The organism is Vreelandella sp. 162(4c) (genome assembly GCF_058152265.1).
Genome location: NZ_CM176981.1, coordinates 3839044 through 3953371 on the forward strand (window position 1 = coordinate 3839044; position 114328 = coordinate 3953371).

At 55.1% G+C, this 114328-nt stretch carries 108 protein-coding genes and 5 tRNA genes (2 of these 113 running past the window's edge); 69 read left to right on the forward strand and 44 right to left on the reverse strand.

Annotated elements, in window-relative coordinates; translation table 11 throughout:
- A protein-coding gene (locus tag AC4EYZ_RS17575) for an AI-2E family transporter (protein WP_474191318.1) crosses the window boundary here: on the forward strand, nucleotides 1-808 show its 3' portion. The gene continues 302 nt to the left of window position 1, outside the view; 808 of the gene's 1110 nt are visible here — the last part of the coding sequence; the start codon falls outside the window, past its left edge; its stop codon occupies nucleotides 806-808.
- Between the two features lie 88 nt (nucleotides 809-896).
- Here the strand turns inward: AC4EYZ_RS17575 and AC4EYZ_RS17580 are convergent, their stop codons facing one another.
- Complete coding sequence (locus AC4EYZ_RS17580; RefSeq protein WP_474191317.1) at nucleotides 897-1373, reverse strand: peroxiredoxin; 477 nt, start codon at nucleotides 1371-1373, stop codon at nucleotides 897-899.
- A gap of 270 nt (nucleotides 1374-1643) precedes the next feature.
- Here AC4EYZ_RS17580 and dapA point away from each other — a divergent pair, with 270 nt between their 5' ends.
- From dapA to purC, 3 genes are all read left to right on the forward strand, one after another.
- Nucleotides 1644-2528: a 4-hydroxy-tetrahydrodipicolinate synthase gene (dapA, locus tag AC4EYZ_RS17585; protein WP_133732130.1), complete on the forward strand. Its 885-nt coding sequence runs from the start codon at nucleotides 1644-1646 to the stop codon at nucleotides 2526-2528.
- A gap of 77 nt (nucleotides 2529-2605) precedes the next feature.
- Complete coding sequence (locus tag AC4EYZ_RS17590; RefSeq protein ID WP_133732131.1) at nucleotides 2606-3589, forward strand: NlpB/DapX family lipoprotein; 984 nt, start codon at nucleotides 2606-2608, stop codon at nucleotides 3587-3589.
- A 32-nt stretch (nucleotides 3590-3621) separates the two neighbouring features.
- Complete coding sequence (gene purC / locus AC4EYZ_RS17595) at nucleotides 3622-4338, forward strand: phosphoribosylaminoimidazolesuccinocarboxamide synthase (RefSeq protein WP_008955951.1); 717 nt, start codon at nucleotides 3622-3624, stop codon at nucleotides 4336-4338.
- A gap of 19 nt (nucleotides 4339-4357) precedes the next feature.
- Here the strand turns inward: purC and tsaA are convergent, their stop codons facing one another.
- Nucleotides 4358-5092: a tRNA (N6-threonylcarbamoyladenosine(37)-N6)-methyltransferase TrmO gene (gene tsaA, locus AC4EYZ_RS17600; protein WP_474191316.1), complete on the reverse strand. Its 735-nt coding sequence runs from the start codon at nucleotides 5090-5092 to the stop codon at nucleotides 4358-4360.
- A 140-nt stretch (nucleotides 5093-5232) separates the two neighbouring features.
- Here tsaA and AC4EYZ_RS17605 point away from each other — a divergent pair, with 140 nt between their 5' ends.
- Nucleotides 5233-5757 (forward strand): GNAT family N-acetyltransferase, encoded by a 525-nt coding sequence (locus tag AC4EYZ_RS17605; protein WP_022522121.1) that lies wholly within the window; start codon nucleotides 5233-5235, stop codon nucleotides 5755-5757.
- Between the two features lie 3 nt (nucleotides 5758-5760).
- On the opposite strand, the gene nadC is transcribed toward AC4EYZ_RS17605, so the two are convergent.
- Nucleotides 5761-6615, reverse strand: a complete 855-nt coding sequence (gene nadC / locus AC4EYZ_RS17610; RefSeq protein WP_474191315.1) for a carboxylating nicotinate-nucleotide diphosphorylase — start codon at nucleotides 6613-6615, stop codon at nucleotides 5761-5763.
- 112 nt (nucleotides 6616-6727) lie between these two features.
- On the opposite strand from nadC, the gene ampD reads away from it, so the two are divergent.
- The 7 genes from ampD to AC4EYZ_RS17645 all read left to right on the forward strand — a co-directional run bounded on the left by ampD (nucleotide 6728) and on the right by AC4EYZ_RS17645 (nucleotide 16115).
- Entirely contained in the window at nucleotides 6728-7309 is a 582-nt protein-coding gene (gene ampD, locus AC4EYZ_RS17615) for a 1,6-anhydro-N-acetylmuramyl-L-alanine amidase AmpD (protein WP_022522123.1), read from the forward strand.
- A gap of 405 nt (nucleotides 7310-7714) precedes the next feature.
- Nucleotides 7715-10387: a pyruvate dehydrogenase (acetyl-transferring), homodimeric type gene (gene aceE / locus AC4EYZ_RS17620; RefSeq protein ID WP_009287423.1), complete on the forward strand. Its 2673-nt coding sequence runs from the start codon at nucleotides 7715-7717 to the stop codon at nucleotides 10385-10387.
- Nucleotides 10388-10445: 58 nt separating this feature from the next.
- Complete coding sequence (gene aceF, locus AC4EYZ_RS17625) at nucleotides 10446-12479, forward strand: pyruvate dehydrogenase complex dihydrolipoyllysine-residue acetyltransferase (protein ID WP_474191314.1); 2034 nt, start codon at nucleotides 10446-10448, stop codon at nucleotides 12477-12479.
- 272 nt (nucleotides 12480-12751) lie between these two features.
- Complete coding sequence (adk, locus tag AC4EYZ_RS17630; protein ID WP_009287421.1) at nucleotides 12752-13405, forward strand: adenylate kinase; 654 nt, start codon at nucleotides 12752-12754, stop codon at nucleotides 13403-13405.
- Nucleotides 13406-13538: 133 nt separating this feature from the next.
- Complete coding sequence (gene tsaB, locus AC4EYZ_RS17635; RefSeq protein ID WP_009287420.1) at nucleotides 13539-14237, forward strand: tRNA (adenosine(37)-N6)-threonylcarbamoyltransferase complex dimerization subunit type 1 TsaB; 699 nt, start codon at nucleotides 13539-13541, stop codon at nucleotides 14235-14237.
- On the forward strand, nucleotides 14234-14953 hold the full coding sequence (locus AC4EYZ_RS17640) for a class I SAM-dependent methyltransferase (protein ID WP_009287419.1): 720 nt from the start codon (nucleotides 14234-14236) through the stop codon (nucleotides 14951-14953). The genes tsaB and AC4EYZ_RS17640 overlap by 4 nt, the downstream gene beginning before the upstream one ends.
- A 40-nt stretch (nucleotides 14954-14993) precedes the next feature.
- Entirely contained in the window at nucleotides 14994-16115 is a 1122-nt protein-coding gene (locus tag AC4EYZ_RS17645) for a phospholipase D-like domain-containing protein (protein WP_027958147.1), read from the forward strand.
- Nucleotides 16116-16144: 29 nt separating this feature from the next.
- Here the strand turns inward: AC4EYZ_RS17645 and AC4EYZ_RS17650 are convergent, their stop codons facing one another.
- Entirely contained in the window at nucleotides 16145-16804 is a 660-nt protein-coding gene (locus AC4EYZ_RS17650) for a YecA/YgfB family protein (RefSeq protein WP_022522130.1), read from the reverse strand.
- Nucleotides 16805-16867: 63 nt separating this feature from the next.
- Here AC4EYZ_RS17650 and AC4EYZ_RS17655 point away from each other — a divergent pair, with 63 nt between their 5' ends.
- The 3 genes from AC4EYZ_RS17655 to AC4EYZ_RS17665 all read left to right on the forward strand — a co-directional run bounded on the left by AC4EYZ_RS17655 (nucleotide 16868) and on the right by AC4EYZ_RS17665 (nucleotide 20498).
- Nucleotides 16868-17416 carry a SprT family zinc-dependent metalloprotease gene (locus AC4EYZ_RS17655; protein WP_027958146.1) on the forward strand — a complete coding sequence of 183 codons (549 nt, stop codon included), beginning with the start codon at nucleotides 16868-16870 and terminating at the stop codon, nucleotides 17414-17416.
- Nucleotides 17417-17609: 193 nt separating this feature from the next.
- Nucleotides 17610-19559 carry an acetate--CoA ligase gene (acs, locus tag AC4EYZ_RS17660; RefSeq protein WP_009287416.1) on the forward strand — a complete coding sequence of 650 codons (1950 nt, stop codon included), beginning with the start codon at nucleotides 17610-17612 and terminating at the stop codon, nucleotides 19557-19559.
- A gap of 276 nt (nucleotides 19560-19835) precedes the next feature.
- Complete coding sequence (locus AC4EYZ_RS17665) at nucleotides 19836-20498, forward strand: response regulator (protein WP_007113812.1); 663 nt, start codon at nucleotides 19836-19838, stop codon at nucleotides 20496-20498.
- Between the two features lie 38 nt (nucleotides 20499-20536).
- Here AC4EYZ_RS17665 and AC4EYZ_RS17670 read toward each other — a convergent pair whose 3' ends face one another.
- The 4 genes from AC4EYZ_RS17670 to AC4EYZ_RS17685 form a co-directional block, all read right to left on the reverse strand.
- Entirely contained in the window at nucleotides 20537-24478 is a 3942-nt protein-coding gene (locus AC4EYZ_RS17670) for a hybrid sensor histidine kinase/response regulator (RefSeq protein ID WP_490203936.1), read from the reverse strand.
- 106 nt (nucleotides 24479-24584) lie between these two features.
- The gene (locus tag AC4EYZ_RS17675; protein ID WP_474192090.1) at nucleotides 24585-25094 is read right to left on the reverse strand and encodes a hypothetical protein; all 510 of its coding nucleotides are present in this window, start codon (nucleotides 25092-25094) and stop codon (nucleotides 24585-24587) included.
- A 135-nt stretch (nucleotides 25095-25229) separates the two neighbouring features.
- On the reverse strand, nucleotides 25230-27011 hold the full coding sequence (locus AC4EYZ_RS17680; RefSeq protein ID WP_009287414.1) for a sodium:solute symporter family protein: 1782 nt from the start codon (nucleotides 27009-27011) through the stop codon (nucleotides 25230-25232).
- A 6-nt stretch (nucleotides 27012-27017) separates the two neighbouring features.
- Nucleotides 27018-27278, reverse strand: a complete 261-nt coding sequence (locus tag AC4EYZ_RS17685) for a DUF4212 domain-containing protein (RefSeq protein ID WP_007113808.1) — start codon at nucleotides 27276-27278, stop codon at nucleotides 27018-27020.
- 708 nt (nucleotides 27279-27986) lie between these two features.
- On the opposite strand from AC4EYZ_RS17685, the gene AC4EYZ_RS17690 reads away from it, so the two are divergent.
- From AC4EYZ_RS17690 to ttcA, 3 genes are all read left to right on the forward strand, one after another.
- On the forward strand, nucleotides 27987-29834 hold the full coding sequence (locus AC4EYZ_RS17690) for a DUF294 nucleotidyltransferase-like domain-containing protein (RefSeq protein ID WP_474192091.1): 1848 nt from the start codon (nucleotides 27987-27989) through the stop codon (nucleotides 29832-29834).
- A 5-nt stretch (nucleotides 29835-29839) separates the two neighbouring features.
- Complete coding sequence (locus AC4EYZ_RS17695; protein WP_041158893.1) at nucleotides 29840-30493, forward strand: 3'-5' exonuclease family protein; 654 nt, start codon at nucleotides 29840-29842, stop codon at nucleotides 30491-30493.
- Nucleotides 30494-30755: 262 nt separating this feature from the next.
- Nucleotides 30756-31676: a tRNA 2-thiocytidine(32) synthetase TtcA gene (gene ttcA / locus AC4EYZ_RS17700; RefSeq protein ID WP_027958142.1), complete on the forward strand. Its 921-nt coding sequence runs from the start codon at nucleotides 30756-30758 to the stop codon at nucleotides 31674-31676.
- Here ttcA and fnr read toward each other — a convergent pair.
- The 11 genes from fnr to ccoN form a co-directional block, all read right to left on the reverse strand.
- On the reverse strand, nucleotides 31669-32415 hold the full coding sequence (gene fnr, locus AC4EYZ_RS17705) for a fumarate/nitrate reduction transcriptional regulator Fnr (protein ID WP_022522221.1): 747 nt from the start codon (nucleotides 32413-32415) through the stop codon (nucleotides 31669-31671). The genes ttcA and fnr overlap by 8 nt on opposite strands.
- 84 nt (nucleotides 32416-32499) lie before the next feature.
- Nucleotides 32500-33933, reverse strand: coding sequence for an oxygen-independent coproporphyrinogen III oxidase (hemN, locus tag AC4EYZ_RS17710; RefSeq protein WP_041158891.1), 1434 nt, complete (start codon nucleotides 33931-33933; stop codon nucleotides 32500-32502).
- Between the two features lie 78 nt (nucleotides 33934-34011).
- Nucleotides 34012-34704, reverse strand: a complete 693-nt coding sequence (locus AC4EYZ_RS17715; protein WP_474192092.1) for a sulfite exporter TauE/SafE family protein — start codon at nucleotides 34702-34704, stop codon at nucleotides 34012-34014.
- Entirely contained in the window at nucleotides 34701-34946 is a 246-nt protein-coding gene (gene ccoS, locus AC4EYZ_RS17720) for a cbb3-type cytochrome oxidase assembly protein CcoS (protein ID WP_039859428.1), read from the reverse strand. Before ccoS ends, AC4EYZ_RS17715 begins: the two co-directional genes overlap by 4 nt.
- Nucleotides 34943-37402 carry a heavy metal translocating P-type ATPase gene (locus tag AC4EYZ_RS17725; protein ID WP_490203937.1) on the reverse strand — a complete coding sequence of 820 codons (2460 nt, stop codon included), beginning with the start codon at nucleotides 37400-37402 and terminating at the stop codon, nucleotides 34943-34945. The genes ccoS and AC4EYZ_RS17725 overlap by 4 nt, the downstream gene beginning before the upstream one ends.
- Nucleotides 37399-37932: a FixH family protein gene (locus AC4EYZ_RS17730; RefSeq protein WP_009287410.1), complete on the reverse strand. Its 534-nt coding sequence runs from the start codon at nucleotides 37930-37932 to the stop codon at nucleotides 37399-37401. Before AC4EYZ_RS17730 ends, AC4EYZ_RS17725 begins: the two co-directional genes overlap by 4 nt.
- Nucleotides 37933-37938: 6 nt before the next feature.
- Entirely contained in the window at nucleotides 37939-39375 is a 1437-nt protein-coding gene (gene ccoG, locus AC4EYZ_RS17735; protein WP_474192112.1) for a cytochrome c oxidase accessory protein CcoG, read from the reverse strand.
- Between the two features lie 220 nt (nucleotides 39376-39595).
- On the reverse strand, nucleotides 39596-40525 hold the full coding sequence (gene ccoP, locus AC4EYZ_RS17740; protein WP_009287408.1) for a cytochrome-c oxidase, cbb3-type subunit III: 930 nt from the start codon (nucleotides 40523-40525) through the stop codon (nucleotides 39596-39598).
- Nucleotides 40522-40746 (reverse strand): CcoQ/FixQ family Cbb3-type cytochrome c oxidase assembly chaperone, encoded by a 225-nt coding sequence (locus AC4EYZ_RS17745; protein WP_022522227.1) that lies wholly within the window; start codon nucleotides 40744-40746, stop codon nucleotides 40522-40524. Before AC4EYZ_RS17745 ends, ccoP begins: the two co-directional genes overlap by 4 nt.
- A 3-nt stretch (nucleotides 40747-40749) precedes the next feature.
- The gene (gene ccoO / locus AC4EYZ_RS17750; RefSeq protein ID WP_022522228.1) at nucleotides 40750-41358 is read right to left on the reverse strand and encodes a cytochrome-c oxidase, cbb3-type subunit II; all 609 of its coding nucleotides are present in this window, start codon (nucleotides 41356-41358) and stop codon (nucleotides 40750-40752) included.
- A gap of 19 nt (nucleotides 41359-41377) precedes the next feature.
- A complete protein-coding gene (gene ccoN / locus AC4EYZ_RS17755; protein WP_022522229.1) occupies nucleotides 41378-42802 on the reverse strand; it encodes a cytochrome-c oxidase, cbb3-type subunit I in 1425 nt (474 codons plus the stop codon).
- A 164-nt stretch (nucleotides 42803-42966) separates the two neighbouring features.
- Here ccoN and AC4EYZ_RS17760 point away from each other — a divergent pair, with 164 nt between their 5' ends.
- The 6 genes from AC4EYZ_RS17760 (at nucleotide 42967) to AC4EYZ_RS17785 (ending at nucleotide 44444) form a co-directional block, all read left to right on the forward strand.
- Nucleotides 42967-43713, forward strand: coding sequence for an alpha/beta fold hydrolase (locus AC4EYZ_RS17760; RefSeq protein ID WP_414123415.1), 747 nt, complete (start codon nucleotides 42967-42969; stop codon nucleotides 43711-43713).
- A gap of 92 nt (nucleotides 43714-43805) precedes the next feature.
- Nucleotides 43806-43881: transfer RNA gene (locus AC4EYZ_RS17765), tRNA-Val, on the forward strand.
- Between the two features lie 73 nt (nucleotides 43882-43954).
- Nucleotides 43955-44031 (forward strand) — tRNA-Asp (locus AC4EYZ_RS17770).
- A 40-nt stretch (nucleotides 44032-44071) separates the two neighbouring features.
- Nucleotides 44072-44148, forward strand: a tRNA-Asp gene (locus AC4EYZ_RS17775).
- A 66-nt stretch (nucleotides 44149-44214) separates the two neighbouring features.
- Nucleotides 44215-44290 (forward strand) — tRNA-Val (locus AC4EYZ_RS17780).
- A gap of 77 nt (nucleotides 44291-44367) precedes the next feature.
- Nucleotides 44368-44444, forward strand: a tRNA-Asp gene (locus tag AC4EYZ_RS17785).
- A 125-nt stretch (nucleotides 44445-44569) separates the two neighbouring features.
- Here AC4EYZ_RS17785 and AC4EYZ_RS17790 read toward each other — a convergent pair.
- From AC4EYZ_RS17790 to glcD, 4 genes are all read right to left on the reverse strand, one after another.
- Complete coding sequence (locus AC4EYZ_RS17790) at nucleotides 44570-44974, reverse strand: heme-binding protein (protein WP_022522231.1); 405 nt, start codon at nucleotides 44972-44974, stop codon at nucleotides 44570-44572.
- Between the two features lie 78 nt (nucleotides 44975-45052).
- Entirely contained in the window at nucleotides 45053-46285 is a 1233-nt protein-coding gene (gene glcF, locus AC4EYZ_RS17795) for a glycolate oxidase subunit GlcF (protein WP_490203938.1), read from the reverse strand.
- A gap of 14 nt (nucleotides 46286-46299) precedes the next feature.
- Entirely contained in the window at nucleotides 46300-47394 is a 1095-nt protein-coding gene (glcE, locus tag AC4EYZ_RS17800) for a glycolate oxidase subunit GlcE (protein ID WP_474192114.1), read from the reverse strand.
- 74 nt (nucleotides 47395-47468) lie between these two features.
- Entirely contained in the window at nucleotides 47469-48968 is a 1500-nt protein-coding gene (glcD, locus tag AC4EYZ_RS17805) for a glycolate oxidase subunit GlcD (protein WP_027958133.1), read from the reverse strand.
- Between the two features lie 205 nt (nucleotides 48969-49173).
- Here glcD and glcC point away from each other — a divergent pair, with 205 nt between their 5' ends.
- On the forward strand, nucleotides 49174-49953 hold the full coding sequence (gene glcC / locus AC4EYZ_RS17810) for a transcriptional regulator GlcC (protein WP_474191799.1): 780 nt from the start codon (nucleotides 49174-49176) through the stop codon (nucleotides 49951-49953).
- A gap of 40 nt (nucleotides 49954-49993) precedes the next feature.
- Nucleotides 49994-50518 (forward strand): gamma carbonic anhydrase family protein, encoded by a 525-nt coding sequence (locus AC4EYZ_RS17815; protein ID WP_427769951.1) that lies wholly within the window; start codon nucleotides 49994-49996, stop codon nucleotides 50516-50518.
- 95 nt (nucleotides 50519-50613) lie between these two features.
- Here AC4EYZ_RS17815 and AC4EYZ_RS17820 read toward each other — a convergent pair whose 3' ends face one another.
- Nucleotides 50614-52305, reverse strand: coding sequence for an L-lactate permease (locus AC4EYZ_RS17820; protein ID WP_009287404.1), 1692 nt, complete (start codon nucleotides 52303-52305; stop codon nucleotides 50614-50616).
- Nucleotides 52306-52683: 378 nt separating this feature from the next.
- On the opposite strand from AC4EYZ_RS17820, the gene AC4EYZ_RS17825 reads away from it, so the two are divergent.
- From AC4EYZ_RS17825 to AC4EYZ_RS17835, 3 genes are all read left to right on the forward strand, one after another.
- Nucleotides 52684-53376, forward strand: a complete 693-nt coding sequence (locus AC4EYZ_RS17825; protein ID WP_039859469.1) for a glutathione S-transferase family protein — start codon at nucleotides 52684-52686, stop codon at nucleotides 53374-53376.
- A 113-nt stretch (nucleotides 53377-53489) separates the two neighbouring features.
- On the forward strand, nucleotides 53490-54179 hold the full coding sequence (locus AC4EYZ_RS17830) for a glutathione binding-like protein (RefSeq protein WP_027958120.1): 690 nt from the start codon (nucleotides 53490-53492) through the stop codon (nucleotides 54177-54179).
- Between the two features lie 180 nt (nucleotides 54180-54359).
- Nucleotides 54360-54716: a phasin family protein gene (locus tag AC4EYZ_RS17835; RefSeq protein WP_027958119.1), complete on the forward strand. Its 357-nt coding sequence runs from the start codon at nucleotides 54360-54362 to the stop codon at nucleotides 54714-54716.
- Nucleotides 54717-54794: 78 nt separating this feature from the next.
- Here the strand turns inward: AC4EYZ_RS17835 and AC4EYZ_RS17840 are convergent, their stop codons facing one another.
- Nucleotides 54795-56162 carry a uracil-xanthine permease family protein gene (locus tag AC4EYZ_RS17840; protein WP_027958118.1) on the reverse strand — a complete coding sequence of 456 codons (1368 nt, stop codon included), beginning with the start codon at nucleotides 56160-56162 and terminating at the stop codon, nucleotides 54795-54797.
- Nucleotides 56163-56281: 119 nt separating this feature from the next.
- Nucleotides 56282-56818, reverse strand: coding sequence for a 2-oxo-4-hydroxy-4-carboxy-5-ureidoimidazoline decarboxylase (gene uraD / locus AC4EYZ_RS17845; RefSeq protein ID WP_022522242.1), 537 nt, complete (start codon nucleotides 56816-56818; stop codon nucleotides 56282-56284).
- A gap of 163 nt (nucleotides 56819-56981) precedes the next feature.
- On the opposite strand from uraD, the gene uraH reads away from it, so the two are divergent.
- Genes uraH through AC4EYZ_RS17860 form a run of 3 tightly spaced genes read left to right on the forward strand, consistent with a single transcriptional unit; the run spans nucleotide 56982 to nucleotide 59303 of the window.
- Entirely contained in the window at nucleotides 56982-57335 is a 354-nt protein-coding gene (gene uraH / locus AC4EYZ_RS17850) for a hydroxyisourate hydrolase (RefSeq protein WP_474191797.1), read from the forward strand.
- A gap of 15 nt (nucleotides 57336-57350) precedes the next feature.
- Nucleotides 57351-58553 (forward strand): urate hydroxylase PuuD, encoded by a 1203-nt coding sequence (locus AC4EYZ_RS17855; protein ID WP_474191796.1) that lies wholly within the window; start codon nucleotides 57351-57353, stop codon nucleotides 58551-58553.
- 15 nt (nucleotides 58554-58568) lie between these two features.
- Nucleotides 58569-59303: a GntR family transcriptional regulator gene (locus tag AC4EYZ_RS17860; RefSeq protein ID WP_474191795.1), complete on the forward strand. Its 735-nt coding sequence runs from the start codon at nucleotides 58569-58571 to the stop codon at nucleotides 59301-59303.
- Nucleotides 59304-59392: 89 nt separating this feature from the next.
- Here AC4EYZ_RS17860 and AC4EYZ_RS17865 read toward each other — a convergent pair whose 3' ends face one another.
- The 6 genes from AC4EYZ_RS17865 to AC4EYZ_RS17890 all read right to left on the reverse strand — a co-directional run bounded on the left by AC4EYZ_RS17865 (nucleotide 59393) and on the right by AC4EYZ_RS17890 (nucleotide 62130).
- Nucleotides 59393-59689 (reverse strand): type II toxin-antitoxin system RelE/ParE family toxin, encoded by a 297-nt coding sequence (locus AC4EYZ_RS17865; protein ID WP_474191794.1) that lies wholly within the window; start codon nucleotides 59687-59689, stop codon nucleotides 59393-59395.
- Nucleotides 59689-59943 (reverse strand): type II toxin-antitoxin system ParD family antitoxin, encoded by a 255-nt coding sequence (locus AC4EYZ_RS17870; protein ID WP_474191793.1) that lies wholly within the window; start codon nucleotides 59941-59943, stop codon nucleotides 59689-59691. The genes AC4EYZ_RS17865 and AC4EYZ_RS17870 overlap by 1 nt, the downstream gene beginning before the upstream one ends.
- Before the next feature lie 155 nt (nucleotides 59944-60098).
- On the reverse strand, nucleotides 60099-60530 hold the full coding sequence (locus tag AC4EYZ_RS17875) for an acetyltransferase (RefSeq protein WP_159177272.1): 432 nt from the start codon (nucleotides 60528-60530) through the stop codon (nucleotides 60099-60101).
- A 94-nt stretch (nucleotides 60531-60624) separates the two neighbouring features.
- The gene (gene nadS, locus AC4EYZ_RS17880; RefSeq protein WP_159177269.1) at nucleotides 60625-60912 is read right to left on the reverse strand and encodes a NadS family protein; all 288 of its coding nucleotides are present in this window, start codon (nucleotides 60910-60912) and stop codon (nucleotides 60625-60627) included.
- A gap of 1 nt (nucleotide 60913) precedes the next feature.
- Entirely contained in the window at nucleotides 60914-61246 is a 333-nt protein-coding gene (locus AC4EYZ_RS17885) for a type II toxin-antitoxin system RelE/ParE family toxin (protein WP_022522251.1), read from the reverse strand.
- Nucleotides 61247-61413: 167 nt separating this feature from the next.
- A complete protein-coding gene (locus AC4EYZ_RS17890; RefSeq protein ID WP_159177268.1) occupies nucleotides 61414-62130 on the reverse strand; it encodes a hypothetical protein in 717 nt (238 codons plus the stop codon).
- Nucleotides 62131-62242: 112 nt separating this feature from the next.
- Between AC4EYZ_RS17890 and AC4EYZ_RS17895 the strand changes: the two genes are divergently transcribed.
- Nucleotides 62243-62779, forward strand: a complete 537-nt coding sequence (locus AC4EYZ_RS17895; RefSeq protein ID WP_022522253.1) for a hypothetical protein — start codon at nucleotides 62243-62245, stop codon at nucleotides 62777-62779.
- 125 nt (nucleotides 62780-62904) lie between these two features.
- Here AC4EYZ_RS17895 and AC4EYZ_RS17900 read toward each other — a convergent pair whose 3' ends face one another.
- The 3 genes from AC4EYZ_RS17900 to AC4EYZ_RS17910 all read right to left on the reverse strand — a co-directional run bounded on the left by AC4EYZ_RS17900 (nucleotide 62905) and on the right by AC4EYZ_RS17910 (nucleotide 66672).
- Nucleotides 62905-64374: an NCS1 family nucleobase:cation symporter-1 gene (locus AC4EYZ_RS17900; protein ID WP_490203939.1), complete on the reverse strand. Its 1470-nt coding sequence runs from the start codon at nucleotides 64372-64374 to the stop codon at nucleotides 62905-62907.
- 29 nt (nucleotides 64375-64403) lie between these two features.
- Complete coding sequence (locus AC4EYZ_RS17905) at nucleotides 64404-65762, reverse strand: NCS1 family transporter (protein WP_474191069.1); 1359 nt, start codon at nucleotides 65760-65762, stop codon at nucleotides 64404-64406.
- 154 nt (nucleotides 65763-65916) lie between these two features.
- Nucleotides 65917-66672 (reverse strand): aspartate/glutamate racemase family protein, encoded by a 756-nt coding sequence (locus AC4EYZ_RS17910; protein WP_138799873.1) that lies wholly within the window; start codon nucleotides 66670-66672, stop codon nucleotides 65917-65919.
- Between the two features lie 323 nt (nucleotides 66673-66995).
- On the opposite strand from AC4EYZ_RS17910, the gene puuE reads away from it, so the two are divergent.
- From puuE to AC4EYZ_RS17940, 6 genes are all read left to right on the forward strand, one after another.
- Entirely contained in the window at nucleotides 66996-67931 is a 936-nt protein-coding gene (puuE, locus tag AC4EYZ_RS17915) for an allantoinase PuuE (protein WP_027958104.1), read from the forward strand.
- Between the two features lie 22 nt (nucleotides 67932-67953).
- Complete coding sequence (locus AC4EYZ_RS17920) at nucleotides 67954-68829, forward strand: MurR/RpiR family transcriptional regulator (protein ID WP_041158875.1); 876 nt, start codon at nucleotides 67954-67956, stop codon at nucleotides 68827-68829.
- Between the two features lie 322 nt (nucleotides 68830-69151).
- On the forward strand, nucleotides 69152-70006 hold the full coding sequence (locus AC4EYZ_RS17925; RefSeq protein ID WP_141440716.1) for a transporter substrate-binding domain-containing protein: 855 nt from the start codon (nucleotides 69152-69154) through the stop codon (nucleotides 70004-70006).
- Between the two features lie 8 nt (nucleotides 70007-70014).
- Nucleotides 70015-70692 (forward strand): amino acid ABC transporter permease, encoded by a 678-nt coding sequence (locus tag AC4EYZ_RS17930; protein WP_474191068.1) that lies wholly within the window; start codon nucleotides 70015-70017, stop codon nucleotides 70690-70692.
- Nucleotides 70689-71345, forward strand: coding sequence for an amino acid ABC transporter permease (locus AC4EYZ_RS17935; RefSeq protein ID WP_474191067.1), 657 nt, complete (start codon nucleotides 70689-70691; stop codon nucleotides 71343-71345). The genes AC4EYZ_RS17930 and AC4EYZ_RS17935 overlap by 4 nt, the downstream gene beginning before the upstream one ends.
- Complete coding sequence (locus tag AC4EYZ_RS17940) at nucleotides 71326-72054, forward strand: amino acid ABC transporter ATP-binding protein (protein WP_474191066.1); 729 nt, start codon at nucleotides 71326-71328, stop codon at nucleotides 72052-72054. Before AC4EYZ_RS17935 ends, AC4EYZ_RS17940 begins: the two co-directional genes overlap by 20 nt.
- A gap of 11 nt (nucleotides 72055-72065) precedes the next feature.
- Here AC4EYZ_RS17940 and AC4EYZ_RS17945 read toward each other — a convergent pair whose 3' ends face one another.
- Nucleotides 72066-73514: a YfcC family protein gene (locus AC4EYZ_RS17945; protein ID WP_474191065.1), complete on the reverse strand. Its 1449-nt coding sequence runs from the start codon at nucleotides 73512-73514 to the stop codon at nucleotides 72066-72068.
- Nucleotides 73515-73761: 247 nt separating this feature from the next.
- On the opposite strand from AC4EYZ_RS17945, the gene AC4EYZ_RS17950 reads away from it, so the two are divergent.
- From AC4EYZ_RS17950 to AC4EYZ_RS17980, 7 genes are all read left to right on the forward strand, one after another.
- Entirely contained in the window at nucleotides 73762-74592 is an 831-nt protein-coding gene (locus tag AC4EYZ_RS17950; protein ID WP_474191064.1) for a bifunctional allantoicase/(S)-ureidoglycine aminohydrolase, read from the forward strand.
- A gap of 139 nt (nucleotides 74593-74731) precedes the next feature.
- The gene (locus AC4EYZ_RS17955) at nucleotides 74732-75220 is read left to right on the forward strand and encodes an ureidoglycolate lyase (RefSeq protein ID WP_474191063.1); all 489 of its coding nucleotides are present in this window, start codon (nucleotides 74732-74734) and stop codon (nucleotides 75218-75220) included.
- A 118-nt stretch (nucleotides 75221-75338) separates the two neighbouring features.
- A complete protein-coding gene (gene pyk, locus AC4EYZ_RS17960) occupies nucleotides 75339-76814 on the forward strand; it encodes a pyruvate kinase (protein ID WP_039859403.1) in 1476 nt (491 codons plus the stop codon).
- Nucleotides 76801-77577 (forward strand): molybdate ABC transporter substrate-binding protein, encoded by a 777-nt coding sequence (modA, locus tag AC4EYZ_RS17965; protein WP_041158871.1) that lies wholly within the window; start codon nucleotides 76801-76803, stop codon nucleotides 77575-77577. Before pyk ends, modA begins: the two co-directional genes overlap by 14 nt.
- A gap of 13 nt (nucleotides 77578-77590) precedes the next feature.
- A complete protein-coding gene (gene modB / locus AC4EYZ_RS17970; RefSeq protein ID WP_474191062.1) occupies nucleotides 77591-78259 on the forward strand; it encodes a molybdate ABC transporter permease subunit in 669 nt (222 codons plus the stop codon).
- Complete coding sequence (locus tag AC4EYZ_RS17975; RefSeq protein WP_474191061.1) at nucleotides 78252-79412, forward strand: ABC transporter ATP-binding protein; 1161 nt, start codon at nucleotides 78252-78254, stop codon at nucleotides 79410-79412. The genes modB and AC4EYZ_RS17975 overlap by 8 nt, the downstream gene beginning before the upstream one ends.
- A gap of 2 nt (nucleotides 79413-79414) precedes the next feature.
- The gene (locus AC4EYZ_RS17980) at nucleotides 79415-79948 is read left to right on the forward strand and encodes a DUF192 domain-containing protein (protein ID WP_141440722.1); all 534 of its coding nucleotides are present in this window, start codon (nucleotides 79415-79417) and stop codon (nucleotides 79946-79948) included.
- A 161-nt stretch (nucleotides 79949-80109) separates the two neighbouring features.
- Here AC4EYZ_RS17980 and AC4EYZ_RS17985 read toward each other — a convergent pair whose 3' ends face one another.
- Both AC4EYZ_RS17985 and AC4EYZ_RS17990 read right to left on the reverse strand, forming a co-directional pair.
- Nucleotides 80110-80844 (reverse strand): ParA family protein, encoded by a 735-nt coding sequence (locus tag AC4EYZ_RS17985; RefSeq protein ID WP_474191060.1) that lies wholly within the window; start codon nucleotides 80842-80844, stop codon nucleotides 80110-80112.
- A gap of 117 nt (nucleotides 80845-80961) precedes the next feature.
- A complete protein-coding gene (locus AC4EYZ_RS17990) occupies nucleotides 80962-81813 on the reverse strand; it encodes a DMT family transporter (RefSeq protein ID WP_474191059.1) in 852 nt (283 codons plus the stop codon).
- Nucleotides 81814-82139: 326 nt separating this feature from the next.
- On the opposite strand from AC4EYZ_RS17990, the gene AC4EYZ_RS17995 reads away from it, so the two are divergent.
- From AC4EYZ_RS17995 to AC4EYZ_RS18035, 9 genes are all read left to right on the forward strand, one after another.
- A complete protein-coding gene (locus AC4EYZ_RS17995; protein ID WP_414127433.1) occupies nucleotides 82140-83027 on the forward strand; it encodes a sugar phosphate isomerase/epimerase family protein in 888 nt (295 codons plus the stop codon).
- A gap of 47 nt (nucleotides 83028-83074) precedes the next feature.
- Entirely contained in the window at nucleotides 83075-83974 is a 900-nt protein-coding gene (locus tag AC4EYZ_RS18000; protein WP_474191058.1) for a hydroxypyruvate isomerase family protein, read from the forward strand.
- 36 nt (nucleotides 83975-84010) lie between these two features.
- The gene (locus AC4EYZ_RS18005; RefSeq protein WP_233974884.1) at nucleotides 84011-85699 is read left to right on the forward strand and encodes a GMC oxidoreductase; all 1689 of its coding nucleotides are present in this window, start codon (nucleotides 84011-84013) and stop codon (nucleotides 85697-85699) included.
- Nucleotides 85696-86355, forward strand: coding sequence for a gluconate 2-dehydrogenase subunit 3 family protein (locus AC4EYZ_RS18010; RefSeq protein WP_414127430.1), 660 nt, complete (start codon nucleotides 85696-85698; stop codon nucleotides 86353-86355). Before AC4EYZ_RS18005 ends, AC4EYZ_RS18010 begins: the two co-directional genes overlap by 4 nt.
- 17 nt (nucleotides 86356-86372) lie before the next feature.
- Nucleotides 86373-87149 carry a 3-keto-disaccharide hydrolase gene (locus AC4EYZ_RS18015; RefSeq protein WP_474191057.1) on the forward strand — a complete coding sequence of 259 codons (777 nt, stop codon included), beginning with the start codon at nucleotides 86373-86375 and terminating at the stop codon, nucleotides 87147-87149.
- 226 nt (nucleotides 87150-87375) lie between these two features.
- Complete coding sequence (locus AC4EYZ_RS18020) at nucleotides 87376-88074, forward strand: PQ-loop domain-containing transporter (RefSeq protein WP_027958087.1); 699 nt, start codon at nucleotides 87376-87378, stop codon at nucleotides 88072-88074.
- A gap of 162 nt (nucleotides 88075-88236) precedes the next feature.
- The gene (locus AC4EYZ_RS18025) at nucleotides 88237-88509 is read left to right on the forward strand and encodes a CopG family ribbon-helix-helix protein (RefSeq protein WP_027958086.1); all 273 of its coding nucleotides are present in this window, start codon (nucleotides 88237-88239) and stop codon (nucleotides 88507-88509) included.
- Nucleotides 88506-88781 (forward strand): type II toxin-antitoxin system RelE/ParE family toxin, encoded by a 276-nt coding sequence (locus AC4EYZ_RS18030; protein WP_474191056.1) that lies wholly within the window; start codon nucleotides 88506-88508, stop codon nucleotides 88779-88781. The genes AC4EYZ_RS18025 and AC4EYZ_RS18030 overlap by 4 nt, the downstream gene beginning before the upstream one ends.
- Nucleotides 88782-89191: 410 nt before the next feature.
- Nucleotides 89192-89470 (forward strand): hypothetical protein, encoded by a 279-nt coding sequence (locus AC4EYZ_RS18035; protein WP_474191055.1) that lies wholly within the window; start codon nucleotides 89192-89194, stop codon nucleotides 89468-89470.
- A gap of 110 nt (nucleotides 89471-89580) precedes the next feature.
- On the opposite strand, the gene AC4EYZ_RS18040 is transcribed toward AC4EYZ_RS18035, so the two are convergent.
- From AC4EYZ_RS18040 to AC4EYZ_RS18050, 3 genes are read right to left on the reverse strand one after another with little or no spacing between them, the layout of a single operon-like run.
- Entirely contained in the window at nucleotides 89581-90807 is a 1227-nt protein-coding gene (locus AC4EYZ_RS18040) for a nucleoside permease (protein WP_041158858.1), read from the reverse strand.
- Nucleotides 90808-90849: 42 nt separating this feature from the next.
- The gene (locus AC4EYZ_RS18045) at nucleotides 90850-91926 is read right to left on the reverse strand and encodes a sugar phosphate isomerase/epimerase family protein (RefSeq protein ID WP_141440731.1); all 1077 of its coding nucleotides are present in this window, start codon (nucleotides 91924-91926) and stop codon (nucleotides 90850-90852) included.
- Nucleotides 91927-91928: 2 nt separating this feature from the next.
- Nucleotides 91929-93107: a Gfo/Idh/MocA family protein gene (locus AC4EYZ_RS18050; RefSeq protein WP_141440732.1), complete on the reverse strand. Its 1179-nt coding sequence runs from the start codon at nucleotides 93105-93107 to the stop codon at nucleotides 91929-91931.
- A 258-nt stretch (nucleotides 93108-93365) separates the two neighbouring features.
- Here AC4EYZ_RS18050 and AC4EYZ_RS18055 point away from each other — a divergent pair, with 258 nt between their 5' ends.
- The 12 genes from AC4EYZ_RS18055 to AC4EYZ_RS18110 all read left to right on the forward strand — a co-directional run bounded on the left by AC4EYZ_RS18055 (nucleotide 93366) and on the right by AC4EYZ_RS18110 (nucleotide 108354).
- A complete protein-coding gene (locus tag AC4EYZ_RS18055; RefSeq protein WP_039859393.1) occupies nucleotides 93366-94364 on the forward strand; it encodes a LacI family DNA-binding transcriptional regulator in 999 nt (332 codons plus the stop codon).
- Between the two features lie 121 nt (nucleotides 94365-94485).
- Entirely contained in the window at nucleotides 94486-95496 is a 1011-nt protein-coding gene (locus AC4EYZ_RS18060) for a DctP family TRAP transporter solute-binding subunit (protein ID WP_009287382.1), read from the forward strand.
- Between the two features lie 61 nt (nucleotides 95497-95557).
- Nucleotides 95558-96037, forward strand: a complete 480-nt coding sequence (locus AC4EYZ_RS18065) for a TRAP transporter small permease (protein ID WP_161463166.1) — start codon at nucleotides 95558-95560, stop codon at nucleotides 96035-96037.
- A complete protein-coding gene (locus AC4EYZ_RS18070) occupies nucleotides 96027-97334 on the forward strand; it encodes a TRAP transporter large permease (protein WP_009287381.1) in 1308 nt (435 codons plus the stop codon). Before AC4EYZ_RS18065 ends, AC4EYZ_RS18070 begins: the two co-directional genes overlap by 11 nt.
- Nucleotides 97335-97646: 312 nt before the next feature.
- Nucleotides 97647-98627 (forward strand): TAXI family TRAP transporter solute-binding subunit, encoded by a 981-nt coding sequence (locus AC4EYZ_RS18075; protein WP_474191054.1) that lies wholly within the window; start codon nucleotides 97647-97649, stop codon nucleotides 98625-98627.
- Between the two features lie 157 nt (nucleotides 98628-98784).
- The gene (locus AC4EYZ_RS18080; protein WP_022522287.1) at nucleotides 98785-101379 is read left to right on the forward strand and encodes a TRAP transporter permease; all 2595 of its coding nucleotides are present in this window, start codon (nucleotides 98785-98787) and stop codon (nucleotides 101377-101379) included.
- 11 nt (nucleotides 101380-101390) lie between these two features.
- Complete coding sequence (locus AC4EYZ_RS18085) at nucleotides 101391-101819, forward strand: universal stress protein (protein WP_027958076.1); 429 nt, start codon at nucleotides 101391-101393, stop codon at nucleotides 101817-101819.
- A 325-nt stretch (nucleotides 101820-102144) separates the two neighbouring features.
- Nucleotides 102145-102963 (forward strand): DUF2189 domain-containing protein, encoded by an 819-nt coding sequence (locus AC4EYZ_RS18090; RefSeq protein ID WP_022522289.1) that lies wholly within the window; start codon nucleotides 102145-102147, stop codon nucleotides 102961-102963.
- 165 nt (nucleotides 102964-103128) lie between these two features.
- A complete protein-coding gene (locus tag AC4EYZ_RS18095; RefSeq protein ID WP_051052028.1) occupies nucleotides 103129-103626 on the forward strand; it encodes a putative pterin-binding protein in 498 nt (165 codons plus the stop codon).
- Nucleotides 103616-105862 carry a hybrid sensor histidine kinase/response regulator gene (locus AC4EYZ_RS18100; protein WP_041158854.1) on the forward strand — a complete coding sequence of 749 codons (2247 nt, stop codon included), beginning with the start codon at nucleotides 103616-103618 and terminating at the stop codon, nucleotides 105860-105862. The genes AC4EYZ_RS18095 and AC4EYZ_RS18100 overlap by 11 nt, the downstream gene beginning before the upstream one ends.
- A complete protein-coding gene (gene nosP / locus AC4EYZ_RS18105) occupies nucleotides 105843-107009 on the forward strand; it encodes a nitric oxide-sensing protein NosP (RefSeq protein WP_342584365.1) in 1167 nt (388 codons plus the stop codon). The genes AC4EYZ_RS18100 and nosP overlap by 20 nt, the downstream gene beginning before the upstream one ends.
- Nucleotides 106978-108354 (forward strand): hybrid sensor histidine kinase/response regulator, encoded by a 1377-nt coding sequence (locus AC4EYZ_RS18110; RefSeq protein WP_022522293.1) that lies wholly within the window; start codon nucleotides 106978-106980, stop codon nucleotides 108352-108354. The genes nosP and AC4EYZ_RS18110 overlap by 32 nt, the downstream gene beginning before the upstream one ends.
- On the opposite strand, the gene AC4EYZ_RS18115 is transcribed toward AC4EYZ_RS18110, so the two are convergent.
- A complete protein-coding gene (locus tag AC4EYZ_RS18115; RefSeq protein WP_022522294.1) occupies nucleotides 108351-109028 on the reverse strand; it encodes a response regulator in 678 nt (225 codons plus the stop codon). The two genes, AC4EYZ_RS18110 and AC4EYZ_RS18115, sit on opposite strands and share 4 nt — an antisense overlap.
- Nucleotides 109029-109144: 116 nt before the next feature.
- Here AC4EYZ_RS18115 and exaC point away from each other — a divergent pair, with 116 nt between their 5' ends.
- Complete coding sequence (exaC, locus tag AC4EYZ_RS18120) at nucleotides 109145-110665, forward strand: acetaldehyde dehydrogenase ExaC (protein ID WP_027958074.1); 1521 nt, start codon at nucleotides 109145-109147, stop codon at nucleotides 110663-110665.
- A 138-nt stretch (nucleotides 110666-110803) separates the two neighbouring features.
- Nucleotides 110804-111832, forward strand: coding sequence for an alcohol dehydrogenase AdhP (gene adhP, locus AC4EYZ_RS18125; protein ID WP_009287372.1), 1029 nt, complete (start codon nucleotides 110804-110806; stop codon nucleotides 111830-111832).
- 76 nt (nucleotides 111833-111908) lie between these two features.
- On the opposite strand, the gene dauA is transcribed toward adhP, so the two are convergent.
- Both dauA and betT read right to left on the reverse strand, forming a co-directional pair.
- Nucleotides 111909-113657, reverse strand: coding sequence for a C4-dicarboxylic acid transporter DauA (dauA, locus tag AC4EYZ_RS18130; protein ID WP_027958073.1), 1749 nt, complete (start codon nucleotides 113655-113657; stop codon nucleotides 111909-111911).
- A 151-nt stretch (nucleotides 113658-113808) separates the two neighbouring features.
- A protein-coding gene (gene betT / locus AC4EYZ_RS18135; RefSeq protein WP_009287370.1) for a choline BCCT transporter BetT crosses the window boundary here: on the reverse strand, nucleotides 113809-114328 show its 3' portion. It continues 1529 nt past the right edge of the window; only the last 520 of its 2049 coding nucleotides appear in the window; its start codon lies off the right edge, out of view; its stop codon occupies nucleotides 113809-113811.

The window sequence follows — 114328 nt, forward strand, 5'->3', positions numbered from 1 at the left end:
GGTGCAGGAGACGCCGCGGATGTTCGCCAGTGGCCAGGGCTGGTTGGATGAACTGCAGGCGCGCTACCCGAACATTATTACGCCGGATCAGATGCAGAGCTGGATAGGCGTAGCAAGCCGCGAGATTAGCCAGCTAGGCCAGCGCGCCTTAACGCTTTCACTGGCCTCGCTCGGCAATATCATGTCGCTGATTATTTACCTGGTGCTGGTGCCGATACTGGTGTTCTTTATGCTCAAGGATCGCGACGTGTTGGTCGGTTTTATTCTTTCGCTGCTGCCCCAAAAGCGTACGCTGCTATCGCGTATTTGGCGCGAAATGGACGATCAGATTGCCAACTATATCCGCGGCAAATTTATTGAAATCATCATCGTTGGCACCGTGGCGTTCTTTACCTTTGCGTTCTTTGGCTTACCGTATACAGCGCTGCTAGCGGTGTTGGTCGGCCTTTCGGTGTTAGTGCCTTATATCGGTGCTGCGGTGGCTACACTACCGGTCGCCGCGGTAGCGGGGTTCTATTTTGGTCTTAGTGAAGATTTTGTCTATGTGCTGGTGGCTTATGGCGTGATTCAAGCCCTGGATGGCAACGTATTGGCACCGGTATTGTTCTCTGAGACCAATAATATTCATCCGGTTTCGATTATTGTGGCGGTACTGTTCTTCGGTGGGATTTGGGGCTTCTGGGGGATCTTCTTTGCGATTCCCTTGGCAACACTGCTCAAGGCATTGATTTACGCCTGGCCACGTAGCATGCATGAGCGGGAGGAGCGTCGGAGTATACCAGCCACAGCTAGCCAGGAAGCCGAATAGCGCTCACCCACTGCCCGCGCAAGTGAATCAGTACGGGCAGTGGGCTGAACTGAAATAGAGCCCTGGTTGAGATAGAGCTCTGGTTGAGTTAGTTGGAAGCGTTCAGCTTTTCAGCCGCAGCAAGTACTTCTTCCGCGTGGCCAGGTACTTTAACGCCGCGCCATTCGTTGGCTAGCTTGCCCTCCTTATCAATCAGGAAGGTGCTGCGTTCGATGCCCAGGTGCTCCTTGCCGTACATTTTCTTGAGCTTGATAACATCAAATAGCGTGCAGATGTTTTCGTCTTTATCTGAAATAAGGTCGAAATTAAAATCCTGTTTGGCCTTAAAATTCTCCTGGGCGCGCAAGCCATCTCGAGAAACACCAAGAATGACCGTATTAGCGGCATCGAAGGCGGGGTTGCGGTCACGGAAGTCACCGCCCTCGGTGGTGCAGCCAGGTGTACTGGCTTTGGGATAAAAGTATATGACCACTTGTTTGCCACGCATTTCCGACAGTGTCACGGTGGTATCACCCGTGGCAGTGGCGGAGAAGTCAGCAACGGGTTGACCAATTTCAACAGGCATAAGGCATCCTTTTAAGGGTGGGTGTTAATATTGCTTGTTACGCGTGATTACACGTAAGCCAGCGGCCGTTGTCAAAGCTCAAAACAGGGTGACGACAAACTCACACCGCTTTACGCTGTACAGGCTCGAATCGCCTGAGTACCATTTGGCCTCTGTGCGGTGTCGGCGCTTGATGCAAAATAGCGTGATCGCGCTCGGTTTTGAAAAAAACTCTCGTATTCAAAAACACAGATAGTTGATATCACAATTTGGCTGGTGAGGAATAAACGGATGATCACAGGCAGCATCGTCGCCCTGGCGACGCCTATGAAGGTCAATGGCGACATCGACTGGGAGGCGCTTCGTCGTCTGGTGAACTTCCATCTCGAAAATGGCACCGATGCCATTGTCGCCGCTGGCACCACGGGCGAACCGACTACCATGTCGTTTGCGGAGCACTTTGACGTGATTCGTAGCGTGGTGGAAGAGGTCAATGGCCGTATACCGGTCATAGCCGGTACCGGCTCGAACAACACCACCGAAGCAGTGGAGTTGACCCGCTACGCGAAAGAGGTGGGTGCAGATTACTGTCTGACGGTGGCTCCCTACTACAACAAGCCTACTCAGGAAGGCCTGTTTCAGCACTTCAAGGCCACCGCCGAGGCCAGCGACCTGCCGGTCATTCTTTACAATGTGCCTAGCCGCACCTGCTCGGATATCTATAACGAGACCGTGTTACGTCTGGCCGAAGTTGATAATATTATCGGTTTAAAAGACGCCACGGGGAACCTAGAGCGTGCTGAAGATCTAATTACTCGCCTAAAGGGCAGTGGCTTTATGCTCTACTCCGGCGACGATGCGACTGCCTGCGATTTTATGTTGATGGGGGGGCATGGCGATATCTCAGTAACCGCCAACGTTGCTCCTCGGGCGATGCATGAGCTTTGCACGGCAGCCGTCGCCGGTGATGCCGATAAGGCACACCAGATTAATACGCGTTTGATGCCGCTGCACACCAATCTGGGTATAGAGTCGAATCCTATTCCGGTGAAGTGGGCGCTGAATCGTATGGGGTACGCGGACGCGGGTATTCGCTTACCGTTAACCTGGCTGTCGGAAAAGTACCACGCCACAGTGAGCGAAGCGCTTCAGCTGGCGGGCGTCGTAGAGGAGTAACCCGACGCAATACCCTTTGCTACCCAGCTCATCTACCGCTGAGCTGGGTACCTGATTTGTTGACTTAAGGTGGCTTGATGAGCTCTGTGCTTGAAATACGTGCGCTTAAATGGGTTCCGCTGGCACTCGCAGCGGCTGTCGCGCTCTCTGGTTGTGCGCGGGATGGTTTTTACCACGACCGTAACCTGGACTACACCGAGGCCGCACCAGCGCCGCCTTTGGTGCTGCCAGAGACCCGCAATACCCAACGCTACCGTGATGCGCTGCCGGTTCCTCAAGCCGCCACCCAAGGGACACGGCTTGACGAAGCGGCAGAAATTCGTCCACCTCAGTCATTGGCGATTGGTAGTGGGATGGAGCCTGAGTATGTCGAGCGTCGCGAAGTGGGCGATCAAACCTGGCTAGTGGTGGCCGCCGATACCGGTACGGTGTGGCCGCAGTTGGAAGAGTTTGTACGTACTCGTCAGTTGGAAGTGCTGCAGAGTAGCGCTTCCCAGGGCGTTATCGTCACGCCCCAGGCGGAAATTCGCCTGCAAAGTGCACTACGCGCAGGTAGCAGCGAAGTTCGCTGCGAGCGCGGCGGGCAAACCATGGCGAGCTGTCTCGATGCGCTAGAGAGCCATTTAAGCGCGCGCAGTGCATCTGCCAGCGTCTCCTCTTCCTGGACGGCTCAGCGTCTGACCGATGAGCAGACATTGCAGATCCGCCAGCAGGGCGACGAATGGGAAGTGGTTATTCCACAGCCGGTTGATCGAGTATGGGCCGAGCTGAACCACTATCTTGAGCTGGATTTTGCCCAGGAAGGCCAGCGAGATTTGCTCGCCGCCGACCCCGCCAGTCATGAGTTTATGGTTGAGTACATGACTGAAACCGAGCGTAACCGCAACCCGCTGCAAATCGTCTTCAGCCCAGATGTGCGCAAAATGTCCCAGCAGATCCGTCTTGCCCTGCAGCCTAACGGCGACCAGACGATTCTGCGTGCCATCAATGCCAGCGAGCGGGCATTCAGCGCAGATGATCAGCGCGAGCTGCTTGAGCGTGTCTCCGGCTATTTACGTTAATTTGTTGACCCTTCACCCCTTACGGAGCCCCCATGGAAAAGCGCCAAGAACTCTACGCCGGTAAGGCGAAATCTGTGTATACCACCGACGATCCGGATTTGTTGGTGCTCAATTTTCGTGATGACACCAGCGCCTTTGATGGCAAAAAAGTGGAGTCGCTGGCCCGCAAGGGAATGGTCAATAACATCTTTAACGCCTTCATTATGGAGCGGCTGCAGGAAGCGGGTATTCCTACCCACTTCGAAAAGCAGCTATCCAATACTGAGAGTCTGGTCAAGAAGATGCAGATGATCCCGGTGGAGTGCGTGGTGCGCAACATCGCCGCGGGTGGCTTGGTAAAACGGCTCGGTGTAGAAGAGGGGATTGCCCTTACGCCACCTACCTTTGAATTGTTCCTGAAGAACGATGAGAAGGGCGACCCGATGATCAATGAGTCGCTGGCGGAGACCTTCGGTTGGGCAACGCCTGAGCAGTTAGCCAAGATGAAAGCGCTAACCTTCAAGGTTAACCATATCCTCAAAGCGCTGTTTGCTGAGGGCGATATGCTGCTGGTGGATTACAAACTTGAGTTTGGTGTATTCAAAGGCGAGGTGGTGCTGGGAGATGAGTTCTCTCCAGATGGTTGCCGCCTTTGGGACGCCAACACCCGTGAAAAGCTCGATAAAGATCGCTTCCGTCAGGGATTGGGCGGTGTGATCGAGGCGTATGAGGAAGTTGGCCGCCGCTTGGGCATTACCTTCCCTGCCTGATAACGCCAGGCTTTTGCCATTATTCGGCGTAAGGTTCGATAGCCATCACCTCTAAGGTGGTGGCTTCGCCTTTCTGGCGAGGGCAAAACTTAACGTCCACATCGCGCAGGCGTACGCCGTAAAGGCGCTCAGACTCCCTATCCTTTTGCTTATAAGCGGGCCTTGGGTCTTGGCTTAGCACCTGCTCAATTAATGCCAGTAGGGTGGCACTGTCCTGGCGCTGGGCGAGCGTATCAAGCGCCGTTGGATGAAAGGTGACAGCCAGCAGTGACGGTGTCTCGGGGGCAAATCCGGCCTGTGCGTTAGGATGAGATTCGGCCCACGGCAGATAAGGCTTGATATCGACCACCGGGGTGCCGCTGACTAAGTCGCAGCCCTGGAGCTGCAGGGTAACGCCGTGCTGGGTGTCGATACCGACTAATCTCACCAGTGAGAGCCCCAGGCGGTTAGGGCGGTGGGTGCTGCGACTGGCAAAAACCCCCACCTTTTTATTGCCCCCCAAGCGCGGCGGCCTTACCAGCGGCGACCAGCGCTCAGGGCTTTGATGAAAAATAAAGCTCAGCCACAGGTGGCTGAAGTCTTCCAAACCGCGCACCGCGAGTGGGTCGTTGTAGGGCGCAGTGAGTACAAGCCGGGCATCGGCCGCGGGGGCGAGCCCCGGCTGGCGGGGAATACCGAATTTATCGGGGTAGTCGCTAACCACATGACCAATGGGCGTCAGCGTAAAGTGCTCGCTGTTAGGGGCATCGTCCATCACACTGCCTTCTGCTGGGGTTGATTCGCGTAGAATTGATCCAAGTAGTATAAAGCAGGCCAATGGCTTAAGCGTGACCAAATGGGGCGTGATCGAATGTGTCTTGATCAAATGATAGCTGAACAGCTCAGAGGTGACGCATGACCAATACCGAGGAGCAGCAAGCGCCAACCAGTACGCGAATAACCTATCGCGCGGCGCTAGCACGGGATGCCGCCGACCAAGCGGAAGTGTTTTATCACGCTGTTATGCAGGGAGCGGCCACGCATTACACGCTGGATGAGCGGCGTGCGTGGGCCAATGCGTTGCCCCGCGAAGGCAGTGCATGGGGAGTGCGCCAAGCGCTCTACACAACCCTAGTGGCTACCTGTGATGGTCGCTGCGTGGGGTTCCTGGAGTTGGATTTAGTCGCTGGGCGGGTTGAAACACTCTACGTATGGCCCTCATTAGCCGGTCGCGGTATCGGTACCACGCTGCTGGTACATGCCGAACGGCTGCTGCTTGAGCAGGGAAAGGGGCAAATCGAGATAGAGGCGAGTTCAATGCTCTATGAGCGCCTGCTGCGCCGTGGTTGGAAAAACCACGGCGAGGAGTGGGTCGAGCGAAGCGGGGAGCGACTGCTGCGTTATAAACTTTCCAAATCGCTTAATGCTGTTGAAACCTAATCATCAAACGCTATAGCTGCGGGTAATGCGCATGGAAAGATCGATCGAGGCGATGTCCTTGGTCAGTGCGCCGCTCGATATACAGTCAACACCGGTATCGGCAATTGCCCGCAGGGTGGCAGCATCCACATTGCCTGAAGCTTCCAGGGTGGCTCGGCCGCCGTTAATTTCCACGGCAACGTGCAGGTCTTCGATGGCGAAATTGTCGAGCATGACAATATCAGCTCCCGCGGCCAATGCCTGATCCAACTCTTCAAAGGTTTCTACCTCGACTTCCACGGGCAGGTCGTTGGCTAACTTGCGCGCTTGCGCAACCGCCGCTTGAATGCCTCCACAGGCGGCAATATGGTTCTCTTTGATCAAAAACGCGTCCCATAGGCCAATGCGGTGGTTGTGGCCGCCGCCGCAGGTGACCGCATATTTCTGCGCCAAGCGCATGCCGGGCAGCGTTTTACGCGTATCAAGCAGGCGAACGCCGGTGCCTTCAATCAGGTCGACATATGCGCGGGTGGCGGTGGCGGTGGCAGACAGCGTTTGCAATACGTTAAGCGCCGCTCGCTCGCCGGTAAGCAGGACACGGGCGGGGCCTTCCAGGGTTAAGAAACACTGCTCAGCCTCTAGCTTATCGCCGTCAGCGGCGTGCCAGGTCAGACTTACCCGACTATCCAAGCGGCGAAACAGCTCATCTACCCAGGGTGCTCCGCACAGTATGGCGGCTTCACGGGTAATAACGTCGGCGCTGGCCCACTGGTGTTCAGGGATCAATTGCGCGGTAATATCACCCGGGCCAACGTCTTCTGACAGCAAGCGGGCGGCGCTGGCGCGGATTTCTTCAGCAAGAGCGGATTGATAATGCATGGCCGTGGATTCCCTGAACGTCGTCTTCGATGACGGGCATTGTAGTGAAAAACAGCGGTGAAGGTGAAAGAGAACAGAGAAAGAGAGCGCTAACGTAAAGGAGCCCTTGCCAGTGGAAAATAAACAACCCCTTGACGGGTGGTGGGAAAGCGCGCGTAAAGTCGTTTCACCGAACTGTGACCCTCGGCCCACCGGTGAGGTGTCGTTGCTAGTGATTCATGCGATCAGTCTTCCGCCTGGTCAGTTTAGTGGTAATGCTATTGAAGCGCTATTTACCAATCAATTGGCGGTAGACGAACATCCATTTTTCGCCGAAATTGCCCACTTAAGAGTCTCCGCACACCTGCTTATCCGTCGCGATGGTGAGTGCGTGCAGTTTGTTGATACAGATCAGCGTGCTTGGCATGCTGGGCGCTCCAACTGGTGGGATGCTCGCCAGCTAAGCTGGCGAAAGGCGCTCAACGATTTCTCGGTGGGGATTGAACTTGAAGGGGATGACGTTACCCCCTATCGCAAAGCACAGTATGACACTCTGGTGGAAGCAGTGGTGTGGCTAATGGCGCGCAACCCTCAGCTAGATAGCAGTCGTATTACCAGCCATGCCCATGTGGCGCCGCTGCGCAAAACGGATCCTGGTCCGGCGTTTGATTGGGCGTATTTCCAGCAACTGCTGACATCGCGTGTTGAGCGTTAGCGGTTCGATTACGTTTTTCCCCGTGTGCTAAGTATTTCACTAATAACGCAATAAAACGGTAGTTTAATTACATCGGATGACTATTTGGTCGCAATGGCAAATGCTCTATGAATTGCTTATGTTGCAGTGCAATAGTTTGTTTTCGATAGGCTTTTCCGCTGCGACGGAATTGGCAGCGTGGCGACTTTGAGGTATCTTCGCCTATACAAAAGGCTAACTTCTAAGAGAATTGTGTAGCTTTACTACATCAATAGTTACGTAGCTTGTTGAATGTAGAGCTAAAACCCCTATCCGGCGTTTAATCACCGGCTGAATGTTGGCGCGTGGTGTAGTGCCACGCCGCCGCCCCAGGCCCTTCAGGGTAGCGGGGATTTTTGTCATTTATCGTCATTCGGAGAGACCTCTATGAGTCTGGAGACAAGAGAAGATCTCGATCCGATCGAAACCACGGAATGGATTGATTCCCTGGAATCGGTATTGGATCGTGAGGGCGAAGATCGTGCCCGCTACCTGATGACCCGCCTGGCGGATCGCCTGCGCCGGGACGGCATGAAGGTGCCCTTCTCGGTGACGACCCCGCACCGTAATACGATCCCGGTTCACCGCGAAGCACCGATGCCTGGCGACCTGTTCATGGAGCGCCGTATCCGCTCCTTGATCCGTTACAACGCCATTGCCCAGGTGATTCGTAATAACCGCGCCAAGCCGGGCCTGGGTGGTCACATTGCCAGTTTTATGTCCTCGGCCACCCTGTATGACGTGGGCTTTAACCACTTCTTCCGCGCCCCTCAGGGCGATTTTGCCGGTGACCTGATTTATATCCAGGGCCACGTAGCACCGGGCATCTACGCACGTTCCTATTTGGAAGGGCGTCTATCGGAAGAGCAGATGGACAGGTTCCGCCAGGAAGTCGATGGCGATGGCCTCTCGTCCTACCCGCACCCGTGGTTAATGCCGGACTACTGGCAGTTCCCCACGGTCTCCATGGGGCTTGGCCCGATTCAAGCGATCTATCAAGCGCACGTGATGAAGTACCTGCATCACCGTGAGCTGAAGGATATGTATGACCGCAAGATCTGGTGCTTCATGGGCGACGGCGAGTGTGACGAGCCGGAATCCCTGGGCGCCATTTCACTGGCGGGGCGCGAAAATCTCGACAACCTGATCTTCGTCATCAACTGCAACCTTCAGCGCCTTGACGGCCCGGTACGCGGCAACTCGCGGGTGATGGACGAATTCGAAGGCGTCTTCCGTGGCGCGGGCTGGAACGTGATCAAGGTCGTCTGGGGGCGTCACTGGGATCCGCTGTTCGAGAAGGATAAGAAAGGCATCCTTCAGAAACGCATGGACGAAGCGGTCGACGGCGAGTACCAGAACTACAAAGCCAACGGCGGCGCTTACACCCGTGAGCACTTCTTTGGCAAATATCCAGAAACCGAGGCGATGGTCAAAGACCTCTCCGACGAAGATATCTGGAAGCTCAACCGCGGTGGCCACGATCCGTTCAAGGTTTACGCGGCGTATAACGAGGCGGTTAACACCTCCAACGGCAAGCCCACGGTCATCCTGGCGCACACCGTTAAAGGTTACGGTATGGGTAGCGGCGATGGCGAAGCGGCCAACGAAGCGCACCAGGTCAAGAGCATGGAGTATGAAGCGCTCAAGACCTTCCGCGATCGCTTCGGTATTCCGTTAACCGACGAGCAGCTCAAAGACGTGCCGTACTACAAGCCGGAAGACGACTCTCCCGAGCTCAAGTACATGCACCTGCAGCGCGAGCGTCTGGGCGGCTACTTACCCAGCCGTCAAAGCGACTTCGAGGCGCTGGAGATCCCCAGCCTCGAAGACAAGACCTTTGCCTCGCAAATGGGCGGCTCGAAGGGGCGTGAAGTCTCGACCACCATGGCGTTTGTGCGGGTGCTTAACGGCTTGGTCAAAGATAAGACGCTGGGCAAGAAGGTGGTGCCGATTATCCCTGACGAAGCGCGTACCTTCGGTATGGAAGGCATGTTCCGTCAGTTGGGTATCTACACCTCGGAAGGTCAGAAGTACGAGCCGGTGGATAAAGGCCAGATCATGTTCTACCGCGAGGATCAGAAAGGTCAGATTCTCGAAGAGGGCATTACCGAAGCAGGCGCCATGTCGGCCTGGATCGCCGCGGCGACCTCCTATAGCAACAACAACGTCACGCTGCTGCCGTTCTACATCTACTACTCGATGTTTGGCTTCCAGCGCATTGGCGATCTGGCCTGGGCGGCGGGTGACCTGCAAGCCCGTGGCTTTATGGTCGGCGGCACCGCAGGGCGCACCACGCTTAACGGCGAAGGTCTGCAGCACCAGGATGGTCACAGCCTGATTCAGGCCTCCACCATCCCCAACTGCCGCAGCTACGACCCGACCTATGCCCATGAAGTCGCCGTGATTCTGCAGGATGGCCTGAAGCGCATGTTCACCGACAAGGAGAACTGCTTCTACTACCTGACGGTGATGAACGAGAACTACGAGCACCCTGCGCTGGAAAACGTGCCCGCCGACGATATCGTTAAAGGCATGTACCTACTGCGCGAAACCAAGGGTGACAAGGGCCGCGTTCAACTGCTGGGCTCTGGCACCATTCTGCGCGAAGTGGAAGCTGCCGCTGAGTTACTTGAGAACGATTGGGGCATCGGCGCCGACATCTGGAGCGTGACCAGCTTTAACGAGCTGCGTCGTGAAGCGCTGCTGCTGGATCGTGAAGCCTTCCTGAACCCAGACGCCGAGGCCAACAAGCCTCACGTCACACAGTGCCTGGAAGGGCGCGACGGCCCGGTGATCGCGTCGACCGACTACATGAAGCTGTATGCCGATCAAGTGCGTGCCTGGGTACCGGGTGACTACACTGTACTGGGTACCGATGGCTTTGGCCGTTCAGACACCCGCGAGAAGCTGCGCTACTTCTTCGAAGTAGATCGCTACTTCGTGACCGTGGCGGCGCTACGTGCGCTGGCTGAGCGTGGCGAGATTGATCGCAAGCAGGTTGGTGAAGCGCTTAAGAAGTACGGCATTGATGCCCATAAGCCTAACCCGCTGACTAGCTAAACCGCTGACCGGTGGGCGGTGGCCCACCGGCTCGATCCGATTTGGAAGGAGCGCGACCTTGAGTAGCGAAATCATCAAAGTTCCCGATATCGGTGGCGATACCGATGTCGAAATCATCGAGATTGCGGTGTCAGAAGGCGACGTCATTGAAGCGGAAGACACCCTAATCACGCTGGAATCCGACAAAGCCAGCATGGACGTACCGGCCCCGAAAGGCGGCAAGGTACTCAAAGTGCTGGTCAAAGAAGGCGATAGCGTCTCGGAAGGTGACGATATCGTTGAGCTGGAAGTCGAAGGTGGCGGCGACGAGAAACAAGAGAGCTCGTCTGACAGCCAGCCTGAAGAGGCCCCAGCGAAGCAAGAAAAACCCAAAGAGCCGTCTCAAGAGCAGAAGCCCGCAGCTAAAAAGGCCGCCGGCGGTAAGCAGACGGTGGATATCAAAGTGCCTGATCTCGGCGGCTCGGACAGCGTCGAAATTATCGAAGTCGCGGTCAGCGAAGGCGATGAGATTGAGGCCGAAGACACCTTGATCACGTTGGAGTCTGACAAAGCCTCCATGGACGTGCCCAGCCCCCATAGCGGTAAGATCGTCAGTTTTACCGTGAAAGAGGGTGACACCGTCTCTGAAGGCGATGTCATCGGCCAGATGGAGATCGTCGGCGAGGGCGGCGACAGCGAAGACGCACCGGAAGAGAGCTCTTCTCCAAAACCGTCCTCTAGCCAAGCCAGTAGCGAGCCGGAAGAAACGGCTGAAGATGATCAGGAAGAGGCCGCTAGCGGCGAGCCGGAGCGCAAAGAGATTCGCGTACCGGATCTTTCTGGCTCCTCTGATGTGCCGATTATCGAGATCGGCGTAGCGGCAGGTGACGAAGTCAACGAAGAAGACCCGTTGATCACCCTAGAGTCTGATAAAGCCTCTATGGACGTGCCCAGCCCCTACAAAGGCAAGCTTCTTGAGCTGACCGTTAAAGAGGGCGACACCGTCTCTGAAGGCGATGTGATCGGCTATATGGAAGTGGCGGGTGCCAAAAAAGCGGCACCGAAAAAGGCCGCACCAGAAAAAGCCTCGCAGAGCAGTGACAGCAAGGACAGCGCTAAACCGTCTGAATCTCCGGCCGGTACCCCCAGCCCGGAAGCACAGATGGCTGCCCATAAGCCCCGGGATGGCAAGCTGGTGCACGCCGGCCCTGCGGTACGCATGCTGGCTCGTGAACTAGGCGTCGACTTGGGACTCGTTAAACCCAGCGGCCCGAAAGATCGCGTGCTCAAAGAGGACGTACAGTCCTATGTGAAGCAGGCGATTGCCAATCAGGGTAAAGCCCAGCCAGGTGCGGCAGCCGCGGCTACTGGCGGCGCGGGTATTCCGCCCATTCCGGAAGTCGACTTCAGCCAGTTTGGTGAAGTGGAAGAGAAGCCGATGGGGCGTCTGCTCAAGATGGGCGCGACCAACCTGCATCGTAGCTGGCTCAATGTGCCCCACGTTACGCAATTCGACGAAGCGGACATCACCGAGCTGGAAGCTTTCCGCAAGGCGATGAAGGCGGAAGCGGAAGCCCAGGGCGCCAAGCTAACGCCGCTGCCGTTTATGGTCAAAGCCTGTGCCTTTGCGCTGCGTAAATTCCCGCAGTTCAATGTCAGTCTGAAGGGTGACGGTGAAACCCTGGTATGGAAGAACTACGTCCATATCGGTATTGCCGTGGATACGCCTGACGGTCTGATGGTGCCAGTAGTGCGCAACGCCGATAACAAATCCTTGATCGAGATTGCCAAGGAGATGGCGGAGCTAGGCAAGAAAGCCCAGACCAAAAAGCTCAAGCGTGACGAGATGACCGGTGGCTGCTTCACCATTTCGAGCCTCGGTTCGATTGGTGGCACGGCGTTTACACCGATCGTTAACGCGCCGGAAGTGGCTATTCTGGGCGTGTCCAAAGCGCAGATGAAGCCGGTTTGGGATGGGAGTGCCTTCCAGCCGCGCCTGATGATGCCGCTGTCGCTCTCCTACGATCACCGTGCGATCAACGGCGCCGATGCGGCACGCTTTACCGCCTTCCTGGCCGATGTGCTCACCGACATTCGTCGCTTACTGCTGTAATTGGTAGCGATGTGCTTTCACAAGCGGCGCCCCTAGGGGCGCCGCTTGTGTTTACTAAACGTAAATGCTGCCTAAACCTCTCGCAGGGCGACCAAAGTGGTAGATTTAGGGCATTTGGCTGTTTTAATTTAAAAAAATTGAAACAAAAGCGGGTTTCTCAGGCTTTTGGGGAGTTGTGTCGCTTGAGAGGCGCGGTTATTGTCAGTTAACAGAATTCACATACTCATTTTTCGAACTCTTTTTTCATACCAAGAACTTCAAGGAGCAGTGCCATGCGTTTAATCCTGTTGGGTGCCCCCGGCGCGGGGAAGGGGACTCAAGCTCAGTTTATTTGTGAGCAATTTAAGATTCCTCAGATTTCCACCGGGGATATGCTGCGCACGGCCATTAAAGATGGCACTGAGCTGGGCTTGAAAGTAAAAGAGATCATGAACAGTGGTGGCCTGGTGTCCGACGACATCATCATTGACTTGGTCAAAGAGCGCATCAGTCAGCCTGACTGCGAAAATGGCTTTCTGTTCGATGGTTTCCCACGCACGATCCCCCAGGCCGACGCCATGAAAGAGGGCGGCGTTAAGCTAGATCACGTGGTGGAAATTGCCGTACCCGATGAAGAGATCGTCAGTCGATTGGCGGGACGCCGTGTGCACCAAGCATCGGGCCGGGTTTATCACGTTGAGCACAATCCGCCCAAAGAGCCAGGCAAGGATGATGTGACCGGTGAAACGCTTATTCAGCGTGAAGATGACCAAGAGTCCACGGTGCGTAATCGCCTATCCGTTTACCACGATCAAACGGCCCCGCTGGTCGATTACTATCAGCAGTGGGCCAAGCAGGATCCCCAGAGCGCGCCCCAGTACCACCGCATTGAAGGCGTTGGCAGTGTGACGGATATTACCCGCCAGGTTAAAGAAGCCCTTAGCTGATAAGAGCCCTCAGTTGATAATAACCTTTAGCTGATTTTACGCCTTTGCCGATGGCCCGCCTAATGCGGGTCATCGTCGTATTGGCGTGACAAAGGTATAATGCCGCAACCTTTCTTTCGAGTGGCCACTTGCTATGCCGTTACATCTGCTTGCCCTGGACGCCTCTTCAAGCGCCTGTTCTGCAGCCTTACTGCGCCAGGGTGATTCGGGCACTGAGTGCCTGGCGCGCTTCGAGATGACGCCCCGCGCCCATACCCGCAGGCTGCTGCCGATGGTGGACGAAGTGCTTGCCGAAGCGCAGGTAACCCCTTCCCAGCTTGATGCCGTTGCGTTTGGCCGGGGGCCGGGTTCGTTTACCGGACTGCGTATCGCGGCGGGGGCAGCCCAGGGGTTGGCGTTTGGTTTGGACTGCCCGTTGCTGGGGGTGTCTACTTTAGAGGCGCTGGCCCTTCAGGCCCATCGTCGCTATCACCTCCGCCACGTGGTGACTGCCTTAGATGCCCGCATGGGCGAGGTGTACGCCGCGACGTGGCACTGCCTAAAAGACACTATTACTCCGATGAGCGCCGAGGCGGTGCTGGCCCCTGAGTCGCTGCGTCTGCCAGGCGACGAAACCGACTGGGTAGGTGTAGGCAGCGGCTTTACGCTGTGGGAGCGCTTCACTGTCGATGTACAGCTTAGCATGCCCCAGCACTTGGATGATTTAGAGCCCCGCGCCGAAGAGATGGCGTGGCTGGCGGCGCGTGATTTTGCCGCTGGGTTGGGGCAGGCCGCGCACTTGGTTCAGCCGGTTTATCTGCGCAACGACGTTGCCTGGAAAAAGCCCGCATGAGCGATGTTGAGGCCGATGTTGAGAGCATCGTTCTGCCTGACGGCCTGCGCTTGGTGCAGGGCGATGAGGGGTTGGCGCTGGTCGGTGATGAAAAACGCTACGGCAAGCCGCTCAGCGTTGATTTTGTGGCGGGCAAAGCGGCCCATCGGCGCCGCTTTGGTGGTGGGCGTGGTCAGCTGGTCGCAAAGGCCTGTGGGCTTTCCAAGGGCGTGACGCCCTGCATCGTTGATGCTACGGCAGGGTTGGGGCGGGATGCGTTTGTATTGGCCAGCCTAGGTGCCCAGGTGTTGTTAATTGAGCGGGTTGCAGCGATTGCAGCGCTGCTGGAGGATGGCCTGAAACGTGCCTCCAGGCATAGCGATACAGTGGATATTGTTGCCCGCATGACACTGCGTCATGGGGATGCGGCTCAATTCCTGGCTGAATTGGTTGCCAGTGCTCACTTTTCACCGCAGGTGATACACCTGGATCCGATGTTTCCCCATCGTGAGAAATCAGCGTTGGTGAAAAAAGAGATGCGTCTGTTCCGCGAGTTGGCTGGTGATGATAACGATGCCCCGCGATTACTAGAAGCGGCGTTGGATGTGGCCACTCATCGCGTGGTGGTTAAGCGCCCCCGTAAGGCGCCGCCTATTGCGGGGCCAGTGCCGCAACATACCCTTGAGGGTAAAACCAGCCGCTACGATCTGTATGTACATCGCTCATTAGCACGGTAGCTCGTTAGTGTACTTATCAGTGGCTAAGCAAGGAGCACCCATGCAGAACGCGTGGCGAGAAGGTAATCGATTTACGCTGCTGCCGGAGGCCTCACGCTTTCTGCCCGCTATGTTTGAAGCGGTGCATAATGCGCGGCACTATGTGCTGGTAGAGCTCTACTTGATGGAATCAGGGGAGCTTGCAGATCAAGTCATTGAGGTATTGACTGATGCAGCGCAGCGCGGTGTTCGCGTCTGTTTACTGCTGGATGGCTATGGCTCGATGGGCCTCTCCGGGAGTGATCGCCAGCGCCTGAAGCAGGGCGATGTTCAGCTGCGCTTTTTTAACCCCATTGGTTTCCACTCTTTAGCGCTGAACCTGAGCCGTGACCATCGCAAAATAATGGTTATTGACGGCGAGCTGGCGTTCACCGGTGGCTTTGGCGCGGTGGATGAGTTTTTGAATGCCTGGTACGAAATTGCCCTGCGTATTGAAGGGCCGGTGGTGGCCGATTGGGAACTGCTGTTTCGGCGCCTATGGCATTCGCGGCTGACCCGCGTCGAGAAGGGCGATAGACGCGCGGCGGCTCTCCCAGAGCGTCGTGAGCCTCAGGCGCTTGCCAATGGCGTGCCTGGGCGGGCGATGTCGGCGCGTGGCTATCGTTATCAAGCGATTCGCCACTCATTGCATTATCGGGTCAGCCAGGTAAATGAACGACTCTGGTTATGCACACCCTATTTTGTGCCCACCTTTGCCCTGCGTCGGCGTTTGGTTCGGGCGGCTCGCAGAGGGATAGACGTACGCTTACTGCTACCGGGGGCAAAGCATGATCATCCCAGCGTTCGCTTTGCCGGTCAGCGCTTTTATCACACCATGCTCAAGGCTGGGGTGCGCATTTTTGAGTTTCAGCCGACCTTTATCCACGCTAAATTTGTGCTCGCCGATGAGTGGGTGAGCATTGGTTCGTGTAACTTTGACCACTGGAATCTGCACTGGAACCTAGAGGCAAACCAGGAAGCAATGGATCCGAAGCTCGCGGCGGACGTGCGCGAACTGTTCGAGCGAAACTTTGCCGCCAGCCAGGAGGTAGACGCCGCGGCTTGGGCGGCGCGCCCCTGGAGGCAGCGCGCCCGTGAGTGGATCTATGGCGTGCTGGATGCCATGGTAACGCGGCTTAAATAGTGTCTACGCTAAGTATTTAGCCTAAGCACCTAGCGCTTTTTACCTTTTGCAGGCGTTTTTTTACGCGGTTTGGGTTTGGGCGTTTCCGGTGGCACGCGGTAATGCAGGTAAAGATCCAAAACCAGTTCCGGCAACTGCACTACCAGCGACTCCTGGCGTTCTTGATCTTTAGCCAGCTCGGCCAAGTCCGGCTCATCGTCGAACAGTCCGGAGAGCAGCATAAACGGTAGCAGCAGGGCGGCGGCGGCCTCTTCATCGTCCTGGAACCAAGCGCTCTCGTCGCTGAAGACGCCTTCCATAAAGCCCGCACACCAGTCGCCTATAGGGGTTTCCTCGGCGGGTTCTCCTCCCAACGTTAGTTCAAACGGCAGTTCCGGTAAGCCGCCTTGCTCGAGTACCGCCACCGCGTTGTCGCGTAACAGTGTGAGCAGGGTAATAATCTCATCACGCTCGGCGTCATCGGCGTAGCGAGGCTCACCCTGAAACAGCTCAGTCAGCCACTGGGTCGCCGGTACTTCGCTGGGTGCCACGGCAAGGGCCACTAAAAAGCCATGGGTGGAAATAAGATCCAGGGCGTCTTCATCCACTTGATCCGAGTCAAGGAAGTCGTCCAATCTATCCAACTGCTCATCCTCGAGCAGTGGCTGCGGTGGCGTGTTCGTTTCAGGCGTATCGCTGCGCTCTGCCATGAGTAAAGCCTCGTTAATACAAACGTTCATCAATGGTTACCTATAACGGCTAGTTTATCACTAATGAAGACGTCACCACTGCCTCCTTGGCCTGCCACTGAATTGGCGGCTATGTCGGAAACAGAGTTGCATCAGGCCGCGCGAGTTCGCGTCGAACAAGCGTGGCAGCGCTGCTGTGAAGTGTGCCCAGCGCTGCCAGCCCCAAATGTGTGGTTTAACCTGCGCGGCGCTTCGGCCGGCCAGGCGCATCTTGGCCACGGCGGGTTACGCTTGAACCCGGTGTTACTGAGAGAGAACCGCACGGCGTTTTTTGATGAGGTGATTCCCCACGAAATGGCTCACTGGCTGGTGTTTCATTTGGACAACGGCCCGCGTTTAAAACCCCACGGCCGCGAGTGGAAAACGGTCATGCGCGACCTTTTTGGTTTAGTTCCCAGTGTTACCCATCGGTTTGATATTAAGCAGGCGCAGTCCGCACCTTATCGTTACCAATGCGATTGCCGCTTTCATCAATTTACCCCAAGACGTCATGCTTTAGTGGTAAACGGGCGTCATTATCGTTGCCGACACTGCGCTAAGACCTTGGTCTACAGGCCGGAAGTCGTCTCGTGATTTGTTTATAAATGTTTGTTTTTTAAATAAAAAATGATAATACCAATGTCTAAAGGGAAGCCTGCGCGAGGAGGTTTATGCTAGGGGAACATTAATGGCAGCCGATACGCCCGATAATGGTCAATAAGCCCATAAATAATCGTATCGACTACAGTTTCTTAGAGAGTGCATTTTCACGGACAGAGGCAATTTTATGAGCGATCAACAGAAGGTCTATCCGGTGCGCGACGATTTCGCCGCCAATGCCTGGGCCGATAAAGCCAAATATGAGGCCATGTATCAGCAGTCGATAGACGACCCGGAAGGCTTCTGGGCTGAGCAAGCCAAACGCCTCGACTGGATTAAAGCGCCCAGCAAAATCAAAAACACCTCCTTTGCGCGTGACAATGTCGATATTCGTTGGTTTGAGGATGGCCTGCTTAACGTCAGCGCCAACTGCCTTGACCGCCATCTGGATAAGCGCGGTGACCAGACAGCGATCATTTGGGAAGGCGACAACCCCGATGAGTCCAAACACATTACTTATCGCGAACTCTATGCACGCACGAACCAGCTAGCCAACGCGCTGAAAGAGCTGGGTATCGATAAAGGCGATACCGTTACGCTGTATATGCCTATGATTCCCGAAGCCGCCATGGCTATGTTGGCCTGTTCGCGCATCGGGGCCGTTCACTCGGTTGTCTTTGGTGGCTTCTCGCCGGACGCCGTTGCCCAGCGGGTTATTGGCGCCGACTCCAAGCTGGTGATTACCGCTGATGAGTCGGTGCGCGGTGGTAAGCACGTACCGCTGAAAGAGAACGTGGACGCCGCGCTGACCCGTGACGGCACTGATGTGTGCAAAAACGTCCTGGTGGTGAAGCGCACCGGCGGTGAGATCGAGTGGAAAGAGGGTCGCGATGTCTGGTTTGACGAGCTGGTCGACAAGCAGTCCAACGAGTGTGAACCGGAAGCCATGGGCGCCGAAGACCCGCTATTCATTCTCTACACCTCGGGTTCTACCGGTGCGCCTAAAGGCTTGAAGCACACCACCGGCGGCTACCTGACCTACGCCGCCATGACCCACCAGTACGTGTTTGACTATCAAGAGGGTGAAATCTACTGGTGCACCGCGGACGTTGGCTGGGTTACCGGGCACAGCTATATCGTTTATGGCCCCTTGGCCAACGGTGCGACTACCCTGATGTTTGAGGGCGTGCCCAGCTATCCCACCCATGGCCGTATGGGTGATATCGTTGATAAGCACAACGTTAATATTCTCTATACTGCGCCCACCGCGGTGCGTGCTCTGATGGCCCATGGCGAAAACGTCATGGACTCCAGCAAACGCGATAGCCTGCGGCTGTTGGGCTCCGTGGGCGAACCGATTAACCCGGAGGCCTGGGAGTGGTTCTACCGCGTTATCGGCAACGAAAAATGCCCGATTGTAGATACCTGGTGGCAAACCGAAACCGGCGGCATCATGATTGCGCCGCTGCCGGGCGCTACCCCGCTTAAGCCTGGCTCTGCGACCGTACCGTTTTTCGGTGTGAAGCCCGCGCTGGTCGATAACGAAGGCAATAAATTGGAAGGTGCCACTGAAGGCAACTTGGTCATCCTTGACGCCTGGCCGGGTCAGGCGCGCTCTATTTGGGGTGACCACGAGCGCTATGTTCAGACTTACTTCTCGACCTACGACGGTATGTACTTCACGGGTGACGGCTGTCGCCGCGATGAGGATGGCTACTACTGGATCACCGGACGTGTGGACGACGTGCTGAACGTGTCGGGTCACCGCATGGGCACCGCCGAGATAGAGTCCTCTCTGGTAGCGCACAGCGCCGTTGCAGAAGCAGCCGTTGTTGGTTTCCCGCACGATATTAAGGGACAAGGCATCTATATCTATGTCACCCTGAGTGACGGTATCGAGGCGACAGACGAACTCAAAAAAGAGTTGACCCAGTGGGTGCGCAAAGATATTGGCCCGATTGCTTCGCCGGATGTCATCCAGTGGGCGCCAGGTTTGCCGAAAACCCGCTCGGGTAAAATCATGCGCCGCATTTTGCGCAAGATTGCCGCCAATGAGTGTGATGGTTTGGGTGATACCAGTACGCTGGCCGACCCGTCGGTGGTCGATGAGCTGATTGAGCATCGCGCCAACCAATAATGGCGACAACGCGATAGGCTGTTTAGCCCAATAGAGCTTGTGTGCCGACTCAAAGCCGTGCCGACCTGAGTAGGTCGGCACGGTTGTGTTTATAGAGGCGCGTTTATAGATAAGCGTTTATGGACACGTGTTTCACTTGTGTGAACGATCTATTATAAATTGTGCATGTGATGCTTGGGCATGATGAAGCCCATGGGGTACCATGCTTCACAACCGTAAGAGCCTAGCGTCGCGGCGGCAGACAACCCCGCTGCTCGAGGAACCGGAGGAATATCCATGGCAGTAGCTCATAAGTTTATCGTCGCTGACGATCACCCGCTGTTTCGTGCAGCGCTGACCCAAGCGTTACGCCAGTTGGCCCCCCAGGCGGAAATTGTCGAAGCGGACACCATGGAAGCCACCACTGACGTGGTGAATCGCCACCCAGATGCCGATTTGATTCTGCTGGATCTGCATATGCCGGGAGCCCATGGCTTCTCTGGTTTAATCCAACTGCGTGGTCAAATGCCTGATATCCCCGTTGCGGTAGTGTCTGGTAGTGATGAACCCTACGTGGTTCGTCGTGCTATTGACTACGGCGCGTCGGGTTTTATCCCTAAATCATCGTCTCTACAACTAATTGCTGAAGCCGTCGGCGAAATTCTGCAGGGCGAGGTGTGGTTACCTGAGGCGTTGGCCAACGTGCTGGAAGAGACCAGCGAAGAGGAGTCGCGTTTTGCCGAGGCGATTGCTTCGCTAACGCCCCAGCAATTCCGCGTCTTGAATATGCTGACCGAAGGCCTGCTGAATAAACAGATCGCTTATGAACTGAGCGTCTCTGAAGCCACGATCAAAGCCCACGTGACCGCGATTCTACGCAAGCTGGGCGTACACTCACGTACCCAGGCGGTTATCGCGGCTCAGAAGCTTGAAGTCGAGCCGCCGAAAGTCGTTTCCTAAGCAAGTAGCAAGCAACGACTGTGTTAACCGCGGCGCGCTTAGCGCGCCGCCCGGTTGGCCTGCAACGTGCGCGTCAGTAGCGCCCGTAGTGCCGCCGGTTTAACGGGCTTCAGCAGCAGTTGATAGCCCGCCCGCTTGATCTCTTCAGCCACCGCTTCGGTACGGTCAGCGGTAATCACAATCCCTGGTACCGCCCCCTCAAAACGTTCGCTGAGTGCTTCCAGCGCCATTAAGCCGGTGACTTCGTTATCCAGGTGGTAGTCCGCCAGAATAGCGTCAGGGTCGCCATCCATATTGCGTAGGATCGATTTGGCCCCGCCGATACTGGTGGCGGTAAACACCTCGCAGCCCCAGCCGCTAAGCATGGCGGTCATGCCTTCCAGAATTAGCGTCTCGTTATCGATGCATACAATCCGCGTACCGCTCAGCTTATGGCTGCCGCGCCGCGCATGCGGCTCAAGCTCGGTGCTGGTTGACTCGTGGGCGGTGACAATCGGTACGCTGACTGAGAAAACCGCGCCTTTGCCTACCGTCGAGCGTACCTTGATAGGATGATCCAGCACCCGGCTCATACGGTCGGCAATGGAGAGCCCTAGCCCCAGCCCTTTCTCGCTCTCTTTGTGGCGGGAGACCTGATCCAATCGGCGGAATTCCTGAAAAATTTCGCTCAATTTAGACTCGGGAATGCCGGGGCCGCTGTCCCACACTTCAATAGAGAGCCAGCCATTTTGGCGACGGCAGCCCAACAGCACGCGCCCCTCTTGAGTGTAGCGAATCGCATTGGATAAGAAGTTTTGCACGATACGGCGCAGCATTTGAGGATCTGAGTCCACCCAAAGCTGGGTAGGCACGACTTCTAAATCTAATCCGCGATCGTCCGCCATCACCTCAAATTCGGCGCGTAACGGGCGGAAGATATCCGCTAGGGCAAAGTGACTGCGGCGGGGCGTTAGGGCGCCTGCGTCCAGCTTGGAGATATCCAGCAGGGTGCTTAGCAGTTCCTCGGCGGCCTGCAGCGAGTTATCGATATGGCCAACGATGCGTTGGGTGTCGGTCGTAGTCACGTTCTGCATCAGCGCGGAGGTAAATAGCCGTGCCGCGTTAAGCGGCTGCAGCAAGTCATGGCTGGCCGCGGCCAAAAAGCGCGTTTTGGAAGCGTTGGCATCTTCTGCGAGCTGCTTAGCCTGGCGCAGGGCGAGCTCTGCCTCGGCGCGTACCCGGTTCTCCTGGCGCAACGCCGCGTTGGCTTCAGAGAGCGCCTGGGTACGCTCACGCACGCGCTCTTCCAGGGTTTCATTGGTCTCTTTAAGGGCAATTTCAGCCTGACGGCGTTCGGTAATATCCTGATAGAGCGCAAAGAAGCCCAGGATCGCCTGGCTGTCACCAAAGTGCGGCGTGTAAGTGACCAGCATATAGCGCATGGCTTCATTCACCCGCAGCGAGACTTCAAAGCTGACCCGTTCGCCGTTCAAGGCGCGTGCGACCCATGGCGCGCGCTCCTCCGCCTGCTTAATTGGCAGCACGTCTTCAAAGCGGCGACCAATGACCGCGTTGCGGTCAATATTGAACGCCTGCTCGTAGGCTCGGTTGGTAAATAAGTAGCGGCACTCTTTGTCGAAGTAGGCAATCAACGCGGGCACGTTATCGGTATAGATACGGATATTGTTTTCCGAGCGAATCAGCGCCTCTTCGATGCGCTTTTGCTGGGTAATATCCTGGTAGGTATACACAAAGCCGCCGCCAGGCATTGGGTTGCCCTGCACTTCCAGCACGCTGCCATCCTGGCGGTAGCGCACATAGCGGTGGGGCTGGCCTTCGCGAATATTGTCGAGCAGTAGCTGCACATGCTCTTCCGGGTCACCTGGGCCATACTCGCCGTTGTGGGCGTTGTAGCGGAAGATACGGTCTATGGGGGCGCCAACGCGAATCAGGTGGTCAGGGAAGCGGAAAAGCTCAAGGTAGCGCTGGTTCCACACCACCAGGCGAAGGTTCTGATCGACCACGCTGATGCCCTGGTTAATGTTTTCAATGGTGGCCTGGAGCAGCGCCCGGTTGAACTCCAGCACTTGGGAGGCTTCATCGACAATCGAAATCACATCCGAGATGCCGATACCGCGCCCCTGAAGCGCCGAGTTGACCACGATGCGTGCCGATGAAGCGCCCAGCACTGAAGCCAAAAAGCGTTCGGTGAACTGAATAATATCGATTGAGGCACGAGTGCCGTCGTCCAGTGGTTTACCCACCCGGCGGGCGTAGTCTTCAAAGGCGCGATCGACCTGTCCCGCTCCTAGAAAACGTTCACAAAGAACTTTTAAATCGCCCACGGTGGTCGCCCCGGTCCAGGGGCGGTTGACCGAGGTCTGGCGTGTTTCCACGCTATCCACGAACAGTGAGGCCTGAATACGCTCGACCACTCGCTGGGAGGTAATTTGGGAAACGAAAATGTAGCAGAACAGGTTAACCCCGAGTGACAGCATCACGCCGTGGGTAAAGCTGTCACCCAAGTTGAGGCCGAACAACGTCGTGGGCGAGAGCCAATTGAGCCCCAACGGGCCGCCGTCAAGCCAGCCAATCGGCAGCACACCTGCATTGATCATCGCGGGCATAAGCAGGCTATAGGCCCAGATGGCGAAGCCCGCATTCATACCGACAATCACCCCAAGCCGGTTGCCGCGCTTCCAGTAGAGGCCGCCAATCAGCGCTGGGGCAAATTGCGAGGCGGCGGCAAACGAGAGCATGCCAATCGAGGCCAGCGAGGTAAATTCGGCAATCAGCTGGTAGAAGCCGTAGGCCATGGCCAGTACGGCAACAATGGTTAAACGCCGCGCACGCAGCACCAAGCGCCCATAATCCCGTGCCTTGGTATCAAACCAGCGCAGCCGGAACAGCGCCGGGATAACGATTTCGTTGGAGATCATGATCGACACTGCTACGGCAGCGACAATCACCATGCCCGTGGCCGCCGAGAAACCGCCAATAAAGGTGAGTAGCGTTAACCACTGGTGGCCTGAGGCCATGGATAGAGCCAGTACGTAGGTATCGGGCTCTACGCCGCTTTCGGAAAACAGCAGCAGACCAGCGGCGGCTAAGGGCACCACAAAAAAGGCAATGGCCAGCAGGTAAAGTGGAAACAGCCAGCGCGCTTTCGTGGCGTCGTCAGGGTGAATGTTTTCCACCACTGCCACATGGAACTGACGGGGTAGACACAGAATCGCCAGCATCGCGAGCAGCGTTTGGGCCCAGAAACTTTGGCCAAAATCCTGGTTGGCCAGTTGGCGCTGGAGTTCGAGCTGGCTTTCGGCATGCCCCATCAGCTCACCCAGGCCATCAAACATACCCCAGGTAACAAAGGCGCCAAGCACCACGAAGGCGAGCAGCTTGACCAGCGATTCGAATGCCACGGCGTGGATTAAGCCTTCGTGGTGTTCGGTGGCATCGGTGTGGCGGGTGCCGAATAGAATCGCGAAAATTGCCATCACAATGGCCACATAGAAGGCCGTGTCGCCAAACAACGGCGTATGGGTCACATCGGTGGCATCGGTAAGAACGCTAAAAGTAGTGGAAACTGCTTTTAGCTGCAGGGCAATGTAGGGCAGGGTACCGACCAGGGCAACCAGACTGGCAAAGGCGGCCAGCGACTGGGTTTTGCCGTAACGGGAGGCAATAAAATCGGCAATCGAGGTGACGTTTTGATGTTTGGCAACGCGGATCATCTTGGCCAGCACCGGCCAGAAGAGTAAAAATGTTAAAATCGGCCCGACGAAGATGCTCGCAAACGACCATCCCGCGGTGGCTGCCTGGCCAACCGCGCCGTAAAACGTCCACGAGGTGCAGTAAATGGCCAATGCCAAGCTATAGATGATCGGACGCCGACGGGTGGCGCCGTGGGTACGCGCTCGGCGATCACCGTACCAAGCGATACCGAATAGAACGGCAATGTAGAGTAACGAAACCGCTACCAGTAGCCCGCCGTGAAACATGCCTTTCTCCCCGCCAGAGTGTTTAACGTGCGCCAGTCAAAAGGCTTCATTCTAGGCGAAACAACGGGTCGTGTACGACCGTTTGTACCACGGGCTGTTTATTTGTCTAGGCGCATACGTTGTTGAGTAGCGGTGATGTGTCGCGCAGCGTGCGTATCTCTTCGAGGATAGGGGCGCGGGAGTCTTTATCCAGGGGCACTAGCTCACGGCTCTCGCAGTTGAGTAGATAGGGCTGGGTGATCAAAATATCGGTGTGATGGCGCTCAAACTGATAAAGGATAAATTCCGCTAAACGGGTGTCATCCTGCTCGGTAATACGGATGTTCTCGCTGTCCACCATGCTGAATTTGGTGATCATCGGAATGGCAAAAGTCCATGGGCGCCATACCGCCGTGCTGCTTTCGGTTGAAATGACCGTGGCGGTCTCGGGCAGTTGTGCCTGCTTGTGGTCAAACCAGCTGTACTCCACCTGAACTTGATAGCCCAGCATACCCAGTCCGCCACACACCGGCACTATCCATTTGGGCAAACGTTTGCCGCTCAAATTGCGCAGTATCAGACCAATCCCGGCTGCCGCAAGGCCTGCAAAAACGGCGGCGATCAAGTGCCAAATCATAATTTATCCTTTCAAAAAGCCGTCTATAAAAGCTATCTATAAAAGCCATCGGGCCTCCCTAAGGAAGCCCGATGATGAGGTCGATTCCAAAGCGTTATCGCCGTATGGAGATAACGCATCAGGAAGGAGTATGACTTAGTGGTCTATCGCCATGCCAGCACCTTTCGGATAGCGAACGCTTTCCACCAGATCCTGAATTTCCTGCGGCGGTGCAGCTGTCACTCTGGAAACCGCAAAGGCAACGGCGAAGTTGATCATCGCGCCTACGGCACCGAAGGAGAGCGGCGAGATGCCAAAGATCCAGTTATCCGGCGTGTTTGCCAGCATATTGGTATCCGGCACGAAGAACCAGCCCAGGTAGGTAAAGATGTAAAGCAGGGTGCAAATCAAGCCCGCCAGCATACCGGCGACCGCGCCTGAGCTGTTCATCCGCGTGGAGAAGATACCCATCATCAGCGCGGGGAACAGTGATGCACCGGCGATACCAAAGGCTAATGCCACCGTTTGTGCTGCAAACCCCGGCGGATTAAGCCCCAGGTAAGTGGCCAACAGGATGGCACCACCCATGGAGATTCGCGCTGCCAACATCTCGCCTTTCTCGGTGATCTTGGGATTGATCATGGTCTTGATCAAGTCGTGGCTGATCGCCGACGAGATCGCCAGCAGCAAGCCTGCAGCTGTCGAGAGTGCTGCGGCGATACCACCCGCTGCAATCAAACCAATAACCCAGCCGGGAAGATTGGCAATTTCCGGGTTGGCGAGTACCAGTATGTCATTATTGACGGTTAGCTCGTTGCCTTCCCAGCCACGATCAGAGTAGTCGGCAGCATCATTATACATTTGGATACGGCCGTCATTGTTGAGATCGTTGAAGGTGATAAGGCCTGTTTCTTCCCATGTACGAACCCAATCAGGGCGTTCTTCGTACAGAATCGGGTTTTGCGCAGCCTCTTCGTAGTTTTCAACCTGCCCCGCCATCTCTGGGTACACGGTGGTCGCCAGATTCAGACGTGCCATTGAACCGACCGCAGGAGCCGTGAGGTAAAGCAGGGCAATGAACACCAGCGCCCAGCCAGCAGACCAGCGAGCATCGGCTACTTTCGGGACGGTGAAGAAGCGAATGATAACGTGGGGTAGACCGGCAGTACCGACCATCAGCGACAGGGTAAACAGCACCATGTTGAGTTTGTTGTCCACATCGGCGGTGTAGTCGCGGAAGCCAAGTGCGCTAACCACGTCATCCAATTTAGCCAGCAGCGGAATGCCGGATTCAGTATGCGTGCTGAACATACCGAACATCGGAATCGGGTTGCCGGTTAGTTGGAAGGCAATAAACACCGCAGGAATGGTGTAAGCGATGATTAGAACGATGTACTGGGCTACCTGGGTATAGGTAATGCCTTTCATACCACCAAATACGGCGTAGAGGAAAACGATCAGCGCGGCTAACCAAATACCCCAGGTGTTGCTGACTTCAAGGAAGCGAGAGAACGCTACGCCCGCACCGGTCATTTGACCGATAACGTAGGTAACCGACGCCACAATCAAGCAGACGATAGCCACTAAGCGAGCGGTGTTGCTGTAGAAGCGGTCGCCGATAAAGTCAGGCACGGTGAACTTACCAAACTTACGCAGGTAAGGTGCTAGCAGCATCGCGAGGATAACGTAGCCGCCAGTCCAGCCCATTAGGAAAGTAGAGTTGGCGTAGCCGCCTGAGGCTAGCAGGCCCGCCATGGAAATGAACGATGCAGCTGACATCCAGTCCGCTGCGGTGGCCATGCCATTGGTGATCGGGTGAACCCCGCCCCCCGCGACATAGAAGTCTTTCGTTGAGCCGGCGCGCGCCCAAATCGCAATGCCTATATACAAGGCAAAAGAGGCGCCGACGAACAGTAAGTTAATTGCAAACTGGCTCATACCGGCTTACTCCCCAAGGCCAAATTTTTGATCGAGCTTGTTCATCTTCCAGGCATAGAAGAAGATCAGCACGATAAACGTTAGGATTGAGCCCTGTTGTGCAAACCAGAAGCCAAGATCGGTACCGCCAACCGGAATACCGGCGAGCAGCGGGCGAAAAAGGATAGCGCATCCGTAAGAAACAAATGCCCAAACAGCCAGGCATCCGAAAATTAAGCGGACGTTTGCTTTCCAGTATTCAGCAGCGTTGGTTTTGTCATCTGCCATTGTGTTGCTCTCCACTTGTGATTTTTAAGGTTGGGAAAGTTCACGAGGAATAGCGTGTGGCCCATCAGGGCAATCGCACGTCTAAAGCCACCCTATCGATAGGAGTGGTGAGTCAGCTTCTGTTAGCACATCACCTTATTATTCGATATGAAATGTCGAGTTAGTTAGTGACGTGCGATTACCCTGCATGACTCATTGTTAATACTGGGCAATAAACGTCAAAAAATAAATCCCAGACTTTGGTATCAATAAACGACGAATTGGCTTTTGGTAAGATGCATGTTATTGAAAATACGAGTTTTTAGAGGCTGTTTAAGCGAATTTTGTAGGCGTTTGAAGAGCTATAGGACGATAGTCTAGTGAGCAAATAAAAGCAGTTATTGGCTACTTTAAATACATGTCCTGGGTTTTGCCGGAAGCACGGTTAGTAAGTGTCGATACTTTGGTCGTGTATCAAAAGTCGCTTCGACTTTAGCGTGATAGCTAAAGGTATAACAAGGTTATACTTGCTACTTGGGAAGTGAATCCTTTATACCCGTACAGCCACCTTCATATAATAATCGATAACATTTTTTTGAAGCGCTGGTGTGGGCCAATTTATGTGGGCCAGTATCGAGTCACGACGTTTATTTATTTTTGCTTATGTCTGCTAGCGCGCCTTAAGACACAACCCGGTTAGTCGCAGCCCGTTTAATGAGGTTATACCCCATGGTCGATGTGGATCTATCCCAACTGCCGTTTACGCTCCTTGACGATGAGGGGCGTGACCACATTCGTCGTGGCATTGACCTGGCCTATTTTGATCGTGACGAAATCATTTTAGAGACTGGCCAAGCGGGTGAGTTCGTTTATCTGATCCATAAAGGCGAAGTGGCGGAAATCGATCCTACATTGCCCTCATCTACCGCGCGTATTGGTCACTACACGGCAGGGGACCTGTTTGGCGCGATCAGTATTCTCAACGGTAAAAGCCGCTACCGCTTTAAGGCTGAACAGGAGTGCCTGTGTTACCTAATGCCTAAAGCACTGTTTCAGCAGCTGTGTCGCCACTATCCTGATTTCAGCAGTTTTTTTCGCCAATCGCTGACCCATAAGGCGCGCCTGATGACCGAAAAGCGCGCCGAAGGTGGCGTCACCATGGCAGGCTTTATGCTGGCCAAGGTAAGCGAGTGCATGCGTGCGCCACTGCTGATGGCAGCGACGACCGATATCGCTAGCGCTGTAAAACAGCTCAACGAAAGTCACGCCGACAGCCTGCTGGTGTCGACCCAGGACGACACCCTCGGCATGGTGACCAAAACCGATCTGCTCAACGCCTTAGTGCTAAAGGGCAGCGCGGTAACATCATCAGTGGATAAGATCGCCCATTTTAACTTGGTGACCGTCGCACCGGATCAGTACTTATTTGAAGTATTGGTGCTGATGACCCGCCATAAAGTGGCGCGGGTGGTAGTGATGGAGCAAAACGTCTTGAAAGGCGTTGTAGAGCTCACCGACGTGCTTAGCTACTTCTCAAGCCGCAGCTATGTGGTGAGCCTGCAGATCGAGCAGGCGACCAACTTAGAGGCGCTTTCAGCTGCCAGTCAGCGCACCCCGGAGCTGGTCAAAGCGCTGATGGCCCAGGGCGTTAAGCTGCGCTTTGCGATGGATCTGCTTGCGGCACTAAACGGCCGTATTATTAGCAAGGCCTGGGAGTTCACTGTCGATAAGCGCTATCACGAGCAGAGCTGCATGATGGTGATGGGCAGCGAAGGGCGCGGTGAGCAGATTCTAAAAACGGATCAGGATAACGGCTTGATTCTTGCCGATGAAACCCAGTGGCCTGATCTTGCCAGCCATATGCAAACGCTCACCGATACCCTGATTCAGCTTGGTTACCCGCCGTGCCCCGGCAACATTATGGTGTCTAACCCCGAGTGGGTGGCCACGGTATCCCAATGGAAAGGTAATATTGCCAAGTGGGCCAGGGAGCGTGATGGCGATAGCCTGATGAAGCTGGCCATTATGCTCGATGCTCATGGCGTGGCGGGCAACCCGAGCTTGCTTGAGAGCGTGCGCGATGAGCTGTTTGAACGCTGCTCGGGCGATGAGCTGCTGCTTTCCTATTTTGCCCGCACGGCGCTGCGCTTTTCGACGCCGCTGACGCTGTTTGGTTCGCTGAAAAAGCCTCAGCACGGTATCGATATCAAGAAAGGCGGTATTTTCCCTATCGTGCACGGTGTCCGCACCATGGCGCTTGAGCGGCGCATCAAAGCCACCTCGACGTTTGATCGCTTGGATGCCCTGGTTACTGACGGTCGGTTGGATCGCCGTTTTTCCGATGACCTGGGCGAAGCGTTGGCGCTCTTTTCTGAGCTGTGCCTCAAGCAGCAGCTAAGTACGCTGGAAACTTCTGCGGATGCGAAAGAAACTAACGCCCAAAGCAGCAGACGCGCTAACCGTGTCGTGGTGCAGAACCTCTCTTCCCTGGAGCGCGACCTACTGCGCGAAGCGATGCATATTGTCAAAGACTTTAAGCAGCGGCTTTCCCACCGTTACCATTTGGAGTATTCGTGAGCGGAATGCGGCTGTTAGATCGACATGTGACGCTATTTAGCGGCTCGCTGCGCACCTTGTTAAGGCGTGAAAGTGACCGGCGTCGTTGTGCAGACTCCCCCTATGCCTGGCTGTTTCAGCCCTATATGGGCGAAGAGCTGGTGGCGCTCGCCTGCACCGCAACGCCCACGCAATCATCACCTGTGATCAGCGTGGCGGCAGTGGTGCTAAGCCATCAGCAGGTGCATACCAGCCGCGCTTTTGTGATCACCCTTGGCAGCGCGAAGCAGCCCGCGAGCGCAACGCTGCGCCGTCATCACTTGCTGTGCGAGGCGGGGGAGATACTGCCACCAAACAGTGATAACTTGAGCGCGCTAGTAGAATTTATCGGCAATCGGCCCATCGTTGGCTGGCAGTTAGAGAAGCGCATTGGAGCATTGAATGCACTACTCAGTAAGCGGCTGAATTTTGCCCTGCCCAACGCCCAGGTCGATGTGGCAAAACTGCATCAGCGCCAACTGCGCCGTTTGCACCCGGAGGTCGAAGCGCCCAGCAGCTTCGCCCAGGCGTTGGCATGCTGGCAAGTACCCGTCATGGGCATGCAGAGTGTGCTTGGAGAGGCCACCGCCAGCGCACTGCTGTATATGCGCTTGCAGCGTATTATGGCGCAGGTGGCATAGTAGTCTCTTTCGTTGTGGCGAGGACAGCTTTCCGCGAGGGCGCTGTGAACCCTTCCCTGGGCGCTACTTTTGTCATCCATGACAAAAGACCCTCGCTCCAAGCTGCCCTCGCACCGAGGTATGGTGCAGCGGTCAAAATAGTCACTTCCAATTGCGATATCTTGTGTGGCTACGTCTGATTAGTTGGGTCAGGCGGTGAGTGTTGTTAGAATAGTTATTACTTTTTTCTCTCACGCCTTCTACCCTCGGCAGTGCTTATACCATGCAAACTCTTGATCACTTTGATCCTGCTCACCTTGATACGGTTGGAGCCACCCCAGCTGACGCTGAGCACGACCAGCCTGAGCTGGCTGATGCGAAGCAGAAGCGTGAATTTAACAAGCTGCAAAAGCGTCTGCGCCGAGAAGTGGGCAATGCGATCATTGATTACCAAATGATCAATGAAGGTGATCGCGTAATGGTCTGCCTCTCCGGTGGAAAGGACAGCTACACGATGCTGGAGATTTTGCGCAATTTGCAGCGCAATGCGCCGGTCAATTTTTCGCTGGTAGCGGTCAATCTGGATCAAAAACAGCCGGGTTTTCCCGAGCACGTATTGCCTGCGTATCTGGATAAGCAGGGCGTGGAGTACCACATTGTCGAGCGCGATACTTACTCGGTGGTAAAAGAGAAAACCCCGGAAGGTAAAACCACCTGCGCGCTTTGTTCACGGCTGCGGCGCGGCTCGTTGTATGGCTTTGCCGAAGAGATTGGCGCCAATAAGATAGCCCTGGGCCATCACCGGGAAGATATTCTCGAAACACTGTTTCTCAATATGTTCTTTGGCGGCAACCTGAAAGCGATGCCGCCAAAGCTGCTATCCGATGATGGGAAGAATATCGTTATTCGGCCGTTGGCCTACTGCAAAGAGGCTGATATCGCCGAGTTTTCGCGGCTGATGGCGTTTCCGATTATTCCCTGCAACCTGTGCGGTTCACAGCCTAATATGCAGCGTCAGGTGGTCAAAGAGATGCTCGCCGAGTGGGACAAAAAGTTTCCTGGCCGCCTGGAGAGCATGTTCAAGGCTGTCACCAACATTGCCCCTTCCCAGTTGGCCGACCGCAGCCTGTTCGATTTTGAAGGCCTTGAGGCCAAGCAAGCAGAGCTACTGGCGGGGCGTATCCAAGCCTTTAACGTCAGCTAACTGTTTGCTCTTCCTCTTCGGCGAGGGTAATCAAGCGCGGCATATCGAGAATGTTGACCTCTCGCCCGGAGACCGCCACCACACTCTGCTGCTGAAAGCGGCTTAGTATGCGGCTGACCGTTTCCACCGCTAAGCCCAGGTAGTTGCCGATATCAGCCCTGGGCATTGAGAGGCGAAAGCTGTAAGGCGAGTAGCCCCGGCGACGAAAACGATCCGAGAGGGTAATCAAAAAACTTGCCAGCCGCTGATCGGCGGTTTTACGCGAAAGTAGCCGCATCATACGCCGGTCATCGCGCAACTCTTTGCTCATGCTACGATAAAGCTGGCCACGCAGTTCGGGTAGCTCCTCCGAGAGTAAGTCCAGGCGGTCAAAAGGAATCTCGCAGACGGTGGTCGTTTCCAGGGCGATAACGCTACCGGGGTAATGCTCTTCGTCAATGCCATCCAACCCCACCAATTCACTGGGCAGGTAGAAATTGGTCAACTGCTCGCTGCCGTTACCTTCGGCGGTGATCTGTTTCAAACTGCCCGAACGGACTGCGTAAACGCTGGTAAAGGTGTCGCCCTGACGAAACAGCGGTTCGCCTTTTTTCAGCGGCGCGCGACGACGAATAATGGCGTCAAACTGCCCCACGTCGTCCAGCTCAAGGGCAAGTGGCAGGCACAGTGAGCTCAAACTGCAGGTTTGGCAGCGAGCTTCATGGAGTAGCGAGCGCCGACGGCTCATGGGTTCCAACATGCTTTGCTCCTTGAGAGGGTCCCGCTTATCAATTAGAAAATCCTTACTTATTATAGTCGCTTTAGCATGCCTGCAATAAGGTGATTAAACAATCTTAGAATACTGTTGTCCCGTTTGCCCGGAAAGATGGGTATCAAACGCCATTGCTATATGGCGAATCAGCAGTCGACCCATTGGCGTTGCGTTAAGCTGGTCGCCGCTGCGTGCCAGCAGGCCATCTTGCTCGGCGCTTTGCAGGCGCTCAAGCGCAGGCGCAAAGTAGCGGGGGGCATCAATGTTCCAGCGCTGGCTAACGGCGGTCAGATCAATGCCCATATCGCACATCAGCCGCTCAATCACATCCCGGCGGATCAGGTCGTCATCACTTAAGCGTATGCCACGCACGGTGGCAAGCTGCCCCTGATCCAGCGCCGCTTCGTAGCGGGCCAGATCGCTAGGATTCTGCGCATAGACGTCATCAATACGGGAAATCGCCGATACGCCAAGCCCGATTAAGTCGCACTGAGCATGGCTGGAGTAGCCCTGGAAGTTGCGCTGCAGCGAGCCTTCGCGCTGGGCAATAGCCAGGCTATCGTCAGGGCGGGCAAAGTGATCCATACCGATATGCACATAGCCAGCTGCGGTGAGCATTTCGATGGTGGTGCGCAGAATCGCTAGCTTCTCTTCTCCGCCTGGCAAGTCATCGACATTAATGCGCCGCTGCGGGGCAAAACGCTCGGGCATATGCGCGTAATTAAACACAGAAAGGCGCGCCGGGTTGAGCTCGATCACCTGGCGTAGGGTGTTGGCAAAGCTCTTTTCAGTCTGAAATGGCAAGCCATAAATTAGGTCGAGATTGAGCGAGCGAAAGCCCAGGCGATGCGCCTCCTCCATCAGCGTTTCGGTAAGTACCCGAGGCTGAATACGGTTAATCGCTTTCTGCACCAGCGGGCTTAAATCCTGCACGCCCAGGCTGATGCGATTAAAGCCGAGGGATTCGAGATGGCGCAGCGTAAACACATCCGCTTCGCGAGGATCTATTTCAATTGCGTAATCGCGATCAGCAGACGATGAAAGACCAAAACGTGCATCCAGTCGATCAATCAGGTCGCCCATCTGGTTCAAACTGAGAAATGTCGGCGTGCCGCCGCCCCAATGCAACTGCTCCACCGGTCGTGATGTATCCAAGTGGCGTGCGGTCAGCACCATTTCACGGTCAAGCCGGGCTATATAGGGCTCGGCAAGGGCAGTGTTTTTGGTAGCGATTTTATTACACGCGCAGTAGAAGCAGATCTTGCGGCAGAAGGGCACATGAACGTACAGAGAGAGCGGACGCTTACTGGCATTGCTACGCTCCAATGCCTGGGTCAGGTCGCCAGGGGTAAATTGGTCGTGAAACGACAGCGCCGTGGGGTAGGAGGTGTAGCGTGGGCCGTTGGTGTCGTAGCGACGCAGTAACGCTTCGTCCCACACCGGCTGCATAGGGGCTGCGGCAGCAGCGGGTGCAAGAGGCAAGGCAGCAGGGGTATGAACGGGCATGAAGGGGCGCTCCGACGTTAGGAAATGCCGCTAGCCTAACCCGTGGTTAGGAGGTAAATGTTGAGCCACGTCATGCTATTAGAGGTTGTGTACCGAAAGCGTCCACAGTTGCCACAGTGCAAAAGCGATAATTGTCAGCGCTGCCACGCTGCGGGTCGCGGGGTGACGTATCAAATGGCTGAGCTGGCGGGCAGCCAGGCCAGTGGCAAGCAGCGCAGGTAGGGTGCCAAGCCCAAAGGCGCCCATGAGTAGAGCGCCCTGAAGCGGGTCGGCAATCGCTAAGCTCCAGGCCAACATGGAGTAGACCAACCCGCAGGGGAGCCAGCCCCAGAGCGCTCCCAGGGCGAAGGCTTGGGGAATATGCACTACGGGCATCAAGCGACGCCCCACGGGTTCGATAAGGCGCCATAGTCGCCGGCCAACGGCCTCCACTTTGAGCAGCCCTTTCCACCAGTTGGCGATATACAGTGCCATTAAGATCAGCATCAGTGCGGCAAATACCTGGAGTAGCAGGCGTGCCGTAGCAGAAAGGGAAAACAGCGTGCCTAGCAGTGCCACCAGCGCGCCTGCGCTCATATAGCTAACAATGCGGCCTGTGTTGTAGCTGAGCAGCAGGCCTCCCATGCGCGCCGGATGACGCATGCTGGGGGGGACTGCAAAGGTGAGCGCGCTCATAATGCCGCCACACATACCAATGCAGTGGGCGCCGCCCATCAAGCCAAACACAAACGCCGCCATTAGCGGCGGCAGATCAAGCCCCGTTGGATTCATGGCCGAGACTCTTGGTCGTCGGGTGTGTCTGCCGCTGATGGTTCGGAAGATTTTTGCTTTGCCTGCTGATGCTGGCGGCGCTGCTCAGGGCTAAGGTCGTTTTCATCCTCATCAAATAGAATGCGGTGCGCTGGGCCTTCTAGGTCATCGAACTGATCATTTTTCACCGCCCAGAAAAACGCCCAGACGGCGAGGCCCAGCAAAATCAGGGAAAGCGGGATCAGCAGATAAAGAATCGTCATGCGGCCACCGGTGTTGAAGTGTCGAGCGTTGGCGCGGGCTGAGGTCGCCAGCGCGACAGTCGCAGGGCATTACCCACCACTACTAGCGAGCTAAGCGACATTCCAATTGCGGCTAGCCAGGGCGGCACCAGACCCATTGCCGCCAGCGGCAGCGCCGAAAAGTTGTAGCACACTGACCAAATCATGTTCTGGCGCATGATACGCCGGGTGGCGCGGGAAATCTCGATGGCCTCAAAAATCCGCATCAGACGTGGGCTGAGCAGCACTGCGTCGGCGCGGGTGCGGGCTAGATCCGTTGCGCCATTCATGGCAATCGCCACATCGGCACCGGCTAACACCGGCACGTCGTTAATGCCGTCACCAATCATCGCCACGGTTTCGCCTGCGGCTTGAAGCTCTTTCATCCGGGCCAGCTTGCCTTCTGGGCTGGTGCCCGCATGCCAGATGGCAATATTGAGCTGATCGGCCAGGCTTTCCACTGCATCCTCGGTGTCACCAGATAGCAGCTCCACGCTTAAGCCCAGAGCCTGGAGGGCTTTGATCGTGGCGGCAGCGTCGTCGCGAACGCCATCGTGCAGGCCAAACCAGGCGCGGGGTGCACCGTTTTCACTAAGCAGCAGCCATTGGCCTTTGGCAGGCGCCGTTATGACGTCATCCAAGGCGCTATCCATTGCAAATTCGGGCTTGCCCAACCGCCAACGAGCGCCATTTAGGCTCCCTTCGAGCCCTTGCCCGGTGTGGCTGTGAATATCTTTGGCTTGCAGGGTAGCCTCTCGGAACGGCCGAAAGGCGCGGGCGATAGGGTGTTCCGAGTGGGCTTCAAGGGCGGCGGCAATGGCCCGTGCATGCTCGGCGGTTAATTCACCAAAGGGCTGGGTTTGGGTAAGGTGCATTTCGCCACGGGTCAGGGTGCCGGTTTTATCAAAAATCACCCGGGTAACGTTAGAGAGCGTCTCCATGGCATCGGCGCGGGTGATCAAGACGCCGCGCTTTCGCAGTTGGCCATGACCAGCTGCCAGTGCCGCGGGAGTGGCCAGCGCCAGCGCGCAGGGGCAGGTCACCACCAGCACCGAAAGTAGCACCCAGAGCATCCTCGAGGGGTCGATAAACCACCAGGCGATAGTCACGCAGGCTGTGACTACTAGCAGGCGCAGCACGAATAGGTGCGCCATACGCGCAGCCATCTGGGCTAGCCGCGGGCGGCTGGCAAAGGCACGGTCGGTAAGATCGACGATACCCGCTACACGGGCATCGCGCCCTGCGTGGGTAACCCTTATCACCAGCGGGTTTTCCATGTTTTGGCTACCGCCGGTAATGCGGTCGCCCACTCGGCGGGTTACTGGTAGGTATTCGCCGGTCAGCATTGATTCGTCCAGGCTCGATTCACCCTCCTCGATGATGCCATCGGCAGGCACGCCATGGCCGGGCTTGATCAATACGCGATCGCCGGGAGTGAGTTCGCTGGCGGGCAGAATGCGCTCGCTGCCGTCACTTTCCAGCCGTGTGGCCGAAATCGGCAGCACGCCGCTCAGCGCATTGCCGCTATGCCCGCTGCGGCGCCTGGCGCGACTCTCCACGTAGCGGCCAAACAGCAAAAAGAAGGTGAACATGGTCACCGAGTCAAAATAGACCTCGCCCACGTCAAGCAGCACCGCATAGCTGCTGGCAAGATACGCCCCGCCGATTGCCAGTGACACCGGCACATCCATGCCCAGTACGCCGGTGCGCAGGTCGCGCAGGGCGTTGCGGAAAAACGGCTGGGCGGAGAAAAACACCACTGGCGTGGCCAGGGCAAAGGAGAGCCAGTGGAACAGTGCGTAGAAGTCGTCGCTGATTTCACCGGGGCCGGAGACATAGATCGGGATCGAGAACATCATCACCTGCATCATGCCGACGGCGGCAATAATCAGCCGACGTACGTTCATGCGCTCTTCATGCTGCAGGCGCGCCTGGGCCTGGTCTGGCTCGTAGGGCTGGGCCTCGTAGCCAATCGCGGCCAGTTCGGCCAGCAGTTGCGAAAGCTTCAGCTGCTGAGGATCCCAGCTCACCCGCAGGCGGTGGTGAGTTAAGTTCACTGCGCTGGTGGCAATTCCCGTTAAGGCATTCAGGCGGTGCTCGATCAGCCAGGCGCAGGCAGCACAGGTAATGCCTTCGATGGCGAGGGTCGCTTTGACGTTGCCCTCATCGCCGTCGGGGTGAACAAACTGTGCCTGAAGTCCGGGGTCGTCAAACACCGACCAGGTATCGGCTTTGGCAGCCTGATGTTCATCAGGGCGTTCGGGCAGTTCGGTACGGTAGCGGTAGTAGCTTTCAAGGCCCCCATCCACGATGGCATGGGCCACCGCTTCGCAGCCAGGGCAGCAGAGCGGATGGGCATGATCATCAAGGGTAATCGACCAGGGAGCCCCAGCAGGCACCGGGTTACCACAGTGATAGCAGGGCGCGGCGTTGCTCATTCGCTTGCTTTGCGTCCTCCCGGCAGTAGTGTGACGCTGTCTTCATCGGGGAATGTGGCTTCACCGGTAAGGCGCCAATCGGCATTTTCCAGCGCGGGCTGAATCTGCAGATACCAGCGGTAACGCAGGTTGTCAGGGCCTTGTGTGATATAGCGGCCGTCACGGACATGCTCAAGTACGAAGGATTGATCACGATCATCTTCGGTAGGGAAGATAAAATCCAAATAGAGTTTGTCGGGACGCGCATCGCCGCTTAAATCAATCACAATATCGCTGGTAAGCGGATCAAGGCGTAAATCTGCGCTTAGGTTTAACTCTCTGGCACGGTCTTGCTTGGCAAGCACCATATTGATGGCTTTGCCATGCTTGTAATAATCCTCCTGAACAACCATGCCATCGAAGCTTTTAACCGACATAACGGCAAAGGTAATACTAAACATAATGGATGAGAGCAGAATGCCGATTAAAAACCACGGCCAAAACTGCTTATACCAAGGCGTTACCTTATCGCCAGAGGGTAGGGATGACATAGTTGCTTATCTCCTAATATTGCCCAGGAAGCTGGTTTCGCGCTCGATACGAATATCCGCATCCTGTTGAGCCTGCAGCGTGAATACAATGGGGTGGCTGGGTTGCTGTAAATCGTCGGGATCGGCGGTCACGGTGACGGCTTCGAAGCGCGACTCCCCCGCGGGTACGCTAATAGTACTGCTGTCTAGAGTGAGGCTGGGCAATCCAGCAACGCTTAGCTGGTAGGTGTGGTCTTGATCATCCAGGTTGCGAATGGTCAGGCTAAATACATTGCTAATCTGACCGTCGCGGGTCATTTGGTAGAGCTGGGTGCGCTCGCGCTCAGCATCAAAATTGAGCGGCATACGGTCGTTAATGGCCCAGGCAAAGGTGCCCACCATCAGCACCAGGGCGGCGAAATAACCGAGCAGGCGTGGGCGCATGATATGGCTCTTTTTGCCCTCCAGGGCATTTTCGGTGGTGTAGCGCACCAAGCCCCGCGGGTAGCCCATTTTATCCATCACGCTATCGCAGGCATCGATACAGGCGGCGCAGGTAATACACTCGTACTGCAGTCCATCGCGGATATCGATGCCGGTAGGACAGACCTGCACGCAAAGGTCACAATCGATACAGTCGCCATAGCCTGCCTCGCGGGCTTCTAAATGGCTTAGGTTTTTTTTGCGATGACCACGGGGTTCGCCACGTGATTCATCGTAGGAGACGATCAATGTGTCGCGGTCAAACATGACCGATTGGAAACGCGCATAGGGGCACATGTAGATGCACACCTGTTCGCGCAGCCAGCCCGCGTTGAGGTAAGTAAATACCAGGAAAAAACCAACCCAGAAGTAGGACCAGCCGTGAGCTTCAAGGGTGGGGAGCTCTGTCACTAAATCACGAATCGGCGTGAAGTAACCCACAAAGGTAATGCCGGTGGCGAGGGCAATGAGCAGCCAGGCCGTGTGTTTAGCCCCCTTGCGCCAAGTTTTGTCGGCGGTCATCGGTTGGTTATCGAGTTTGATGCGCCGATTGCGCGAGCCCTCGATACGGTGTTCAAGCCAAATGAATAGAAATGTCCAAACGCTTTGCGGACAGGTGTAGCCACACCAGACCCGACCCGCAAAAACGGTAATAAAAAATAGCCCAAAGGCGCAGATAATCAGCAGCCATGACAGCAGGATGAACTCCTGCGGGTAAAACGTGGCGCTAAAAATATGGAATTCACGGTTAGGCAGGTCGAATAGAATTAACGGCCGACCACCGATGTTAATCCACGGTAAAAGAAAAAATGCCAGCATTAACGCCCAGTTGGCACTGCGCCGTAGCTTTTGGAAAACGCCTTTAATTTCGCGCACGTAAATGTGTCGCCGCTTGGCGTACATTTCTTGGGTAACCGTTTCAGAGGGAACGTGATGTCCCACCGGATTCGGCGTGACGTCTTGGCTTGGTATCTTTTCCATGGCGATATTCCCGGCTCAGAAGGCAGGAGAGGTGGCACCTTTCTTCAACTAGACGAAATGCTCAATTAAAGGAAGTGCTTTGTTAAATATGATGCTTAGTCGCGGTCTAGGTGTTTCGTTAATATTGTATCGGGTTGGGTATAAAGAAAGGGTGCGGTTTGGGGCCGCACCCTTGCTTGGCTAGCGTTGCTGACGGTAACTGCTATCTGTCAGCGGTCAATCAGTCCGCTAAGCGCAGGCTATACACATAGGCGGCAACCAGATGAACACGCTCTTCACCAATATAGGCCGCTTGCGCAGGCATATGACCGTTACGGCCGTTACGCAGCGTTTGACGGATAGAGTCACCGACTTCCTGGCCGGGTGCCAAATAAAGCCAAGTGTTATCGGTCAGGTTGGGTGCGCCGAGAGCCGTGTTACCCGTGCCGCTGGGGCCGTGGCAGGCAGCACACACCGCCATAAAGGTGCTTTCGCCCTGTTCAGCCTGCGCCTCGTCATGTTCTTCATTAGACAGCGAAAGTACGTATTGCGTCAGGTTCTCAATATTCTCCTGACCCAGTTGCTGCCAGGAGGGCATTAGGCCGTTACGGCCATTATTGAGAGTGGTCAAAATATTTTCTGGCTCACCGCCGTATAGCCAATCGTCATCGGTCAGGTTGGGAAAGCCATAACCGCCCTGAGCGTTGGAGCCGTGACACACTGCGCAGTTGTTTTGGTAGATACGTTCAGCGACCTGCATCGCCTCCGGATCTTCGGCAAGCTCAGGAATGGGTACTTCCTGGTACTGGGCAAAAATAGGTGTGAAGCGCTCTTCGGCTTGAGCCACTTCCTCTTCCCATTGACCCTCCTGCGACCAACCAAAGATACCTGCGTAGTTGCCCAGGCCGGGATAGAGTACCAAATAGACCAGTGCAAAAATTACTGTTATGACGAAAAGCTGGAACCACCACTTTGGCAGCGGGTTGTCATACTCTTCGATGCCATCGGCGGCGTGGCCGGTGGTTTCAACGTTACCGTCCGCGTCAGGCGTTTTATCGGTACGACGGTTGGCCAGCAGTATCCATACGCTCAGCGCAATCGTGCCCAGCGTAATGATAATGATCCAGGCGCTCCAGAAGCCGGATAGGGAGTCACCCCATAGATTACTCATATATTCTTATCTCCCCTGTCGTCGCGGGAATGCGCTTCGCTGTCGCGTTCACGCGAAGCGTGCTTGTCACTGGTCGGTTGCTCATCGTCGTCTGCAAAGGGCAAATTAGCCGCTTCGTCGAAATCTGGCTTGCGTCGCTTGGAGTACGCCCAGAGGGCAATACCGATAAACGCGAAAATCAAGATCAGCGTGATGAGACCGCGAAAAGTTCCCGTATCCATAACTTAGCGAGTGCCCTCGAGCACGGTTCCGAGCTGCTGTAAGTACGCGACCAGGGCCGTGATTTCCTGGGTGCCGCGTACGTCGTCAGTAGCGTTGGCGATATCTTCGTCGGTATAGGGCACGCCCAGTTGACGCAGCGTACGCATCTTTTGGGGAGTGGCATCACCATCGAGGGTGTTTTCAAACAGCCAGGGGTAAGCCGGCATTACCGATTCAGGGACTACATCCCGGGGATTGTAGAGGTGAGCACGGTGCCAGTCATCGCTATAGCGGCCGCCAACACGTGCCAGGTCTGGACCGGTGCGCTTGGAGCCCCATAGGAAGTTGTGCTCATACACCTGCTCGCCCGCTACATTGTAGTGGCCATAGCGCTCGGTTTCCGCACGGAACGGGCGCACCATTTGCGAGTGACAGCCCACGCAACCTTCGCGGCGATAGATGTCACGGCCTTCCAGCTCCAGGGCTGACAGCGGCTCCAGGCCTTCAACCGGCTCGGTGGTCTGCTTCTGGAAAAACAGTGGAACCACCTCCGCCAAGCCGCCGAAACTGATCACGACAAGGATCAACACGGCAAGCAGGCCAACGTTCTTTTCGACAATCTCGTGTTTCATTGGTCTCAACTTCCCCGGTTTAAGCAGCTTGTGGCGCTGAATGGCTGATGGCCTCACGACGCTTAACGGTCATGTAAACGTTGAACGCCATGATCAGCATGCCGGTGACCCAGAAGAGGCCGCCGATTAAGCGAACAAAGTAGCCCGGTGCGCTGGCTTCAACGGCTTCAACAAAGGTGTACATCAAGGTGCCGTCAGGGTTGATCGCACGCCACATCAAGCCTTGCAGAATACCGTTAACCCACATGGAGGCGATGTATAGCACGGTTCCGATCGTGGCCAGCCAGAAGTGCACGGCGATCAGGTTGATCGAGTACATTTCAGTGCGACCAAAGACGCGCGGAATCAGGTGATACATCGAGCCGATGGTGATCATCGCTACCCAACCGAGCGCACCAGAGTGAACGTGACCAATGGTCCAGTCAGTGTAGTGCGAAAGCGCGTTGACGGTCTTAATCGCCATCATAGGGCCTTCAAAGGTAGACATGCCGTAGAACGACAGAGCAACCACCAAGAAGCGTAGCGTGGGGTCCGTGCGCAGCTTATGCCAAGCTCCTGACAGGGTCATCATGCCGTTGATCATGCCACCCCAGGAGGGAGCCAGCAGGATGATCGACATAACCATACCCAGCGACTGTGCCCAGTTCGGCAGCGCTGTGTAGTGCAGGTGGTGAGGGCCTGCCCACATGTAGATCATGATCAATGCCCAGAAGTGGACGATTGAAAGACGGTAGGAGTAGATCGGACGCTCAGCCTGCTTCGGCACGAAGTAGTACATCATGCCCAGGAAGCCTGCAGTTAGGAAGAAGCCTACCGCGTTGTGTCCATACCACCACTGCACCATCGCGTCCACTGCTCCGGCATAGATCGAGGTGGAGTACATGGGGGTCACTGGGATGGCCGCGTTGTTGACGATATGCAGCACCGCAACGGTCAAAATAAACGCCGCGAAGAACCAGTTCGCCACATAAATGTGCGACGTGGTGCGTTTTTTGATCGTCATTAGGAACACAATGGCGTAGCTGATCCATACGACCGCGATCAAAATATTGATCGGCCACTCAAGCTCAGCGTACTCCTTGGTCGTGGTGTAGCCCATGGGCAGGGACACTACCGCTGAGATAATGACCGCTTGCCAGCCCCAAAACGTAAAGGCCGCTAACTTGTCAGAGAAAAGCCGTGTCTGACAGGTACGCTGGACAACGTAGTACGACGTGGCAAAGAGCGCCGAACCGCCAAAGGCGAAAATTACGGCGTTAGTGTGTAACGGACGCAGGCGCCCAAAGCTAGTCCAAGGTAGGCCAAGGTTCAGTTGCGGCCAAACCAGTTGCGAGGCGAGGATGACACCCACTGTCATTCCCACAATGCCCCACACAACGGTCATAATCGCGAACTGCCGAACCACCTTGTAGTTGTAGGTCGGGTGTTCAAATGCTGTGCTCATGTCATGTTCCCATCGAACGCGGTTAGGGGGTAACCCGTGGCATTTTGCACGGGTGCGACCACCCGCTTGATGATGCAGGTCAAGATCCGACCAAGATTCTAGCGCAGCCAGGGCTTAACCTGAACACACCAATTGGTTAAAGACTGAATTATCAGGAGCGATAGGTGTCACATTACGTTTTGTCTGGGTATATCGAGGTGCCTCCCAAGGGGTTAAAAGAGGCGCTTAAGCGCCAGCCAAATGGCGCCTTTCTGGTGCAGGGCATGGGGCCGTTAACTGTTCATGGTCACGCCAAGCTAGGTCGGTTGCTGTTTGCCCATGGCGCAGGGGCTGGTCAGCAGTCACCCTTCATGCGTCAATTTGTCACCTCGCTGGCGGCTCAGGGTGTTCAGGTTTTATGTATTGATTTCCCCTATATGCAGCAGATGCAGGAAACCGGCAAACGTCGACCGCCGCCGCCTATCGCCCAGACCCTTGATCAGTTTGCCCAATGGTATGCGCTACTTGCTGACCTATTTGACGAACCGCTATGGATTGGAGGCAAATCGATGGGCGGCCGAGTGGCGACCCTATTTGCCAGTGAACAGTTATGCAAGGGCGCTGTGCCGGGTGTAGTGGTAGCGGGTTACCCGTTTCATCCTACTAAAGCGCCTGACAAGCTTCGCCTGGATCACTGGCCCAAGATTGCCTGCCCCATGCTGATTTTACAGGGCGAGCGTGATCCTTTCGGAACTCGAGAAGAGGTGGTTGGCTATACACTGCCGCCAAACGCGCAGCTTGCTTGGCTGAAGGATGGCGACCATGACTTTAAGCCACGACGATTTTCTGGCCTGACCCAAACGGTTTTGATTGACGAGGCTACCCAAGTTGCGGCATCCTTCGTCCGCGCTCATGGCACAGGCCTTACGTAAGAGAGTAACGCGCTGGTTTAGAATACGATTTTTAAACGCAGCATGTTGACATTCGGTAAGCCTTCTGTAGAATGCAGCGCCACGTGACCAGCGGGTGGTTAGCTCAGTTGGGAGAGCACCAGCCTTACAAGCTGGGGGTCACTGGTTCGAACCCAGTACCACCCACCATCTTAAGTTTTTGAAAGATGGTCTGGAAGTGTGAAAGTAGTACCTAGTACGACCTGTATTTGATGTGCATAACGGACCGGTAGTTCAGTCGGTTAGAATGCCGGCCTGTCACGCCGGAGGTCGCGAGTTCGAGTCTCGTCCGGTCCGCCATCATCAAATCGACGTCTGCTAATAGTTGTTATCGCAATTCGGACCGGTAGTTCAGTCGGTTAGAATGCCGGCCTGTCACGCCGGAGGTCGCGAGTTCGAGTCTCGTCCGGTCCGCCACGATAACTGCTAAGCTAAGCTGGTAAGAAGAAGTTGGTAAGCACAGTAACTACTTACCAATGGATTGGGTGGTTAGCTCAGTTGGGAGAGCACCAGCCTTACAAGCTGGGGGTCACTGGTTCGAACCCAGTACCACCCACCATCGTCTACCCTTTGGAAGCGCCTCTGAACCGCTTATAAATGTTAGCTTCGATGGTTGTTTTAAAAGTGCTTTAACGTGGACCGGTAGTTCAGTCGGTTAGAATGCCGGCCTGTCACGCCGGAGGTCGCGAGTTCGAGTCTCGTCCGGTCCGCCATTAAGCATTTGTCTTTGTAGTCATTTGAGTATTAGCAATGTATCGGCATTGGCCGAACGAATTCAAAAAAAGCCCGGATCATTGATCCGGGCTTTTTCGTATGTCTGCATCTTAAGTTGCAGCTGTTAGCCCGTAATCGCGGCAACGCCTGCTTTGGCAACCTGCACATCCTGGTCGGGTTTTACGCCGGAAATGCCCACGGCACCTACCACATGACCGTCAACAGTAATCGGCACGCCACCTGAAAGCAGGCCTTGCAGCGGTGCGGTGACGAACGCAGTGCGGCCGCCATTAATCATCTCTTCAAACACCTGGGTCTCTTTACGACCTAGCGCTGCACTGCGCGCTTTTTGCGTAGCGACTTCGGCGCTGAAAGGGGCTGCGCCATCCAAACGCCGCAGCGCTAACAGGTGGCCGCCGTCGTCGGTTACTGCGATGGTCACCGGCCAGCTGTTGCTGTCAGCCTCTTTCTGAGCGGCGTCGAGTACGTTGATCACATCGCTCTGAGCGAGAATGGCTTTTGTTTGCATGTTTAAATCCTTGTTAAGGGAGGAGTGAAAATAGCCGCGCTGTTAAAACCTGCGCGGCTTGGGGTTAAGGGTGAAGCGTTAAGTGAGCGCTGCATCGACGATCTCAACCCAGTGGCGTACCGGAGTGCGATTGGCGCCCGCCAAGTGGGTTTGGCAACCGATATTAGCCGTCACGATCATCTCTGGGTCTCCGGCCTCCAGCGCATTGAGCTTATTGTCGCGCAGTTGGGTGGCCAGTTCGGGTTGGGTGATCGAATAGGTACCCGCCGAACCGCAGCAAAGATGCGCATCCTGCACCGGGGTTAGCGCGAAGCCAAGCTTGCCCAGCACGCCTTCGACCGCACCGTTAAGTTTTTGGGCATGCTGCAGCGTACAGGGGCAGTGGAACGCCAGTCGTTGCGATGAGTTAACGTTCAAGGCGTCCAGCGGCTCATCGCGTAGGATTTCGACAATATCTTTGGCTAGAGTGCTCACCTTTTGCGCTTTAACGGCGTAGTCAGGGTCATCCTTGAGCATGTAACCATACTCTTTGACAAAGGCGCCGCAGCCACTGGCGGTTTGAACGATGGCTTCGGTGCCTTGCTCAATGTACGGCCACCAGGCATCAATATTGGCGCGCATGCGTGCACGGCCATCGTCCTGGGCATTAAGGTGGAAATCAACGGCGCCACAGCAGCCCGATTCAGCCACCGGCGTTACGCTAATGCCCAGCCGATCAAGAATCCGCGTGGTGGCAGCATTGGTATTAGGTGACAGCCCCGGCTGAACGCAGCCTTCCAGCATCAATACCCGCCGGGTATGGCGGTTGGCATCCGGGCGTGCGCCTGCATCTATCGGCGCTGCGGGCATTTTATTGCGCAGCTTGCTAGGCACCAGTGGTTTAAAGGTTTGCCCCAGCTTTAGCAGCGCTTGGAAACGTTTGGGCTCGACCATCATTTTTCGCAGCGCATAGCGCTGGGCCCGCTCACCTGCCGGGCGAGGAACGCGCCGCTCAATTTCGGCACGGCCAATGTTGAGCAGCTTGTGGTACTCCACGCCGGAAGGGCAGGTGGTTTCACAGTTAAGACAGGTAAGGCAGCGATCAAGATGAAGGCGCGTCTCATCGGTTACCTGATCGTCATTGTCGCGGCTCTCCAGCAGCTCTTTCATTAGATAGATACGCCCACGAGGGCCATCGCGCTCATCGCCTAACAGCTGGTACGTCGGGCAGGTGGCGTTACAAAAACCGCAGTGCACGCAGGTGCGCAGTATGCGATCTGCTTCTTGAATATGCGGCTTCTGAAGGTCGGCATCGGTAAAGTGCGTCTGCATGTCAGCTCTCCTGATTAAAACGCCGCATAAAGACGACCGGGGTTAAAAATGCAATGGGCATCCAGCTCCGCCTTTAGATTGCGATGATATTTCTCCACCACTGCATTGAGCGGTGTGAACGGGTCTACTGCGCCGCCCTGGAGCTGAGGTGTGTAGCAAGTGGCGTGGCCGCCTACTGCGCGACAGGCATCGCGCAGGGTGCTGGCATCCAGGGTGGTTTTCAGCCAGCGCTGGCTGCCCGCCCAGTCGTAAAAAATGTCGGCCTCGGGAATATCCAGCGCCAGCGGCGCGGTGTTGGGCGGTAGTGACAGCCGCCACAGCGATTGGTCAGCGCTACAGGTGAAAAATGCGTGAGTATGGTCGCGCAACTCTTGCCAGAAGCCAGCATCAAGTGGCTCGCCACCTAGACTTGCCTGGGTTGCGGCCACAGAGCTTTTGCCGCCTTCCAAGCGCAAAAACAGCTCGCCGTGATGCCAAGCGGCGGCGGTAATCGGTAGCGGTTTTCGGCCCAGCTCGGCGAGTTTTTTAAGCGCCTCTCCCAGCCCAATGGTTAAGCGCAGGCTGTGAGTCGCGGTGGGAATAGGCAGCACTTTAAAGGAGATGTCGGTCAATACGCCGAGCGTGCCCTGAGCGCCTGCCATCAGGCGCGACAGGTCGTAACCGGCGACATTTTTCATCACTTCGCCGCCAAAGCGGAGGAGTTTACCCTCTTGGGTGATTATTCGCGTGCCCAGCACAAAGTCACGGACTGCGCCTGCCCAGGGACGGCGTGGGCCAGAGAGGCCGGTGGCCACGGCACCACCAATGGTAGACGCTTCACCAAACATGGGCGGCTCAAAGCCCAGCATTTGGTGTTTCTCTGCCAGTACTTCCTGCAGGTCGCTAAGCCGAGTGCCAGCGCGCACGGTCACTACCAGTTCCACTGGGTCATAGCTCACAATGCCACTATGTTCGGCCATCTGCAGTGCTTGGCCTTCCACCGGTCGGCCATAAAAGGCGCGGGTATCTCCGCCTACAATGCGAAGCGGTGTGCGTGCGTCATAGGCGCTGCGTACCTGTTCACACAGGGCATCAGCGATATCGCGGTCAGCAATCGCTCGTTCGGTCATGGTCTTTCCCACTATTGGTCTTTTCCATTATTCGTTTTGGCTAATTATTGTCTTAGCTTCGGCTTGTCTCGCTGCTAGAAGCGCGGTAGCTCCGGATGCGGTAGTTCGTTGTTATGCACATGCATAGCACCAAACTCGGCGCAGCGGGCCAGCGTCGGAATATTCTTGCCGGGGTTAAGCAGTCGCTGTGGATCAAAGGCAGCCTTCAAGGCATGAAAAACGCTGATTTCATCCGCCTGGAATTGGCTGCACATTTGATTGATCTTTTCGCGCCCAACGCCATGTTCGCCAGTGATCGAACCGCCCGCGGCCACGCATAGCTCAAGAATCTTGCCGCCCACCTCTTCGGCAAGCGCCAACTGGCCTTCTTTATTGGCATCAAACAGGATCAGCGGGTGCATATTGCCATCGCCGGCGTGGAACACGTTGGCCACCGCCAGGCCACTCTCTTCTGAAAGTGCGGCAATGCCTTTCAGCACGCGGGGGAGCTCTCGGCGGGGGATGGTGCCATCCATGCAGTAGTAATCCGGTGACATACGGCCCACTGCAGGGAAGGCATTCTTACGCCCAGCCCAGAACTTGGCGCGCTCGGCTTCATCCCGGGCCTGTTGGATATTGGTGGCCCCGGCGGCTTCCAGTACGCGGCGAACGGTGTCGCAGTCGTCGTCCACGTCGGCTTCAACGCCATCCAGTTCGCAGAGTAGAATCGCCTCGGCATCGAGGGGGTAGCCAGCTTTGACAAAATCCTCGGCGGCTTTGATGGCGAGTTTGTCCATCATCTCCAGGCCACCAGGAATAATGCCTGCGGCAATGATATCGCCGACGGCGCGACCGGCTTTCTCGACATCGTCGAAGCTTGCCATCAGTACTTTGGCGGTTTCCGGTTTGGGCAGTAGCTTGACGGTAATTTCGGTGACCACGCCGAGCATGCCCTCAGAGCCGTTCATCAATGCCAGTAGGTCAAAGCCTGGCGCATCAAAAGACTCAGCGCCCAGCGTCATGTGCTCGCCCTCGATCGTGAGCACATCGACGCGCATCACGTTATGCACCGTTAGGCCATATTTTAAGCAGTGTACGCCGCCGGCGTTTTCGGCCACGTTACCACCGATAGAGCAGGCAATTTGTGAGGAGGGATCCGGCGCGTAGTAAAGGCCATAAGGCGCAGCGGCTTCGGAAATCGCCAGGTTGCGCACACCGGGTTGAACCCGCGCCAAGCGGGCTTCAGGGTCGACTTTGAGAATTTGGTTAAAACGCGACATTACTAAAAGTACGCCCTGTTCCAGCGGCAGCGCACCGCCGGAAAGTCCAGTACCCGCGCCGCGAGTGACCACAGGCACGCCAAGCGCATGGCAGCGCTTGAGCAGCTCTTTCACCTGGTCAAAGGTTTCAGGCAGCGCCACCAGCATCGGCAGCACGCGATAGGCCGCCAGCCCATCGCACTCAAAGGGGCGCAGGTCTTCTTCGCGATGCAGCAGCGTCATATCAGGAACGGCTTGCTGCAGGTCGGTTAAGACTTCGCTTTTATCGCGCCGAACCAGTGCACCGTCCAGGCGCTCATCAAAGAGGATATTCATTAAGACATCCCATGCTTATTATCGTTAAAGGTAAATGCTAAAACGGTCTGTAGATAACATGGGCTCAATTTGGGCTTTTTTTACCCGCCTGTCTAGGCTGTGGTGCATTGGTCTGACCAGTAATTAGTCGACTGTGTTGTCTTCTTTGTTTAGTACTGGGTTAAGTACTGGCAAGCTGGACATAAAGCCCATCAGGAGAGCTAACATGCCAGAGGAGAATCAAGCCTTGTCACCTGGGCTGCGAATGCCGGATCAGGTGGCTACCCGGCTTGAGCGTTTAATTCTTGATGGCGTTTTTCGGCCCGGCCAACTGCTTCCTTCTGAGCGGCGGCTGTGTGATCGGCTGGGCGTCTCCCGTGCTTCGCTGCGTGAGGGGTTGAGAATTCTACGCAGTAAAGGAATTATCGATACCCGCCAGGGCCACGGCTCGACGGTCGCGACGCTGTTGCCGGTGGGTAACCAAAGCCCATTGATGCATCTGTTTAAAGATCACCCGCGCACGCTGTTTGATCTGTTAGAAGTGCGCGCCCTGCTGGAAGGGGAGTCGGCGCGGTTAGCCGCGAGCCGCGGCACATCCGCCGATCGGGTGCTGATCACTCGACGCTATCGCGAAATGGCCGACTACGCGGAAAGTGCAGAAAGCATTGATGTCGAGCGTCTAGCGCGACTTGATCACGCCTTTCACCTGGCGGTCTCCCAGGCGTCCCACAACCCGGTGTTGGTGCATACACTGCAGAGCCTGACCGATTTACTGCTCAGCTCGGTGTTTGCCTCGGTCAAGCACCTTTATCACTTGCCAGCCCCCAGGACGATGATCAATCAGCAGCATGCGCAGTTGCATGATGCCGTAGTCAACGGCGAGGCGGAGCAGGCAGAACAGGTGGCACTAGAGCACCTCTCCAGCATTAGCCAACTGCTGCGTGATTTAGAAGAGGAGCACGAACGGCTAGAGCGCTCCTCCATGCGACTTGAAGATTGGCAGTAGTTCAATCATTAATACATCAACAACAACCCAGGAGATCAATGTGGCCATTTATCAATACGGTGAGTATCGGCCTGATATTCAGGACGACGTATATGTTGCGGAAACCGCCGATGTTATCGGCCAAGTGACCTTAAAGGCACATTCAAGCGTCTGGTATCAGGCCGTATTGCGCGGCGACAGTGACCATCTTGAAATAGGCGAAGAGAGTAATATTCAGGATGGTGCGGTTCTCCATGCTGACCCAGGCTTTCCGCTTAAAGTAGGCAAAGGGGTGACGGTCGGGCATCAGGCTATGCTGCATGGCTGCACCGTAGGCGATGGCTGCTTAATCGGTATACAGGCGGTAGTACTCAATGGCGCGGTGATTGGTGAGAATAGCCTGGTGGGTGCCGGTGCCTTTATTAAGGAGGGCGCGGTGTTTCCGCCTAACTCTTTAATCGTTGGCTCGCCTGCCAGGGTGGTGCGGGAGCTTTCTGATGAGGCCGTTGCGGGTATGAAAAAGAATGCCCAGGGCTATGTCGAGCGCGGTAAACGCCACAGCCAGGAGCTAAAGCGAATAGACTGACGCTAGCTGGCTAGATTGATCTCACCAAAACGACAAAACCCCCAGGTTTAGGCCTGGGGGTTTGTGTTTCTAGCGTAGCGTATACGACCACTACATCACATCAACGGGTCCGTGACGCCAATAACGTAGAACGCAATCAGTGCGATGGTACCGGCAAAGATGAGGTAGTAGATGGTGGGCAGAATCGTCTTACGCAGCGTGGCGCCTTCACGGCCTAACAGCCCGACCGTTGCTGACGCCGCGACCACGTTATGGATGGCAATCATATTACCTGCCGCCGCACCCACGGCCTGCAGCGCTACCATCATGGCCGTAGAGAGGCCCAGGGTTTCAGCAACACTAAACTGGAACTCCGCCAGCATTAGATTGGATACCGTGTTGGAACCTGCAATAAAGGCGCCCAGCGCCCCTACCGCTGGGGCAAAGAAGGGGTAAATGCCGCCTACGCTACTGGCCACCGCCTGGGCCATCATTACCGGCATTGAAACAAGGTCTGCGCCGTTAACGCCGGAGTTGATCAAGATGCGCACCATCGGCACGGTAAAGATCAAAACGAAACCCGCCCCAAAAATCGTTTTGGTAGATTCAGACACCGCAGCGCTAATCTTTTGCGGATTCATGCGGTGCAGGAAATAGGTCACAATGACCACGGCAATTATAATACCGCCGGGCAAGTAGAGCGGCTGAACCCCACCGCTGATGCCCGCTTCACCAAGAATATTGTTCCAACTGAGGTTAATAGAGGTAAGTGCTGTTTTGAGGGGCTCAATAATGCGAGAGGCCACCAAAAACAGTGCGAGCAGCACATAGGGTACCCAGCCTTTAAAGGTGGACATCGGCGCTCTGCCGACAACGTCGTCAAGCTTGATCTGCAGGTTGCCGATCCACTCGTCTGGCCAAGAAGAGGACTCGGGGAAATCCCAGGTATCTTTAGGCATCAGAAAGCCGCGTTTGGCAGCGGGTACGACAATCGCCAAGCCCACCATCGCGCCGATCATTGACGGGAATTCAGGGCCCAACAGCACGCCCACCAGCATGTAAGGCACTACGAAGCAGATACCGGTAAAGATGGCGAAGGGGGTAATCGACAGTCCCTCTTTCCAGGAACGGTTGGCACCGAAGAAACGCACCATCACGGTAACGAGAATCAGCGGCATTAAAATGCCCACGATGCCGTGAGTAATCGCCACTTCGCTGGTGACTAGTTGGAAGAAGACATCCCAGCTTGAGCCTACCGAGTCGAGTTCGGCGCTAATGCCAGCACGATCCAGGCCACTACCAACCCCGACCACAATAGGCGTGCCCACCGCGCCAAACGAGACAGGCGTTGATTGAATCATCATACCCACGACCACAGCAGCAAGCGCCGGGAAGCCAAGAGCGACCATTAGCGGTGCAGCTACCGCGGCGGGCGTACCGAAGCCTGAGGCCCCTTCGATAAAACAGCCGAACAGCCAGGCAACAATCAACGCTTGTACACGGCGGTCAGGGCTAATGCCTGAAAAACCATTACGGATAGCCGTAATACCGCCGGAGTGCTTAAGCGTATTAAGCAGCAGTATGGCGCCAAAGATGATCCATAGGAGACCCGCAGTTTGAATCAGGCCTTGGATGGTCGACGCCGCCACGCGGCTAAAGGACATATCCCAAGCGGTTAAGCCAATAATGGCCGCGGTCAGGAAAACAATCGGCATCGCTATCTTGGCAGGTATTTTAAACCCTATGAGCAAAATACCGGCCAGCAACAGCGGCAGGAAGGCCAGAAGTGCAAGTATCGTTTCATTCATGGAAGGAACTGCCCCTTGTTATTGATTTGGTATGCTCCGCAATAACCGTCTGGCAGTCGTACCGCCAGTCGGGTGTAGGTGAAAGATACGATTAGGCTAATCATATGACTACATTGGAAAATTGGTCTTACCACTTAAGTGCTTGTTTGATAGCTGGTTTTGCACGGCTTTTATTTTCTTATATATATGTTTTTAAATGGTTTTTTGGTAGTCGGGGGTAAGTCTAAAGGCGCTGAGTCATTAGACTAATAGACAGTACAGTTGCCAGCGAAAGGATGAGTACAGAACTCGCTAGTTGCGTCGTAGTTGTCTTACGCTCATTGTTATCGGCTGAAATGCTGTGTACTCACTATGATCAACCACACGGAGGTTATGGCAGTGGCAATGACTCTTTATGATCTGTGCGGCCGGGACGAACGGCTCCGCTTCTCACCTTACTGCTGGCGCGTACGTATGGCCCTCGCCCACAAAGGGCTGGAATTCACCTCCGTAGCGTGGCGATTCCTCGATAAGAAAGCGCTGGCGTTTGCCGACTACGACAAAGTGCCGGTGCTCTGCGATGGTGATCAGGTCGTTACCGACAGTTTCGAGATTATGCGCTACCTGGATAAGGCGTATCCCGAGGCACCCGTGTTGGGTGAGGGCGTCAGCTATCAGCGGGTATTACTGTTCAAATACTTTGTTGAGCGCAGCATAAACCCTGCGCTATTCCGCATTATCGCCATGGATTTATTTGCAGCCGTCCACCCAGACGACCGTAGCTATTTCCGCGAAACACGCGAAGCGCGGTTTGGTTGCACGCTGGAAGAGTTCCATCAGCCCGAGCAGGGTAAGCAGCAGCTCAAGCAGGCGCTGGCACCGGTACGTGACCTGCTGCGGGAGAGCGCCTTTTTAGACGGCGACGCACCCAGCGGCTCAGATTACCTGCTGTTTGGCAGCATGATGTGGGCTCACGTTGTATCGACACAGGCGGTAGTAGAGCCTGGCGACCCGGTGGATGAGTGGTTCAAGCGTATGCTCAACGTGCACAATGGGGCTGCCAGTAATGCTCTGACCGTACGCGATATATAACGCCAACGGCGCGATATGGCTAACAGGGCGGTACGCTAAAGTACCGCTCGATAAATTTTGAAAGCTTGGTGGCTCATTGCGAGTGAATCAAGGTTTTCATCAAGGAGATGGCAATGATTGACCTGTATTATTGGACAACACCTAACGGCCATAAAATCTCCATCATGCTCGAAGAAGCCAATCTGGCGTACCGAGTGAAGCCGATTAACATTGGCCGAGGCGAGCAGTTTGATCCTGAATTTCTCACTATCGCCCCCAATAACCGAATTCCTGCCATTGTCGATCACTCCCCACAGGATGGCGGCCAGCCGCTATCGATGTTTGAGTCGGGCGCTATCCTCGAGTACCTGGCCGATAAGAGTGGCCTCTTCTTACCCTCTGCAGGCCGCGAGCGCTATATCGTATTGCAGTGGTTGCACTGGCAAATGGGCGGGCTAGGGCCCATGGCAGGCCAAAACCATCACTTTTGCCACTATGCGCCGCAAAAGATCGATTACGCTATTGAGCGCTACGTGCGCGAAACCAATCGGCTTTATAGCGTGCTAGACCAACGCCTGGCGCATCACACTTATGTCGGTGGCGATGACTACTCGATTGCTGACATGGCGATCTATCCCTGGATTGTTCCCTGGGAAAAACAGCGTCAAACCCTGGACGAGTTTCCCGACTTGGAGCGCTGGTTTGACATGATCAAAGCACGCCCGGCCGTACGTCGAGCTTATGCATTGGTCGAAGACGTCAATCCCCAAGCCGGCGTGGAAATGGATGAGCAGGCGCGTAAGCACTTGTTCGGTAACCGCTAGTAGCAGGCTGCTGTCAGCCGTTCTAACTATTTGTGAGTGAGCAGGCGCAGCATGAGGAAAAATCATGTTGCGCTGCACAAAAAGCACTGCTAGCTTTAAGGACAGCAGAGGCAAAAGCCTGGCTAAGAACCGCCTAATCAAGGCGTGTTTATGTGCTAGCTCACTCTTGGAGGTACTATTATGAACAAAGCGACTGAGAAAACCACGCAGCAGTTTGAGTCCGTTTTTGTTTCACCGATGCGTTCTTACACGCTGACAGCGCTCGATTACTATGATCAGCTGGTGAGTGCACAGTTAGATGCAGCCCGTGCCTACTCGGACATGGCGATTGCGCAAGCGCGCACTTGGCTTGATGTCAAAGACCCCGACAGCTTCAAAAAAGCCATGGAAACCCAGCAAAAAACGGCTGGCGAATTTATGGAACGAGTGAAGGGCGACACGGAAAAAGTAACTTCCATCGGCCAAAGCTTCGCTCAAGACAGCCAAAAAATGGCAGAAGAGACCACTAAGAAAGCGGTAGAGACCGCCAAGCAGTAATTTAACTGTACCACCGCTTTAAAACGCCGCGCCCCGAGGGTGCGGCGTTTTTATTTGCACCCGCTCATCACCGCATGATTAACGGTTTTGATACTCCGCTTCGGCCTTGGCCAGTTTGGCACGCCTGTCAGGTTTGCCTGGTAAAATGGCGTCTAGTAATAAAGCGGCGAGGGCGGCAGGCACTAAGCCCGACTTAAGCAGCAGCCCTAGCTGCCCCGGCATGGTTTCTGAAATCGCCTCGACGGCTGGCAGACCGATACCCAGGCTTAGCGAGACGGCAATTATCAGCATGTTGCGCTGATCCAGTTCGCACTCTTTGATAATTTTAAGACCCGCCGATGCAATCATGCCGAACATGACGACGCCCGCACCGCCAAGAACCGCAGGCGGCATGGCGGCCACCAGTCCTCCCAGCTTGGGAAATAACCCCATGGCAATTAATAGCAACCCACCGATGGTAACCACATGGCGACTCACCACGCCGGTGAGGGTAATCAAACCAACATTTTGAGCGTAAGCGGTGTTGGGTAGAGTATTGAAAACCGCTGCCAATGAAGTGGCCACACCATCGGCCATCACGCCGCCGGAAAGCTCGCGATCCTTCGCCGGGCGGCCTGCCCCTGTGGTCGTAATCGCAGAGATATTGCCGATCGTTTCTAACCCAACCACGAACATAATCAGCGTCATGCCAATGATTGCGGTGCCCGAAAACGTCATGCCGTATTCCAGCGGCTTGGGGAGTGCAAACCAGGCAGCGTTACTCAGTGACGTAAAATCAACTATTCCAAGGGCAATGGCCACTATGTAGCCAGCCAATAAGCCAAATAGAATAGAGGATGCTTTGATAAAGCCCCGCCCATATTGATGAACGGCAATCGTCACGCTGAGTACAAAGAGCGCCAGCAACAAGTTGCTGGGTGATGCAAAGTCATCCGCCCCCACACCGCCCGCGGCGTAATTGAGGCCGACCGGCATCAATGTAATCCCGATCAATAGCACCACAATGCCGGTGACTACTGGAGAGAACCAGTGGCGAATCTTCTTTAAAAACGCACCGAGCACAATTTGCAGCAGCCCTGCTACAAAGGAAGCGCCCAGAACGGCGGGTAGGCCAAACGCTTTTGCCAGCGGCAGCGCCACCGGCAAGAAGCCAAAGCTAGTGCCCTGCACAATCGGTAGGCGTGCGCCTATCGGGCCGATGCCGATGGTTTGTACCAGCGTGGATACCCCCGCAACAAACAGTGCCACCTGAATTAAAAAGATCTGCTCCGCCGGATTAGCGCCGATCACGCCAGCAATAATAATCGGCGGTGTCACGTTGCCAGCGAACATGGCCATGATGTGCTGGAGGCCTAGCGGGATCGCTTTTGATAACGGCGGCATCGCATCGGGGTTTTGATTAATGGTACGCGAAGGCCGCGTTTTGGCATCGGGCAGTGTGGACATAGAGAGCCTTTATTCGCTGTGGGTGACATTGTTTTCTTCTTGCATCCATTAGCCAATAAAAGTGTATACAAGAAATAAATGCAATAGCCCGATCAACGAATAGTCTTCAACGCTTCGTTTTATTGCTCGGCCCGCGCCCTTAACCGAAAGCGCGCAATGCGAATAATTTGCTCAATTGCCGTTTGGCGCTCGGTAGCCGCATCGTTGTTCAGGCGCTCCTCGAAGGCTGCTAATATGGCATGTCGATCCAGCCCTTTAACGGCAATCACAAAAGGAAAGCCAAACTTCTCCTTGTACGCCACATTAAGGTATTCAAAGCGCGCAAACTCCTCAGGGCTGCACTGATCAAGCCCCGCACCTGCTTGTTCGCTGGTTGAGTCTTGGGTTAATTCACCTGCCATAGCGGCTTTGCCTGCCAGGTCAGGGTGCGCCTGAATTACCTTAATTTGATGTTCGTTGCTCGCCTGCTGCAACATAAGCCCCATCAGCTCGGCCAGTGCGTCGGGTGTATCATGGGCTTCAGTCAGGCCGTGCTGCCAGGCAGCTTCAGCCACCCAGGGGGAGTGCTCATAAACATCCCCATAGTGATGAGTCAGCATTTCAAGGCTGCACTTGCTAGGCGCGGGTGAAAGCAGTAACGGTTGCGGTGTGGGCACTGGAACTCTCCTAAGCGGTGTAGTTTTTTACAACATACGTGATTCAAAGCAAACGTGGATCTGAACGTGCAGGGTTGGAATTACTGTATACAATAAATATCAGTAACGGTACTCTTTGACCAATAGGTCAAGTAACGTCATCAATAATCAACAAGGAGCGGCTATGGGACGTTTAACCACCCACGTACTGGATACCGCCAAAGGTCAGCCCGGTCAGGGGATTACCATTGAGGTGTTTCGCCTTGCCGGCAGTGAGCGCCAACATCTGAGTACCGTGATCACCAACAGTGACGGGCGTTGCGATGCGCCCATTTTAGAAAGTGATGCGCTCACGCCAGGCGAGTACGAACTGGTGTTCCATGCCGGTGACTACCTGCGTGCCCAAGGCGTTGAAGCGGCCGAGCCGCGCTTTCTAGATGTTATCCCGCTGCGCTTTGGCGTTGCGGATGCCAGCCAGCACTACCATGTGCCGCTACTCCTCTCGCCCTATGGCTACTCAACTTACCGCGGTAGCTGATAAGGGACTTCCGTTATGCAAGCGTATCTAATCGATTTTGTTAATTTGCTGCTGCGCTGGCTGCATGTGATTGCGGCCATCGCCTGGATCGGTGAGTCGATCTACTTTGTAATGCTGGATAATAGCCTGCGCTCGCCGAAGGCTGAGGAAGATCGCGAGAAGGGCGTGTTTGGCGAAATGTGGTCGGTGCATGGTGGTGGTTTTTACCACAACCAGAAGTACGCTACCGCACCTGCCAAGTTACCCAATGATCTGCACTGGTCATTCTGGAAAGCTTACACCACCTGGCTTTCCGGCTTTGCGCTGTTTGTGATTCTCTACATGGTCAATCCAGGCTTCTATCTGGTAAACCCCAATAGCCCCTGGGAGTGGGCCGCCAATATGACAGGCTGGCAGGCCAACGTGCTGGCGCTGGCATTGTTGCTCGGCGGTTGGGTGGTTTATAACGAGCTGTGTAAACGCATTAGCCCCAATATGGATCGCGACGGCCTGCTCAGTGTCGCTGTTGCCGTAATGATGGTGGTCGTTGCCTACCTCAGCACGCAGATGTTTACCGGTCGCGCCGCCTTCCTGCTCACAGGTGCGGTGATGGCGACGGCAATGTCAGCCAACGTCTTCTTCTGGATTATTCCCGGCCAGCGCCGCATGGTAAAAGCCATGAAGGCGGGCGATGCCCCCAATCCTCTGGATGGCAAACGCGGCAAGCAGCGCTCGGTGCATAATACCTACTTCACGCTACCGGTCGTGTTGTTGATGGTGAGTAATCACTACTCCTTTATCTACTCCCACGAGCTTGCCTGGGTCGTGATGGTGCTGTTTATCTTTGCCGGTGCTTTAATCCGTCAATTCTTTGTGTTGATGCATGCAGGCAAAACCCAGCCAGCGTATCCCGCCGTTGGGGCAGGGCTTATTCTGTTAGCGTTTTGGGTGGCCGCACCAAGTTCATCGTCGCCTAGTGGTAATGAAGGCGCGCAAGGGCCGGATCAGGAACAAATCACCGGCTTGATTGAGCAGCACTGTGTTCAGTGTCATGCTCGCAACCCTGAGCATGCTGGTTTTTCAGCACCGCCCGCGGGGATTGCTTTCGATAGCTGGGATGAAATCCTCGGGCAAAAGGCACAAATTCAGCAGGTCGTGACCAGCCGCTATATGCCGTTAGGCAATATGACCAACATGAGCGATGAAGAGCGCGATATGATTGCCGCTTGGGAGGAATGATCAGAGAGGATAGCTATGAGTGATACGCAGGCGCCGGAAACACGGCGCGCTCCTGCTAAAGAAACGAAAAATAGCAAAGAGGGCGATGAACGCCACGACGCCATTTATCGCTCCGTGAGCGATGCCATTGTCGAGCAGCGTTTAAAGCCCGGCGCACGGCTGCGCGAAGATGCGCTGGCGGAAGTCTTTGGCATTAGTCGCACCGGTATTCGTAAAATCCTGCAGCGCCTGGCGCTGGAGCAGTTAGTCACGCTAACACCGCGCCGTGGCGCCAGCGTTACCCGGCCCACCGCCGATGAAGCCAAAGACGTGTTCGATGCCCGCCAGTTAATCGAGTGCGGATTAATGCCCGACGTAGCTCGGCGAATGAGCGAAAAAGAAGCAGCAGAATTGCGCGAAATGGCCCGACAGGAACGCCAGGCCCTGCGCAGCGGCCAGCAGAGCGTGGCTATTCGATTATCGGCCGACTTCCATGTGCGTTTAGCGCAGCTCTCAGGCAACGCCACCCTGGCAGAGTTTGTTGAACGTCTCTGTTCGCGTTCTTCACTGATACTCGCCGTCTACGGCCACCGCGGCCATCTGGGCTGTGAATCCCACGATCACGACGACCTGATCGGCTACCTGGAAGCAGGCAACGGCGATCGCGCCAAAGCCTTTATGAGTCGCCACCTAAAAGCCATCGAAGCATCGCTCTCCATGGTTGAAGAGGAAGAGAACGTGCCGGATTTGCAGCAGATATTTGGGGGTTGAGTGTGGCGGCTTTAAGCTGCAGCTTGTTGGGCGGCAACGGAACGGGGCTTGATGGAGACCTTGAAGCTGCGCCGAAAATATAGCTCCCCCTACTCCAGAAGCCTTTCCGGTGCATCCATGTCCTCGTGAAGCACACGAACAACGAGCACTTCCGAGTCATGCAGTTGATAAAAAACAGCGTGGTGCTCGACCTGTAATCTGCGATAACCAGAAAAAACATGGTCGTAGTTCGCGCCAAGTGATGGATGATCAATCAGCCGTTTCATGCCGGTCTCAAGCCGATCCAGGTAATTATCCGCCTGATCAACGCTCCATTCCTCACAGGTATACACCCAAATCCCGATGAGATCTGATTCCGCCTTTGGCGTGACATTCAACTCAAGCACTAATCAACCGCCTTGATCCGCTTACGGCCAGCCGCCTTAATAGCCGATATATCCAGGGGTTTCGGGTTCCCGCTTGACTCACCCTCAACGAGGGCTTGCCTCAGCATGGCAAGACGTTGTTTGGCCTGCTGATCCCTTCGGATGAGATCGCGAATGTATTCACTATCGTTGCCAAAGTGGCCGCTTTCAATCTGGGTTTTCACCCAGCCGTTTTGCTGTTCAGTCAGCGTGATGGTTTTCCGGTGCATGCTCATGGCTGATGCTCCAAACATGGGTGAGGTATGACATTATCATACTTACCCACCTCCTGAATCAATGCTCCTCTTATTGTGGCCAGCACGCGCTGCTTTGTAGTGAAGGCGAAGCCGCAACGAACAAGACGTCGCCGTGGCTGGCCTTGTTAAATTTTTTATAGCGCCATATGCAACAGTGGATAGGCTTTACCCTGCCCATCGACCGGTGAGCGACCTGTCACTTTAAAGCCAATATACTGGTAAAAACCAAGCGCCTGAACATTCTGTTCATTGACGTCGACCTTTGACGCTCCCTGCTCATCAATAGCATTGACAGCTAACATGGCACCAACGCCTTTTCCGCGCGCATCTGGTGCAATGAACAACATCTCAATATTACCGTCATGAACGCCGCAGAACCCTCGGATTTCACCATGACCATTTTTAGCGCACCTTAAATCAATGGCGTCAAAATACTGCTCCAAGATTAACGGCTTTAACTCTTGTAAATCTTCTTCAGCTAGAAAATCATGGGTTGCTCTGACCGAGGCTTCCCAGATTTCTAGCAGCTTAAGGTGATCTGCTTTTTCTACGGTCTCAATTTTCATCACTAAAGCTCGATCGAAAATTTAACACTGCGCACAACGGTGCCCTTGCAATGGAGGCGCAGCCGCCGTTGCGCGCAGCGTTAGCATTTTTATCTCACGCGCTAAGAGCCTTCAATACGGCTTGAGGCTCTTTAGATACGACGTTCAATAGCACTAGAGCGGGGCCGTGAGGCGCTCGGTCACCACGCTCCCAATGGCGCAGTGTACTAACGCTGATTCCAAAGGCTGAGGCAAACTCATTCTGGGACATCCCCAACTTGGAACGTATCTTCTTGACCTCTACTGGCCCGAATTCATGCACGATCGCTTTTTCAACCCGACCGTTGGAGTATTCAATTGCCTCATCCAGGCCCTGCTTGATACTTGTAAATGCGCTACTCATATTAATCACCATATCTTTCAAGCAACAGGTTGGTAAGCTTGCTCAGTTCATTACGTTCAGACTTTGAGATATTCGCTTTCTCGCCCTTGCCGAAAACGGTCAAAAGGAACAGCGGTACGCTTCCATTGTGATAGTAGTAGATAACCCTTACCCCACCACTTTTGCCCTTACCTTGCGCCGACCAGCGAAGCTTCCTAATACCTCCTGTGCCTTGCACGATGTCCCCGGCCTGAGGATGAAAAGCTAAGTAGTTAACAATACTCATCTTCTCCTCATCCTTGAGGAGGCTTGACGCTCGCTTGATAAATTCAGGGAGTTCGACAATGGTCTGCATAGACTTAAGAGTAATCCATTGGATTATAGTGGTCAAGAGGTGAAGAGAGGACGGAAATGTAAACGCCACAAGGCAAGTGTGGTTGGGGAATGGTATAGAAGCGGCAATGGAGAGAGTGGCTGGCGGCCATCAGCCGTGAATTGCCGCGAGTTCATATGTTCGCTGTTTCAAAATACAGAGTACACATTAAAAACTAGAGTCTCGATGTGGCCGGATACGCGATTTTCTCCGATTCTCAGGCTGTTTGGGTGCCCGCAGCCATTCCTGAAGGTTAAGCAACCCTCTAACTCTTGCTTTACGCTTTTGCCAATAATTGAAGCGGATTCACATATCACCAAGAAATTAGCTTCCTTCATTCTTGCCAGGTCATCTTTAGTTTTAGCAGGCTTCCACTTCGGATCCTGTTTCAACGCGGCAGCATTGAATTCAGACAAATAATTGCTAACTACATGGTCATATAGCACCGATACCGCTCCGACCCATGAAAGCACGACCGCTGCTCTATAGTTATGTGCCTCAAAGCACTCGATAGCTTCTTCGACGAACGCTTGAGTATTTTTTGAGCTAATTTTGGAAGCCAGAGTTCTTAAACTGCTGGATAATTGCACGGTAGGGCCGCCACCTAATTGCTTTACGTACGCACGGCCATCGGATGTTAGTTCCCAACCCTCAGGGCTACGGATAGTTTTTCCAGTATGGCGGGCTAATATTGATGAAAAATTTATTTTTTTTGCCCCCTTTAGTCCAACCGAGGCGGCAATTTCCTTAACAGCTTTCACTTGTTTGGGAGCATGTGCATCGTAGGCAAGGCATGCTAGCGCTTTGTCTTTCTTATCTATTTCAGGGTTAGCCACGATTTCTTTCAATGCGATCTTATTGAGCAACGTTTTTCCCCTGCAAACTAAATAAGACATGATGTTGTTAGGTGCATGTTGATATACATGAGCTCATGTTTAAACTGCATAATAAATGTCAAAATATTGGAGTCTCAACGTCATGAATGACAACACGACCGACCCACTTCTCGAAATTGAAGCTATGAGAAGCCTCGCCGAGGCCTTGACTCCTTTGGACGAGGCATCATGTGGCCGGGTCTTGCGTTGGGCTGCCGACAGGTTCGGAGTAGAGGTGAAGGCAACCAGCCTTGGTGACTCCAACTACGAAAAAACGGGCGAGTCGGGCATTGTTGAGGACGAAACTGACGAGAAAGACGAGCCATTGGAGTTCAACGAAATATCGGACCTGTACGCTGCGGCTAGACCGACTAATGACCCGGAAAAAGCACTCGTTGTCGGCTACTGGTTTCAATCGGTGCAAGGTCAGAACGATTTTGACGCAGGCCGTGTGAACAAAGAGCTTAAGCACCTTGGGCACGGAGTAGGTAATATAACAACTGCCATGACAAGTTTGATTGGAAGAAAACCGGCTTGTGCAATGCAGACTAGGAAGTCTGGCAGCTCTCAGCAAGCCAGAAAGAAGTACAAGTTAACCCACGAGGGCCTGCGCAAAGTCAGAGACATGATTAGCGGTTAATTCCGACTTGGGTAGGTTGTGATGCTATGCCCACATAACGTGTTTCATGAAATATCAAAAAGCGCCATCGGCAAAACCGATGGCGCTTGTATGAGTTTCTAATCAGCTAGTTACGACCCGCTTATCTACTGCTCAGCCAGCACAGGTACTGCCTTAAACTGTCGCATCAAACCATAGTAGAACAGCCCACCCAGGCCTGCGCCGATTAGCCAGCCGTAGCCGCCTAGGCTAGATAGGGCAGGTACCAACACAGTAGAAAGCGAGAACAGCGCCGCAACGCCAAAGGCGATAAGCGCACGGGTGTTCCAGCCGTTTACGTAGTAGTAGGCGCTGCCTGGCGCTGATGAGAAGAGCTCCTGCATGTTTAAGTGTTGGCGTTTAATCAGGTAGTAGTCGACCACGATAATGCCGTAGAAGGGCGCGACGATGGCCCCTAGCACATTTACAAAACCGGGTACGCCAATCTGGCTGATCACCGAAAGCCATAGTGCGCCGACAAAGAACGCAATTACCGCGGTGATCAGTCCACCCATCTTGAAGCTGATTTTGCTGGGAAACAGATTGGCCAGGTCGTAGGCGGGCGGAATGAAGTTAGCGACCAGATTGATGCCCACCGTGGCGGCAAAGAAGGTCAGGGCGGCGATAATGGTCAGCGGTAGCGAATCGACCCGTTCAACGATATCGGCGGGATTGGTTAACGCCTCGCCAAACAGCACTAAAGTGCCAGCGGTAATAATCAGCGCTATAAATGAGAAGAAGGCGACGTTGAGTGGCAAGCCCAACAGGTTGCCGAGCTTCATCTGGCGTTCGGTTTTCACAAAGCGGGTGAAATCGCCGAAGTTGATCACCACCGCTGCAAAGTACGCCACCATGGTGCCCACAATTGCCATAAAGGCGGCGATTGAGCTGCCACTGGTTTCGCCATCGCCGCTAAAAATGGTGCCAATGGCGGGAATTAGCTCACTTCCTGCCTGATACCAAACAATGACCATTAACACCAGCATCACCACGTAGACCAACGGGCCCGCCCAGTTGAGGAAGTGCTTAATGCGCTCAATGCCCTGCCAGAAAATCGCGATCTGGAATAGCCACACAATCACAAACGACACCCAGGCCACGCCGGAAAGCCCCAGGAAGGTGCTGCCATTGCCCGCGCCAAAAAATGCCGTAATCAGCAGGGTGACGGCGGTGGAGGCGAAGTAGGTCTGCACGCCGTACCAAAAAATCCCCACGATGGCGCGCAGCATCGCGGGTAGGTTCGCGCCACGTACGCCCATGCTGGCGCGCACCATCACTGGGAAAGGAATACCGTATTTAACGCTGGGCTTACCAGTGAGGTTGACCAAAAACATTACGATCACGCCCGCCAGAATAATCGCCGCCATCACCGCCCAGCCGTTCAGGCCGTAGGTTAAAAACAGCGAGGCCGCCAGGGTGTAACCAAACAGGCTCTGGATATCGTTAGACCAAACGTTAAATATCTCAAAGGCGCCCCAGTTACGATCCTGGGGTTTAAGCGGCGCGAGATCCTCGTTATAGAGCGTGGGATCAATGTGCTTAATATCCAGGTCACTAACGTCGTTGCTCTCTTTCATCTTATTAGCTCTTCGGTTGGCAAAGGGAGTTACTGGCTAAAGCGCTGGCAGGGAGCCCAGTACTTCATAAGCAGGTAGTAGGTAACACCTGCGGGTATCAGGCTGGCGTACCACGAGATCGCCGAGAAAGAGAGCGCCGCCACAATGCCCACCGCCGTGGCGACGAAAGCGGCTAAGTTCACGCCTTGGTAGGGGCCGGTGGCGTCATACAGCTTATTGATATCCAGCGTGCGGCGGCGAATCACATAATAATCGATCACCAGAATGGCGAAGATGGGGCCCAAAAAGGCGGAATAAGTTTGCACAAATAGCTGGAGGCCTGCCGCAGAACCCGGCTGAACCAGTTTCCAGGGGAAGGTGGCAAAGGCCAGCAAGCCAACGATCACCGTGGCGACCGAGAACTTGATCTTAAAGATGTCCATCAATACATAGGTCGGCGGTACCACGTTGTTGAGTACGTTGGTGGTGACCTGGGCGAAGGCGATGAACAGAAGGGTAGTCATCAGCAGCGGGGTGTTGTCGACGGCATTGGCGAACACCTGGATAGGATCGGCGGTGCCAGTAGCTTGCGAGACCATATAGCCGATCAAGCCCATAAACAGGGTGCAGGGTAGAATCGACATGGCGTAGATAGTGGTCAACAGGCTTTGAGCGGTGCCCTTTTTGTGCTCGCGGGAGTAGTCGCTGACGTTGAGCATCATGGTGCTGTAGATGCCCAGGAAGAGCATGGTCGCGCCCCAGAACGGCATGCCCCAGGAGCCTTCCATGGTCAGCAGGCTGGCGGAAAGCTCATCGCCATAGCGCTGCACCGTGGCGTAAAACATATAGACCAGCGAGGCGAGGATAAAGGCGCTGCCGATATTCTCTAACCACTTGATGCCCTGGAAACCCATTACCGACAGGCCAATTTGTAGGAACTGGAAGGAAATAAAGTAGAAGATAAGGTTGTCGAAACCGAACAGTGTCGCCGACACCATATTGAGTGCCCCAGCACCAATCCAGCTTTGAAAGCCGTACCACACTACCGCTGGCACTGCGCGTACCAAGCCCGGTAAGCGCGTGCCGGTAAAGCCGAACGCGCTGCGCGCTTGCACCATAAACGGAATGCCGTACTTGTAGCCCGCGGCCCCGTTGATGGCCAAGGCAATCCCGATTACAAAGCAACCGATGGCAATGGCCAGCGTAGCTTGTAACAGGTTCAGTGTGCCGACCACGCTGGAGCCCATGGCAAAGGTGCCAATGGAAACGCAGCCACCGAACCAAGCCAGGAAGTAGGAGCCGCGCCCCATGATTCGGGTGTGTTGAGGGGCCAGGCTTTCTGCCCCCAGTGCTTTTGATCCAGCAGCGGATCGTTCTTCTGACGCAAGAGCCGAGGTTGAAGCGCTCATGTTGTCGTCCTCGCAAGATTGTCGGTTTTTATTAATCCCCGATTAGGTATCGGGAAACGCTTGCGGCGTGGCGTGCTAATGGACGTACTTTTTAAAACTCTATTTAAGCTATTGTTATTAGATGTTGTTGAGTCACTATTATTTTTTGGAACTGTTATGACTTAAGCGGTAGCGCAAGATCAGAAAGCTCAGAAAACTTACCGGTAAAGATCTTTGGCCGTGGGTAGGCAAGATCGCCGTGTTTGCTGGTATGCAGCCCTAAACTGACCAGTGATTCCGCCAGTTTCAGCGCGGCGGTAACACCTTCTACTACCGGCAGGCCCACTTCGCGGCTGATCTCCTGGGTCAAATTCGCCATGCCGCCACAGCCTAAAACGATGGCGCCGATACCGTCCTCATCCCTGGCGCGGCAGCACTCTTCGACGATGCGGGTAAACGCCACTTCAGGATGGTGCTCAAGATCCAACACCGGAATTTCAGCGGCACGTATACGACGGCAGTGGTGGCTAAAGCCGTACTGCTGAAGCAGGTGCTCGGCGATAATGCCGGTGCGGCCCAGGGTGGTGACAATTGAAAAGCGTGTACTCACCAGTGTGGCGAGATGAAACGCTGCTTCGGCGATGCCGATTACCGGCGCACGGGTTAGCTCCCGCGCTGCGAGCAGGCCTGGGTCACCAAAACAGGCCACCACATAGGCATCGATGCCGCCTTCGCGTTCGCCTTTTAGAACTTCTTCGGCCACTCCTACCGCACTGATCACTTCGTCGAAATGGCTCTCGATAGAAACCGGGCCCGCGTCCGGCTGTGAAGCGCTCACCGTGGTGCCAGTGCCCGCCTGCTGCTGCGCTGCCTGATGAATCGCAGCGGTCATGGAGGCCGTAGTGTTGGGGTTAATAATGCGTATATGCACGATAGCTATTCCGTGTGTAAACAATATGGAATTTCTTGTATACAAAAATAGGGCGGTTTTCTACGTGGCGCAAGGGACTAATGAGCAATCGGCAATAAAAAAGCAGCTGATAAAACTTGACCATTTGTTCAGGATTCAATGGCTTAACGCCTTTTAAACCGAGAAACGCTATTCGTGTCAGAGGATTAGCGGTCGACCGCGTTGCGGTTGGTTATGAATGTCGCTATTTTGTATACAAATATTTTTCTGTATTGCTGGGCGGCTATTTGCCAGTGATCTGCCAGGGCTTGTATGAATGGTTTGTATGAATCAAGGAGCTAGCTATGTCGTCGTCACCTAAGGGCCACTATCCCCGCGATTTGATCGGTTATGGACGCAACCCGCCCCATGCCAACTGGCCAAACAAGGCCAAAATTGCCGTTCAGTTTGTGCTCAACTACGAGGAGGGCGGCGAAAACTGCGTGTTGCACGGCGACTCAGGCTCCGAGCAGTTCCTATCGGAAATTATCGGCGCACCGGCTTATCCGGATCGCCACTTGAGCATGGAGTCGATCTACGAGTACGGCTCTCGCGCCGGGGTATGGCGCATTCTGCGTGAATTTGAGAAGCGTGATTTGCCGCTCACGGTGTTTGGCGTTGCCATGGCGCTGGAGCGTAACCCGGATGTCGCCCTGGCATTTAAAGAGCTGGGCCACGAGATTGCTTGCCATGGCTATCGCTGGATTCACTATCAGGAAGTGCCCGAGCACGTTGAGCGCGAGCATCTACAGCAGGCCATGGAGATTTTTCAACGCCTCTATGGCGAAAAACCCCAAGGCTGGTACACCGGTCGCGATAGTCCCAATACCCGGCGCTTAGTGCTAGACGAAGGTGGTTTCCTTTACGATAGCGACTACTACGGCGACGACTTGCCTTTTTGGACGCAGGTGACCGATAGTCAGGGCAGTGACCACAACCACCTGATCGTGCCCTACACGCTGGACAGCAACGATATGCGTTTTGCCGCGCCGCAAGGTTTCAATACGGCGGATCACTTCTTTACCTACCTGCGCGATGCCTTTGATGTACTTTACGCAGAAGGGGAGGAGGCACCCAAAATGCTCTCGGTGGGCATGCATTGCCGTTTATTGGGTCGCCCTGGGCGTTTTCGCGCTCTGCAGCGCTTTTTGGATTACATCGAAACCCACGACCGCGTGTGGGTTGCCCGGCGGGTCGATATCGCCCGCCATTGGGCTGAGCACCACCCGGCAACTCGTTAATTAAGCAGTTTAATAGGATGCTATGACGCCGCATATCGGACAGCGAATTACCGCCCAGTTTGACGCGCTAACTGCCCAGGAGCAGCGGGTGGCGAGCTTTATTCTCGATCACTTTGATGATCTGGCGGTGTATAGCGCCGCTGATTTGGCGCGTTTGACCGGGGTATCCAAATCGACGGTTAGCCGCCTATTCAAGCGGCTGGGGTTCGAGAGCTACCGCACCGTTAAAGACCACGCCCGCCAGCTACGTAACCTGGGTGTGCCTTTGGTGATCGACGCCAACGCCATGCAGGAAGAGGCCGGGGCGCCGTTTCAGCGCCATCTGCAGCGGGAGCAGGATAATCTGCAGCGCTGCTTAAATGGCATTGCGGCGGATCAATTTGCGGCACTGGTAGAGCGGTTGGATAGCGCGCGTCATGTGGTCGTGATCGGTTTTCGTAACAGCTACCCGCTAGCGCTGCATTTTCGCCAGCAGTTGATTCAGGCGCGCACCCAGGTGCGAGTGGTTCCTCATCCAAATCAGTCGTTAGCGGAAGAGATCGTCGATCTCACCGAGCAGGACGTGGTGGTGCTGTTTGGTTTTCGCCGCCGCCCAGCGGCATTTGCTTCGCTAATTAATGCACTTGAGCGCTCACCGGCCAAGGTAGCCTTGCTGGCTGACCCCACCGCGGTCAATTTCGCCTCACAAGTAACGTGGTTTTTTGAAACGCCGCTGGAAAGCCTCTCCGCCTTCGATAGCTACGCCGCCACCAATAGCCTGATCTGCCTGATTGCCAACGGCGTACTGCACCGTCGCCTTGCAGAAGGTCGAGAGCGCATCAGCGCGATCAGCGATGTTTACGCCGAGCTTAGTGAGTTGGAGGCGCCTACGATGAGCGTGGATTGGAGCGCTCAATAGGCTGGGCCACCTTTAATGGTGCATCTCGTCCTATTAAAGGATGAAAACTGCACCAGAACGTTGCATCTCTCTCTTTTTATACCTTCCTCTCAACGCGGCAATCGCTGCGTTGTGGCTTTGCGTGTCCGCTAAGCTGCTGTTCTAAAAAACGTTAGCCACTTCTGGTATCGCTGTTGCTAATAGGTGGTCAGGTGAAACGAAAGTTTCTTTGTTGGGTTTTATGCAACAAAGCTTTCACTCGCTCTGCATCCCTTACTAATACCGCTACGGCTACTCACTGGCCGACATGCCCTTGTCAGGCTGCTCTTATTAGGAGAACACCATGAAATCGCTATCGCACCGTTTCAATCACTCTTTCTCTAACCAATTCAAACGCCTACAGTCCGGTGTTTTAGCCACAGGGCTGAGTGCCGCTGTGGCCCTCGGTGCTATTACCGCTAGCCCAAACGTTCAGGCGGATGCGCTAGAAGATATCGAATCACGCGGCACTATCCGGATAGCTGTCCCGCAAGATTTTCCACCGTTTGGCTCGGTAGGCACCGACTTGCAGCCGCGCGGCTACGATATTGATATGGCCCAATACCTCGCTGACGAAATGGGCGTTCAGCTAGAACTGATTACCGTGACTAGCGCTAACCGTATCCCTTACTTACAGACCGGCCAGGCGGACCTGGTGATCTCTAGCCTGGGTAAGAACCCGGAGCGTGAAGCGGCAATTGATTTCTCTGATGCCTACGCGCCGTTCTTTCTAGGCGTGTTCAGCGCTGATGAAGATGAAAGCGTGGAAGGCCCAGAAGGACTGGCCGATAAAACCATTGGGGTAACCCGCGGTGCCGTGGAAGATATGGAGCTTTCCAATATTGCCCCGGACTCCACGACGGTGCAGCGCTTTGAAGACAACGCCACCACCATTTCTGCGTTTCTTTCCGGTCAGGTCGATTACGTAGCCACCGGTAACGTAGTCGCCGCCGAAATCGCCGAACGAAACAGCGACCGTGCGCCCTCGCTGATTTATCAGCTCAAAGATTCACCCTGCTACGTGGGCATGAATAAAAACGAGCCAGCGTTAATGGAAGAAGTGAATCGCCTGATCGCACAAGGCCTGGAAGATGGCACCCTGAATGAGCTATCTCAGCGCTGGTTCAGTGCCGACCTGCCTGAAAACTTCGGTAGCTGAGGTTTAGCATGGGGCCAACACTCGATTTTCTTACCCTGTTGCCCTACGCCAGTGAGCTCCTCAAAGGTCTTACCACCACGGTCGTTTTGACCGTGGTGACCACCTTGACGGGGCTAGCGCTGGCGGTGGCAGTGGCGTATTTACGCGTCAACGCGCAGCCATGGGTGCGCTGGGGGCTAGGCGGCTACGTCGAAGTAACCCGCAATACGCCCTTCATTGTGCAACTGTTCTTTATCTTCTTTGGACTGCCGGGGCTCGGCATTAAAATTGATGCCATTACCGCGGCGTTTATTGCCATGACGCTCAACCTGGCCGCTTACAGCGCCGAGATTCTACGCGCCGGTATTAGCGCCACGGCGAAAGGGCAGTTAGAAGCTGGGCGTGCACTGGGCATGACCACACTGCAAAGCTATCGCCATATCGTGCTGGTGCCCGCGTTTGCCAGGGTATACCCCGCGCTGATCAGTCAGTCGATCATTGTGATGCTGGGTTCGGCGGTGGTGTCGCAAATATCGGTATTTGACCTGACCTATGCTGCTAACTTTATCCAATCGCGCAACTTTCGCAGCTTTGAAGTCTACCTGCTGATCACGCTGGTCTATTTGCTCCTCGCCTTCGGCATGCGGCGCAGCTTTATGCTGGTTGGCAAGCGGGTATTCGCCTATCAGCATGGAGAACAGCGATGATTGAGTTCACCTTCTGGGACATTCTGCGCAACCTGCTGCTGGCAACCCGCTGGACCATTGTGCTGTCGTTGATTGCCTTTGTGGGCGGTGCGACGGTGGGACTGCTACTGACCTTTATGCGCCTCTCCAGCAACCGCTGGCTGCAGCGCTTAACGTCTCTTTATGTTGACCTGTTCCAAGGTACGCCGCTGTTGATGCAACTGTTTTTGATCTTCTTTGGCGCTGCTGCCATGGGGCATCCGATCTCTGCCTGGTTGGCGGCTTCCATCGCACTGACACTATTCACCAGTGCTTTTCTATGTGACATCTGGCGCGGCTGTTTAGAGGCGGTTGTCAAAGGGCAGTGGCACGCGGCGCGGGTGCTGGGCATGAACTACTTCCAGACCATGCGCCATGTGATTCTACCTCAGGCGCTGCGGCTTTCGATTCCGCCCACGGTGGGTTTCTCGGTACAGGTCATCAAAGGCACGGCGCTGGCCTCCATCATCGGCTTTGTCGAGCTGACCAAGGCGGGCACCATGCTCAATAACGCCACCTTCGAACCCTTCACCATTTTTGCCCTTGTGGCTCTGCTTTACTTCGCGCTGTGCTACCCACTTTCCTGCTACGCGCGCTATCTGGAGAAAAAGCTCTATGACGCTGGTTTACGTTGATAACGTTCATAAAGCCTTTGGCGACCTGGAAGTGCTTAAAGGTATCAACCTTTCAGTTGCGCAAGGCGAAGTGGTGGCGATTATTGGTCGCAGTGGCTCGGGTAAAAGTACCCTGCTGCGCTGCCTGAATCAGCTGGAAAAACATGACAGCGGCGAGATCACCATTGCCGATAAGCAGCTCGATGCGGCGTCAATGTCGCCCAAAGAGCTGAGTGAAAACGTCGGCATGGTATTCCAAAGCTTTAATCTGTTTCCCCATAAAACCGTGGGTGAGAACGTCTGTTTGGCGCCGCTGGTGGTGCGTGGCGAGGAGAAAGCCGAGGTCGAAAAAGTCGCCCGCGAAGTGCTTGAGAAAGTGGGCCTCTCCGACAAATACGATGCCTACCCGGCGCAGCTTTCCGGTGGTCAGCAGCAGCGGGTCGCCATCGCCCGGGCGCTGGCCATGCGCCCCAAAGTGATGCTCTGCGATGAGGTGACTTCAGCACTTGACCCTGAGCTGGTCGGGGAAGTGCTGCGCGTATTGGAAGCGTTGGCGGCCGAGGGCGTGACGCTGATTCTGGTCACCCATGAAATGAGCTTTGCACGTGATGTGGCCGACCGCGTGGTGTTTATGCACCAGGGGCGCATCCATGAAGAGGGCGCCCCCAGAGAGTTATTCAGCAACCCACAAACGCCGGAGCTAAAGCAGTTTATCTCTGCCGTGCTCTAGTCGATCCACTTCTAGCCGGTCCACTGGGTTGCCTGGGCGAAAATAAGAAAGCCCAGGGCAATCGCTATCCAGACGCAAAAAAGTGGGAAGAAGAATTTGACCCACTTTTGCCACGGCACACCCGCCAGCGCCAGGGTCGCCATAAAGTAGCCTGAGGTCGGGTATAAAATATTGCCGATACCGTCACCCAACTGGAACGCCAGCACTGCCGTTTGGCGGGTGACGCCGATGATGTCGGAGAGCGGTGCCATCAGTGGCATGGTGACCAGTGCTTGGCCGCTACCGGAGGGGACAATGAAATTGAAGCCTAGCTGGGCGAAGAACATGCCAATCGCCGAGAGCAGAGTGGGCAGGCCTCCGACAAGATTGCCGAGCCCGAACACCAGCGTGTCCATGATTTGGCCATCTTCCAGCATCACGGCAACACCGCGTGCGACGCCGGCGATCATGGCGCCGACCAGCACGTCTCGGAAGCCTTGGTTGAAGCCTGCGCATATTTCGTCGGTGTCGAGGCCTGCTATTAGGCCCACAACAATGCCCATGATGATAAACAGGCCTGCCATTTCCATCATGAACCAGCCTTGCTGCAGTACGCCATAGACGAGTACCGCGAAGAAGGCGAAGGTGGCGATGGCCGCGAGCTTCTGGCGAGCGCTGGCGATTAAGGCTGGGCTATTGTCAGCATGTTGATAAAGCGAGCGTTTTTCGGATTCGCTAGTGTCACTGCTCAGCAGGCTAAGTGAAGGTGTTTGATGCACCATACGGGCGTAACGCATAACGAAGAAAATGGCCGCGGCTAACATCACCACAAATGCCACAACGCGCAAGCCATAGCCGGAGTAGAGAGGAAGATCTGAGAGTTGCTGTCCTAGGCCGGTATTGATGGGGTTGAGCACACCCGTCGTGAAACCGACCGTGGTAGCACAAAGTGCCACCGCCGCGGCCGTGACTGAATCAAAGCGCAAGGCAATCATCAGCGGCAAGATGACCGGCACATAGACCAGCGCCAACTCTTGGGTACCGATAACCGTCGCTATGAGGGCAAAAACCGTCATCAACACGGGGATAGTGAGCAGGTTCTGTCGCGCAAAGCGGCGCGTTAGCTTGTCCACACCTATTTCAATAATGCCGGTGCGCCTTAGCACCATGAACATACCGCCGATCATGAAGGTGAAAAAGACAACTTCACCGGCACTCATTAAGCCATTCGGGATCGCCAGCATAAAGTCGACGATGCCAACTGGTGACGAAGCGATCTGCTCATAAGAGTTCGGGTCGATAGTGATGCGCCCATTCGGGCCAGGAACACGCTCGAACTGCCCGGCCGGCACAAAGTGCGTTGCTATCGCGGCCAGGGCGATAAATATGAACAGAACCGCGTAAATGTCAGGGATCCGGCACCAGCTTTTCTTGGGCGTGGGGCGATCTGAGGAAGACGAAGAGGGGGTGTGTTGGGACATGCTATGCCTCGCGTTTGTTATAAGTAGCTGACCTGAGCAGCGGTTAGCGGGCGTCACGCCGCGCCGAGGTTGCTGTTTTTGGACATGCTCGCATGATCTTAGAATTATGAAACGAACGTTTCTAAAGAAGTTACTATTGGGAGGAGTGTTTCACAAGAGCTTTGTTAAAGATTGCTTTATTGTGGTTAGCTAATCTTGTATACAAGATGAATAACTTGTGTTTTTACTAAGTCAAATAGGTTTAAAAATGCCAGCTACTTACTACGCTCCCACCGGCGGGCACCCGCCGCAAACGCAAATCACCGCTGATCGCGCCGTGTTCACTGAAGCGTATGCGCTGATCCCCAAAGGCGTGATGCGCGACATCGTCACCAGCAATCTTCCCTTTTGGGAAGGCACCCGGCTGTGGGTGCTGGCGCGGCCGCTGTCGGGGTTCGCCGAGACGTTCTCCCAGTACATTATGGAAGTCCAGCCCCAAGGGGGCAGCGATAAGCCTGAGCCAGACTCCCAGGCGGAAGGCGTACTGTTTATTGTGGAAGGTGAGTTAACGCTTACTTTGTCGGGTGAGCGCCACACCCTGCAGCCCGGCGGCTATGCGTTTATTCCCCCTGGCAGCTCGTGGCAGGTGCGCAACGAATCCAACGCGCCGGTACGTTTCCACTGGGTACGCAAGGCCTATGAGTTTGTGGAAGGGCTCGAGGTGCCAACGGCGTTTGTCACCAACGAGCAGGACATTGCGCCTATCGAAATGCCGGGCACCGAAGGACGCTGGGCCACCACACGCTTTGTCGACCCTGCGGACGTTCGCCACGATATGCATGTCAATATCGTTACCTTTCAACCCGGCGGCGTGATTCCTTTCGATGAAACCCATGTCATGGAACACGGCCTTTATGTGCTCGAAGGCAAGGCCGTTTATCACCTGAATCAAAATTGGGTAGAGGTAGAAGCTGGTGATTTTATGTGGCTACGCGCCTTCTGCCCCCAGGCCTGCTACGCCGCTGGCCCCGGGCCATTTAGGTACCTGCTGTACAAAGATGTTAATCGCCATGCCTCTCTTCGCCTAAGTGCACGATAAGAAAGGCGAGGGCAGGCCGAAGAGGAGGTCCTATGCTATGGATGGCATAGGTAGCGCCCAAGGATGGGTTCACAGCGCCTCCTCGTAGGCCTGCCCTCGACTGAAATATATCTCGAGGTCAGCTTTCAAGGATAACTCTATGCTAGAACTAAAAGCCGAGCCGCTAACGGCTGACGCCTTCGCCCCTTTTGGCGATGTGATTGATGCGCGCACCTCCACGTCGTTTCCCATCAACGCCGGGCGCACGCAGCGCCACCATAATCTTGCCAAGGTGGAAACACTGGGCGAAAACGCTCACACGCTGATTAATATCTTCGTGAGCCAGCCGATTACACTGCCGTTGGAGCTAACGTTTTTAGAGCGTCACCCCCAGGGCAGTCAGGCGTTTATGCCGCTGCACCAGGAGCGCTTTATTGTGGTGGTAGCCCCACCGGGGGAACATATTAACCCTGCAGACGTGCGAGCGTTTGTCACCGATGGCCGCCAAGGGGTGAACTACCGAGCAGGCACCTGGCACGCCATTCAATCGGTGCTGGAGCGTGAAGGCGAGTTTTTGGTAGTGGATCGCGGCGGTGATGGCAATAACTGCGATGAGTTTCCTCTCACTATCACCGTGACGTTGACTTAAACCAACCCTCTGCGTTGCACTGCTGTCATATAGAGCGCGTTAAACTGGTAAGCTAGGGTTACTGGATAGAGTTACTTAATAAAAGTCACTACACGCTAAATTGCATGGTTGGAACATTATGAACGCACTGCACTTCTCCTCGATCCGTCGTACCAAAATTGTCGCCACCCTTGGGCCTGCCAGCGACCGGGAAGGCGTATTGGAAGCCATGCTCAAGGCGGGTGTCGATGTGGTGCGTCTTAACTTCTCCCATGGCACAGCGGATGATCACCGCCGCCGACTAACCGAGGTACGTGAAATAGCCGCCAAGCTAGGCCGCAGCGTCGCGGTGTTGGGTGATCTACAGGGGCCCAAGATTCGTATTGCGCGGTTTAGAGATGGGGCCGTGGTGCTTAAAGAGGGCCAGCCGTTTATTCTTGATATGGCGCTGGATGGCGATGCGGGCGATGTGCATCAAGTCGGCTGCGACTATAAGACCTTGTCCCAAGACGTGACCGCCGGCGACCGCCTGCTGTTAGATGACGGGCGCTTGGTGCTGGACGTGGCCCGTGTTGACGGCCAACAGGTGCATACCACCGTGGTCGTGGGAGGCAAGCTCTCTAACCATAAAGGTATCAACAAGCAGGGCGGTGGGCTCTCCGCTCCGGCATTGACTGAAAAAGATAAAGAAGACCTTAAGACCGCCGTTGAGATTGGCGTCGATTACCTGGCCATTTCTTTCCCCCGCCATGCTGAAGATATGCTCGAAGCACGCCGCTTATTAGGTGAGGCGGGTAAAGAGATTGGCCTGGTGGCCAAAGTCGAACGTGCCGAAGCCGTAGCGGATGATGCCACCCTGGATGGCATTATCGAAGCTTCTGAGGCGGTCATGGTGGCGCGAGGTGATCTAGGCGTAGAAATTGGCGATGCCAAGTTGGTCGGCGTGCAAAAGCGCATGATCAAACGAGCGCGTTCGCTCAACCGTGCGGTCATTACCGCCACGCAAATGATGGAGAGCATGATTTCAGCGCCTCTTCCCACCCGCGCTGAGGTGTTTGACGTGGCCAACGCGGTGCTGGATGGCAGCGATGCGGTCATGCTCTCGGCGGAAACCGCGGCGGGCGACTACCCGCTGGAAACCGTAGAAGCCATGTCACGTGTTTGCCTGGGAGCTGAGCGGGAAAAAACCGCCCAGGAGTCCGGTCACCGTATTCATGAAGGCTTTTCCCGCCCTGACGAGACCATTGCGCTCTCCGCCATGTACGCGGCCAACCATATGACCGGCATTACCGCGATTGCCTGTATGACCTCATCGGGCTATACACCGCTGATCGCTTCGCGCATTCGTTCGGGCCTGCCGATTGTTGGCTTGGCGCATAATCCCATTGCCCAACGCCGCATGGCGCTCTACCGCGGTGTTGTTTCGCTACCGTTCGATACCTCCGCAATGAGCGCCACCGAGCTAAACGACCGGGCCCTCGAGATGCTGGTTAAGACCGGTATCTCCAAACCTGGCGACCATGTAATCCTAACTCGCGGCGACCATATGAACGCCCATGGCGGCACCAATACCATGAAGGTAATGGAGATTACTGACGAGCATGCTAAAAGCTAAATTAGCGCATGGGTTGCTGCTCGCCTGCTTGCTTCTGATAGGTTCCCCTGCGCAGGCGGAGGCGCCTATCGTGGCGGCGGCCTCTGATCTACAGTTTGCGCTGACAGAAGCCGCCGAGCAGTTTCAGCAGGAAACCGGCCACGCCCTACGGCTAAACTTTGGCTCGTCAGGCAACTTCCGGCGTCAAATTGCCCAGGGCGCGCCCTTTGAGCTCTATCTCTCCGCTGACGAGAGCTACGTTCAAGCGCTTTATGAGGAGGGCTACACACAAGATGAGGGCGTGATTTACGCCATTGGTCGTTTAGTGTGGCTGCAGCGCGCAGGGCGTGGTGATTTACCTAACGAGGAGACGCCGCTTGAAGCGGTTAAAACCGCGTTAGAGGCGGGGACTACTGAGCGCATCGCCCTGGCCAACCCCGAACACGCCCCCTATGGCGTGGCGGCGCGGCAGGCGCTTGAGTACGCCGGGCTTTGGGAGCAAACAGAGCCGCTGCGGATACTGGGCGAAAATGTCTCCCAGGCGGCGCAGTTTGCGCTCTCCGACGATGCGCGCGGTGGGCTGGTGGCTTACTCCTTGGCGCTGGCTCCCACACTAGGTGAGCGAAGTGAGTACGTACTTATCCCTGAAGAGTGGCATAGCCCACTACGCCAGCGAATGGTACTGACCAATCAGGCTGGAGATATTGCCACGGCCTTCTATCAGTGGTTGCAAGAGGACGAGGGACAATCCATTTTGCGTACCTACGGGTTTAGCGTCGAATAATGGAAGGAGCATAATGGATTGGTCGGCGCTTTCGGTCTCATTACGCCTAGCGGCGTTCACCTGTCTTATCCTGCTACCCATCGCTATTTGGCTAGGTCGCTCTCTGGCCTATGCGCGTTTCCGCGGCAAAGGGCTATGTGAAGCGCTGATCGCATTACCGCTGGTATTGCCGCCTACCGTACTGGGCTTTTATCTGCTGTTGAGCTTTGGCCGCGACGCGCCAGTGGGCTCGTTTTGGGCAGGAATGACCGGTAGCGGGCTGAATTTCACTTTCACTGGCATACTATTGGCCTCCCTGATCGCCAATTTGCCGTTTGCCGTGCAGCCCATTCAGCGTGCCTTTGAACATGTGCCCCACAACCTGCGTGAAGCGGCTTGGTGCAGTGGGCTAAGCCCTTGGCAGACGCTGCTGCGCATCGAGCTGCCCTTGGTGTGGCCAGGCATTATGTCAGCGGCAGCGCTTACCTTTGCCCATACGCTGGGCGAATTTGGCGTCATCTTGATGGTGGGTGGCGCCATTGATGGTGAAACCCGCACTCTCGCCATTGCCATCTATGATCGCGTCCAGGCCTTCGATGAACAGGGCGCTGCACAGATGTCGGCGCTGTTGCTGTTGGTATCGTTTATTACCTTGGGGCTCGTCTATGGTCTGGCCGGGCGCAGGCGGTGGGTACGTGGCTGATTCGCGCATCACAGAGCCGGTCTCTGGGCCGATTGCAGGGTTGAGCGTGGCGGTCAATCAAACGGGGCCGATTCCACTGGCCGCCGAGTTTGTTTGCCAACCCGGTGAACTGCTGGCGCTGGTAGGGCCATCGGGCAGCGGCAAAACCACGCTGCTGCGCACTATTGCCGGGCTTTATCGCCCCCAGGGCGGGCGAGTGGAGTGCGCTGGAGAGGTTTGGTTTGACGCCGAGCGTAAGCATTCACTCTCGCCCCAGCGTAGACAGGTCGGCATAGTGTTTCAGGACTATGCGCTATTTCCGCACCTAACCGCCTCACAAAATATTCAGCTCCCTCTGCGCCACCTGCCCCAACCGCAACGCCGTGAACAGGCCGAGCAGTGGCTAGCCAAGGTGCGTTTAGACGGGCTGGGCAAGCGCTACCCCAACGCGCTTTCGGGGGGCCAGCGCCAGCGGGTGGCGCTGGCCCGTGCCTTGGCCCGTGACCCCAAAGTGCTGTTACTCGATGAGCCGTTTTCGGCGGTGGATCAAGTGACCCGGCGGCGTTTGCAGCGCGAGCTGGCGCTGCTGCGTCAGCAGATCGACATCCCTATTGTACTGGTGACCCACGACCTGGAAGAAGCCGCCGCGCTGGCCGATCAAATCTGCGTGTTGCATAACGGCGTCAGCCTGCAGCAAGATGCTCCTGAGATGCTTTTTCGTCGGCCGTTGTCGCCGCTGGTGGCGCGCTTGTTAGACCGCCATAATCTGTTTGAAGGGATAGTGGTGGATGAGGGCGGCAAGCGTCGGCTGCGGTGGGGCGAAAATTATCTCGAGGTAGCCGAGGGGCTAGATAATCTGACGCTGGGTGAAAAAGTCACCTGGTACTTGCCGCCCTCCGATATTGTGCTTCACCGTCGCGGCCGTCCTTCACACGGCGAGCGGGAGAACCCGGTCGTTGCCACCGTTAGCGAACTGGTCGTACTGGGCGGCATCACTTCAGTTTCGCTAAGCGTCGATCACGGCGATATGTTACGTTTTGATATTGCCACCCATGCCGCCCGGCGTAATCAGTTAACCAGCGGCGCCGTGGTGAAGGTTTCGCTGCTGGCAGCAGGCATTTACCTTTTGCCAGGCCACCGAGTTCGCGCAGATACGCATGACAAAAGGAAGTAAGCATGGATCCCACGCGTCGCACGCTGCTTAAGGCGTCTTTACTGTTACCGATGGCGGCACTGCTGCCGATGTCGCTACTCAGCTCGTTTGCTTGGGGGCAGGCATCTGCGCAAAAGATGCAGACGCTGGCGCTGGCTATTCACAGCGAGGGCGGCCCACATCGTCTAGAGGTTGAAGTGGCGGAAACGGCTACGCAGCGTCAGCGCGGGTTAATGGGGCGTGAGAGCTTGCCCGAAAAAAGTGGCATGCTGTTTCGCTTTGAGAACGAGCAGTCGGCCAACAATGCCTTTTGGATGTATCGCACGCTAATCCCTCTGGATATTGCCTTTATCGATAGCGATGGGCGGATTGTGGCGATTAATACCATGCAACCCTGCGAATCCTCGTCGCCGAGCGACTGCCCCTCTTATCCTGCAGGTGCGGCTTATCATTCAGCGTTAGAGGTTAATGGCGGCTACTTTGCCGAGCGCGGTATCAAAGTAGGGGACTGTGTTTCTATTCCTGAAGAAGCCGGTTTCTGCCAGCCTGGAGATTAAACTGGGCGGCGGCGAAACCTGACCACGATCAGGGCTATACCCTCGACCACTAAGCCGCCACCGACTCGTTTATGCACGCCTAGGCTGTCGTCCCTTAACAGCGCGCCGGTACCTCTTCCGCCTGCTGCAAGCCAATTAACAGCAGAGCGAAGCTCAGAAGGTCATTGCATACGCTGCGCGATCTCTCGCCACAGCGCGGTGTAGGCGCGACTGCCCCGACTGCTGCGGGCGAAATGCCCGACCGGAGCGCGTTCGATACCCATACGCTCGACCTCACTGGCGTTGGGCACGGTCGTCGATAGGCGCCTCGGCCAGCGTTCGCTGAGACTCTCCATCACCTGGCGGTGCAGGGTCTTGCGACGGTCGGCGAGGGTCACGAATGGCCAGATCGGGCAGGCATGGTCGACCGCGTCGAGATGACCGTCCAGTTGCTCAAGAGTGCGCAACGACAGGGTGGTCGGTACCATCGGCACTAGCAGGGCATCGACGCTTGAAAAGATCTGCTCGGCGAGTGCCGACAGGCTCGGCGGGCAGTCGAGTATCACCAGGTCGTAACTGCTCATCACCGGCTTGAGGATCTTACGCAGCCGGCTGGGTTTGCGGGTTTCCATCGACGCTTCCAGGTCACGCGAGCCCAGCGCCGCTGGCAGCAGGTCGAGCCCTTCGATGTCGGTCTCGCGGATCGCCCGGTCGAGATCGGCCTTGCCCTTGACCAGTTTGTCGACGCCACCACGCACTTTGGGTTTGCTGCGTAGATAGAAGGTGGTGGCGGCCTGCGGATCGAGATCCCACAGCAATACTCGCCTGCCGTCGCGTGCCGCTTCGGCGGCGAGGTTGACGGCGGAGGCGGTCTTGCCCACGCCCCCCTTGATACTGTAAAGCGCCAGCATCTGCATAGGGAACTCCCGGCTTGGTGACTGTTCAGTCTAACTGATTGGCCTGAGTGGATATGTGACGTTTCGATGACGGCGCTGCTGCCGATGTCGCTACGCTGATTTCCCTCGATATGACCTTTATCGGCGGCGGCGAAATCTGATCACAATCAGGGCTATACCCGCGACCACTAAGCCGCCGCCCACTAGTTTATGCACGCCTAGGCTGTCGCCCATTAACAGCGCGCCTAGGCCGACTGCCAATACCGGTACGAGTAGCGTCATGGGTACCACGCGATTAACCGGGTGACGGCGTAAAAGCGCATACCAAATCCCGTAAGCGACAATCGACGACATTACGGCGGTGTAAATCATCGCCCCCCAGCCTAACCAAGTTGCTTGCTGCATCGCCTGCCACTGACCGCTCTCAAATAGCCATGACCCCAACCCTACCTGAGGCACCGCGAACAGCGCCACCCAGCCTGCCAACGCCATCGGCGCAATGGGCGGGCCACGCTTGATCAACAGCTGCGACACCGCCCAGCCCATGGCACTGCACAACAGAATCGCCAGTGGTAAAGGAGAGGGCAGCGTTGGCCCACCGGCCAGTACGACTACCCCAGCAAAAGAGAGTAGCAGCCCGACAACCCGTTTGGGGCCTAGCTTCTCTTTTAGAAAGATGACCGCTAACAATGTGGCAAAGGGCGTGCCCATCTGTACTAAAAGCGCGCCGGTACCTGCTTCTGCATGCTCCAAACCAATAAACAGAAGAGCGAAGTGGAGGCTGCCGAAGGTGATGGATAACAGTAGCAAAAACGGCAATTGCACTCGCGCCACCGGGTAGAAGGGCACCAGCAGAACTGCGACCAGCATAAAACGTAGGGTGGTCATCAATAGCGGCGGTAGCTCCGCTACACCGACCTTGATAACAATGATATTCAGCGCCCAAATGGCGATAACAAAGAGGCCGAGCAGCAGGTCGCGTAGTGGCACGTTGATGTCCGTTGGTGGATGGAAACGATAGCCATTGTATCAGCTTGGGAGACGGCAAAAATAATAGTGAAATGAGCCGTTGGTAAACGCCACTACTGCTTGATACCAAAGTATTAGGTTTTTCTTTAATAGTCTATATGTTGTTTATAATCAATTGTTTGTGAATTGACTTGTGTGAGTATTAAGTCCTTTTTGTCCCCTTAAAAGCGGTAAAAAAAGCGGCTGACTTGCACATTTTACTGAGATGTTCTAAAAAAATGTAACCGATTACATTTTTGCGTCGGCGCTTTCACAATATATAACAATCCAACAACAATGAGGTGGATATGGATACCCCGCTACGCCCAAAGCGTTTGAGTTCACAGGCTCTGCTGGCTGCTAGTGCAGTGGCGCTGTCAGTGCTGAGTGTGCCTGGCGTTGTTCAAGCTCAACAAAGCAGCACAGCAGAATTACCCATTGCTGTTCAAATGTATACGCTGCGTGATTTTGGCAATTTGGAGGAGCAGTTAGCCGCCGTAAATCGAGCGGGAATCTCTGCCATTGAGACGGTGGGCACCCAGGACGTGACAGCCGAAGAACTCAACGCTTTGTTAGAAGAGCACGCGCTTGAGGTGATCTCAAGTCATGTGCAGCTAGACGATTTGCGCAATCGCTTAGACGACACGGTGGCTTTCAATCAGGCGGTGGGTAACGACACCTTAACAATGCCTTATCTAGCCGAGGACGCACGCCCTAGCGATGCCGAAGGCTGGCAGGCGCTGGGTAAAGAGCTAGGTGATATTGCCGCTGAGCTAGATGCTGAAGGTTTCCGCTTGGCGTACCACAACCATGATTTCGAGATGGAAGTGTATGACGGTAAAACCGCGTTAGAGCATCTGTTTGATGCTGCTGGATCTGATCTGCTGGCGGAATTGGATATTGCCTGGGTGGCACGTGGCGGGTTTGAGCCGGTTGAGTATGTCTCGCGTTTCGATGGCCAACTGTTTGCTGTACACGCCAAAGATAATGCTCCAGAAGGCACCGCCGAAGAAGAGGGCGGTTTCGCTACACTCGGGGAAGGTGTACTGGATTGGGATGCAATCTTGCCCGCCATCGAGGCCGCTGATGTTGAGTGGTACATCATCGAACACGATATGCCACTCGACGCAGAAGCGGTGATTACCGAGGGCAACAGCTTCTTACAGGAAAAACTGACAGCGCTTCGAGAAGAGTAATGCACGCCTAGGCCATCTCATTTAGATGACGAACGCGAGGATGCTTTATGAAGCGCTACCTTATTGATCGGCGTAGCCTGCTGCGCCACAGCGTTACCGGTGCTATTGGTCTGGCGGCGCTACCTCAGCTTGGATCTCGAACCCTAGCTGATGATACGACTTCTCAGCGGGCACTAAAAGGCAATATCCATCATTCAGTCGCCCGTTGGACATTCGATTTTCTATCTTTGGAAGAGCTTTGCCAGCTTTCAACTGAGTTGGGCATTACGGCGATTGATCTGGTGGGGCCAGAAGAGTGGCCTGTGCTTCAGCGGTATGGGCTCGACTCTTCCATGTGTAATGGCGCTGAGTTGAGCCTTGAGGATGGCTGGGGCGATACCCGCTTTCACTCAGAGCTGATTGAGCGATACCTCCATCATATCGATCTGGTCAGCCAAGCGGGCTACACCAATCTCATTTGTTTTAGCGGCAATGCCCGGGGTATGAGCCCTGAACAGGGTTTGCAAAATGCCGAAACGGGGCTGAAGGAGATTCTTGCCCAGGCAGAGGCAAAAGGCGTGGTGCTACAGATGGAGCTGTTCAACAGCAAAATCGACCACCCCGATTATATTTGTGACAACTCGGCTTGGGGCATTGAGCTTTGCCGTCGCCTCGATTCGCCCAACTTCAAGCTGCTCTATGACATCTATCACATGCAGATTAGTGAGGGCGATGTCATTCGCACTATCAGTGAAAACCATCGCTTTTTCGGCCATTACCATACTGCCGGTGTGCCTGGGCGCCATGAAATAGACGACACCCAAGAGCTCAACTACCCCGCGATTTGCCGCGCTATTCGAGATACCGGCTTTCAGGGCTATATCGCCCAAGAATTTCTCCCTGACCGTACTAGCCAACAGGCAAAAATAGAATCACTCCAGGCAGCTATTCAGCGCTGCGATGTGTGATTCGACGCGAACAACAACACAATAAGGAAGATGACCATGCCAGATAATCACTACGATGCCATCGTGGTTGGCTCAGGCATTAGCGGCGGCTGGGCCGCTAAAGAACTTACAGAGAAAGGCTTGAAGGTTTTACTGCTTGAGCGTGGGCGCAACATTGAACACGTGAAGGATTACCACAATGCCAATAAAGAGGCGTGGGATTATCCCCACCGTAATGAGCCGACCCAGGAGATGATCGCTAAGCACCCCGTGCTCAGGCGCGACTACCCCCTTAATGAAGCCACCATGGGCATGTGGGCGGATGAACAGGCCAATCCCTACGTGGAAGAGAAGCGCTTTGACTGGTTTCGCGGCTATCACGTAGGGGGGCGCTCACTGCTTTGGGGGCGGCAAAGCTATCGGCTCAGCCCTATGGACTTCGAGGCCAACCAGCGTGAAGGTATCGCCATTGATTGGCCGATTCGCTATGAAGATATCGCCCCGTGGTATGACTATGTGGAGCGCTTTGCCGGTATTGCAGGCACCCAGGAAGGGTTAGATATTCTTCCCGATGGCGAGTTTCTGCCGCCAATACCGCTTAACTGTGTGGAAGAAGATGCCGCCAAGCGTATTAAAGAAGCCTTTGGTGGGCAGCGCCATCTTATCCACAGCCGAGTCGCCAATATTACCCAGCCAAAGCCGGAACAAAATCGCGTCAACTGCCAATACCGCAATAAATGCTGGCTGGGTTGCCCTTATGGTGCCTATTTCAGCACCCAGTCCGCCACGCTTCCCGCGGCGGTGGCCACAGGTAATCTAACGTTACGGCCATTCTCGATTGTCAGCCAGGTGCTGTACGACAAAGACCGTCAGCGGGCGCGGGGCGTTGAGGTGATTGACGCTGAGACCCATGAAGTCCATGAGTACACCGCTGATGTCATCTTCCTCAATGCGTCTACGTTCAACACTACCTGGATTTTGATGAACTCCGCCACCGATGTCTGGGAAGGGGGCTTGGGCAGTAGCAGCGGCGAACTGGGTCACAACGTGATGGATCACCACTTCCGCTGCGGTGCCAGTGGCGAAGTGGAAGGCTATCTCGACAAATACTACTTCGGACGCCGTCCTGCGGGCTTTTACATTCCGCGCTTTCGCAACGTAGGCGATGAGCAGCGAAGCTACGTGCGCGGGTTTGGTTATCAAGGAGCGGCGAGCCGCGAGGGCTGGGATCGCGAAATTGCAGAGCTCAATATCGGCACTGATTTAAAGCAAGCACTTAGCCAGCCAGGCGGTTGGACGATCGGTATGACAGGCTTCGGCGAAATGCTGCCCGATCACGATAACCGCATCTCCCTTGACCACAGCGTTCGCGATAAATGGGGGCTGCCGGTGTTGTCGATCAACGTGGAGCTCAAGCAAAACGAGCGCGATATGCGTCGGGACATGGTTCAAGATGCGGTCGACTTACTTGAGGCCGCGGGCGTGAAGAACGTCAAAGGCGACGTAGGCGATTACGCGCCAGGCATGGGGATCCATGAGATGGGCACCGCGCGTATGGGCCGTGACCCGAAAACCTCAGTGCTCAATAGCCACAACCAGGTGTGGGATGCGCCCAATGTGTTTGTTACGGATGGCGCCTGCATGACGTCATCCTCTTGTGTAAATCCTTCTCTAACCTATATGGCGCTTACCGCTCGGGCGGTGGACTATGCAGTGGAAGAGCTGAAGCGGGGGAACTTGTCATGAATCGTCGCGAATTACTCAAAATGATCGCCCTGACGACCGGTACAGCGATGATTGGAGGCAAATCCCTATTTGCCTTTAGCGATGCTGGCCAGTCAGGCCATCCCTTTAGCAGCCGTGATGTAGAGCGGCTGGACGAGCTTGCCGAAACCATTCTGCCGAGAACCGATACCCCAGGTGCTAAAGACGCTGGCGTCGGGGAGTTTATGGCCCTGTTCGTCAGCGACTGCTATACGCCCTCAGAAAGAGAGGTGTTCTATTTTGGTTTAGCGCAGCTTGAAGCGCGTAGCCGAGCGGCCTACGAACGCGATTTTATAGCGCTGAGTGGCGAGCAGCGGTTAGAGCTCATAACCGAGTTGGATCGCGAAGCGATGGCGCACGCCCAGCAACAGGCTCGTAGAGAGCAGCCAACCCCTGCTGAGGCACTGACCGCAGAGACCCAGACCGCTCGAAATCAAACGGCAGAAAACCAGTCATCCCAGGAGCACGCGGATAGCGAGGAAACGCTTCCACACTATTTCACCATGATGAAGCAGTTAACGCTGTTCGGCTTCTTCACCTCAGAAGTTGGCGCGACGGAAGTCTTGCGCTACGAAGCGGTGCCAGGCCGTTACGACGGCTGCGCGCCCTATAACGGCGAGCCTGCTTGGGCCACATAATGGAAAGGAGAGCATTGATGAACTATCAATACACCCAGGCATTCTGCTTATTGGCTTGTGGCAGTTTGTTGGCATTCGACAGTGCGGCTCAGGAGGGCGGCTCGGATAAGTCGCTGACACCCGAACAGCAATCCACCAAAACAGAAGTGTGGGAGCCTGTGCCACCTTTGGTTTCGGTGCCTGAGACGGGCGTTCCTTCCGATGCGATCGTGCTATTCGATGGCACAGGTTTAGGCGCGTGGGAAGCCGAAGAGGGCGGGCCAGCCGAGTGGCACGTGAAAGACGACGTGATGACGGTGAATCGCGGCGCGGGAGGAATACGCACACGTCAGGATTTCTGCGACGTGCAGCTCTACTTGGAGTGGAGAGCGCCGGCCGATATCGATGGCATGGAGGGTCAAGATCGTGGCAATAGCGGCGTCTTCCTGCAGGAGCGTTATGAAGTGCAAGTGCTGGACTCCTATGACAACCCGACCTATCCCAACGGCCAAGCGGCATCTATCTACAAACAGCATATTCCGTTAGTCAACGCATCCCGCCCGCCCGGTGAGTGGCAGAGCTATAACATCCTCTACACCGCGCCACGTTTTGATGATGAAGGCGCCCTTGAATCGCCTGCCTACATCACCGTTCTGCATAACGGTGTAGTGGTTCAGCACCATGCTGAAGTGCAAGGCACCACCGAGTGGATTGGCGAACCCAACTACGACGAAGCCCACGGCTGCGCGCCCATTTACCTGCAGGATCACGATGCAGGCGTTAGCTTTCGAAACATTTGGGTAAGAGAGTTATAGCAGAGCGCTTTTAAGCACCCTAAGCGAGCAAGCCCAGTCTTCTGATGCTAGATAGTATCGGGGGCTGGGCTTTTTGGCAGGCCTCGAACTTTTTTCATCACGGGTTAGTGTTTTGTACGTTGCTTTTCCATACAATATTATTAGGTAAAATTAACTGTTCTCATCATTCAATAATTAGATGCGCGGTATAATCACGGTTATAACTTGGGAAAAGCATGGAAGTGTTATGACTCTTTACAACGTGGCAGGAACTATCAGCTCGCTTCTCTTTCTTGGGTGCCTGGTAGGTTTGGTTGTTCAGATTAGAAAGATACGGCAACGGAAAATTGCCGACCCAAGAGGAGCTGAGCTCGGCTACGCGACCCAGTCACTTTCGGTGAATGGTTTCTTTTCAAGCTTCATCGCGTTCTATTCATTTTTGCTTTATTCGATAATGCTAGAAGATATTGATTATTATATCTTCTTTACTCGATTGATTGCTTCACTGGCCACATGGATCGTACTGTTTGAGATCTTCCTGGATCGGTCGCCTCTATCGCAAAGGGCGCCATTTTTAACCGCTTCAGTTGCTTTGCTAGCAGCGTTCGGAGCTTTATTTTTTCGGGAGGAAGTAAGCCATCTGGGTGAAGTGGCAGCAGAGTCCCTTGCTGTTTTCGCAACACTGATCATTCTTCAGGGCGGTATTCAGCAAATAAGGAAAATATGGCAAGCGAAATGCACTGGAGCTCTCTCGCTTCCCATGACATTGGTTTTCTTTGCCAAGGACGTTTCGAACGTATTTTTTGGAATTGTGCTCGGACTTGAGCTTGGTTGGCCTTTGATACTAATGGGGGCTGTCAGCGGTATCTTAAAACTCGGTGTAACCATTACCTTCCTACTATATCCAGAGAAGCTGGAGACAGAGGCCAGAGTCGGCTATCACTAAGTATGAGCGGGTTCGAAAGATGCTACAACAAGGCCTGCTACGGCGATGGTCACTGCACTATTCCCCAGCCGTGCGTGATGCTGGGTACGAGATTAAATTTTTGCAGCAATCTCATTGACTATGCTGTAATACATTGTAGTCATCGGGGTTGAGGGTATAAATATGGGTGTCACTACAGTTCGTCTTCAGGCGGATGTTGAACAGCATCTGGAAGCTATCGCAGGCAGGCTCCACCGGAGCAAAGGCTGGGTGATCAACCAGGCGTTGTCGGAATACATCGAGAAGCAACAGCTTGAGCAAGAGCGTTGGAGGCAAACGCTGGAGGCAATGGAGTCTGCCGCACAGGGGAAGGTGGTTGATAGCAGCGAGGTTCATCGTTGGCTCAATAGCTGGGGAACGGAAAATGAGCAGGATGCGCCGAGGTCGGATAGGTGAAACTGGTTTACACGAATGAAGCCATTGAAGATTTGCAGCGCCTTAGAGAGTTCATCGCCATCCATAATCCATCAGCAGCCGGCCGGATAGCAGCTGAGCTGGTCGGCAAAATCGACTTACTGCCAGACCTCCCCAAAATGGGAACGCCGGTTGAAATGGCACCGGATTCTGTTCGTGACATGGTCTTTGGTAAGTACGTTATCCGCTATTCAGTACATCCGAGCGTCATCATTATTCTGCGCGTATGGCACGAACTGGAAGGTGAGCGTTAGCCATTAAGCCAGCTGCAATTCCCGGCTATGGCAAAATAGAAGTGAAAAGAAAGCGGATTTGGTTATGTATTTACGTTTAACCGAAAGGGAGTTTTATGGACGGCTTTTTTGAAGAGATAGGCAGGGGGTTTTTTAGGGGAATAGGTTACATACTGGCAGAGGTATTCTTTAGAACAATTTGTTACTGGGTTGGTTGGCCAATCTGTAAACTAGTTACTTTGGGAAAATATCCTTCGGCTTCTAAAGTGATATATCTCGATGAGCATAGGAGTCGATCCGACGGCGCTTTGTGTGCAGTAGTGGGCTTGATTGCATTGATTGTGTTGGCTCTGTATTTGCTCGGACAGTTTTAGATTTCGGCTGTGCCATTCATTTAGATGAGTTTAATTCTATTGTCAGGAGGCAAAGGAGTGGCGGCTAGAAAACAAAGGTCAGTGAAGATCAAGACGCTAAACTCAGTTTGTGCAAGTGCGTTAATCGGGGCGCTACTTTATATTGTGATCATTGGGTTTGAAGTGGTGGCGATTGGCGCGATGGGGATTGCTCTCGCTGGTATCTCAATACCCGTGATTGCCAGCAGTGAGGGAGTTTTAGGGGTGCTGCTAGAAATCGTCATGTCGGTAGCTGAAGGTATCATGACTATTGTTGAGGTTGTCGTAGGCGCAATATCGGGCCTTTTTAGTGTGTAACAAATAAAGCCGTTTTACGGGGATGTTGTGCTCATTAAGTATTTGAAAACTTTATAAAATAGCAAGCCGGGTGCCGCCAATACACCCGGCTGTTATTATGCTCTATACCCTTACACGTTAGGCTTAGCCGTTACGCTTTTATCGTTTTTAAAGGTGAGGTAGAACAACACCAGCACCGCGATAGCAAATGCTGCTGGGAACATCCAGATGCCTTGCCAGTCGTGCGCGCCGTTGGTGGAGAAGTGATCGGTAATCTGACCGGCTACCCAGAAGCCTATTAGCATGCCTACCCCGTAAGTGGCCAGCGTGATCATGCCCTGGGCAGAGCTTTTAAACTTCTCCCCTGCGCGGGCATCGGTGTAGATTTGGCCGGTCACGAAGAAGAAGTCGTAGCACACGCCATGCAGTGCAATACCAATCAAGAGCATAAACACCATCTCATCGGCGTTACCGAACGCAAACAGCGCATAGCGTAGCGCCCACGCCAGCATACCGATCAGCAAGGTTTTCTTGATACCAAAGCGATGAATAAAGACCGGTAGCAACAGCATAAACAGCACTTCCGATACCTGGCCCAGGGTCATTTTGCCGGTTGGATTGGTCACGCCGATCTCTGCCAGAAAAGGGTTGGCGTTTTGGTAATAAAATGCCAGCGGAATACAAATCAGAATAGAGGCGATAAAGAAGATGGCGTAGTTGCGGTCTTTTAGCAGGGCCAGTGCATCTAGCCCTAGTACTTCTTTTAAGCCAACCGGGCCGTTTGCTTTAGGCGGCGTGGCGGGCAGGCTAAAGCTGTATAGGCCTAGGGCTAATGATGCGATAGCGCACATCAAAAAGGTGTTACGCAGCATGCCGTCGGCGATGCCTTGAGAAGAGTCCCAGGCGAATAAGTAACTGATACCCAAGCCCGCGATAATCCAACCGATGGTTCCCCATACGCGGATTTTGGCGAACTCCTGGCCTGGGTCGCTCATTTGGCGAAAAGAGACTGAGTTAACCAGCGCCAGTGTCGGCATATAGATAATCATATACATCAACACTAACGGGTAAAACGTACTGAAATCGCTGGCGACATACAGGCCGTACATTAACGCAGCGCCTGCTAAGTGGAGTACGGCGAGAATACGCTCGGCGTTGAAATAGCGGTCAGCGATCAAGCCAATAATGAAAGGGGCAATAATGGCACCCCAGGATTGGGTGGAGAACGCCATGCCAATCTGACCACCGCTGGCGTTGAGGTTGTTGGCCAGGAAGGTGCCCAGGGTGACAAACCAGCCGCCCCAGATAAAGAACTGCAAAAACATCATGATACTGAGTCGTGTGCGTATCATAGCCATGACGTGATCCTTTGTTGTGGTTGTGATTAAAAAAACAGTCAATTAACGGTGTGAAGGAAGACCAAGAATTCGACGGTTGCGCGAAACACTGGTGGTGACACCGGCAAAATCATCAAAAGCGCGACCGGCGGGTTGAATCAGATGGGCTTCGATAAAAGGTGAGCCCTCTGCAGCGCCTTGGGCGGCGTCCTTAATACAGCACTCCCACTCAAGCACCGCCCAGCCATCAAATCCGTACTGCGTCAGGCGGCTAAAAATCCCGCTGAAATCGATCTGCCCATCGCCTAATGAACGGAAGCGTCCAGGGCGCTCTACCCAACCCTGGTAACCGCCATAAACGCCGCTGCGGCCATTGGGGTTAAATTCAGCGTCTTTAACGTGGAACATGCCGATACGCTCGTGGTAGCGGTCGATAAACTCGAGATAATCCAACTGCTGCAGCAGTAAGTGACTGGGGTCATAAAGAATTTTCGCCCGTGGATGGTTGTCCACTGCCGCCAGGAACCGCTCGAAAGACGCACCGTCGTGAAGATCCTCGCCAGGGTGAATCTCAAAGCACAGATCAACACCTGCCTCATCAAAGGCATCCAGAATTGGCCGCCACCGCCGGGCCAGCTCGTTGAACCCTTCTTCGACTAGCCCCTCAGGACGTTGGGGCCAGGGATAAACAAAGGGCCATAGCAGCGCCCCGGAAAACGTCGCGTGAGCCGTTAAACCAAGCAGTTGGCTAGCTTTGGCAGCCAGTTTTAACTGCTCAATGGCCCACTCGGTACGCTCTTGGGGCTTGCCGTGTAGTTCAGCGGGGGCGAAGTCATCGAATAAGTCGTCGCAAGCGGGATGCACGGCGACCAGTTGGCCCTGTAAGTGGGTCGAGAGTTCGCTGATCACAACGCCGGCTTTTTCGCAGCGGGCGTTTAACTCATCGCAGTAACTTTGGCTTTCAGCGGCCTGGCGCAAGTCGATAAAACGACTGTCTGCAGTGGGTAGCTGAATGGCTTGATAGCCCTGTTCGGCCGCCCAGCGAGCGATTCCTTCGAGGCTATCGAAAGGCGCTTCGTCGCCGATAAACTGGGCCAGGAAAATGGCGGGCCCGCGGATGCCTTTGTGGGTGTTGGGCATGATTAGGCTCCCGTTAGTTGAGTGGCAGGCAGTGGTGTCCATTTCTGTTCGCTTTTGGCGCTGGTGGTGACGGCCTCGATAAACGCCATGCCACGTAGCCCGGAGACCATGCCGGGAACGCCCTCAACGTCGCCTTGCTTGCCTTGATGAATGGCGTGGGCAAAGTCGCGGTAAAGGTTGCCGAGTGCTTCCAGATACCCCTCAGGGTGGCCGCCGGGTAGGCGCAAGCGCTGCATCGCGCTGGGGAAAAGGTCGGGTTGGTCGATGCCCGCACGGAGGGTGCGCATCGGTGCTTGAAGCGGGCGGTAGAACAGGCTGTTGGGCTCCATTTGGTGCCACTCCAACGCCCCTTTGTCGCCGTAAATACGTATTTTAAGTGCGTTTTCTTCCCCGCTGCAGATCTGGCTGGCAATGAGGGTTCCGCTGGCGCCTTGATCGGTGCGCAGCAGTACATCGCCATCATCGTCTAATTGGCGGCCATCGGCGTGGCTGGCAAGCGAGGCGCAGAGAGCGCTAACACGATGTCCGGAAATAAACTCGGCGAGGCCGAAAGCATGGGTGCCAATGTCGGCCATGCAGCCGCTGATACCTGCGAGCGAAGGGTCGGTGCGCCACGCGGCTTGTTTATTACCCTGCTGTTCTAAACGCTCGCCTAGCCAGCCCTGGGGATACTCCACATGAATTTTGCGAATGCTACCTATTTGGCCCTCGCTCACCATTTCTCGGGCTTGCCATACCATGGGGTAGCCTAAGTAGGTATGCGCCAAGCCATACAGGCAGCCGCTGGCATGCCAGCTTGCTGCTAAGCGCTGAGCTTCTTGGAGCGATACTGCCGCCGGCTTTTCGCAGAACACATGAAAACCTGCCTGCATGGCCGCTTCCGCGATCGGCACGTGAAGATGATTAGGCGTTACGATCACCAATAACTGCATGCGTTGTTCGGCGGGAAGTTGCTGCTCGCCTTCCAGTAATTGCTGCCAGTCAGCGTAAATACGCTCGTCGGGGAGGTGGCACGCTTCGCCAGTCAGTTGGTTGTTATCCGCCGAGCGGCTAAAGGCGCCACATACCAGCTCGCAGGTATCGTCGAGGCGAGCAGCTAAGCGGTGAACTTGGCCGATAAACGCCCCTTGTCCGCCGCCGATCATGCCTAAGCGGATGCGGGGTTGATTGGGTCGCGGCATAGAGAGGCTCCTGCTTTAATAAAACTTATGAATTTTCAGGTGGCGCTTGCTGCGCTTGTACAGACGATAATGTAACCGGTTACATTTGGCTTGAAATTAGGGCTTTACGCTATAAGCGTCAATGCGACAAAGGTCTATCGGTGCGCGCGAAGGGTTGGGAAATCGCGCGCTGAGTTTAACGCTGGGATACGTTAAGCTGATATGAATAATGCCGCGCAACCATCTGCTTACGGCGATTACCTAGTGATAAGGGAGGCCATGACCAATATACGTAAGGTCGCCGAGTTAGCGGGGGTATCGGTAGCGACCGTATCACGCGCGTTAAAGTCGCCGGATATCGTCTCACCGGCCACCCGGGAAAAAGTGCTGAAGGCCGTTGATCAAGCGGGCTACAAGCCTAATTTGATGGCGGTTCAGTTTCGCTCTCAACGTACTTATAACTTAGTGGTATTGGTACCCACGATCGCAAACACCTTTTTTGCGCGGGTAATCAGCGGTATTCAGGAAGCTGCCCAAGAACGCGGCTACGGCGTTCTGCTGTGTAATACGCTTGGTAATGAGGCGATGGAAACCCAATACGCCAGTTTAGTCAGTACCCGCCAGGCGGATGGCGTGATTCAACTGCGTGCTTTTAACCCTTTTTCTGAAAAGGCGTTTCCTGCTGGGGCGGTATTGCCCATGATCAATGCCTGCGAGGTGCTGGACGATGCGCCCTGTCCCACCGTCAAACTCGATAACCGAGCGGCAGCCCGGGAGGCCACCGAGCACTTGATCTCCCTGGGGCATCGTCGAATTGGCATGATTAAAGGGCCTCGGCGCAGCCCCTTGACCCGTGACCGCCAACAAGGCTACCAGGATGCGTTGAGCGCAGCGGGCATTCCGTTAGATGAGTGCCTGCTTTGTCCTGGCGATTTCACGCCACGTTCTGGTTATCAGGCGGCTGAAACGCTTATTGCTTTAGCGGAGCGCCCCTCCGCCATTTTTTGTGAAAGCGATGAAATGGCCATAGGCGCTATAAGCCGTATCAAAGAAGCGGGCCTGCGGGTGCCGGAGGATATTTCGGTGGCAGGCTTTGATGATATTGCGTTTGCTTCTTACAGCGACCCGCCGCTGACGACGATTGCCCAACCGGCGGAAGCCTTCGGACGCGAAGCTGTTGCGATGTTGATTGAGGTGCTGGAAGGGCGGCAAGTAGACAATTTGGTGTTGCCTTATACCCTGGTCTCAAGGGCCAGTACTGCCACATGCCGACCTTAGGCGACTTCCTTTCGCGCCCTAAGTGCATACAATAAGTGGGGCTTTCTCGAAAAGCTTCACAACTGCTGTCCACGCACACCACTAAACGCACATCATAAAAATAGCTAAAAAAGGATCTACCATGACGCTGACACGCCCAATGGCTCGTTTAACCGCTGGCTTGGCCGGTGCGGCTCTGCTGACCGCCTCCCTTTCTGCACAAGCACGCGAACTCTCGGTTTCTACGGTTTTGTCTGACGCTTTCCCCTGGGGGCAGGCGGCTGAGAAGTGGGCCGAACTAGTTGAGGAGCGTAGCGACGGCGAGTTAACGCTGCGCGTTTACCCCAACTCTCAACTGGTTTCCGGTGACCAAACCCGCGAATTTTCCGCCATGCGCTCCGGGTTGATTGATGCCGCTGTGGGCTCGACCATCAACTGGTCGCCCCAGGTGCCGGAACTTAATCTCTTCTCTTTGCCGTTCTTCATTCCCGATGAAGCCGCCGTTGATGCGGTTACCGGTGGTGAAGCAGGGGAGTTGGTTTTTGAAGCAATCGAATCTCGTGGCGTTATCCCGTTAGCCTGGGGTGAAAACGGTTTCCGCCAGGTTTCCAATTCTCGCGGGCCGATTAGCCAACCAGACGACTTGGACGGCCTGAAAATCCGCGTTGTTGGCTCGCCGCTGTTCCAGGATACCTTCTCGGCATTGGGTGCCGACCCCACCCAAATGAGCTGGACAGACGCTCAGCCTGCGCTGACCACCGGCGCCGTTGATGGCCAGGAAAACCCACTCTCTGTGTTTGACGTCGCGCGCATTGATCAAGTCGGCCAGGAGCATTTGACACTCTGGAACTACATGAATGACCCACTGATTTTTGCGGTCAATCAGCAGGTATGGCAAACATTGAGCGAAGAGCAGCAAACCCTACTGCGCGAAACCGCGGTAGAAGCGGGTGAGTGGGAAATCGCCATGACCCGTGAAGAAGAGGGCGAGCGTCTTGCGGCGATTCAAGAGCGCGGCGTCACAGTAACCGAGCTTTCCGATGAGCAGTATCAGGCGTTTGTCGATGCCACCCAGTCCGTTTACGAAAAATGGGCGCCGCGGATTGGTGAAGAGGTGGTAGAGGCCGCACAAGCCGCTATCGACGCGCGTTAATTACCTTTGATGTTCAAACTCCCGGCCTTGAAGGCTGGGAGTTTTTTGCTGTGAGGCTGCCATGAAAGGCTTTCCTGATGCGCGCCCTGAACGTTGGCTGGGCGCGCTGGCATTAATCATTATCTCATTGATTAGTCTTGGTAATGTGATTACTCGCTACTTAACCGGCGGCTCTTTTTCATTTACCGAAGAGTTTTCTGTGTTTTTGTTGGTAGTCCTGACCTTTGCCGGTGCCTCGGTGGCGCTGCGGCGTAACCGCCATATTCGTATTGGCTTTTTGGAACGGGCATTGCCGCTCAAGTACCGTCGTGTACTGATCCTTTTTCAAGCGCTTTGCGGTGCCACCGTGCTGGGTTTGATCACTTGGTATGGCGGCAAGATGGCCTGGCAAGAGTATCAGTGGGAGTCGCTGTCACCAGGGCTTGGCTTGCCTCAGTGGTGGTATTTAGTCTGGCTGCCCGTGCTTTCTGCGGCCATGGTGTGGCGCTTATGCCAGCAAACCGCCGACCGTTTAACGGGGAGGCTCACCGATGAGCCCTGATGTGTGGATGATACTGGCGTTTGCGGGGCTGCTGATAGCGGGGGTGCCGGTAGCGTTTTCGCTGGCGCTCTCCGGGGCCGTTGGCATCGTGCTGGGTTTGTCACCGGACATGCTCGCAACGATGGGTACCAATACCTATAACAGTATTGCCAAGTACCCTTTGATTGCGATTCCGCTGTTTATCTTAACCGGGCTTATTTTTGAACGTTCCGGTGTAGCGCTGCGTTTAGTGCGTTTTGCCCAGGCTTTGATTGGCCCGCGCCACGGTGGCTTGGCCTTGGTGGCGGTGCTGGTGTGTATGATTATGGGCGGAATGAGTGGCTCAGGCCCTGCTGATGCCGCGGCGGTTGCGATGGTGATGCTGCCGAGTATGACCAAAGCGGGCTACCCCAAGCCGTTTTCCGCCACGCTGATTGCCGCCTCTGCTTCGACGGCGATTCTCATTCCCCCTTCAGTGGCGCTGATTCTTTACTCGATCGTGGTGCCGGGCGTTGATTTACGCGCACTTTTCGCAGCAGGTTTATTTCCCGGTATTCTGGCGGGGCTGGCGCTACTGGTGCCCGCTATGCTCGTTTCCAAACGCTACGGTTGGGAGGGCGGCACACCCATAGAGGGGGCTGAAAGGCTAAGTGTGCGCTCCACTTTTAAACAGGCGATACCGGCGCTGTTTGCCCCGGTGCTGATTTTGGGTGGTTTGCGTTCAGGGCTGTTTACACCCACCGAAGCGGCCGTGGTAGCCGTTGCTTATGGTGCGATTGTCGGTCTTTTTCTAACCCGCGAGCTGTCGCTGCGTGATTTATGGGAGCTATTGGGTGAGGCGGCGATTATTTCCGGCGTAGTGATGCTGATTATCGCTCTGGCGGGGATTTTTGCTTGGGCAGGCACCATGCTGGGCACCTTCCGCCACTTGGCGGAATGGATTATTAGCCTGACCGATAACGGCGTTTTGCTGCTAATCCTGGTGATGTTAGCAGTGTTGGTCGCTGGGATGCTGTTGGATGCGATCTCGATTTATTTGATCATGATGCCGATTTTGATCCCCGTGATGCAGCATTTTGAGTGGAACCCGGTGTGGTTTGGGATTCTGTTGGCGATGAATATTGCCATTGGCCAATTTACCCCGCCGGTGGCGGTGAATTTGATGGTGACCACCGAAGTGGCCAAAATTCGCTTGGAGCAGACCATCGGATGGGCGCTGCTGTTTGTCGTTGCAATGGGCTGTGCGCTAGCGCTAGTGGCAATCTTCCCCGCTATCGCGCTATGGCTGCCGCGCGTTTTGGGCTATAACGTTGATTAATTTTGCTTACCCTATGCAAAGGCGGTATAGCAGTTAACGCTCCCTAAACGATGAAGACCGCTACACTGAGTATTAGACGACAGCGAAATTCATTATTTAGCGTATTACATTTCGCTAATTAGGTTTTTTTCGCTAAAGTAATGCTAGCAGGCAGCTTATGGGTCGCCTGTAACCGTTTGTCTTGAAAATAGAATGTCTTGAAAACGTTTTGGAACAAGGGCACCTGAGGGAACGGTTCATCAGGTGAGACCAAAGCGTGCGATGCTCGTAACATCAAATACGCTCACAACATCAATACAAAGAGGTGTGTTCATGAAACGCCATGTATTTTCCACTACTGCTTTCTCCGGTGCGCTACTTGCCGCCGCTGCTTTCGCCTCACCGGCAATGGCACAGGATGACGAGCAATTCATCACCATTGGCACCGGTGGCCAAACCGGCGTTTACTACGTCGTGGGTCAGTCGATCTGTCGTTTGGTTAATCGTCTCGAAGACGCCGATATTAAGTGTAATGCACCTTCCACCGGTGGTTCTGTCGCCAATATCAATGGCATCAAGTCCGGCGAATTGGACATGGGTGTCGCTCAATCCGATGTTCAGTATCAAGCCTACAACGGCACTGGGAATTTCGAAGGCGAGCCCTACGAAGAGCTGCGTGCGCTGTTCCGTGTCCACGGTGAGCCGTTGACGCTGCTTGCGCGGGCTGACTCTGGCATCGAGACGCTCGATGACTTGGAAGGCAAGCGTGTCAACATTGGTAATCCAGGTTCGGGCCAGCGCAACACCATGGAAGTGGTGATGGAAGCCAAGGGCTGGACTGAAGACACCTTCTCGTTGGCATCTCAGCTTGATGCTGCCGAGCAAGCGGCGGCACTCGCTGATAATAACGTCGATGCCATGGTATACGTGGTTGGCCACCCCAATGGCTCCATCCAGGAAGCCACCACCACCGTTGATGCTCGTCTGATTCCGTTGAACGACGAAGACATTCAAGGCATCGTCGATGAATATCCTTACTACGCCGCATCGGTAATTCCGGGTGGTCTGTATCGCGGCAATGACGAAGATGTCGAAACCTTCGGCGTGGCAGCGACCTTTGTCACCACAGCTGAGGCTGACGAAGAGGTGATCTATCAGACCGTCAAGGCGGTTTTTGACAACTTCGATCGTTTCAAGCGTCTGCATCCGGCCTTCGAAAATCTTGATCCAGAAGAGATGGTGAGTGAAGGGCTTTCCGCACCGTTGCACGATGGGGCAGCGCGTTACTACCGTGAACAAGGCTGGATTGAGTAATCCAGACGCCTAAGGTGATACTACCTTAGTAAGAAATGCGCGGTTACCTCAGGGTGCCGCGCATTTTGGTTTAGAATGTTGATAGGGCGTTTAAAATGTTGATAGGGCATTTCGATATGGCAATGATGCGTCAATCGACTCGGAGCGGGGCAGGCAGATGACAGACGATAAGAACAGGCCTTCGGGAGCCGGAGTAGACTTGGAGGATATGGTCGCCTCTAGCGACACAGGAGCCCGCAAGCCAGCCGGCATGCCCGGAAAGCTTTTGGTAAGCATTGCGGCAGTGTGGTCTCTTTTTCAATTGTGGATCGCTTCGCCAGTGCCCTTCGTCCTTGGGTTTGGTGTATTTAGTGCCACTGAGGCGCGTTCTATTCACTTGGCCTTTGCGCTTTTTTTGGCGTATATGGCTTATCCGGCACTCAAGCGCTCCCCGCGCGACCGTGTTCCGATTCAGGATTGGGTGCTTGCAGCGGCGGCGGCCTTCTGTGGCGCTTACATGTTTATGTTTTACGAGCAGTTATCCCAGCGCCCCGGCGCACCGATACTGCAGGACGTTATTATTGGCATCGCAGGGATACTGCTGCTGCTCGAGGCGACGCGTCGAGCGCTTGGCCCGCCGTTAATGATTGTAGCGTCGGTTTTTCTTCTCTATAGCCTGGCTGGCCCTTGGATGCCGGGTATTCTTTCCCATGGTGGGGTGAGCCTCTTTGGCTTGATTAATCACCAGTGGTTGACTACGCAGGGGGTCTTCGGTATCGCTCTGGGGGTATCAACCAGCTTCGTGTTTCTGTTTGTGTTATTCGGTGCTCTGCTCGATAAGGCGGGTGCTGGCAATTACTTTATCAAGGTGGCGTTCTCACTATTGGGCCACTATCGCGGCGGACCAGCGAAAGCTGCCGTGGTGGCCTCGGCCATGACCGGTCTGATTTCCGGCTCCTCGATTGCCAATGTGGTAACCACTGGTACTTTCACGGTGCCGATGATGAAACGTGTCGGATTTTCCGCGGAAAAGGCGGGCGCTGTTGAAGTGGCGTCATCGGTCAATGGACAGATTATGCCTCCGGTAATGGGGGCGGCCGCTTTCTTGATGGTCGAGTATGTGGGCATCTCTTATGTCGAGGTGATCAAGCATGCCTTCCTTCCCGCGCTGATCTCCTATATTGCGCTGGTCTACATCGTTCACCTTGAGGCCCTCAAGGCCAACATGAAGGGGCTGCAAAGCAGTAACCCACCTAAGCCGCTGGTCAATAAAGTGATTGGCTTTCTCGGTGGTTTGCTACTGATGATGGGCACCGCTCTGGCTGTTTATTACGGCCTTGGCTGGCTCAAGCCGGTACTGGGGGATGCGACCCCCTGGGTGGTAGCCGTTGGACTTACGGTCATTTATATCGCCCTGCTCAAACTGGCGGCCGGTTACCCAGAGCTCGAGCTCGATGACCCTAACCAACCGATCTTTACACTGCCCCAGACCAAACCGACGGTGCTGGTTGGCTTGCAGTACATCCTGCCGGTTATTGTGCTGGTGTGGTGTCTGATGGTGGAACGTTTATCGCCAGGACTGTCGGCTTTCTGGGCCACCGTTTTCATGATTTTCATTATTCTGACCCAGCGCCCCATTACGTCAATCTTTCGCGGACGCAGCGATATGAGGGCGGATCTGCGTGAAGGCGCGATGGATCTTTGGAATGGCCTGGTCACTGGTGCCCGCAACATGATCGGCATCGGCATTGCCACGGCCACCGCCGGTATCATCGTCGGTGCCGTCTCCCAGACCGGGGTGGGTCTGGTGTTAGCCGAAGTGGTGGAAACGCTGGCTATGGGCAACTTGATGCTAATCTTGCTGCTTACCGCTGTGCTTAGCTTGATCCTCGGCATGGGGCTGCCTACGACAGCAAACTACATCGTTGTATCGGCACTACTGGCACCGGTCATCGTCAACCTGGGCGCTCAAAATGGCTTGCTGGTACCATTGATTGCGGTACACCTGTTCGTGTTCTACTTCGGCATCATGGCCGACGTTACCCCACCGGTGGGGCTGGCCTCCTTTGCGGCGGCGGCAGTATCCGGTGGCGATCCCATTCGAACCGGTTTCCAGGCGTTCTATTACAGCCTTCGTACCGCGGCGCTGCCGTTTCTGTTTATCTTCAATACCGATCTGCTACTCATCGATGTGACCTTCCTTCAGGGGGTGTTGATCTTTGTGGTGTCGACCATCGCCATGTTGATCTTCGCTGCCGCGACCCAGGGCTTTATGATTACGCGCAACCGCTGGTATGAGTCTATCGTGCTGCTGCTGATTGCGTTCACGCTATTCCGGCCTGGTTTCTGGATGGACATGATTCATGATCCCTACGAATCCATCCCACCCGCGCAATTCGTCGAAGCGCTGGGTGATGTGGATGAAGACTCCACTTTGCGTTTGCAGATTGCGGGTCTTGATGATTATGGCGATCCCATGACCACTTACATGACATTACCGGTACCTGAAGGCGAAACAGGTCAGGAGCGGCTCAATAACCTGGGCATGGAGCTATTTATTGAGGATGGCACGGCAACCGTTGATATGGTGACCTACGGCAGCCAAGCGGCAGAGCTCGGTTTCGACTTCGATCAAGAAATCATCGAAGTTCTGGCCCCCGTCGACCGCTGGACTAAGGAGCTAATGTGGATTCCTGCCTTCTTGGTCTTTGGGTTGATCGTATTGATGCAGCGTCGGCGTCGCGATAACACGCAAGCTGCCGCCACCGCATGAAGGAGAGTGCCATGTATAGCAAAATCATGTTGCCGGTGGATTTGAACGAGGAGTCTTCCTGGTCGAAGGCGCTGCCCACAGCCCTGACGCTATGTCGAACTTTTGGCGCCTCGCTTCATGTGGTGACGGTACTGCCGGACTATCGTATGCCCATGGTGGGCTCCTACTTCCCCAAGGACTTCTCCAAAAAAGCGCATACAGCGATCACCGATGCGCTCCATGACTTTATCAAGACGAATGTGCCCGACGACATTCAGGTACAAAGTGTCATTGTGGATGGCTCACCTTGGGAGGCCATTATTAAAGCCGGTAAGAAACTGGACGTCGATCTAATCGTCATGGCTTCCCACAATAAGCGTAAGTTTGTCGATTATGTGCTCGGCCCCAATGCAGAGCACGTTGTGCACCATGCCAAAATGTCGGTAATGATTGTGCGCTAGACATTCAGAGCGTCACGTACGGAAAACCCAAAACTCCGGGCAGTTGCTCGGAGTTTTTTATGGCCGTCCGTCGCGCGTCTTGACTATATCGGTTTTTACTAACGCAGCAATTTAATTGGCGGTTGACAGCTGTTTCGTGGATTTTTTGTACGCGCATCTCAAAGCGTCACCCCAAACAGCGTTGGTCAGCTACATTAAGAGGGTATTAACAAATAATGTTAAGCCATTAATTTAGTGTTAATACCGTCAACGGGTAATGAGTGTTGATGCCTTAGAGGTAAATCCTGAATCCAGGGTCTATATCAGGAACAACAGGAGTGATGCCATGAATGCGGCTACAACAAAAACAAACCACCATGCGGATCAACCCAGCGTTAAAATCACTATTAACAAGGTTGGATTGGATCGACCCAGGGCGTGGTTGGCTGCTGGCGTAGAGGATTTTCGTCGGGCAACGGTAGTGAGCCTCTCTTATGGCATGTTTTGGGTGGGGTTGAGTATTGCCATTACTCTTGGCGCCTTCACCATGGGCTACTGGTACTGGCTGCTGCCCATGATTGCCGGGTTTATGTTTATTGGCCCGCTGGTGGCAGTAGGCTCTTATGGTATTAGCCGAGCGTTGGAACGTGGACAAGTACCTAACCTAGGTGATGCGTTTGGAAGCTGGAAGCCCCATGCTGGTCAGCTGGCGATGATGGGCGTCATGATGATGATCTTCTTCCTCGCTTGGATTCGTTTGGCCACGCTGCTGTTCGCACTATTTTTCGGTTTTGAAGTGCCTAGTCCCGCGTCGCTCTATACTGCGCTGCTGACCACCTCAGAGGGCCTGGGCATGTTGGCAGTGGGCACAGTTGCAGGCGGGATTTTAGCCTTTGGCGCCTTCGCCATAAGCGTTGTAGCGATTCCTACCTTGATGGATCAAGACCTAACCTTTATGGAGGGGATAGAAGCTAGCGTACGCTGTGTCGCGCGTAACTTTCGCGTGATGCTGTTATGGGCGGTGATTCTTACCCTGTGCGTTCTGGTTGGCGTTATGACGTTTTACATTGGTCTTGCACTTATTTTGCCTGTGCTAGGACATGCCAGTTGGCACGCCTACGAAGATTTGGTGCGCTTTGAACCCTTCGAGAAAATCAAATCGTAACCCTAGTGTGAACAGTAAATAACGTTTCAGTGACGAAAAAAACAGTATTTGCCCTGACCTGCTTAAGGAGATGGCGTAACCTTTACGCTGTCTTCTTTTATTGTTCCTGGGAGCTATAACCAGCGGGCAACCTTGCGTGAGGTGTTTACTGTGAAAGCGTGGTTAATGGGGTGGGCCGTGCTGATGTTCAGCGCTCCCCTGGTGGGGCTTGCTGATTCAGTCGATGAACTAGACGTGCCTAACGGGCCCGTTATTTTGACCGTCAGTGGTAACATAGACCTTACCAATGTGGGGAGTGAAGCGCAGTTTGACCGGGCCATGTTAGCGGCTTTACCACAGTATGAATTTGATACCAGCACGCCGTGGACAGAGGGCCGCAGCCACTATAGTGGCCCTTTAATGCGTGATCTTTTGGCGCTATTAAGCTCCGACAGTGATGCGGTTCACGTTTCCGCGCTGAACGGTTACGAAGCCGAAATACCGGTCAGTGATTTTATTGAGCACGATGTCATCTTAGCCATCGAAAAAAACGGTGAGGCGATTCCGATTCGCGAATATGGCCCTTTGTGGGTGCTCTACCCCTTTGATCAAGATGAAGTGCTGTTAAGCGAAAAAATCCGCTTTAGAGCGGTATGGCAGGTTATGCATATTAATGTTCTCTAGCGCTCCTAGTGCGCAGGCTTCCAACCTACTGCGTTATCCTCGCCGTTTTAAGCTCGTTGCCATTGTCGCGGTGTTACTGTTCGCTGCGGCGTTGGTCGTCGCTACCTTGGCCGCTTGGCGGCAGGAAAATCTAACCCAAAGCCTGAGGGAAGATACCGCCTGGGTTGTTTATAAGCTGGATCGTGATGCGGTACAGCTACTTAATCATTTATTGGCGGCAACCCGCGAGCCGATAACTCCGACGGCTCACGAGGAGCTAAATCTTCGCTTTGAGCTACTTTATAGCCGTATAACGCTGCTTAACGACGGCGAAGTCAGCAACTTGTTGCAGCAGATCGATACCGCCCGTGAGCTACTGGAAGAAATTCAGCAGCAGCTTGATGTGCTGGATATCATATTCGAACCCTACGGCGTGTTTGATCAACTGCCGATAGCAGCGCTGGAAGATGAGCTACAGGTACTAACGCAACTGACTGAACGCCTGGTTATTGCTATTAACGGCTATTTAGCCGAATCGGCGACGGAGGAGCGTGCCCAGCTCAGCCTGCTTTACAAGTTGCTGATGAGCCTGATTATTGGCATGAGCTTAGCGGCGTTTCTGGTGATTGCTTTTTTGGTGCGTGAAATGCGTGAGAGTGCGGCGATAAGGCGGAGCCAGGAGCAGCTTGGTCGGCAGCTGGAAGTCACCGCCAAACAGGCTCAGGCGGCGAATCAGGCAAAGTCAGACTTTTTAGCCATGGTCAGCCATGAAATTCGCACGCCGCTGAACGGTGTTATCGGCATGAGTGAGCTGCTGCGTGAATCCGCCAGCCCCGCTCAGGTAGAAGATTACGCTCATACGATCCACGACAGCGCCAACCAATTGCTGGCGATGATCAATGAAATTCTCGATTTCTCAAAAATCGAAGCAGGGCACTTAACCCTTGAAACATCGCCTACGGAACTCAAGCCGCTGGTCGATAGTGTTGTCGTGCTATTTGCGCCCCGAGCAAAAATGAAAGGGTTAACGCTATCGGTCAATGTCGATGCACTGGTGCCTGCCTGGGTGCTTGTCGATGCAGGTCGGCTGAGGCAAATTTTGCTTAACCTAATTGCCAATGCGATTAAATTCACTGATCACGGTGATGTCAGCGTACGAGTCTCTTCGACGGTGGAGCAGTTACTGTTTGAGGTCAGTGATACGGGCTGTGGTCTAAGCGAACAGCAACAGCAGCGTCTATTTGAGCCTTTTCAGCAGGCGGATGAATCGGTGGCACGTCGATTTGGGGGTACCGGGCTAGGGCTGGCAATTTGCAAACGGTTAAGCGAAGCCATGCAAGGGCGATTAGGGGTAAAAAGCCAATTAGGCCAAGGTAGCACTTTCTGGTGTGAGTTGCCCTTGATCGCCGCCGACCCCGTATCCAGTACGCTGCCCCCATCCCCCAAACGGGACTTTACCGGCACAACACTGCTGCTGGTAGAGGACAATGCCGTTAATCGCAAAGTCGCGATGGGCTTGTTGGCGCGCTTAGGTTGCGATGTCGTCTGGGCCGAGAACGGCCATGATGCCTTGGCCATGGCCGAATCCCAACAAGTGCATTTGATCTTTATGGATATTCAACTGCCCGATATGGATGGCCTGGCAGTCACCCAGCGTTTGCGGGAACAGGGTGGCTGGCTGGCCAGTGTGCCGATTGTTGCCATGACGGCCGGGGGGGCTGAAGATGACCGTAAACGCTGCCTGGCGGCGGGCATGGATGATTACATCACTAAGCCACTGTCGCTTGCGGCGTTAAGTAACGTGTTGGCATTACAACTTTTTGCAACCCCAGACGCAACGCCTTTACAGGCATTAGCGGTCTCTCCTCCGTTAACCAAGCAGCAATCACTCCTTAACAGCGATACCCTTGGCATGCTGAAAACGACGCTAGGGGAGGCGAGCGTTACACAACTGATCATGCTATATCATCAGCAAGTAAGCGATTACTCCGCTCAGTTGGCTGCGTGTTTGGCCGCTACTCCCCTAACGTCAGAGCAGACACAGCAGGTTGAGCGGCTTGCCCACCAACTGCGCGGCGAGTCATTGAGTATGGGCGCCGACCAGCTTGCCGAATTGGCGAAGCAGCTTGAAAAATTAGCTGAAACGCAACATGCGACATCCAAGCAGCTTGATGATGCGTTCTGCGCGTTAAGACTTGCAGCGGCGCATACATATGCCGCACTAGAGAGGTGGTGCCGTGACCACTTATCAGGTTGAGCAGGGTATTCTTACTGCGGCCAGTCAGCAGGCTAATGTTTGCCAGGCAGCGGCGGAGTTAGCCGACGCTTTACAGCACGAACACTTGGGGTTCGTGCTGTTCTTCTGCAGCGCGGAGTATGATTTAGCTGCCCTAGCAGACGCGCTGGAAAGTAGTTTTCCCACCACGCCGCTAAGTGGCTGTACGACGGCTGGGGAAATAACCCCTGGAGGCTATGACCGCGGTTCCATCGTGGCGATTGGGTTTGATCGCCGACTGTTTGCCATTGAAACGGCGCTGATCGACGACCTGGAGCATTTTGAACTAGCCAACGCTCAACCGCTGGTCGATACGCTGTTGGAGCAGTGCCGCCAACAAACCATCGCGCCGATTAACGAACACAGCTTTGCGCTGACGCTATTGGATGGCTTATCCAGCCGTGAAGAGCAGGTGCTCGCTACCTTAGATGCCGCCCTAGGCCGTATCCCCAGTTTTGGCGGCTCGGCGGGTGACGACAATCACCTTAGCCATACCCATGTGTATACCGCTGGGCGCTTTTATACCCGTGCAGCAGTGGTGGTGATGATCAACACTCGGCTGCCTTTTGAAGTATTTTCAACCCACCACTTAATACCATTGGCCCACAAACTCGTAGTGACCGAGGCTGACCGCGAACAGCGGCGGGTGATAGAACTCAACGGGTTGCCTGCCGCCCAGGTATATGCCGAACTGGTAGGTAGTGCGCCTGCGCAGCTCAACGCTGGCATTTTTGCCCGTCATCCATTAGCCGTACGCATCGGCGGCCAGCACTACGTGCGCTCTATTCAGCGTGTTAATAGCGACAGTAGTTTGAGCTTTTACTGCGCGGTGGAAAACGGCATTGTACTGACCGCCATGCAGCCCACGCCGCTACTGGATAATCTCAGCGTGATGCTTGCTGGAGTAGGTGCCCGCCTAGGCGCGCCGAGCATGATTATTGGCTGCGACTGTTTTCTACGCAGGATGGAGCTCGAGGCGTTACAACAGTTGGATCAGGCATCGCAGTTGCTGCGCCAGGCAGGCGTAGTGGGGTTCAATACGTACGGTGAACAGCATCATGGTATGCATGTGAATCAAACGTTTACGGGGGTGGCGTTTGGATCTCTTCCAACTAACCACAAACACTGACGCGGCGGATGTCGCGGCGCTGCGGGAAGAGAACCGTCGCTTGCGTAAAGTGTGCCAAGCGCTGATGGAGCGGGTGGAAACGGGAAGCGGTGCCGACCCCGCGCCCTATGCCGCGTTTGAACGCTCAGTGTTACTTGCCGAACAGGTGCGTGAGCGCACTGATGCGCTGCACCGCACCTTAGACGAACTGAGCCAGGTCAATACGCGCCTACTGGCCGCGAAAGCCGAAGCCGAAGCCGCTAACCTCTCCAAAACGAAATTTCTGGCGGCGGTCAGTCACGATTTGCTTCAGCCACTCAATGCCGCCCGGCTGTTTGCCAGTGCGTTAGAAACCCACTCGCTTCCTGATACCTCACAAGCTCTGGTCGGCCATATTGGCCGTTCGCTGAAAGATGTTGAAGGCTTGATAGGAACGCTAGTGGATATCTCGCGTTTGGACGCAGGCGTACTCCACGCCGATAAAGCGCCCTTCGCGGTGAGCACGCTGCTAGATGCGCTGGCAGAGGAGTATCGCCAAGTGGCCGGGGTGCGGGGGCTGACACTGCACTACGTGCCTTCCAGTGCGGTGGTCGAGTCGGATCTAGCGTTGCTGGCGCGAGTGATCCGCAACTTCTTAAGCAACGCGGTGCGCTATACCGAGCAGGGGCGCGTGCTGCTGGGCTGTCGGCGGAGACGAGATGGCCTGGAAATTATGGTGGGCGATACCGGCCCCGGGATCCCTGAGCAGCAGCGGGAAGCGATCTTTCTGGAGTTTCGCCGCGCTAATCAGCCCAATAGCTCCCACAGCCGCGGTTTGGGGTTGGGTCTAGCCATCGTTGACCGGATCAGCGCCATGCTGGGACAACCGATCTCGCTCGCCTCTAGCCCTGGCGCGGGTGCGCTATTTTCGATCACCGTACCCTACGCGACGGCCGCGCCGCCTGCAGTGGCGAGCACTCATTATACGCCGCTGCCTGACGTTGCAGAGGATCCGCTAAGCGGCTGTGTCATTTGGGTGATTGATGATGACCTGGCGATTATAGAAGGTATGCAGGCGCTGCTAGGCAGTTGGGGGTGCCGAGTGCGCGCCGCTGCCACGGTGAGTGCGTTAGAGGCTGCCAGCGACGGTGAGCGACCGTCAGTATTGCTGGTGGATTATCATTTGGGCGATCACCGCGAAACCGGCATTGAGTTGGCCGCGCGACTGCAGCGCCGTTATCCAGGCTTGGCAGCGGTGGTGATTACTGCCAATCACGAGGCGGAGATTAAGCGCGCAACCCGCGAAGCGGGCATGTACTGCCTGCTCAAACCGTTAAAGCCCCTGCGGCTGCGCATGCTGCTAGCCACACTGCTCAATAAAGCCTAACGCGTGCGGTTGGCCCGGTGAAAGCTTAGATCTTCCTCGCCTGCGATAACAATGGCGTGAACCCGGCTCGTGGCATTCAGCTTGCGCAGAATCGCCGAGACATGGGTTTTGACGGTCGTTTCGGCAATCAACAACTCCCGGGCAATATGCTTGTTCGACATGCCTGTCGTCATGCACGCCAACACCTCTAACTGCTTATCGGTTAAACGCGCCAACCGCTCGCTGGTCGATGAAGCATTTGCAATGGGTGGCACCGCAGAAGTGCGCGGTGCTGGGCGACGCATGATATCGGGCGGCAGGTAGAGCTGGCCTTCAAGAATCTGCGTTAACGCCGCCAGCAGCGCTTCCCGGGGTGTGGATTTGGGAATATAGCCCACCGCGCCGAGGGTAATGGCATCGAGTACCAGCTGGCGCTCTTGATGTGCAGAAACAATCGCCACCGGCAACCAGGGAAATGCCTCTCGCAGTGCTGTCAGCCCCTCTAAGCCTTCCGCATCCGGAAGGCTTAAATCCAGCAGCAATAGATCTAGCTCTGTTTGCGCTTCAATCAGCGTTATTGCATCAGCAAGGCTCTCTGCTTCCAATAGCAGGCTGCCTGCCAAGCCCCCGCTAATCACGGTTTGTAGCGCGTCTCGGAACAGCGGATGGTCATCCGCCACCAACAGGGAATACATGGCGTCTCCTACCAAGGGATGAGGACTAATCCTGCCATCGGGCTATATCGCCATTTGCTTTAGTGAACAACACTGTCAATGCACCTTTAATAATCATAATACTCAGGAGCAATACAATGATCTACGCCAACCCTGGTGATACCGGTTCTGTGGTGTCATTTGAAAAACGCTATGGCAACTATATCGGCGGTGAATTTGTGGCCCCGGTGAAAGGCCAATACTTCGATAATATCAGCCCCGTCAATGGCCATGTCTTCTGCGAAATCCCCCGCTCAACGGCAGAGGATATCGATAAAGCGCTGGATGCGGCCCACAAAGCGGCACCTGCCTGGGGGAAAACATCCGCCCAAGAGCGCAGCAATATCCTGCTGAAAATCGCTGACCGCATTGAACAGAACCTGGAAATGCTTGCCGTTGCCGAAACCTGGGACAACGGCAAAGCCGTGCGTGAAACACTGAACGCCGATCTGCCGCTGGCGGTTGACCACTTCCGCTACTTTGCCGGCTGCATACGCTCGCAGGAAGGCACGGCGGCGGATATCGATGCCAACACGGTTTCTTATCACTTCCACGAGCCGCTTGGCGTAGTGGGCCAGATTATCCCCTGGAACTTCCCGATTCTAATGGCGGTTTGGAAGCTGGCGCCTGCACTGGCGGCGGGTAACTGCGTGGTGCTCAAACCTGCCGAGCAAACCCCAGCATCGATATTAAAAGTCGTCGAATTGATTGGCGACCTGCTACCTCCGGGCGTCCTTAATATCGTCAATGGCTTTGGCGCCGAGGCAGGGCAGGCGTTGGCAAGCAGCAAGCGCATTGCCAAGATCGCCTTTACCGGCTCTACCCCTGTTGGCTCGCATATCTTGAAATGCGCGGCGGAAAACATCATTCCCTCTACCGTGGAGCTAGGCGGCAAATCCCCCAACATCTACTTTGCCGACATCATGAACGCCGAACCGACCTTTATTGATAAAGCAGTCGAAGGCTTGGTGCTGGCGTTCTTTAACCAGGGTGAAGTGTGTACTTGCCCGTCACGTGCGCTGATCCAAGAGAGCATGTACGAGGAGTTCATGGCCAAGGTCATCGAGCGTACCAAAACCATCAAACGCGGCAATCCACTGGATACCGACGTGCAGGTGGGGGCTCAGGCCTCTCAAGAGCAGTTCGATAAAATCATGTCCTATATGGATATCGCCCGAGATGAAGGCGCGGAATTCCTCACCGGCGGTAACAAAGAGACCATGGACGACAGCATCAACGATGGTTACTACATCCAGCCCACGCTGCTGAAGGGTAACAATCAGATGCGCGTCTTCCAGGAAGAAATCTTTGGCCCGGTGGTGGCAGTCACTACCTTCAAGGATGAAGAAGAAGCGTTGGCGATTGCCAACGACACCGAGTTTGGTTTGGGCGCAGGCGTGTGGAGCCGCGATATCAACGTCGCCTTCCGCATGGGCCGAGGCATTCAAGCCGGACGTGTATGGACCAACTGCTACCACCAGTATCCCGCCCATGCGGCCTTCGGTGGCTATAAAAAATCCGGCGTTGGCCGTGAAACTCACAAGGTGGCGCTTGAGCACTACCAGCAAACCAAAAACCTGCTGGTCAGCTACGACATCAATCCGCTGGGCTTCTTCTAACCCGCCACGTTTTTCTATGTATAGCTAACCCACACCGTCCGGCATCAGCCGGGCGGTAATTGTCAGTCCCCTGACGCTGACTCTACTGATAAGAGCAGTGCTTAAACTGCCGTATCGAAAACTATTAGGAGTTGCATCATGGATAGCACAATGCGCGCGGCGGTCGTTCGTGAGTTTGGCCAGCCGTTGGTCATAGAAGAAGTTGATGTACCTCGCCCCAAGCAGGGCGAAGTGTTGATGAAAGTGGCGGCCTCTGGGGTTTGCCATACCGATTTACACGCCGCCCACGGCGATTGGCCGGTGAAACCCTCGCCACCGTTTATTCCCGGCCATGAAGGCGTTGGGCATATCGTGGCGGTGGGTGCAGGTGTCACCCATGTCAAAGAGGGTGATCGTATTGGTGTGCCCTGGCTCTACTCGGCCTGCGGCTACTGCGAGCACTGTTTAGGCGGTTGGGAGACGCTGTGCGAGTCCCAGCAGAATACCGGCTACAGCGTTAACGGCGGGTTCGCGGACTACACCTTAGCGGATGCAGGCTATGTAGGGCGCTTGCCGGATGCCGTTGATTTTATCGAAATAGCCCCGGTGCTGTGTGCCGGTGTAACGGTTTATAAAGGCTTGAAAATGACCGATACCCGCCCCGGTCAGTGGGTGGTGATTTCGGGGATAGGTGGGCTTGGCCATATGGCGGTGCAGTACGCCAAAGCGATGGGGCTGAACGTGGCGGCTGTCGATATCGATGACGGTAAGCTAGCCCTGGCTGAGCGTTTAGGCGCCACGGTAACCGTTAACGCCATGAAAACCGACCCAGCGGCGTACCTGAAGAAAACCATTGGTGGTGCTCACGGGGCCTTGGTGACAGCGGTGTCGCCGAAGGCGTTTGATCAAGCGCAGAATATGCTACGCCGCGGCGGAACACTGGTGCTCAATGGCCTACCACCCGGCGACTTCCCGCTGCCAATCTTTAGCACAGTGCTCAATGGCATTACCATACGTGGCTCTATCGTTGGTACGCGCAGCGATCTGCAGGAAGCGCTGGATTTCGCTGCCGAAGGCAAGGTTAAGGCCACGGTCGCAACCGATACGCTGGACAATATCAACGATGTCTTCCAGCGCATGATCGACGGCAAAATCGAGGGTCGTATCGTGTTGGATATGGCGAGCTGACATCGTTCTAGTGTCGTATCTCAGGGGGAGGCAACTCCCCTTTTTAATTTCGGCAGTGTCACTGCTCAGGCACGATTTAATCCCCGCCGTTCCCCTGTTGGCCCAACCAACGGCGCGCCATTCGCTCTGCGTGGGCAAGGTTACTGACAACCGCTAACTGACCTGCTTCGCGCTTAATGCCCGCGCGTTTGAGTTTCAGCGCCATGCGCGGTGACAACCCTACAAATATTACCCCCACCCCATGCTCGCCCAGCTCGCGTCGCAGCGTATCCAGCGCCACCATGGCGGTGGTATCCAGGCTGGGTACATCGCGCATATCCAGAACGACGATTTTTACGCTGTGGTCAATCACTCTGAGTGTGGCAATGGCCTTTTCTGCTGCGCCAAAAAACAGCGGTCCGCTTATCTTATAAAGGGCTACTTCCGGCGGGAAGTGTTCGCTGGTGTTGGGTGCCGCCAAGCGTTGGGTATGAGTCAGCTGTGCCATTCGGCGAATAAACAGCGCGGCGGCTAGGCCAATACCCACGGCCACGGCAACCACCATGTCGAAAACAACCGTGAGTACGAAACAGATCACCAACACCCAAACATCGCTGGCGGGGGCGCTTTTCAGCGTATGCATAAAGTGGTGCGCCTCGCTCATGTTCCAGGCGATGATGAAGAGCAGGGCAGCCAGAGCGGCCATGGGTACATATCCCAGTACTCCCGCGAGCATGACCACGGCAAGTAGCACTACGACTGAGTGCACCACTGCAGCGATAGGTGAAAAGGCACCGCTTTTGATATTGGTCGCGGTGCGGGCAAGGGCCGCCGTGGCGGTAATGCCGCCGAAGAAGGGCACCACCATATTGCCCAGCCCCTGGCCAATTAGCTCGGCATTAGGATCATGGCGGGTGCGAGTTAAGCCATCTGCTACCACGGCACACAGTAGCGACTCAATGGCCGCCAGCAGTGCAATCGCCAGTGCCGGGCCAAGCAGAGCCTGAATCAGCGCAAAGTCGATCTCAAGCGGCGTGCCATCGGCACCAGGGAAATGCCACGGTGCGATAAAGCCAGGCGCGAAGGGAGGAATGCCACTGCCGCTTTCGCCCTGATACTCCCAGCTAAAGCGCGAGGCGATAGTATCGACCTCGACACCACCCACCAGCAGCAGGGCGGCAACCAGGGTACCCACCGCCAAGCCAACCAGCGGGGCAGGAACTGGCGTATTCAGGCGGGGCCAGATTAACAGCGTTGCCAAGGTCACAAGCCCGACGCTGATTTCAGCCAGTGACAGAGTGGGCAGTGCTCGACCAATCAGCATGAGGTTACGCAGAGTACTATCGCCGAGCTCAACCCCGGCCAAACCGAGAAAATCGGGCAGTTGCAGCAGCGCAATGACGACGCCAATGCCCGCTGTGAAGCCAAGAATGACCGGGTAGGGGACGTACTGAATCAGACTGCCCAGCCGCGACAGCCCCAGCGCGACCAAAATGGCGCCTGCCATAAAGGTAGCAATCAGCAGCCCGCCCAAACCATGATTGGCCACAATGGGGAATAGGATCACCACAAAGGCGGCGGTAGGGCCAGAGATATTAAACCGCGAACCGCCGGTCAAGGCGATCACCGCGCCTGCCACGATGGCAGTGTATAGCCCGTGCTGAGGTGGCACGCCAGTAGCGATGGCCAGCGCCATGGAGAGCGGTACCGCCACCACACCAATCGTCAGACCCGCCATTACATCCCGCTTGAATTTGGCCAGCGTATACCCTTCACGCCAGGCGTTTACTAACGCGCGGCCAGGCATCGGGAAAACGTATCCCGAAGATTGATGGACACGGGACATAGAGTCAGCCTCCTAAAAATAGGGAAAACAAGCCATTACGCTACGCCTGCGGTGAAATTTGCACAACAAGTCGTTAGTCGCGGAGTCGTTAGCGCACAAAAAATCCCAGCCGCTTGGCTGGGATTTTTTTAGGCTAAGCGCAGATGCTTACTTATATCTGCGAGTCTTCAGGCGGTTCGCCGATGGTGCCAGGCATTGCCTGAACATGACCCATCTGCTCACCGGCCAAGGTGAGGAAGTGTAAGTGGCGCTCATACTCAGCCACCAAATCACCAATCACCTGACCACGGGTATAACCGTTAAGGTCTTTATCTTGTCCACCTTCCGCCAGGTAGACATCCAGACGTACATAGAAGTCATCATCGGCAGGGATGAAGCTTGGTGTGCGCATACGGTGCGGACACACTTGGTAGACAAAGCTGGTGGCGTCACCGAAGTCGACCTGGAGCGTCAGGTTCGGTAGCGACTCGCCCTCGACATGCTCTTCGGTCACATTGGCGGTTTGACCACGGCTTTCAAGCTCCTGAGCAAACTGGGTCATCGCTGGGCGAATGGAGTGCTCGATCGTCGCAGCGGCACCCGCACGATTAGAGGTATCCAGGGCGCGATCCAGGCGCTCTCGCCAGTCACCACCGGGGGCACCACCAGCAATCATGCGGCGTGCATCGGCT

Coding starts and splice junctions, on each gene's coding strand:
- AC4EYZ_RS17580 (WP_474191317.1), bottom strand. CDS start 1,373: ATGCCTGTTGAAATTGGTCAACCCGTTGCTGACTTCTCCGCCACTGCC.
- dapA (WP_133732130.1), top strand. CDS start 1,644: ATGATCACAGGCAGCATCGTCGCCCTGGCGACGCCTATGAAGGTCAAT.
- AC4EYZ_RS17590 (WP_133732131.1), top strand. CDS start 2,606: ATGAGCTCTGTGCTTGAAATACGTGCGCTTAAATGGGTTCCGCTGGCA.
- purC (WP_008955951.1), top strand. CDS start 3,622: ATGGAAAAGCGCCAAGAACTCTACGCCGGTAAGGCGAAATCTGTGTAT.
- tsaA (WP_474191316.1), bottom strand. CDS start 5,092: ATGGACGATGCCCCTAACAGCGAGCACTTTACGCTGACGCCCATTGGT.
- AC4EYZ_RS17605 (WP_022522121.1), top strand. CDS start 5,233: ATGACCAATACCGAGGAGCAGCAAGCGCCAACCAGTACGCGAATAACC.
- nadC (WP_474191315.1), bottom strand. CDS start 6,615: ATGCATTATCAATCCGCTCTTGCTGAAGAAATCCGCGCCAGCGCCGCC.
- aceE (WP_009287423.1), top strand. CDS start 7,715: ATGAGTCTGGAGACAAGAGAAGATCTCGATCCGATCGAAACCACGGAA.
- adk (WP_009287421.1), top strand. CDS start 12,752: ATGCGTTTAATCCTGTTGGGTGCCCCCGGCGCGGGGAAGGGGACTCAA.
- tsaB (WP_009287420.1), top strand. CDS start 13,539: ATGCCGTTACATCTGCTTGCCCTGGACGCCTCTTCAAGCGCCTGTTCT.
- AC4EYZ_RS17640 (WP_009287419.1), top strand. CDS start 14,234: ATGAGCGATGTTGAGGCCGATGTTGAGAGCATCGTTCTGCCTGACGGC.
- AC4EYZ_RS17645 (WP_027958147.1), top strand. CDS start 14,994: ATGCAGAACGCGTGGCGAGAAGGTAATCGATTTACGCTGCTGCCGGAG.
- AC4EYZ_RS17650 (WP_022522130.1), bottom strand. CDS start 16,804: ATGGCAGAGCGCAGCGATACGCCTGAAACGAACACGCCACCGCAGCCA.
- AC4EYZ_RS17655 (WP_027958146.1), top strand. CDS start 16,868: ATGAAGACGTCACCACTGCCTCCTTGGCCTGCCACTGAATTGGCGGCT.
- acs (WP_009287416.1), top strand. CDS start 17,610: ATGAGCGATCAACAGAAGGTCTATCCGGTGCGCGACGATTTCGCCGCC.
- AC4EYZ_RS17665 (WP_007113812.1), top strand. CDS start 19,836: ATGGCAGTAGCTCATAAGTTTATCGTCGCTGACGATCACCCGCTGTTT.
- AC4EYZ_RS17670 (WP_490203936.1), bottom strand. CDS start 24,478: ATGTTTCACGGCGGGCTACTGGTAGCGGTTTCGTTACTCTACATTGCC.
- AC4EYZ_RS17675 (WP_474192090.1), bottom strand. CDS start 25,094: ATGATTTGGCACTTGATCGCCGCCGTTTTTGCAGGCCTTGCGGCAGCC.
- AC4EYZ_RS17680 (WP_009287414.1), bottom strand. CDS start 27,011: ATGAGCCAGTTTGCAATTAACTTACTGTTCGTCGGCGCCTCTTTTGCC.
- AC4EYZ_RS17685 (WP_007113808.1), bottom strand. CDS start 27,278: ATGGCAGATGACAAAACCAACGCTGCTGAATACTGGAAAGCAAACGTC.
- AC4EYZ_RS17690 (WP_474192091.1), top strand. CDS start 27,987: ATGGTCGATGTGGATCTATCCCAACTGCCGTTTACGCTCCTTGACGAT.
- AC4EYZ_RS17695 (WP_041158893.1), top strand. CDS start 29,840: ATGCGGCTGTTAGATCGACATGTGACGCTATTTAGCGGCTCGCTGCGC.
- ttcA (WP_027958142.1), top strand. CDS start 30,756: ATGCAAACTCTTGATCACTTTGATCCTGCTCACCTTGATACGGTTGGA.
- fnr (WP_022522221.1), bottom strand. CDS start 32,415: ATGTTGGAACCCATGAGCCGTCGGCGCTCGCTACTCCATGAAGCTCGC.
- hemN (WP_041158891.1), bottom strand. CDS start 33,933: ATGCCCGTTCATACCCCTGCTGCCTTGCCTCTTGCACCCGCTGCTGCC.
- AC4EYZ_RS17715 (WP_474192092.1), bottom strand. CDS start 34,704: ATGAATCCAACGGGGCTTGATCTGCCGCCGCTAATGGCGGCGTTTGTG.
- ccoS (WP_039859428.1), bottom strand. CDS start 34,946: ATGACGATTCTTTATCTGCTGATCCCGCTTTCCCTGATTTTGCTGGGC.
- AC4EYZ_RS17725 (WP_490203937.1), bottom strand. CDS start 37,402: ATGAGCAACGCCGCGCCCTGCTATCACTGTGGTAACCCGGTGCCTGCT.
- AC4EYZ_RS17730 (WP_009287410.1), bottom strand. CDS start 37,932: ATGTCATCCCTACCCTCTGGCGATAAGGTAACGCCTTGGTATAAGCAG.
- ccoG (WP_474192112.1), bottom strand. CDS start 39,375: ATGGAAAAGATACCAAGCCAAGACGTCACGCCGAATCCGGTGGGACAT.
- ccoP (WP_009287408.1), bottom strand. CDS start 40,525: ATGAGTAATCTATGGGGTGACTCCCTATCCGGCTTCTGGAGCGCCTGG.
- AC4EYZ_RS17745 (WP_022522227.1), bottom strand. CDS start 40,746: ATGGATACGGGAACTTTTCGCGGTCTCATCACGCTGATCTTGATTTTC.
- ccoO (WP_022522228.1), bottom strand. CDS start 41,358: ATGAAACACGAGATTGTCGAAAAGAACGTTGGCCTGCTTGCCGTGTTG.
- ccoN (WP_022522229.1), bottom strand. CDS start 42,802: ATGAGCACAGCATTTGAACACCCGACCTACAACTACAAGGTGGTTCGG.
- AC4EYZ_RS17790 (WP_022522231.1), bottom strand. CDS start 44,974: ATGCAAACAAAAGCCATTCTCGCTCAGAGCGATGTGATCAACGTACTC.
- glcF (WP_490203938.1), bottom strand. CDS start 46,285: ATGCAGACGCACTTTACCGATGCCGACCTTCAGAAGCCGCATATTCAA.
- glcE (WP_474192114.1), bottom strand. CDS start 47,394: ATGACCGAACGAGCGATTGCTGACCGCGATATCGCTGATGCCCTGTGT.
- glcD (WP_027958133.1), bottom strand. CDS start 48,968: ATGAATATCCTCTTTGATGAGCGCCTGGACGGTGCACTGGTTCGGCGC.
- glcC (WP_474191799.1), top strand. CDS start 49,174: ATGCCAGAGGAGAATCAAGCCTTGTCACCTGGGCTGCGAATGCCGGAT.
- AC4EYZ_RS17820 (WP_009287404.1), bottom strand. CDS start 52,305: ATGAATGAAACGATACTTGCACTTCTGGCCTTCCTGCCGCTGTTGCTG.
- AC4EYZ_RS17830 (WP_027958120.1), top strand. CDS start 53,490: ATGATTGACCTGTATTATTGGACAACACCTAACGGCCATAAAATCTCC.
- AC4EYZ_RS17835 (WP_027958119.1), top strand. CDS start 54,360: ATGAACAAAGCGACTGAGAAAACCACGCAGCAGTTTGAGTCCGTTTTT.
- AC4EYZ_RS17840 (WP_027958118.1), bottom strand. CDS start 56,162: ATGTCCACACTGCCCGATGCCAAAACGCGGCCTTCGCGTACCATTAAT.
- uraH (WP_474191797.1), top strand. CDS start 56,982: ATGGGACGTTTAACCACCCACGTACTGGATACCGCCAAAGGTCAGCCC.
- AC4EYZ_RS17855 (WP_474191796.1), top strand. CDS start 57,351: ATGCAAGCGTATCTAATCGATTTTGTTAATTTGCTGCTGCGCTGGCTG.
- AC4EYZ_RS17860 (WP_474191795.1), top strand. CDS start 58,569: ATGAGTGATACGCAGGCGCCGGAAACACGGCGCGCTCCTGCTAAAGAA.
- AC4EYZ_RS17870 (WP_474191793.1), bottom strand. CDS start 59,943: ATGAGCATGCACCGGAAAACCATCACGCTGACTGAACAGCAAAACGGC.
- AC4EYZ_RS17875 (WP_159177272.1), bottom strand. CDS start 60,530: ATGAAAATTGAGACCGTAGAAAAAGCAGATCACCTTAAGCTGCTAGAA.
- nadS (WP_159177269.1), bottom strand. CDS start 60,912: ATGAGTAGCGCATTTACAAGTATCAAGCAGGGCCTGGATGAGGCAATT.
- AC4EYZ_RS17885 (WP_022522251.1), bottom strand. CDS start 61,246: ATGCAGACCATTGTCGAACTCCCTGAATTTATCAAGCGAGCGTCAAGC.
- AC4EYZ_RS17895 (WP_022522253.1), top strand. CDS start 62,243: ATGAATGACAACACGACCGACCCACTTCTCGAAATTGAAGCTATGAGA.
- AC4EYZ_RS17900 (WP_490203939.1), bottom strand. CDS start 64,374: ATGAAAGAGAGCAACGACGTTAGTGACCTGGATATTAAGCACATTGAT.
- AC4EYZ_RS17905 (WP_474191069.1), bottom strand. CDS start 65,762: ATGAGCGCTTCAACCTCGGCTCTTGCGTCAGAAGAACGATCCGCTGCT.
- puuE (WP_027958104.1), top strand. CDS start 66,996: ATGTCGTCGTCACCTAAGGGCCACTATCCCCGCGATTTGATCGGTTAT.
- AC4EYZ_RS17920 (WP_041158875.1), top strand. CDS start 67,954: ATGACGCCGCATATCGGACAGCGAATTACCGCCCAGTTTGACGCGCTA.
- AC4EYZ_RS17925 (WP_141440716.1), top strand. CDS start 69,152: ATGAAATCGCTATCGCACCGTTTCAATCACTCTTTCTCTAACCAATTC.
- AC4EYZ_RS17930 (WP_474191068.1), top strand. CDS start 70,015: ATGGGGCCAACACTCGATTTTCTTACCCTGTTGCCCTACGCCAGTGAG.
- AC4EYZ_RS17935 (WP_474191067.1), top strand. CDS start 70,689: ATGATTGAGTTCACCTTCTGGGACATTCTGCGCAACCTGCTGCTGGCA.
- AC4EYZ_RS17940 (WP_474191066.1), top strand. CDS start 71,326: ATGACGCTGGTTTACGTTGATAACGTTCATAAAGCCTTTGGCGACCTG.
- AC4EYZ_RS17945 (WP_474191065.1), bottom strand. CDS start 73,514: ATGTCCCAACACACCCCCTCTTCGTCTTCCTCAGATCGCCCCACGCCC.
- AC4EYZ_RS17950 (WP_474191064.1), top strand. CDS start 73,762: ATGCCAGCTACTTACTACGCTCCCACCGGCGGGCACCCGCCGCAAACG.
- AC4EYZ_RS17955 (WP_474191063.1), top strand. CDS start 74,732: ATGCTAGAACTAAAAGCCGAGCCGCTAACGGCTGACGCCTTCGCCCCT.
- pyk (WP_039859403.1), top strand. CDS start 75,339: ATGAACGCACTGCACTTCTCCTCGATCCGTCGTACCAAAATTGTCGCC.
- modA (WP_041158871.1), top strand. CDS start 76,801: ATGCTAAAAGCTAAATTAGCGCATGGGTTGCTGCTCGCCTGCTTGCTT.
- modB (WP_474191062.1), top strand. CDS start 77,591: ATGGATTGGTCGGCGCTTTCGGTCTCATTACGCCTAGCGGCGTTCACC.
- AC4EYZ_RS17980 (WP_141440722.1), top strand. CDS start 79,415: ATGGATCCCACGCGTCGCACGCTGCTTAAGGCGTCTTTACTGTTACCG.
- AC4EYZ_RS17985 (WP_474191060.1), bottom strand. CDS start 80,844: ATGCAGATGCTGGCGCTTTACAGTATCAAGGGGGGCGTGGGCAAGACC.
- AC4EYZ_RS17995 (WP_414127433.1), top strand. CDS start 82,140: ATGGATACCCCGCTACGCCCAAAGCGTTTGAGTTCACAGGCTCTGCTG.
- AC4EYZ_RS18000 (WP_474191058.1), top strand. CDS start 83,075: ATGAAGCGCTACCTTATTGATCGGCGTAGCCTGCTGCGCCACAGCGTT.
- AC4EYZ_RS18005 (WP_233974884.1), top strand. CDS start 84,011: ATGCCAGATAATCACTACGATGCCATCGTGGTTGGCTCAGGCATTAGC.
- AC4EYZ_RS18010 (WP_414127430.1), top strand. CDS start 85,696: ATGAATCGTCGCGAATTACTCAAAATGATCGCCCTGACGACCGGTACA.
- AC4EYZ_RS18015 (WP_474191057.1), top strand. CDS start 86,373: ATGAACTATCAATACACCCAGGCATTCTGCTTATTGGCTTGTGGCAGT.
- AC4EYZ_RS18020 (WP_027958087.1), top strand. CDS start 87,376: ATGACTCTTTACAACGTGGCAGGAACTATCAGCTCGCTTCTCTTTCTT.
- AC4EYZ_RS18025 (WP_027958086.1), top strand. CDS start 88,237: ATGGGTGTCACTACAGTTCGTCTTCAGGCGGATGTTGAACAGCATCTG.
- AC4EYZ_RS18040 (WP_041158858.1), bottom strand. CDS start 90,807: ATGGCTATGATACGCACACGACTCAGTATCATGATGTTTTTGCAGTTC.
- AC4EYZ_RS18045 (WP_141440731.1), bottom strand. CDS start 91,926: ATGCCCAACACCCACAAAGGCATCCGCGGGCCCGCCATTTTCCTGGCC.
- AC4EYZ_RS18050 (WP_141440732.1), bottom strand. CDS start 93,107: ATGCCGCGACCCAATCAACCCCGCATCCGCTTAGGCATGATCGGCGGC.
- AC4EYZ_RS18055 (WP_039859393.1), top strand. CDS start 93,366: ATGACCAATATACGTAAGGTCGCCGAGTTAGCGGGGGTATCGGTAGCG.
- AC4EYZ_RS18060 (WP_009287382.1), top strand. CDS start 94,486: ATGACGCTGACACGCCCAATGGCTCGTTTAACCGCTGGCTTGGCCGGT.
- AC4EYZ_RS18065 (WP_161463166.1), top strand. CDS start 95,558: ATGAAAGGCTTTCCTGATGCGCGCCCTGAACGTTGGCTGGGCGCGCTG.
- AC4EYZ_RS18070 (WP_009287381.1), top strand. CDS start 96,027: ATGAGCCCTGATGTGTGGATGATACTGGCGTTTGCGGGGCTGCTGATA.
- AC4EYZ_RS18075 (WP_474191054.1), top strand. CDS start 97,647: ATGAAACGCCATGTATTTTCCACTACTGCTTTCTCCGGTGCGCTACTT.
- AC4EYZ_RS18080 (WP_022522287.1), top strand. CDS start 98,785: ATGACAGACGATAAGAACAGGCCTTCGGGAGCCGGAGTAGACTTGGAG.
- AC4EYZ_RS18085 (WP_027958076.1), top strand. CDS start 101,391: ATGTATAGCAAAATCATGTTGCCGGTGGATTTGAACGAGGAGTCTTCC.
- AC4EYZ_RS18090 (WP_022522289.1), top strand. CDS start 102,145: ATGAATGCGGCTACAACAAAAACAAACCACCATGCGGATCAACCCAGC.
- AC4EYZ_RS18095 (WP_051052028.1), top strand. CDS start 103,129: ATGGGGTGGGCCGTGCTGATGTTCAGCGCTCCCCTGGTGGGGCTTGCT.
- AC4EYZ_RS18100 (WP_041158854.1), top strand. CDS start 103,616: ATGTTCTCTAGCGCTCCTAGTGCGCAGGCTTCCAACCTACTGCGTTAT.
- AC4EYZ_RS18115 (WP_022522294.1), bottom strand. CDS start 109,028: ATGTATTCCCTGTTGGTGGCGGATGACCATCCGCTGTTCCGAGACGCG.
- exaC (WP_027958074.1), top strand. CDS start 109,145: ATGATCTACGCCAACCCTGGTGATACCGGTTCTGTGGTGTCATTTGAA.
- adhP (WP_009287372.1), top strand. CDS start 110,804: ATGGATAGCACAATGCGCGCGGCGGTCGTTCGTGAGTTTGGCCAGCCG.
- dauA (WP_027958073.1), bottom strand. CDS start 113,657: ATGTCCCGTGTCCATCAATCTTCGGGATACGTTTTCCCGATGCCTGGC.